We start from the raw sequence: 91,381 nt of genomic DNA on the forward strand, positions 1-91,381 counted from the left end.
CTGCCAAATGATGAGCGTGTGAGGGAAGCCAAGGGCGCAAAGAAGGTTCTCCTGAACAATGTACTTGAAGCGAAATTCAAACTGATCCTGGCGCCGATGGCAGAGCATATCCTCGTGCCCGCGCAAGCTGAAAAGCTGATGGCAAAATATATGGCGCTTGAAACACTCTTTCATGAACTGAGCCACAGTCTGGGGCCTGGCACCATCACAAAAGATGGCGTTGAGACCACCGTGAATGCAGAGCTGAAAGAGCTCTATTCAGCCGTTGAAGAAGGTAAAGCCGACGTCATGGGTGTCTACAACATTCTCTTCATGATGGAAAAAGGCGAACTGCCGAAAGTGGAGCGGGACAACCTGCTGGCAAGCTATTTTGTCGGCATCTTCCGCGCCATGCGATTTGGGACGGACGAAGCGCACGGGAAAGGCGCAGCCTTCCAGTACGCCAAATTGCAGGAAGCAGGCGCCTTCACCATAGATGCGGAGAGCGGGTTATACACGCTGGACTTTGATAGGCTCGAGACCTCGGTGACCGATATCGTCCGCACGGTCGTAATACTTCAAGGGGACGGTGATTATGCTGCCGCCAAAAACTTCCTCGATACTTATGGCAAACTGGACGATGCAGCAAAAGCCGCTATCAAGCGGACGGCAAATATCCCAGTGGATGTTCAACCGGTTTACCCAGAAAAACTTTAAAACCCGGGCACCGTAGCAATACGAAAGGCGCCGCAGATGTGGCGCCTTTTTATTTATACACCCGTACCTTCAAGCGGCAGCTTGATGATAAACCGTGCGCCGCCCCCCTCCGCCTCCTCCAGAGCGATAGTGCCGCGAAGTTTCTGATAGACGGTGTTATAGACGATATTGAGCCCAAAGCCTGAGCCGCCCTTGTTGCGCGCTGTCGTGAAAAACGGGTCAAATATCTTGTCCCTGATCTCTTTTGCTATACCCCGGCCATTGTCGCTCACTTCCAGCTGCACATTGCCGCGCATTTTTTTTGCACGCACCGAAATCTCCTTCTCACCCGTGGACTGGTCTTCAAAGGCGTGCAGCGCTGCGTTCATGATCAGGTTGGTAAGGATATGGGACAAGTCGCCCGCAGCGGTGCGCATGATCAGCCCGGGTTTATGGTCGGCGGAAACCCTAACTCCTTTTTTCCGGAGGGTGGGTTTAAGGCTGTCGACCACCTCGCAGATATAGGCGCCAACATCCAGTTCACGAACATCATCCGCTGTCTGGTCAACCGCAACCATCTTGAAGCTTCTGACAAGATGCGCCGCCCGCTCAAGGTTTCGCTCGGCAACCATCGTGCCTTCTGCTACCGCCTCCATGAACCCACTCAGGTCAGAGCGCTTGATGGAACCACTTTTAACCGCTCGTTCAAACCCCGTGAGTTCCTCCGCCATATGGGTGATGCTGGTCAGCGCCACACCAAGCGGGGTGTTAATTTCATGCGCCACGCCCGCCACCAAGCCACCGAGCGATGCCATTTTCTCCGCTCGTATCAGCTCATCCTGCGCCAGCTTCAGGGTTTCCATAGCCTGTTCAAGCTCCTGAGTGCGACTTTTGACCCGCGCTTCCAGCATTTCGTTGAAGCCGCGCAAGCCTTCCTCCGCTACTTGCCGGTCATGAGCTTCCAGCATGCGAATGATCAGTCCACTCAGGTAGGAAACAAAAGATATCTCGCTCACAGTCCAGATACGCTCACAATCGGCTTCCGCCACCAGCACAACCCCAACGGCGCGCGGGCCACGGCATATAGGAACGAGAAGCACAGACTGAAATGGCAAGGCCGTATCCATCTGCAGGTCAAAACCCTCAAGCTCCGGCGCCTCTGCCACAGGAAGGATGCTGCTAGGTTTCGTGGTTTTTATCGCTTGAAAAAGAGCGGGACAGGCGGCTTCGTCCACACGCCCCAGATCCTGATGGCCCGCGCTAGCCTGCCAGTAGCTTTCCTGTGCGTAAAGCGCTGTACCGTCCACATTCAGTAGCCATATATCGGTGCGGGAAGCGCCCAATGCTTCACAAGCAACCTCGGTTATAATCTCGTAAGCCCGCGTTTTAGTACCGTTATATATCGCTTCTTCTGCAGCTAACTTCGTAAGCGCCGCGTCCATGCGTGCAACGGCATCCATGGTGCGCTTTTTAGCGGACAGGTCCCGGATAAGGGTGACCACCCCGCCATCCGGCAGTGGCAAATCATCAATCGCGAAAACCCCGTCCTCGCCAAATCGAAAGCCTCCCATGTCGGACGACAGGAGCTTGTCACCCGCTGTGTGCTCTTTGAGATCGTCAATGGTTTTGCGAAAAGCATCGTCTTGCCGCAGTACATCGCGGATCTCATCCCGTGTCCGCCCGGTCATGTCTTGTTTGGCAAAAGCCGGGAAAATCTCCGGCACTCGCGCGTTATAGGACTGTAGCCGCCCGGCAGCATCATAAACGATGTAGGCAACTTGTACGGCCACCAACTGGCCGTCACCCACCTCGCCCGAAAGCATCAGCTTTTCCCGCCGTCTGGTAACTCCAGCACCGGTTCGTCATGATACTTGACATACAGCTGCCTGATCTCCGGCAGGTGTGCCATGAGCGCATCAACGAGCTCGGGCTGAAAATGTTTGCCGCGCTCTTCTTCTATGAGCGCAAGTACGTCATCTTCTGGCCAGGCCGGTTTATAGCACCGCTCAGACAATAGGGCGTCGAACACGTCTGCGATGGCAGTGATACGACCGGCGAGTGAAATTTCCTCCCCCTTCAAAGCACGGGGGTAGCCGCTACCATCCCATTTTTCATGATGATCACGCGCGAGATCAGCAGCCACACGCAAGAGCTCCCGGTCAGAACCCTGCAATATCTCAAACCCAAGCCGCGCATGGCTGCGCATAATCTCTGTTTCGTCTTCGGTATGCCTTCCGGGCTTGTTGAGCACAGCGTCGGGGATACCCACTTTGCCGATATCGTGCAGCGGGGATGCAAGGCGCAGAACCTCAATATCATGCTCATTCATGCCCATTGCTTTACCGAGCAGCTTTGATAGTTCCGCCACGCGTTTCACATGGTTCCCGGTCTCGTTGCTGCGAGTTTCAACAGCTTCTGACAGGCGGTACACCACCTCGCGCTGCGTATCGACCAGCGTGTTGCGGAGGTAAAGGTTTTCAACTGCGATCAATACATTCCGCACAAATATCTGGATGAGCTGGGTATCAATCTCCTTAGGGTGCCCTTCGCCCACCAGATAGAGAATGCTGGCACGGCCCGAGTTTCCAACCACCATGCCTACATAAGAGCCGTCGACCCAGAAACCATATTCACCGCGGCCACGTTGACGATGTTCCTCAATCGCGGAGGAGACTTTGCCTGGCAAAACGCCCCACGCCGACTGGCCAACATTCTCGCTGAACCGCCCCGTGCCCGCCACAAGCGTCATCTCCTTACGGTCATGGGTGGCGGCAGCGGCCTCCTCAAGCGAAAAGGCAACATCAAGCCCGCCCACCACCAGCGATGAAACTTGTTCAAGCACACCACTCGCGAAATTATCCAGAAACTGTTCCTTGAACATCTGGGCAGACGCTCCGATCACACGTTCAAGGCCGCGTTTGCTGGCTTCAATAATATGAATATCGCGATAGCTTCTAAGTGTGGCGTACATCAGCGTGAACAGCTTCGTCGCACTCAGGTCGGTTTTTTCTTTATAGTCATTGATATCGTAGCGCACGATCACGTCACGTTCAGGCGCCTGACCCGGTTGACCCGTCCTCAGCACAATACGCACCATATGGTTTTCAAGCTCACCACGGATAAATTCTACGAGATCGAGCCCCGCCGAGTCGTTCTCCATCACCACATCAAGCAGGACGACCGCAATGTCCGATTCAGCCCGTAAAATAACACGCGCCTCCGACGCACTATTTGCCTGCAGGAACTCGAGCGGTCGCCCGTCAAATTCAAAGCCCTTGAGCGCGAGCTTGGTCGCCACATGCACATCAGGTTCATCGTCTACAATGAGGAGACGCCAAGGAGATCTGGCGTTTTTTGTTGCCGGTTCATCATCTTCGATCCGCAGATCATCGTCTTCGATGATCACATAGTCATCGGACATTATACGTCCTTCGAGCAAAGGTTGTCGTGCAACTCACCCTCAGGACCGGCAGGGCGCGTCGCTACTCAGGACTGATACAGCCCATGATGGCAGAAACCCTTTTACGATTTGTTAATCAGGCTCAGAAGCACAGACGATACCGCCAGAACGCAAGCTTACTTTTACATGAAGGAAAAGCCGGTCGATACACTCGCCATCCTCGGAAAGTGGCACATAGAGCACACCTACTTTAAGGTGGCTTTTTTCATCAGACAGCGCTGCGGTTTCGGCGTATACGGGGCGGCGCGTTTCCACGCATCGGCGGCAGCTCACAAGAATACGCTCAGCCACTTCAGGTGCTGCGCCCTCGGTGACGGTGAGCCCGGTAATTTCGCCATAGAAACTGGCGACGGTGGTGCCCATCAGCTGGACAATGGCATTGGAGAACAGACCTTCGTCATCATACAGAAGGGAAAAAAGGCAGACCTCCGGCAGAATATCCTTCAACTCAGAAGGCTGAACATCTGCCCGGTTGGGAAATCTTTTGCCGCCGGTTTTAGCCTCAAAATATTTGAGCCCCTTATCCACATGCTCATATTTTGCTCGCACGTCTTCCGCATCAAGCACGGAATAGAGCTCGAAATCGTGCTGCTCTCTGGTTTGAGGCATTTCTTGGTCAAGCGAGGTAGGGATGATCTTGGCTCCAGACAGGTTTACGCCTCAGGATAGTATCACACCATAACTTATTCGTTAACGGCCCTGCCGCGCAACTTGTTGAAGGTTGCAACGAGCGGAGAGCGGAAGAAAAACAGGAGAAAAGGTGCCAAAATAAGCGTCACTATACCGCTGACCGCGAGGTTCATAAACGGTGCGGTAATGTGAAGTGCCTCCAGATAATCCCTCAGGATCAACATGAGCATACCGTATAGGGTCATCATCAAGGCAGGCGGCCAGATCGCACGCAGAATATCGCCTATGGAGATATCGACCATTCTTGACAGCGCAACCTGAGAGACGAGCGTGAACACGAGGTTTGGTATGACAAACGAAAGCGCCATAACGAGTATGCCATATGGTGCAGCGAGAGCGAGTACAACAACGCGCGCGAAAAACGTAACAAGGTCGACGGTGAAGGACACCTTGGTTTTACCAAGAGCAAACATCAACTCGCGGCCAATAAAAAAGGGCGCGCTTGCTATGGCTGCGAGCGCCAGAGCCCGGGCCGGTGGCCCTGCGGCTTCCCACTGCGTTCCATAAAGCAACAGGATCGCATGGTCGCCAAATACCGCGAGCCATATGAGGGCTGGCCATAGGAAATCTGAAATCGCACGCAACCTGTATAGATAAACGTTGCCCATCTCGTGACCCTCGCGCTTCTCGCTTGCGAACGTCGGGAAGAGCACAGCACCAATCACCCCAAACAGCTGGTCCCACACCATACGGTTCATAGCTGCTGCACGGTCATAGAGACCCGCTGCCGATATCCCGAGAGACTTACCCACAATCAGGTCAGGGGCCGAATTGCCCGCCATGGTGACAAAGGTGGAACCTGCTATCCAGCCACCATAAGACAGGGCTTCCTTGGCATGGCTGAGCGCTATGCCAAAATCGCTGAGATGCAAATGCCGGGTAGCGCAGATAAACGTATGAAATACCAGAAATGATACTGTCCCTGCCGCCAGCGCATAGTAGCTATAGCCCAAAAGCGCGAGCCCAACAGACACGAAAGCCGATAACAACGTGGCCGCAAATTCAATGGAAGCCAGAAATCCAAACTCAAGCGCACGGGCGGCGCGGGTCTGTATCATCATCTGGAAAGGGAAAATGATAAAATTGAGGCTCAGGATATGCAGCATAACGGCCATGGCGGGTTGACCATAATACTCACTCAGCGGCCCCGCCGCTACATTGAAGCCCGTGCACAATATTACACCAAAACCAAAAACCAGGGTGAAGCCTGATCGCATACGACCCTTCTCAATAGTTTTTGATTGCATCAGGAACTGGTTAACACCAAGACCCCGCACACCGTTCGCAACCATCAGTGCCGCAAAGGAGATCGCAAACAGACCAATTTCGCTGGGGTTCAAAAGCCGGGCAATCCAGGCTGAGCTGATAAGTTGCACCACGGCTTGTAAGCCTCGGGCCGCAAACATCCATGACATGGATTTGCCCACAGACGTGGCACCCTTCTGGGTCTGGTCCGTCACCTGCTTTGGCACTGTTTCCTGCTCTTCGCTCATCTGACCCTATTGTACTGATTGCCCCTCGTGATCCTCACCGTATCTTTGATACCCCCGTGCAACAAGAAGGAAAGCGTCTGGCACTCACCGAACGCTTGCGGCGCAGATTGTCGCAGCAATCAGACCTCTCGTCCGTTTGACGTTGACGTAACGGCAGGCCCTCGTCTTAATGACGCAGCAGTACTGGCGCGGAACGCGCCCAACAAAGGCCCGGGCGACATATGAGATAGAAGCACTAGGGCACAAGGGAGAAGGGGAGACTATGTCTGAGGGAAAGACTGACCTCCACACCACCTCGGTGAAGGACGTCAAACAATTGGGGACATTCGCGGCCATCGCCAGCCTGTCCTACGTATTTTGGGTGTGCGGCGGCATGGAGATGGTGGAACGTCTCGCGTTCTACGGCACCCGGCAAGTGGCAGGACTTTACGGCACCGATGCCGCATCCAATGGCGGCCTTGGCCTTGTTGAAGCCCAGGTGGGCATCATCATGAGTGTATGGGTCATTGTGCAAACGTTTGTGCCCGTGTTTACTGGCGGCATCTCGGACCGCATCGGCTACAAAGAGACCATTTTCGCTTCAACCGTGTTCAAAATAATGGGCTACCTTTTAATGGGCCTGTTTCCCACGTTTTGGGGCTTCATGGCTGGCGCTGTTGTCCTGGCGTTCGGCACCGGCATTTTCAAACCCGGCATTCAGGGCACTATCGTTAAGGCCACCAACCGACAAAACAGCTCCATCGCATGGGGCGTGTTCTACCAAACCGTCAACATAGGCGGTTTTCTGGGGCCTGTTGTCGCGGCCTATATGCGGCAGCTTGAATGGGCTTATGTATTTTATGCTTGTGCGGCCATCATCTCGCTCAACTTCCTGTTGCTGATGACCTACAAGGAGGTGGGCAAGGACGACCGCCTCGCGCACCGCGCCAAGGTCAAAAGTGGCGAAATCACCGAAAAACCCCTGTGGCGGGATAGCCTGTCCGAACTCGCGAACCCTGTCCTTATCTGGTACATCGTGCTGTTCTCGGGTTTCTGGTTCATGCTCTATATCTTCTGGGATATCGGGCCGCTTTTCTTCCGAGACTGGGTAGACACCAGCGTGATCGTCCGCGACGTCTGGGGCGCTGAAGGTCCAAGCGATTTTGCGATCCGCTTCTTTGCCATGAACAATGAAGGCACCATGATCATGCCCGAAGGCATGGTCAACCTTAACTCGCTCCTGATCATGCTGATCTGCTTTCTGGTCGCAGGGGCAAGTGCGAGGCTCAAGGCCGCCAACTCAATGGCGATCGGGACATTCCTGGCCTCAGGCGCTTTGCTGATTTTTGGTGGTTTCAACTATGCGTGGCTGATCGTGCTTGCTGTGGTCATCTTCTCCTTTGGTGAGATGCTCGCGAGCCCCAAATCCAGCGAATATATCGGCAATATCGCACCGCCACAGAAGAAAGCCATGTATCTGGGCTTCTCACAGCTGCCGCTTGCGATTGGCTGGATGAGCGAAGGTTTTATCGGCTTCTATCTATATGGCGAACTGGCCTCCAAGGAACAGATATCCCGCAAGGCCTTGCTTGAGCATAATCTGACACCTGAGCAAATCGCTGCGGTGCCAAATGGCGAGGCTTTCCAGAAGCTCATCGAGGTGACGGGACAGACAGCAGACGTACTGACACAGCAGTTATATGCGGCCAATAATATCGGCGCCGTCTGGTATCTGATGGCAACAGTGGGCATTGTCTCTGCGCTTGGGCTCTACGCTTATGGCAAATGGACCTACCGCATCGCCATGATCAGGGAAGAAGAGGCGACAGCTTAGAACAGCGCTTCTCCCACTCACAAAAGAAAAGGCGGTGCCAACGGCATCGCCTTTTTTTATTCCTCACCTGCAACCCGGTTTTGTCCGCCCAGCAAAAAGAGAGGCATGCCACCCCCATCAATGGCACGCCCCCAATATGCAGTCTGTCGATCACCAGTCGACGCCGTGCACCATGCCCGAGAACGTGCCGCCCGCCTACCTAGAAAAAATTTAGGTAAACATGACAGTTCGGTTTCAAATCAGGGTCTTACCCCATTTTGCCGATGGGTTTTTCAAGGCTTTCCGGGGGCACTGTAAACCAAGCTGGCCCCTCGTCGGTCATATAAAGGCAGTCCTCAAGGCGCACGCCGAATTCACCAAAAATATAGAGGCCCGGCTCGTTCGAGAAACACATACCCGGCGCGAGCGGTGTGGTTTCACCGTGCACAAAATTCACGCTTTCATGGCCCTTCATGCCAATGCCGTGACCGGTCCGGTGGCTAAGCCCCGGCGTTTTATAGCCCGGGCCATAGCCCAGGGCTTCATAGTAGGCGCGCACGGCATCATCCACTTTGCCGGCGGGCGTACCAAGCTTGGCTGTCTCAAATGCGATCTGTTGGCCTTTGCGCACAGTATTCCATACCTCACGCTGGTGTTTGCTTGGCTCGCCAAACACAAAGGTCCGGGAAATGTCAGACTGATAGCCCTCAACCGCGCAGCCACAGTCCATCAGCACGATGTCACCTTCCTTCAAGGTTTGTGGCTGACCGGTGCCGTGGGGGTAAGCACTCGCTTCCGCCATCAGGGCCATATTCCAGATACTGCCACCACCAAGTGCCGCTTGTGCTGACCCCATGAGCGCCGTGATATCGCCGGGGCTCATGCCAGCCTCAAGCTTTTGCCACACATGTTCATAGGCCTTGAGCGTAACCTCGTTGGCTTTTTTCATCAGCGCAATTTCGTGGGCAGATTTATACATGCGGCACCCAAGCGTCACCGGCAGGGCCGAAGCGATCTCAATCCCCGGCGCAGCCGCTTTCATGCCCTCCACCACAAAGTAGCGGACGGTATCTTCAAAGCCGATCTTGCCGCCGGTCAGGCCTCGATCCTTAAGGATGCCCGCCACGCGTTCAAACGGGCTTTCATGTTCATGCCAGGTGCGCACATCATCACCAAAGGTCATGCTTTCACGCACGCTCGGCTCTTCAAAATAAGGGGTGACAACAGCGATCTCACCCGAAGCAGGGATGACAACAGCCGTCAGTCGCTCACTACGCCACCAACTGATACCGGTGAAATAGAGCATCGCGGGCCCGGGCTCCAGGAGGATCGCACCAAGGCCATGCTCAACCATCAACTTCTGGGCTTTGGCGACGCGGGCTTTACGTTCTTCAACGCCTATTGGCTTCACATCCGCTGTGATGCGAGAGAGAGCTGGCTCCGCCGCATGCACAATGTTGGCAGATGCTGCCCCAAGCACGGCCGCACCTGCTGCAGCCCCCGCACCAAATTTTAGAAAGTCCCGTTTTGAAAGTGTCATGCCCTCGCCCCTCATCATATGTCTAGCGTTTGTAAACCACGCCGTTTTTCATCACAAAACTCACGTCTTCCGTCACCGTGATATCTTCAAGCGGGTTGCCTTTCACGGCCACGATGTCTGCAAGGAAACCTTCCTTGAGCGCCCCAAGGTCACGCTCCTGTTTCATCAGTGTTGCAGGGTTAATGGTGGCTGCCTGCAATGCTTGCAGCGGGGTCATGCCAAACTGCACCATGCGCGAAAACTGCTTCGCATTGTCACCGTGCGGGTATATCGCCGCATCGGAGCCAAACACCATTTTCACCCCGCCTTTAACCGCACGAGTGAAGCTCTCCCGCTGCGCTTTTGAGACCTGACGTTCTTTGTTGAGGTTTTCTTCCGGCACACCGTTTTCGGCACCGAAGGTCAGCGTGTATTCGGTGTTATAAATATCCATCGAGAAGTAGGTGCCAAACTTCTTCGCGAGCGCCACACCCTCATCATCCAGAAAGCTTACGTGCTCGACCGAGTCTACTCCCGCCACAATTGCGGCCTTGATACCGCTTGTACCATGCGCGTGCGCGGCGGCGACAAGGCCGCGCCTGTGGGTTTCTTCAACAATCGCCTTCATCTCGTCCAGCGAATACTGCTGAACGCCAACCTTGGTACCCTTGGAGAATACACCGCCCGTTGCGCAAAACTTGATGGCGTTCGCGCCATATTTGATATTCTCGCGCACCTTCTCGCGCGCGGCCCAAGGGCCATCTGCCACACCGCCAGACCGCACATGCAATTCGGGCGGCAGGAAGTTGTCATCACAATGCCCACCGGTAATACTCAGCGCATTCCCGGCCGAGAAAATGCGAGGGCCAACAATCTCGCCCGCGTTGATACCGTCCCGCACACCAATGACCGAATAACCGCTGTCCCCCAGATCACGTACGGTGGTGAAGCCCGCCATCAGCGTCCGTTTCGCATTTTTCACCGCCACCACTGTCTGGCGCGGCACAGAATAGCTCATGCTGGCAAAGAAGGGGGTCTCCGCATCTGATGAAAGATGCACATGCATGTCCATGAAGCCGGGCAGCAGGGTCATACCGTCGAGCGCGATATACTGAGCGTCTTCACCTGCGGTGAATGTACCTTGCTTTCCGATAGCGACAATGCGGTCGTCCCGCACCACTATCATGGGCTTCTCAAGCAGCTTGCCATTCGTCACATCCAGCATGGCGTCTGCTGTAATCACCGTCTCTGCAGCCTGTGCCGCCAAAGCCGCCCCGAAGGTCACCGCAGCCATGGCCGCTGAAACAAAAAACTTGCGCATAAACGCCCCCTTGCATTCGGTTATTTTAAAGATTATGTCGCCGACCCTAGGCCGATTTTTTCACTGTGTCTATTGCCGTGCGTATCAGTTTAACAGTGTGGCGCTGCAGTCAAAAAAACGGCGACCATAAAGGCCGCCGCTTTATCTTATTATGCCTGTGGCCTAGGCAGCTTGCGCTGCCACGGCTTTCGCATATTCTTCCCGAGCATGCTCGAACTGGCTCAACGATTTTTCGACATAAGCCAAAACTTCGTCGATATATCCGTCGGTGGACGCAGACCAAACCCGGTTGATATACCGCTCCCCGGCCGCGAAGCTCGACATAATATCCGCATAAGCCTGCAAGCCAAAAAGGTGCTTCATGCTTTCACGGGCATCGGCAAAGCGGGTCAGGTCATCCCTGAACAATTTGTCGATCTCAAACCGCATGTCATAGGTTGGCACCTTGTCTTTGCGGCCGTTCAGCTCCTCAAGGTTTTTGACGATGTTGGCCAGGCTTTCTTCCAGATCCTTGCGGTTTTGCGCCAAAAGGTCGCTTGAACGTGCTTCCGCAGCCTGCATCCGCTTGAGCAGTATCACGCCCACCACACCGGCGAACACCACCGGCAGGAAGGTTGTCCAGTCAACCATCAGCGGGTCAAGAGACGTCAAGAACGCACCACCAAGGAAAGAAAATACGACAAGAAGGTAAGCTAGATTTTTCATGTCCTCTACTCCCCTAGTTTGCTGATGCAATGATGTTGATGGCATAACCAACGCCCACAAGCGCCTCACCGACAATCAGGCCCGCCGCAATTGGAATGCCTTTGTTGTCAGACCAGGACTTGCCGCACTTGCGGTCGGAAATCTCGCGAAGGAGTGTCCCGATCGAGTATGTCAACACGATATTAAACGGCAGGTAGAAACCAAGACCGACGGTAATACCAAGGCCACCCTGTACCGCAGAAAGAAGCGCACCTAGCAAGGCACCAGCGATGTATTTCTCGGTGGGCACGTCGCCGCCCATAATGCCGTTCACCATGCTTGCAAGCGCCTGCCCTTGTGGTGCTGGTAGCTTGTCTGATCCAAGGCCATAAGCGTCATGCAACACGAAGATCAGCAGAATGATCACAATCGGGCCAAGCCATGCACCAGCGAACTGACCAAGCTGCTGCATGCGCGGTGTAGCGCCCACCAGATAACCGGTTTTCATGTCAAGCATCAGGTCGGTTGCCTGGCTCATGGCGACACAGGTCGCAGCCCCCACAGTGATGGCCGCCACAATGGCTGGCATGGCGTCCATACCGCCAAAGCTCTGTGTAATCACAATCAGTAGCGTAACAGCCACCAGTGTCATACCGGAGAGCGGTGACCAGTTCGTCCGCCCAATCGCTTCAGAAAGAATGATGCCTGCCATCCATATCCAAAGTGTGCCAAGTGCTGCCATCATCAGGCCCCGCACGATGCCCACTTCCTCTGCAGAGGTAATGGCCATAACCGCAAGAAGGACAGCCGCGCCGCCAACACCAAAATACAATAGCTTGATAGGCATCTCGTCCCGGCTCATGGCGCTTTCCACCTTGGCGGAAGACTGCATGGAACTGACCGCCGAACGGATAAGCGGCAGCGCGAACATCACACCGATCACCGCGCCACCGATCAGCATACCAATACCCACAGGACGGAACAGCAGTGTACGCAACTGACCAGGGTTGTTGATGATGGAGCCGTCCACCACCGGGAAAAGGTCTGTAGCGCTAAGCATAGGCGCAAGCACAAAATAGCAGACATAACCACCGATGATGAAAGCAACGCCGCCCCGGCCTGCGATATACCCAACACCGATGGTCATCAGAGACAGATACCATGTGCCGTTCATATAATCTGGCAAACCAAGCTGCGCAAAAAGCGGCCAGTTTTCAACACCGGAATATAGGCTCGCGAAATGCAAACCACCCGATATCACCATGGCGATAAGAAGCATCTTGGCTTTCTCGATCCCGGCGCCGGGTGACTTGAGGATGGTGGCTACCGCCACACCGCCCGGATAGGTCAGCCGCTCAAAATCGATCATCTGTTTCCGGAGTGGAATGATGAAAGCAATGCCCAGGAAGGCCCCTGCAATCGCGCCAAAGGTCAGCACATAGGGGTTAAATTCCATCCCGTACCCAAGGATGAAAATGGCAGGCACGGAGAACATCATACCCGAAGAAGCACCGTTCACAGCACTTGCCACCGTTTGGGTGACGTTGTTTTCAACGATTGAGCGCCTGCGCAAAATGCCGCGCAAAATACCGAAGCCCAGAATGGCTGCAAGCTCCGACCCTTCAATAGAGAACCCAAGCTTTAGCGCGGCAAACCCGATGGACATCGCAATAACGACACCAAGGATATAACCAACGATAATAGCGTGAGAGGAAAGCTCAGGATAAGCACCATGTGTAATGGGCCCCTGGCTAGTATTATTTTCTTGTGTCACCGACACCTCCCCCGAGGTTTTGGATTGTTTTTTCTTTTTAAGCTCAAGCCTGTGCAAATGCTTGCCACATGCTGGAAACAGGCCTAGCAGTATCATATTGCCAACAAACAGGCGACCGAAACAATAACGCAAGAGCAATAAAGGCAGCGAGCCGATGACTGACACCGCAGATCAGATCAGCCTCACGTGGCTGCGTGAACGCCTGAAGCGCCATTTCAGCGAACTGGCGCGGCTCGCCCTGCCTGCGGTTGCCATGCGGATCGGCATTATGGGCCTTGGCATGGTCGATACGGCCATGGTGGGCCACTATGCCACCGAACATCTGGCGTGGCTTAACCTTGCCAACCAGTCTGTGATCATGTTCGCGCTGGTAGTTGGCCTTGGCCTTCTTGGCGGCATCACCGTTTATGTGGCCAATGCTATCGGGGAAGACAACAACCGTGAGGCGGGGCGTGTGTGGCGGCGCAACCTGCCGTTCACGGCCGCAGTCGGCGCTGTCATTCTTGCTGCTATCTGGCCTGCGGAATATTGGCTGACCCTCCTCGGGCAAACCACCGAGAAAGCACACGAGAGCGGCCAGTTGATTCGCATCCTCGCGCTTGGTGTACCGGGGCACCTGCTTTTTGTGTGTTCCACCATGTTCCTTGAGGGTATCAAGCGCGCAGATGTTGGCTTCTACCTGATGATGGGCGCCAATGTGCTCAATGTCATCTTCAATTATTTTCTGATTTTCGGCCATGGTGGCTTCCCTGAGATGGGGGCGGCAGGTTCGGCCTGGGCTTCCACCATCATTCGTTGGTGCCTCGCCATCGGTGCGTTTCTTTATGTGTGGTATTCACCCAGCGTGCGCGGCTATGGCACCCGCAAACCCCATGGCCAAAAATGGAGCGAATGGTCCGCCCAGCGGCAGATGGGATATGCGAGCGCAGTCTCACTAGCGGCTGAGGTTCTCGCCTTCTCTGCCCTTGCGGTTTTCGCAGGCTGGCTTGGTACCGTGCCGCTTGCGGCCCACGGTGTGGTCTATCAGGTGCTTGGCGTACCGCTGATGATCTCTATCGGGATTGGGGTGGCCTCAAGCGTGCGCGTCGGCATTGCCTTCTCCCGCAAGGATCAGGCTGATACCGCGCTTGCGGGTCTCGCGGGCGTGCTGCTTAATTTTCTGATTGTCGGCATTCTGGCCGCGGGCATCTATATGTTCACGGCCGATCTTCTGGCCATTTTCACCAAGGACGAACGCATCATCATCCTGCTGCTGCCGTTCGCGCTGACCTATACCCTCGGCATGGTGTTTGACGCATCACAAATGGTGATGACCATGGTGCTTCGCGGCTATAAGGAAACCTGGTGGCCTACGGTTTTGCAGGGCATATCCTTCGCATTTGTGATGCTTCCGGCCTGTTATATTCTGGCGTTCCCTGTCGGGCACGGCCTGCAGGGGCTGATGGAAGGCATGCTGATCGGGGTGGTGGTTTCATGGGTGCTGCAGATGGGCCGCTTTTACCGGTTGGCCCGGCGGGTGCCCTAACCAAGCCCCTAAAACCTAAAAAATATTCAGCCGCTGAGATTTTCACTTCCCATCGCAAGGCTGAACGTTATCCTTATACCTAACACAACCAACACGAAAAATTTTCGGACAATTTGGCGCCATATTTTCACCTTTTTGTACCGGATGATAATGTAGACACGACAGCGGATATGCGATCTTGGTTTTGCGCAAAGCCGCAGGAACTTGGGGACCTGTGTTGCGGATAGGACATTTATATAAACGAGCTTCAGGTGCGGTCGCACTTGCAACTTTAACCTTCACTTTATCGGAAAGTGCAGCGGCGGAAGGTTTTGACTTGGCCGACCGGTTCAATAACGCACTAAGCGCGGTGCAGGAGGGGATCGACCTTCTCTGGCCCGGTGATCTGGACTCGGAAGAAGTAAACGCGCGCATCGGTGTGGGCATGGGCTGGATGCCGGACTATGACGGCTCCAACAACTATCGTTTCCGCATCATGCCGCTGATTGACGTGCGCTATAAAGAGGTATGGCGCCTGAACGGCAGCCAGTTCACCTATTCCGCCTATAAAAAGGGCAATTTTGAAGCTGGGCCACTCCTGAACCTGCATTTCGGGCGGCAGGAAAGCGCGAACAAAGCGCTTGAAGGCATGGGGGATATCTCAACCACGCTTGATGTGGGTGTGTTCGCGCGTTACTCAAATAACCAGATGCTTATCAGCAGTGATATCCGGCAAGCCCTAGGTGCCGGGCAAGGTACACAGATCCGTCTGACCGCAGGCCACGGTATTTATCAGAACGGTAATTTTGCTATGGGCGCAGGCATTCGCGGCAAATGGCTGTCTAAAAAAGCCATGCAAACCAACTTTGGTGTGACCGAAGAGCAGGCGGCAAATTCAACCTCCGGCCTTCAGGCGTTTGAAGCAAATGGCGGTGTGTCTGAACTGTCTATCAACGTGATTGGGGCACTCCGTATCAATGACCGCGCCCGCATTCTTGGCCTTGTCTCGCTCGGTCGCATGCTCGGCAGCGCCGCCGACAGCCCGCTTTCCGGTGGGCGATACGGCTCGGCTACCCAGTTCGTAAGCGGCACAGCCCTACAGTTTAAATTCTAAGCCAGCATAAGGGCTTATCCGCTATAGCGGGTGAACCTGATTTCGTGCTTTAATCCGCGTGAGGATAAAACCATGCGGGATTACGTTCAGGTGCAGATACTGCGCGCAGCCATTTTTGTTCTAATATTGCTCTCGTCCATGCCAGCGTGGGCACAATCTGTTGTGCTGCGCGCGGATGATGTGTTGCCAACCCTTAAAGGCGCAGCACCAGACGCCTTCTACGTGAACGGCAGCGCTATCCACGGCCTCGATGATGACACCGCCACTTCAGGATTTCAGAATCACGACGCTGGGCGGCTTGTGCTCACCCTCACCGCTCTGCGCCTGATAGACCAAGGCAAGCTCACGCTCGACGCGCCTGTGGCCCAGGTCCTGCCTGAGCATATTGAGAAAAACCCTTTTCAGGTCGCGCTCACGCTCAGGCACCTGCTCACGGAAACGGGGGGCTTTGCTGTTCCGTCCACAGGTTTTAACATGCCCACGCACCTAAACACCTCGCTAATTGAGTTGCGCGCACCAGGGCAAGTGAGCGCGCCGGACCCCATTGGTCTGCGCCTGCTTGAGGCCCTGATCATCAAGGCATCGGGGTTAAGCCTTCAGGATGTGCTTGAGCGTGAGTTTTTCATTCCCCTTGGCATCAGCGCCACACATTCCGCCACACCCGTCACAAAACCCGTCACACTTTCACCCAGAATTTTGGCGCGTATGGCGGTGTTGCTGCTGCGAAACGAACAATCGGACGGCAGCGCCTACCTCAGCCGTCAGAGCTATGAGATGCTCACGCAAGGGGTGTTGTGGCTTTTCCATCCGCTCGGTCCGGAACGAAGTGCTGCCGGATATCTGCGGGAACGAGCCGGTCGTTCCTGGGTAGAAATAAATCCGGGCTTTATTGTTTTCCCGCGTGAAGGGGTAGCGTTTATTGCACCAAGCGTGATGGCTGGCGGCCCTGTCGCAAGTTTCAGGCAAACCGTCTGGCGCATCGCACAGCAAAACTTCCCGCCTCACAGCATACCAGATGGCCGCATGAATGCCGCACGGGCGCTTACACTACCCACCGACATTGCCGGGCGCTATACTCGCGCAGACAGGCCCTCCGCCTGGCTTCATACCCGCCTCGAAAACATGCAGAAAAACTGGATCAGGGTCAGCGAGCTTGAGGGTGGCAAACTGCGCGTCATGCTCAACAGTCCCGTGCCTGAAGCCGCTGGTGCCGCGCCCGCTCAGGGCAGTGTGACCTTCCATCCCGTTGCGCCCTATCACTATAGAAGCGATAGCGGTGAACGTCTGACCTTCAGCCCTGTACGCGCCGGGGGCTATCTCTATCTCGATGGTGTGCTGTATCGCTACACCGGATTGATGGGCAATATCCCGTTCCTTATGTCCTTGTTGCCGTGGGTGTTTGCGGCCCTCGCGAGCGCGGTTTTTCACCTCCGCAGCAAGCTTGGCAAACCCTGGCGGCGCATGGCCCTGTTTTCCCTCACTGGTGGTGCGCTCATCGGCGGTGCGCTCTATGCTGAATGGGCCCTCTGGCCTGTTGCCATGTATGAATGGGATATCCCGGTGTTGGTCACTCTCTGGCGCACAGCTCTCAACATCGGCCTGATGCTGGTATTGAGCCTGCCTCTCCTTGCCATCGCATTTGTACGTCGTGGTCCTATGCCCGAGAAAGGTTGGGCGCTGATCCTCGCGGGGCCACACCTCGCGCTTATATCCATTGCGGCGATGACCCTCTTTCTGATCACCGTTGCCACCGGGCTCGCCGGTACCTTCACAGCGCTCTGAGAATTCCGTCATCCACTATACGAGAGGGGTTGATTTCCCAATCTCTCCACATTACGGTCGCGCCCATGACAAGTTTTGGTGCGCATAAGCGAATGTGGTGTCGAATGATCAGCCCGGCTTCCAAGGAAAGCCGGGACGTTTTCGTTCGATCCATCACCCATACGCTTACAGGAGCTGCGCGCCATGACCGCGCCATTAGAAATTGCAAATCGCTTTGACGTACTTGTTAGCCTCACGCCCGACGCGGTAGAGGCTGTTCTCGCTCACTTCCAAAACATCCCGCTTGATACCGCATCTGTTAAAACCACGCGCCATAGTGATGGCACGCTGGCGGTAAAGGTTATTGTGCAACGCTTGGCGGAGCATAAAGCCCGTGCTATCCAAGATGCCTTGAAGAAGAATGACCGGGTTTTTGACGCCCGGCTGGAACATTTCTGGGCATAAAAAAGCCCGGACACGACACCGGGGGCTTGGGCGATGGAAAACTTCTTATTGGATGCAACGGGCATTGAAACCCGCCTGCGGGACCTTGCAGCGAAAGATGCGCATATCAATGCCGCCATCAATCTTGTGGGCATTCCGCCGGAGCGTATGGGTGAGCAAGGTTTCCATACCTTCATGCGCGTGATCGTGGGCCAACAGCTTTCCGTGAAAGCAGCCGCCACCATCCGTGACAGGGTTGAGAAACTCGCGGGCGAAGGCGCAGGGCCTACCGAGTATGCAAAACTTTCAGACGAAGATTTGCGCGGTGCGGGCCTGTCGCGGCAAAAAATATCCTACGCACGCTCGCTCTGTGAAACGGTGGAAGCAGGTACGCTTGATATTGCCGCCCTGCCGCACATGAGCAACGAAGACGCGATCGCTGCCATCACGGCCGTTAAGGGCCTTGGGGTTTGGAGCGCGCATATGTATCTCATGTTCTCGCTCGGGCGGGATGATATCTGGCCAGTTGGCGACCTGGCTGTGCGTGTGGGCGTGGGCCGCATCATTGGGCTCGAGGACAGGCCAACAGAAAAAGAATGCGAAATCATCGGCGAACGCTGGCGACCATACCGCAGTGTTGTGGCCCTGCTGGCTTGGCACTATTATTCCAACGCACCAGCGATATAATGGCGCGACGCCAACAACGGGACGGGAGAAACAGACATGAGCGAGTTTAGAAAAGTAACGGACACCGTGTCTGTCGCGCCGCAAATTACCGCTGACGATATTGAGGCCGCAGCAAGTGCCGGCGTAAAGCTTATCATCAATAACCGCCCTGACGGGGAAGAAGCTGGCCAGCCGAGCAATGAAGAGCTGGCCAAAGTTGCCGCAGACAAAGGCATTGCCTGGGCGGCCATCCCGGTCACCTCAGGGCAGTTGACCTTTGAGGCCATTGAAAGCATGTCGTTTGCGCTTCGCGATGCGGAAGGGCCTGTGCTTGCCTATTGCCGCTCAGGCACCCGGTCCTGCACGCTGTGGGCTTTGGCCGAAGCTTTTACCGCCAGCCGCGAGGTTGGCGATATCCTCAATCTTGGCGCTGGTGCGGGCTATGACCTTTCGGGCATGGCCCCCACGCTTGAGCATCTCTACAATAGCCGCGCCTAGGCTTAGCCGTCCTTGAGGGTGGCTCTTACCTGTGCGCCGTCTTCACCATCCCAATAGGTGACCTTGTTTTTCGCGTCATCAGAGATGAGGAAACGGCTGTCCGGGTTTTCCATATCATAGGAGATACGCACACCGGTTTTGTCGCTATCGGGATAGCCAACTACCTCCGGCACCTTTTTGGTTGAGATAGCGAGATACACCAGCGGCTCATCGCCCGTGTTGACCATCTGATGCGCATGCTCAGGCCCGCCCGGTTGGCTGAAGATATAATCGCCAGGCTCTATCGACCACACATCATTGCCAATGCGCACCTTGCCGTGCCCGCTTAACACATAAAAATGCTCTTCATTGGCATAGTGATGGTGAATGGGGAACGCGGCCTTGCCCGGCTCTACGGTTGTGATATTGGCGCCGATATCCTGCGCCCCTACCGCAAAAGCCAGTTCTTCCATCGTTGCTTCAAAATCGTCGCCGTGCTTCGAGACGATCTGCTTTGCATCCCGCCTGTTTATGATTGGTTTCATGATGCCTCATCCTTGTGCTTCATATTTTGTTTCGCACTCGTAATGAATACTAAAGCGATATATTCGAACCCCATTCTCATAAATAACCAACCTGTTGATTGGTTATTTTTCCTTATCCGCCAAGCCAAAAGCCATCAGCACGAACACATATTCTTCCGCCACTTCCACAAAGCGCTCAAACCTGCCGGACTTGCCGCCGTGCCCCGCCCCCATATTGATCTTCATCATCAGAAGATTGTCATCGGTTTTGGTTGCGCGCAGTTTGGCTGTCCATTTCGCCGGTTCCCAATAGGTTACACGCGGATCGTTTAGTCCACCTGTCACCAACATGGGCGGATAGGCCTTGGCTTGCATATTGGTATAAGGGCAATAGGATGCAATGGTCTCATAGGCCGCTTTATCCTCAATAGGGTTGCCCCACTCCGGCCATTCGATCGGCGTGAGCGGCAGGTCGGCATCGAGCATGGTGTTAAGCACATCAACAAACGGTACGTGCATCACCACCGCGCTAAACAGCTCCGGCGCCTGATTGACAACCGCGCCCATAAGTTCGCCGCCCGCGCTGCCACCCGAGATGGAAATACCGCCGGGCGCCGCGTAACCGCTGCTCGTGAGGTGCCGCGCCACATCAACAAAGTCATTGAATGTATTGGTGCGGTGCTCCAGCTTGCCCGCCTCATACCAACCGTAGCCTAGCTCATCCCCGCCGCGGATATGGGCAATGGCATAGGCAAACCCCCGGTCGAGCAAGCTCAGCCGCGCAGATGAGAAAGAGGGGCTCATGCCAAGGCCGTAAGCGCCGTATCCATAGAGATGAAGCGGTGCGCCAGCATCCTTCTTCCAGCCTTTGTGGTACACGATGCTTACAGGCACCTCCACGCCGTCCCGCACCTTGACCATCACGCGTTCCGACCGGTACTCCGACTTGTCGTAGCCGCTCGGGATTTCCTGCTCCTTCCGGGTGATCAACTGGCCTGAGGCAAGGTCATAATCAAACACCGTTGGCGGTGTGACGAGGCTGGAATAGGAAAGCCGGATCTGGTCCTGCTCAAACTCAGCATTATTGCCGAGGCCAACCTCATAAACTGGCTCGGGGAACGCCACATATTCATCTGTACCATCAGTTTTCAGAAGGCGTATCTGGTCAAGCCCGTCACGGCTTTCTTCAATCGCGAGCAAGCCCTTGAACGCGCGAATGCCGGTCAGATAGTGCCTGTCATCCCCGCGCAGCATCACCTGCCAGTCTTCTTCGCCCTTCGCGTTCACTGGTGCCCGGTAAACGCAAAAGTTCTTATGCTCCCGGTTGGACCTTAAATATAAGCCTTCATCACCGTGATCGACCGCATAATCATGCCCCTGGCGCCGTGGGCTTAAAAGGAAGGGCGACGTGTTCGGGTTTTTAAGCGGTATGATGCGGTTTTCTGCTGTCACGTGGTCTGCTGTGCGGATGACCAGATACGCGCGGCTGCTGGTCCGGCTCAGGTGCACAAAAAAGCTGGTGTCCGATTCTTCATAAACCGTTCTGTCGTCCGCATCACCTAGGGTGTGAAAACACACACGGTACGGCCGCCACTCTTTTGACACCAACACATAGAAAAAGCCGGAGCCATCCGCCGCCCAGACAATCTCGCCTGACGTCTCGGATATCTCGTCACCTAGGTTTTCACCGGTCTCAAGGTTGCGCACCTGTACGGTAAAGCGCTCTGAACCGTTTTTATCTGCGCTATAGGCTAGATATCGCCCACAAGGGCTCACGCTCAAGCCGCCTAACCGGTAAAACTCCAGCCCCTCAGCCTCACTAACCTCATCAAGAAGTACGTCCCATGCTTCAGCGCCCAATTTGCGGCGGTGCCATGTGCGATACTCCGCCCCCTTGGCGAATGCCCAGCGGTACTCATAGGCACCGTCTTTCCACGGCACGCTTTCGTCATCTTCTTTCTGGCGGCCTTTTATCTCTTCAAAAACCTTGTCAATAAGCGGCTTCCGCTCACTCATTACGGTTTCGAAATATTTATTTTCCTCACCCAGATAGCCGAGAATTTCCTCATCCTTCACCTCCGGGTAGCCCGGGTCCTTGAGCCAGAAATACGGGTCATCAAACTCGTACCCGTGATGGCTGGCGTGATAGGGCTTTTGCGCGGCTTTTGGGGCGGCAAGGGCAACTGGGGCTTTTAACATGAGGGCGTGTCCATATTTCCAACGAAGATATTAGCTCTAGGCATAGGCCGGGCCTCTGTAAAGGGCCAGTTGAAACGCTACGGGCAAAATGGCGCACTGCAGCAGAAGCACCCCTTGCCAAACCCGCTGTGGCCTGCCATCTAGGCGGCAGAACCCGCGCATAACCACATTTTTGTGATGCCCTTTGAGGCCAGAATAAAGCGCGAGAGCCAATAGTTAGGAGAATGAACCGTGACCGAGCATGCCAATCGCCTTGAAGCCCTGAGAGCCGAGCTTAAGGCCCGCAGCCTTGATGGTTTTGTGCTGCCGCTGACGGATGAGCACATGAGCGAATATGTTGGCGCCTATGCGGGCCGCCTCGCTTATATCACCGGTTTCACCGGCTCGGCCGGTAATGGTGTTGTGCTTCTTGATAAAGCCGCTGTGTTCATTGATGGCCGTTATACAATCCAAGCCGCCGCAGAGCTGGACCCAGCGCTTTTTGAGCATCACCTGTTTGAAAAATACCCGCTTCTCAAGTGGACAGCAGACAATGTGCCGGAAGGTGGCCGCGTGGGTTATGACCCGGAACTGACCACTGTTGCGTGGGAGAAAGCAGCACGGGCCGCTTTTGAAACCAAAAACATTGAGCTTGTGGCGCTTGATAGCAACCCAGTTGATGCCGTGTGGCATGACCAGCCAAGCGAACCCATGGCACCAGCCCTTGCCCACACCACGGAGCATGCAGGGCGGGATGCAGCGGACAAACGGGCTGAGGTCGCCGCCGCGCTTAAGGAAAAACGCGCGGAAGCCGCGGTGATCACAATGCTCGACAGTGTGGCGTGGGCCTTCAATATTCGCGGCACAGACGTGATGAACACACCTGTAACCCATGCTTTTGCGCTGATGCACGCCGATGAAACCGCAACGCTTTTCATCAACGAAAACAAGGTATCAAGCGAGTTGAAGCAACACCTTGGCAACAGTGTACGTGTCGAGCCGCGCACTGCCTTTTACGACACACTGGCAAGCCTTGGCGCAGAAGGTAAACGCGTGCTTGTGGACCCGACCACCAACAACGCCAAGGTTTTCAAAACGCTTGAAGACGCCGGCGCAAAGCTGGTTGAAGGTCAGGACCCGTGTATCTTGCCAAAAGCACGTAAGAACAAGACCGAGCAACAAGGCAGCCGTGACGCTCACATCCGCGACGGGGCGGCGGTCAGCGAATTTTTGCACTGGCTTTCGGTTGAAGCACCAAAGGGCAGCGTTGATGAACTGAAGGCCGTTGATGCGCTGTGGAACTTCCGCGAAAAACGCGGGGGCCTCAAGGACAAGAGCTTTGACACCATCTCGGGTGCCGGGCCAAACGGCGCCATCGTGCACTACAGGGTTTCAGAGAAAACCAACCGCCCGCTCAAGATGAATGAAATCTTCCTTGTGGATAGCGGCGGGCAATATCTGGACGGCACCACAGACATCACCCGCACAGTGATTGTGGGCACACCCACAGACGAGATGAAAGACCGCTTCACCCGCGTGCTCAAAGGCCATATCGCCATCGCCACCGCCCGTTTCCCTGAAGGCACGGCTGGCATGGCGCTAGATGCTATGGCTCGCCGTCCGCTGTGGGACATTGGCTGCGACTATGACCATGGCACCGGCCACGGTGTTGGCTCCTTCCTCGCAGTTCACGAAGGGCCGCAGCGTATCGCCAAACACGGCACGGCTGTACCGCTTGAAGAGGGCATGATCCTCTCCAATGAGCCGGGATACTACCGTGAAGGCGCTTACGGCATCCGCATTGAAAACCTGATTGTTGTGCAGAAGGTGCAGGAGAAAACCGAGCGGCCGATTTTCGAGTTTGAAAACCTCACTTGGGTGCCGATCGACCGCAACCTTGTGGACGTGAACCTGCTGGACAGCCGCGAACTTAAGTGGCTGAACGACTATCACGCCCGGGTGTTTGAGCTGATTGGCCCGCTGGTGGATGACAGCACCCGTGAGTGGCTACAGGTGCAAACGGCACCGCTGATGGCAGCCTAGAAAAACGTCTTAAGCCGCCGCGCTGAAGCGGCGGCTTCTCAGTATCGGGCGTTACTCCGCGGCGATAATCTCAAAATCTGCTGTGATGTCTGCAAGCGCACCAAGCTGTACGGAAGCCGAGCAGTATTTTTCTTTGGATAGTTTGATCGCGCGCTCAACATGCTTTGGGTCAACGTCCACGCCTGTCACCACAAAATGCATGTGGATTTTGGTAAAGTAACGGGGATGCTCTTCCGCGCGTTCGCTGGTTAGCTCAACCCAGCAATCAGTCACCTTCTGCCGCGCCTTCTGGAGGATCATCATCACATCGATGGACGAGCAACCACCGGCCCCCAAAAGAAGCATCTCCATTGGGCGGATACCGTGGTCACGACCACCGCTGTCGGCGCCTGCATCCATCACAACAGCATGGCCAGACGGGCTTTCCCCAATGAAGGTCATGTCGCCAGCCCATTTAACCCGTGCAGTTTTTGCTGCCATTTGATTGCTCCTAAAAAAAGATGTTTCCCGCTTTTAGCCGGGCTCGCGCACCCGCGCAACTCTCGGTGGCGAGTTAAGTCGCAGGAAAAACAGGTTCCTCGTCACCCTCATGCCACTGGGGATATTTGCGCATCACAGCCTTGAAACGCTCACTCGTCTTAAAACCGTCAAGCCAGGTTTGAACATGCGGGTATGGCGCGCCTTGCCACCAATCTTTGGCAGCGCCTGCAAACTGGCGAACAAACGGCAGGATGGCATAATCTGCGAGGCTCGCCCGCGCCCCAAACAGCCACGGGTTTTCACTGAGCTTTGCTTCCAAGAGATGCAGGAATTTTTCGGCCCCGGCCCGGTGCTCCTCAGGGTCTGCATCCTCATAACGCGTGGCGTATTTGAAGCGGTCCAGATGATGCTTGAAGTCACCGTCGTTGAGCGCGATCAGGTCACGCATGTCAGCCATCGTGCCCGCACCGGGTTTCAACCATTCCTCAGGGTCGTTTCGCCCGAGCGCCCACAGCATGACATCGAGGCTTTCGTCAATCACGCCGCCACCTGGCTCTATAATCACCGGCACCGTGCCCTTGGGCGACGCCTCCAGCATCGACGTGGGCTTGTCCCGCAGCACCACTTCCCGAAGCTTTACCGAGACCCCGGCAGACGCGAGCGCAAGCCGCGCCCGCATGGCATAGGGGCAGCGGCGAAAGCTATAGAGAATGGGAAGCGCCTCGGTCATGGCTACCCGGCGTCCTCCGTACCGGTCGCGGCGTCATCGCCAGCGCGCGGCTTGGTGATGCCAATGTGTTTTTCACCGCGCTTTTTCGCAAGCATGATTTGCTTCTGCCGCTCGGCAAACCGTTCTTTCTGCTCAGGGGTGGTTTCCTCATGGCAATAAGGGCAGCTCACACCTTCCACAAATTCAGGCAGTGTTTTCTCTTCTTCCGAGATGGGCCGGCGGCAGGCGCGGCACATGTCATAGTCGCCCGGTTCAAGCCCGTGGCGCACAGACACACGCTCGTCAAACACAAAACAGTCACCCTCCCAAAGGCTTTCTTCCTCGGGCACTTCCTCAAGATACTTCAGGATGCCGCCCTCAAGGTGATACACCTCGTCGTAGCCCTGTTCTTTCATGAAAGCCGTGGATTTTTCGCACCGAATACCGCCGGTGCAGAACATGGCGACCTTGGGCTTTTTAAGCGTATCCTTGTTTTCGGCCGCCCACGCCGGGAACTCGCGGAAGGATTTTGTTTTAGGGTCCAGCGCGCCCTTGAAGGTACCGATAGCGACCTCATAGTCGTTGCGCGTATCAACCACCACCGTGTCCGGGTCCGAGATCAGGGCGTTCCAGTCCTGAGGTTTCACGTAAGTACCAACAATCTTGTTGGGGTCGATACCGTCAACACCCATGGTGACGATCTCTTTCTTGAGGCGCACCTTGGCGCGCAGGAAAGGTTCCTCGTCCGCCCAGCTTTCCTTATGGATGAGATCAGAGAACTCAGGACGCCCGCGCAGGTAAGCGAGCACATTGCGCACCCCGGCCTCAGGGCCCGCAATAGTACCGTTGATGCCTTCAGCCGCCAGAAGGAGCGTGCCTTTAACATCATTGGACGTACAGATTTCAGTGAGAGGCGCCTGCAAAGACGCGTATTCAGGCAACCTCACAAATTTGTAGAGGGCCGCAACAAGATAGCTCGACATATATGTTCCATTTCAGCTGTTCGGCTCGCAAAGCCGGATCCAAAATCGATGCGCCTTATACAGGCGTTAGCGTCAGATGTAAAACGTGCGCACAGTAGCCCTCACGGCACACCGAGACCGACCTCCCCTTTCACGCGCTAAAAGCGAGTGATTTTCACTCTCATACGCAACTAAAGAATCGGAAAAAGTCGTGCAATTAATATGGATTAGCAACTATAGAAAGAGTTTGGCGCATGCCGCTATGGTTGTTATAGTAAAGCCCAATTCAGATACCCCCCAGTGCATGCAAGGAGGCTCGTCATGAAAGGCGACAAAAAGGTTATTCAACACCTTAATGTGATTCTCAAAAACGAGCTCACGGCCATCAATCAATATTTCCTTCACTCCCGCATGCTCAAGGACTGGGGCATGAAAAAGATCGCGGATAAGGAATATGAGGAATCCATCGACGAGATGAAACACGCCGATAGCCTTATTGAGCGTATCCTCTTCCTTGAAGGCCTGCCCAACCTGCAGGACCTCGGCAAATTGATGATTGGCGAGGATGTGAAAGAAATTCTTGAGTGCGACCTCAAGATGGAACACACCGCTCACGTAGACCTCAAGGAAGCCATCGCCTACTGCGAAGATGTGCGGGACTATGTTTCACGTGAACTTCTGGAAGATATTCTCGAGTCTGAAGAAGAACATATCGATTGGCTGGAAACCCAGCTTGGGCTGATTGGCAAGATGGGCATGGAAAATTATGTTCAGCTGCAAACGCCTGCTGCAGAAGACTAGACCCGCTCCATTTAGGCGCAGAGGTGATAATCACAAAAAAGCCACTGATTTCTCAGTGGCTTTTCTTTTCCCCAATCACACACCTGAGACGGTGTAGCAATCTCTATTCCGCCGCCAGCACCCGCCGGTTTGGCAGTTCTTCCTCCACGAGGCTGGTTGCGCAGTCACGACAAGCGCCGCAGCAAAACCCGTTACCCAGTGACATATAGGCTTCGTCCGCGCTGTTTACCCCGCCCTCGCGCACAGCGCTGCGGATTTCACGGTCAGTATAGCCATTACACAAACATACATACATGAGGCGGCTCACATCTCTCTGCGATTGCGAACAATTCGCAGTAGCAATAGCTAAATTCTGGAAGATGGTCAACAAAAACCGCACGAACGTAGGCTTTTTGAGTGTTTTTCAAAACACGAACCGGATAAGTTATTGTAACAACTTGCACTCTGTTGCTGCATCGGGATACCCAAACTGCTAGGATTTATCGTCAGCACGACCCTTGAAGGCCAATCTATCACTAACGGACCGGCATGATTCTGAACCGCCACCATCTATCGATCAATGACCGGGGAGAGCTTGACCTGCCCCCCGCCATTCAGCCCATGTGGCAGTATTGGCAAGCTTTAAGAGACGCCGATCAATCGATCATTCCGGCAAAAGCCGCTATCAGCATTCAGGGCCTCAAGGGCATCCTGCCCGGCATTGTGATCAGCGAGCGGATTGATGAAAAAACCATCACCATCCGCCTCGCGGGTTCAAGGGTCGAGGATTCTGTAGGGCAAAGCCTTGCTGGCGTTAACCTGATAGACCTGAGCCCTGCAAACCAGCATGAAGGCATACAGGCCATCTATGCCGCTGTATTCGCAAAACCCTGCGGGTTTCATATCACGGAGGAGCTGCGCCTGAGAGGGGGACGAAAAGCTCACCTCTATGCCCTTGTGCTGCCTCTTTGGGACGAGGACGGCAACGCACGTTTCACCATCGGGCACTATGTCTTCACCGGCGCCGGGTATGACGATGGTCAAAGCCGCGCTGCGATCGAACATCGCCAGATCGATGTTTTTGGATATATCGATCTGGGTTTTGGCCTGCCGGACTGATTTTTCATAGAACTAAGGTTTAGTGCCGCATTTTTGCCATGTCCGCATGGTGTGATGTGTGCTTGTGGCCAGCTTATTTTGCAATGTTCATCAAAGTTTCAAAAAGCGTTGCGAGGAGTGGTCTTAAGGTTTTTTAGCCGTCCCCGTTCGGCACAAATTTATGTTAGACTATCGGCAGCCGTGTGTACCTGCCCCTATTTTGGGAAATGCATATGCCCTTTGATACTCACAACCTGCGTCCGAAGCGTATCGCGCTTTTCTCCGGCAACTATAATTATGTGATGGACGGCCCCGTCAGGGCGCTGAACAAGCTCGTTGAGTATCTTGAGAAGCAAGGCATTGAAGTGTTGGTGTTTGCGCCCACAGCCAAGGAAGCCGCGTTCAGGCATAAGGGCACACTGGTATCTGTGCCGTCTGTCTGCCTTCCGGGGCGCCGCAGCGAATACCGCCTTGCGCTAGGTATGCCGCGCCGCGTCAAACGCCAGCTGGAGGCATTTGAGCCCGATCTCATCCATCTGGCAGCGCCAGACATTCTGGGCTGGCGCGCGCTATCGTGGGCCAAAAAGCACGGTGTGCCCACTGTCGCGTCCTTCCATACGCGCTTCGATACCTACCCACGCTATTATCATATGGCGTGGCTTGAGAAATATGTCACAGCGCTTATGCGCAAGTTCTATCACCGGTGTGAACAGGTTTATGTGCCGTCTGAATGCATGAGGACCATCCTCAAGGATCAGGACATGGCAAAAGACCTGCGTATCTGGAGCCGGGGCGTGGACGCCCAGCAATTTTCGCCAAAGCGCCGGGACATGGACTGGCGGCGCAGCCTTGGCATCGCGGATGACGAGATTGTTATTTCGTTTGTGGGCCGGTTGGTGCTTGAGAAGGGCCTTGGTGTCTTCGCGGACACGCTTGACGCCCTCAAGCGGCGCGGTGTGCCTTATAAAGCGTTGATTGTTGGTGCCGGACCAGAGCGGGACCGTTTTGCAGAACAATTGCCCGAAGCCATCTTTACGGGATACCTGCAGGGCGATGACCTCGCTCGCGCGTACGCCAGCAGCGATATCTTCTTTAACGCAAGCATCACTGAAACGTTTGGCAATGTAACGCTGGAGGCTATGGCGTCTGGCGTGCCCGCCGTGTGCGCGGATGCGAGCGGCAGCCGCTCACTCGTCACGTCAGGGGAGACCGGGTTTCTGGTAGAGCCGGGCAATATTGAAGCCTTTGCTGACAAACTTTCCCTGCTGATTGAAGATCGGCCGCTGCATCAGGCGATGGCAAACGCCAGCTATGAAACCAGCAAGGACATCACCTGGGACGCAGTGCTTGGGCGCCTTCTGGAACAATATGGCGAAGCCATCAGCAAGTGCCCGACGCGGCCATGGAAACAATCAACCCGGCCGGATTTCTCCGCCGCAGAATAACCAAAACCGCCGCATATTTGACAGAGGCGGGACGATCCTTCATAAGCCCGCGGCGGCAAGCCCCATTTGGGACTAAAACAATAAAGGTAGCTCTTTGCAGGCCATTAAAAATCTACTCTCGACCGAGACCTTTGAACGCGTTCAAGCCAACCGCCCGTTGATGCTTGTGCTGAAGGCCTTGCAGGTGCTGGTGATGGCCGGTGTGGTGCTCTTTCTCATCAGCAAGCTCACGGTTATCGGCTGGCATGAGGTATGGGACGCGCTGCCGACCACGCCGTGGTTCTATATTATCTTCATCATCATGTTCTTCACCTTTCCGCTGGCGGAACTGTTGGTGTACCGCATCATGTGGAAGGTGGATTTCAAAGGCCAGTTTGGCGTGTTCGTGCGCAAACGGGTTTATAATTATGCGGTGCTGAGCTATTCGGGCGAAGCCTATATGGCTTTCTGGGCGCGCAGGCGCCTTGATATTCGCGACCGGGTGATCTTCTCGACCATCAAGGACAGCAATATCCTCTCCGGCCTTGCTTCCAACAGCTTCACAGCGCTTTTGCTGGCGGTGTTTTTCCTCACCGGACAGTTGAGCATCATCACCGATGCAGATCCGGACTATAAAAGCTATCTGATCCTCGCCGCGCTTGTGGGGCTGATCCTCGTGCCGGTGGTATTGCGCTTTCGCAAACATATCATCTCGCTTGCGCCAGACGTGGCGAAGAAGGTTTTCCTCATTCACCTTACCCGGCTTGTGCTGCTGCTTCTCCTGCAGACCCTGCAGTGGAGTGTGGTGTTGCCCGATGTGCCCTTTAACATGTGGCTTCTGTTCCTCACTGCCCAGTTGGTGCTTACCCGCGTGCCGTTCCTGCCAAACACAGACCTTCTTGTAGCAGGGCTTGGGCTCACGCTGATGGGGTATGTGGACGCACCGCAGGCAACGCTTGCCAGCATGTTTGTGGCTGCGGGCGCGCTGTCCCAGGCCATGAACTTTGCGGCGTTCCTTGCCACGTCGGTTCGGCTCTACGCCCCGCGCCAAAGACCAATTGCCGCACAGGACGCCGATAGTGAAACGCCGGATGAAGGCACCGCTGCCGCCAAATCGCTGTAACCATAGCGCCGCGTTTACCTTTCCTTGAACCTCGCGTGGTAGTGTCTGACCAGGATTTTCGGATTCAGGTACACGCATTGTTTAGCAACAACAGCACCAGCCCTATCTCTCACGCTGAGTTTGGTGAGTTTACCCAGCTTCAAGGCGACGCTGCGCGCGGGCGCAATCGCGTCACAGACTATTTTTATGACTATTGGCTCGCGAAACATGAAGGTGACCGACTTCCCTGCCGGGCTGACATTCGCCCAAGCGACCTTTCCCGATACCTTGACCATGTGGTGATTATGGATGTGGCCGCAGAGACGCGCTTTCGCCTCACCGTCAGGCTTATCGGCACCCATGTTGCCAACTTTTATGGTGAGATCACCGGCAAAGACATCCGGGAGATGACCAACCAGCAAGCCGCCGAACGCATCTATCTGGTCTCACAGCGTGTGGTGAATGAGCGTTTGCCCATCCTGACCATCACCCCCGCCTTCGCCCGCGACCGTCAGTATCTGGAAGCCTACGCGCTTTACCTACCGCTCTATAACCCGGCAAGAGAGGTGGAAAAAATCCTCGTTGCTGTGGATATCCGCTCCCTATATCGCTAGTCTATGGTGGCGCGTTAGGGGCTTGGCAAACGCCGCCAAGCTGGATAAGCTGACCGTATGGTCAAGATTGAGATATAGGGCAATCAACAGGCCTTTCAGCAACTGGAAATAAAGAGCAGGTTCAAAACAACGGTGTGCAAATGCACACCTGAACGGTTGAGCCCTGCGTGAAGGTGGGAAGAGTTAGCGTGTCGGTGAAAGCGTATCTGGGGTCAATTTTTTACCTGACAGACGACCCGGCGGTTATCAAAGCGCCTGACTGTTACTGCTATTGGCCGGACGGCATGCTGGTGTGCGAAGACGGCATGATCACAGCCGTTGGCCCGCGCGATGAGGTCGAGAAGACCCTGCCGGAGGCAGCAGAGATTATCGACCACAGCGGCAGCCTGATCATCCCGGGTTTCATCGATACCCATATCCACTTCCCCCAGCTTGATATGATCGCATCTTTTGGTGAACAGCTTCTCGACTGGCTGGAGCGCTATACCTTCCCCGAAGAGGCCAAGTTTAAAGACCCAGCCCACGCAAAAGAGTGCGCTGACTTTTTCCTGGATGAGCTTTTGCGTAACGGCACCACCACGGCGCTTGTTTATGGCACTGTGCATAAACAGTCTGTTGATGCCCTCTTTGAAGAGGCGCTGGCGCGCAACATGCGGCTGATCACCGGCAAGGCGCTGATGGACCGGAACGTGCCTGAAGCTGTACGCGACACAACGGCGGAGAGCAGCGACCGAGACAACAGGGAACTGATCGAGCGCTGGCACGGCAAAGGCCGCCTTGGGTACGCCATTACCCCCCGGTTTGCCCCGGCCTGCTCTGACGAGCAGCTAACGCTGGCGGGCAAGCTTTTGCGCGAGCACCCCGAGGTGTTGATGCACACCCATCTCTCGGAAAATGTGTCCGAGATCGACTGGGTGAAAGACCTTTACCCCACAGCAAAAGACTATCTGGATGTGTATGACCGTTTTGGCCTCCTGACCAACCAAAGCGTTTTTGCCCACTGCGTGCATCTGGAGGGGCAAGAGTTTCAGCGCATGGCAGAACGGGGCGCGGCCATAAGTTACTGTCCGACCTCCAACCTTTTCCTCGGCTCTGGCCTTTTCAACATGAAAGAAGCAGAGAAATACGGCGTGGACGTTGGTCTGGGCACGGATGTGGGCGCGGGCACCAGCTTCTCACTCCTGCAAACCATGAATGAGGCCTATAAGGTCTGCCATCTGCGCGGCCATAAGCTGGACGCGTTTAAATCCTTCTATCTCGCCACACTGGGCGGCGCCAAAGCGCTCAACTTGACGGACAAGGTCGGCAGTTTGGAAGTCGGCAAGGAAGCCGATTTCCTTGTGCTGGATATGCACGCCACACCGCTTCTCAGCCGCCGCCTAAAGCACGCAAACACGGTCGAGGAGACGCTTTTTGTGCTCTCCATGCTTGGGGATGACCGCACCATCAGCCACACCTATGTGGCGGGTGTGTGCCAGCACCGGAAATCCTGATCGAAGGCTGCCAACCACCCGAAAGAATCCCCTTTTCAACGTAAGGCTTTATTCATAAGCTGTTTTCAACTTTTTGTTTAGAGTTCACGTCGCATAGGGGGAAGCGAATGTACTCTGATACCATCTCACGTCGGCACCTGCTGAAACTTACCGCCGCCCTTCTGGGCACCACGGCCCTTGCTGGTTGTTTTGGGCGGGGCCTCAAGATCCCACCGGGCACCTATGACCCACAACCCGATACGCCACTCAGGATCGACACCCACGCACATATCTTCAACGCGGAAGACCTGCCTATCAGGGGTGTAGTAGGCTTCCTGACCCAAACCCATCTGCCACTTGGCGAACTGGGCGGGGTGATTGGTCGCTCGCTTGCCTTCCTGCTTGAAGTGATTGTGCAGGCGGTCGCTCCCGGCTTTAAAAAAGAGAATGAAGAACTTGATGCTATCCTTGATGGGCAAAAAACCTATCAAGCCCCTCCTCAGCTCAAAGACAAAGACATGATCAGGATCATTCAGAATGGGTTGGAAAACGGGGGCGACCCCAAGAAAGACCTGGCCAAGTTTCGCGAGCATGTCGCCATCACCTTTGAGAAAAAACGAAGAGGCGCTTCCTTCACCACATCGCTTACCTTGAGCGCGGCAGAAGAAGCTGATTTTGGCCGATGGCAAACTGAGCTGGGCCAAGATGTGCTTGAGGAAGCGTACCGGCAATCAGATAAAGTCGACAACCGCACGGGTGATGAAAAGTTTGTACCCACCACCCTCGCGCTCTATGCCCTCGCCATTTTCATTTTCTATCTCTTTGCGCCCGAGGTGCTGCGGGCGACCATCAGTTCCCACATCGGCAATGCGCACCGCCTGATGCGCATTTTTGGGGAGGCGCGAAACGGCGTACCCGCCATAGACCTTTTTGTCACCGCTGAGGTGGACATGGACATATGGGTGCACCAAAGCCATCGCGGCAGCAAAAACACCCAAATTGAGACCCAGACACTGATGGAGAAGATAGCGCTGGCAACCGACGGCCGTATGTTGCCCTTTGCCTCCTTCGACCCACTTCGGGAAGTAGTCACGCGTGAGAAAAACTTGGCCCAAGCTGGCAATGGTGCGGCGCCTGAGGTTACCCCGCTTGAGCTCGCCAAACGTGCGGTGCTGGAGCGCGGCTTTGTCGGCATCAAACTATATCCCGCCATGGGCTTTAAACCCTATTTCAATGCTGAATTTGATGCGGACGAGCACGCCCACTGGCCCAAGGCTGGGCGGAAAATAATCGGCCTGGGTGCAAAGCTGGATGCGGCGCTCTTTGAGCTCTATCGCTTCTGTCTTGATCATGACGTGCCGGTCATGTGCCACGCCAATACATCCATGTATTCCCACCGGGACTATAAAACACGGGGCCAGCCCAAAAACTGGCAGGCGCTCTTTGAGGCTAAAATCGCAGGGCTGGAAGATATCAAAAACCTGCGGCTCAACCTCGGCCATCTGGCGCGCATTGATATCACTGCGCCCTATGAAGGTAGCTGGGTTGAGCAGGCTGCAACTGCCATCGCACCAGACAATCGCGTGTTTGCGGACTTCGCCAACTATGACGGGGTGCATAAGGCGGCGGGCCAGCAACGATTGCAGGAAAACCTCAGGAAGCTGCATGCACAAAACCCCGGCATCGGTAGCCGGGTGATGTTCGGCACTGACTGGTGGATGCTCGCGAGCGATAAAAAGGTGCTGGACTATGTGGATGACATCCGCCGCACGGTCTCGAGCACCGACGGCATCGTCAGCGAGAAACGCTTCCTAGGTGGCAATGCGGTCGATTTTCTGGGCCTCAGGCCCGGCGACAGGCCATTTGAGCGGCTGAAAAACTATTACGCCAACAACCCATATAAGGTTATTGAGCCCAAATGGCTCACGCGCGCCGCCTGGACCTGATATGGGCTCAAAAAAGTTTCTCACGTTTTGTCGGGGCGGCGCGCTGCCGCGCGTCCTCCGGGTGAAGGCACCGCATAAGCCGCGCCATAAACCAGCAAGGGAAACACTATCATGCAGTATCTTGTCGCTATTCATCACCCGGATGACTATGACCCCGCTACCATGGAAGACGACGCCATGATCGAAGAAATCCACGCCCTTAACAGGGAAATGATTGACGCAGGCGTCAGATTTTTCGCCGGGGGCCTGCGCACGGTAAAAGAGGCGAAATCAATTAAGCGAAACACGGAAGGCAAAATCCTTGTGACCGATGGGCCGTTCCTTGAGACCAAGGAACACATTGGCGGTTTCTGGATTTTGGATGTTGCCGATCTCAACGAGGCGCTTGAATGGGGCCGCAAAGCAACGGTGGCCTGCCGCGCGCCCGTTGAGGTCCGCCAGTTTCATTGATGCAACACGCAACCAAGCATTGATCGTAAGGGTTAAGCCGCCTTGCGATCAGCTTGCGCGCGATATTTTTTATAGTCGAGCAGGTCACCATCAAACGGTGTCACCGTGCCATTGTCGATGAGCCAGTAGGTATCAACCACCGTCTCTATAAGGGCCGTATCGTGGGACACCAGCACAACAGCGCCGGTAAAGTCCTGTAGCGCCATCGTCAGCGCAGACCGCACTTCAAGATCAAGATGGTTTGTGGGCTCATCCAGTAGCAGAAGGTTGGGCCGGTCCCAGATGATCATGGCGAGCACCAGCCGCGATTTTTCACCGCCTGACATGGTGCCTGTGTTCTGGAAGACGGTCTTGTCAGAAAAATCAAAGGTGCCCAGATAGGTTCTGAGCTCCTGCTCCCGCGCACGCGGGGCTTTCTGCTTCATGTGCCAAAGCGGCGATTGCTCAGGGTCCAGCGTTTCAAGCTGATGCTGCGCAAAATATCCAATATTGATACGGCGGTCGAGGATAAGCTCCCCTTCCGCATTTTCAATCTCGCCCGCGATCAGTTTGATCAGGGTTGATTTGCCTGCCCCGTTGCGGCCCAGAAGGCCAACACGTGTGCCTGCGCCAATATGAACTGTAACGTCGCTGAGGATACGCGCGCCCGGATAGCCCGCGTCCGCCCCTTGCGATTCCCACAGAGTTGTGGCCATGGCGTCAGGTTCGCGAAATTTGAAAGTGAAGGGCGTGTCTACGTGGGCAGCTGCGACACGTTCGAGCTTCGCAAGCGCCTTGATCCGGCTCTGCGCCTGGCGTGCCTTGGAAGCCTGCGCCCGAAACCGGTCAATAAACGAGGATATATGAGCGATCTGGCGCTGCTGCTTTTCATACATGGCCTGCTGCTGCATCAGCCGTTCGGCACGCATGTTTTCATAGTCCGAATATCCACCGGTATAGAGCGTGAGCGTACCGCCCGCGAGTTCGAGGATACGGTCAACCGTAGCATCAAGGAAGTTTCGGTCGTGGCTGATCATCAGCACCGTGCCTTCAAACGACTTCAGCCAATCCTGCAACCAGACAATAGCTTCAAGGTCAAGGTGGTTGGTCGGCTCATCAAGCAGCAGAAGATCAGACCGGCACATCAGCGCCTGCGCCAGATTGAGCCGCATCCGCCAGCCGCCTGAGAAGGTGGAAACAGGGTTGTCATGAACAGCTTCATCGAAACCAAGACCAATAAGAAGGTCCGCAGCCCGGCGATCAATCGAATAGGCATCGATGCGCATGAACTCTTCGTAAATGCGGCCGATTTCATAGCCGTCTTCGGCTTCCTCGGCTTTCGCGAGCTCGGCCTCAAGCGCCCTCAATTCCGTGTCGCCATCAATGGCGAACTGCAGTGCCGATTTTGGGCTACCCTCGGTCTCCTGTGCCACGTGGGCAATACGCCAGCGGTTCGGGAAATCAACGGTACCCGCTTCAGCGATCAACTCGTGCCGCAACAGCGCGAACAGCGACGATTTGCCAGCACCGTTACCGCCCACGAGGCCCATCTTCTCCCCCGCATTGAGGTTGAAGCTTCCATCCTTGAACAACAGTTTGGAACCCCGGCGCAGCGCAACATCGGAAAAAGTAATCATGAAAAGGGGCCTGTGTAAAATTCAGCAGCGCTTATACCGTTATCCGCGCGGCATGATACATAAAGATCAACAGCTCAGTAGCGCGAGGCCTTACCCTCAATTCACCAGATCTGCCAGTACCGGAGGAAACTCGCCGAACATCGTTACAGGAACGTTGCCAACCAATGATCCAACAACAAAAAAGGGCTTCGCTTTTCAGCTAAGCCCTTGTTTTGAGTGGCGCGCCGGGGAGGATTCGAACCCCCGACCCCCAGATTCGTAGTCTGGTGCTCTATCCAGCTGAGCTACCGGCGCAACGCCATCAAATCGGCACAGCAACCCTCGTGTGGTTGCGGTGTGCGGCGCAACCTAATCAGATTGAATTTATATTGCAAGCGAGAAATCTGTTTTTCTTGTTTCTGCCACAAATCAGGCGTAGCGTGTGCCTCTCAACTGCCCGGAAACAAAGGCTTTTACTGTGAAAATTGGCATAAAATACGTTTCAATTTTTATCTCTTTATCGCTCTTGGGCGCTTGCTCAAGCTCAGACAAGGATTGGCCGAATCTTTCCGATAAACTACCCGATGCATCAGAGCGGGAACGCGCGCCAGAAGCCACTGACCCCGCCTCTGTAACCCCGAGCGCGAAACCGGCTCCGCCGCCACGCCCGGTGATGACGGGTGATATAAGCACACCGCCAAATGATGACCCTGCACCCCAGTCTGTGGATGAGGCCAACACCCTTCTTGAAGAGATTAAAAAAGCGCTCAGGGAAGAGACCCTCACCTACCGGCAGACGGTTGCCAAACTGGGCACCGCCGCAAGCGAGGAATTGCAGGATATATGGTTCAGCGCCCAGCTCGCGCTCACACGCCTCAGCCGCACCGCCTCACGCCTTGACCCGCTCACGGAACTTGAGCTGCCCGAGATTGCCGACGCCGCAAGCACGGAGGCAGAGATTATTGAGCGTTTTGTGGTGGGGGAGCGTCAGCGCCTCGCAGACAGTGAGCCGCACTAACCGTCAGCCTTAGCGACCGCTCTCCTGATCGCCAGCTCCATACAATCTGCCGCCATTGCGCCCAGAAGCGCGAGCGCGCCCGCAAGCTCACCCGCTACGGGCTTCTCACCATTTGAGATCGCGAAAATCGTGTCCCCGTCATAGGGTGTGTGGATGGGTTTGACCGCGCGGGCAAAACCATCATGCGCCATCATGGCCACACGCTTCAAAGCTGCTTTATCGAGCGCTATATTGGTCGCAACGGCCCCAATGGTGGTGTTTGACCCCACAAGCCCGAGCTTCGGGAACTCAATATCACCGGGGGCTGGCAGCGCGCCGTCAGGCACCGCACCAAAACTGTTCACCGCGACGATGGCGGAGACCATAGTGCCATCTTCAAGCATAAGGCTAGCGCTTCCAAGCCCACCGGGCGCAGCCCCCGCCATGGCACCAAAACCCGCGCCCACAGCGCCGTGGTCCACCTGGCCGCACGCACTATCCAGTGCCTCCCGCGCCAAGCGATGATAGGGAGGCTCACACCCCCAGTCCTTGTCGCCGCCGTTCATCAGGTCGAAAAGAATAGCACTTGGCACCACAGGTACAGCCTTTGGCCCGAGGGGCAAGCCAACACCCCGCGCGGAAAGCTCAAGCGTAACAGCGTCCGCTGCCGCGAGGCCAAAGACAGACCCGCCGGCAAGCACAAGGCCATGCACCTTTTCAACCAAACAGCTTGGGTCCAGCGCTTCCGTGTCGCGCGTGCCGGGCGCGCCGCCGCGCACATCCACGGCCATCGCCACGGGAAAGTCAGGCACAATAACTGTAACGCCGGTCCTAACCCGTGCGTCATGCGCCTGGCCAACCTTCAGGCCTGATACGTCTGTGAATTGGTCCAATGGCCCAGGTTTTGCGGCGAACAGCATGGCCTAGCCTTCCGCTTCCTCACCCGGCAGGCACACCATGAAGGTGGTACCGTCTGCGCCGGTGTCTTCTAGGCCGATCTGCCCGCCATGCGCCAGCACGATATCGCGAGCCGTGGCAAGGCCAAGACCGGTGCCACCAGCGCGCGCCGATGAAAACGCCTTGAAAAGCGATGGCCGCACGTGCTCGGGGATACCGGGGCCACTATCCTTGATGCGGATATGCACCGTATGCGCCGCATCTTCCATCGCGTTCACCTCGATACGGCCGGTGTTGCCCTGCACCTCATAGGCGTTGCGGCACAGGTTCAAAAGCACGCGGTGCAGCTGTTCCGCGTCCGCATATACTTTCAACTCCTCCGCAATCTTGATCTCAAACGCGAAATCCTCATTCTCATCCAGCCCAAGCGATTGGCCCACATCTTCCACTAGGGCCGCAAGCGGCACCCATGTTTTTTCAGGCAGGATATCTTCCGCCTTGCCGTGCCTGATGGTGCTTTCACACAAGGCAACCGCGCGGCTCACGGCTGTCATCAGGCGGCGGGAAACTTTCTGCACGCCCGGGTGGTCCACCCGCTGCAAAGCGTCAGATGCCAGTTGAGCGGTTGCAAGAATATTCCTCAGGTCATGGTTGATCTTGGCCACCGCTTCCCCAAGTGCTGCCAGATGGCTTTTCTGGTTGAGGTTTTGCCGCAGCTCATCCTGCATACGGCCAAGCTCACGCTCCACAAGGCCAATCTCGTCCGGGCGGCGGCTTTCGCGCTTGCGCTTTGGCACAGCCTCCGGCTGACGGCGAAACGCCACAATGCGGTCTTTCACCCGGCGCATGGGCCGCACAAGCAGCCAGTGCAGCGCCAGATAAACAAGGATACCGGTAAAAATGGATGTCAAGACCGAGAGTACCAGCACATTATTGGAATAGTTGGCGAGCGCTCTATAAAGCCCCATTTCATCCATGGTGATCTCAAGCATGCGCGTGCCCGGCAGCATGGGGTCACCCACAATGCGCACCACCCGGTTGCCGCCCGCTTCCAGCGTGTCAAACGCATCCATGATCAGGGTGCCGAGGGACGGGTTCCTGAGGTCATAGGTGCCGTTCACCTCTTCGGGCATCACGTCAAACCCCAGCACAAGGCTTTTGTCCTCGCGCCGCACGATGATGGCAATCACACCAGACTGATTGAGAAGCCGCTGTTCAAGCGCAGGGCTGACCATATTATTAGGCGCTTCTTCAAGCGCGAGCACAGCAATCTGGGCGTTCTCAAGCCGGGTTTCTATATAGTCCTGCCGGAAAGTAGCGATCGACGGCAGATAGACAAAGACCGACACCCCCATCACGAAGATGAAGGTGAGAATCAGCAGGCGCGACCTGAGACTAGATGTAAACGGTCTGTAATACTCGGGCATAAAAAGTCTTGAATCCCATCCCGGCGGGAATTGCAAGTAAACTAACGAGGGTGGGCGAATCGCCACAGCCACCCACAATTGTTACGAACAACCGCCCCCTTGGGCTTAGATTTGGTTACAAATATCGCGATAACAACCAAAATTTCGCCAAATGGGGGCGAAATTATGTTAAGTACAGCCTCAAGCGCTGTTGACTTGGGTGGAAGTCACGGTTATACAGCGCGCTCGAAATTTGGACGCCGGGCGGCGGGTTTCCCGCAAGGCTAGGTGATAAAGCTGGAGTAAGACAAGTGAAACGGACCTTTCAACCGAGTGTACTGGTTCGCAAACGTCGTCACGGTTTCCGTGCGCGTATGGCGACCGTTGGTGGCCGCAGGGTGCTGAATGCACGCCGCGCCAAAGGCCGGAAGCGCCTGTCGGCGTAAAGGTCTTGGGGGTGCTTAGCACCTTCCACTAGTCACAGATGAAATGCCGACCGAGAGATATCCGGTCGGCTTTCTTTGTTTTTGGGGTAATCTTGAGCGCTTGCGGCGGCAACCACCGCCCCGGAAACAACGGCACGAGCATTTGGGCATGAGCACAACCATTGAGCTGGAACGCGTTACCAAACGGCCTGAATATCTGGCCATCGCTGGCACGCGCCGCAAATGGGTAACACCAAGTTTTATCGTGCAGGCCCTGCCCGCCAAAACCACACCAGCGCCCGAATCGGAAAATAGCGTTGAAGCAGTGCCTTTGCCCCGCATCGGTTTCACCGTCTCCAAGAAGGTTGGCAATGCGGTCAAACGCAACCGGGCACGGCGCAGGCTCAAGGAAGCCGCGCGTATCGCCTTCAGCAAATATGCGAGCGTGGGCTGGGCGTATGTGGTGGTCGGCAGGCCGGCAGCTGTATCCTATGATTTTGAGAAAATGCAGGCCGATATGCGCTGGGCCCTTGCAAAACTGGCCTCCGGCGCCGACTTAAAGCCAAGCCGCTCTGTGAAAAACAAGGCAGCCAGCGGCGAAAAAACGGCAAACAGGGGCAACGCCTGATGACACAATCCGGGCCAGAAAAGCACAAACGCCTTTCTCCGCTTGCGTGGCTCGCGCTCGGGATTGTCAAGGTATATCAGTTGCTTATCTCCCCCATTTTAGGGCCAAACTGCCGCTATCAGCCAACCTGCAGCGCCTATGCCTTAGAAGCAATTCGCCTGCACGGCGGCATGCGGGGGTCGTGGCTGGCAATATGCCGCATAGCAAGGTGCCATCCTTGGGGTGGATTTGGATACGATCCTGTGCCACAAAGCGGGCGCAGTTTAGCAAGTGAGGCAGAGGCACCCTGTAGGTGCGCCGATGCACACAAGAGTGAAAAGGCTGGCCAAGACCGGCCGCATGATCAGGGTATGACGTCTCATGGGTGACAATAAGAATTTTGTGCTTTTTGCTGTGATTGCACTGGCAATCCTGCTTGGCTACCAACACTTCTATGCCGGGCCAAAAATGGAAGCCGCACGCCAGTATGAAGCACAGCTCGCGGAAGACCGCGCGATAGAAGAGGCGCTCGCCCCCAAGGAAATCGCCCCGATTGATGATGCTGACAGCAACCTCGCGACTGCCGCCGAGACCAACGAGCCGGTAGAAGACGCAGGCAGCGTCCGCATTGAGACGCCTGAGCTTGTCGGCTCCATGTCGCTTCGCGGTGCACGCTTTGATGACCTCCTGCTCGTCAACCACAAAACCAGCATGGAAGCTGACGCGAAGGACGTGCGCCTCCTCAAGCCGCATGACCGCGCTGACGCCTATTCGATTCGGTACGGCTGGGCCGCATCAAGCCAGAACCCGGACGCAGTACCAACGGCCAACAGCATCTGGTCGACTGACAGCGATGTGCTGACACCAAGCTCACCCGTCACCCTTTCATGGGACAATGGTGAAGGCCTGCGCTTCCTGATGAAAGTTGAAGTGGACGAAGATTTCCTCTTCACCGTGACACAGAGCGTTGTGAACTCCACCGACGAGACCATGCAGATTGCGCCTTTTGGCCGCATCAGCCGCCGTGGTGAGCCCAAAACCGCTGGCCTTTATATCCTGCATGAGGGGCCGCTTGGTGTGTTCAACGGCACGCTCGAGGAAAAATCTTACTCAGACCTTGAAGACGACGGTAATTTTGAAACCGGTTCTACCGGTGGCTGGATGGGAATCACCGATAAATTCTGGATGACCACCCTGATCCCGGATCAGAATGCTGAGCTTTCCCGCGCGCGTTTTGTCCGCCGCGCCACAGCAACAGATGTCACCTATCTTGTTGACTATGTGCAGAACTGGCAATCGCTTCACGCAGGCAGCAGCCTTGAGACAACAAGCCGCTTTTACGCGGGCGCCAAGATCGTTGGCACCATTGACGACTACCAAGCCAAATATGACATCGCACTTTTTGATCGCACCATCGACTGGGGCTGGTTCTATTGGCTCACCCGTCCGATCTTCAAGGGGCTGCACTATCTCTTTGGTCTGACCGGCAACTATGGCGTGGCCATCCTGCTGATGACAGTGATCCTGAAAACCATCCTGTTCCCGCTGGCGAACAAGTCTTATGTGTCCATGAGCCACATGAAAGACGCGCAGCCCAAGATCAAGAAACTGCAGGAACGCTACAAGGATGATCGCCAGAAGCTGCAACAGGAAATGATGGCGCTGTATCAGAAGGAAAAGATCAACCCGATGGCTGGTTGTTTGCCGATCCTGATTCAGATTCCGATCTTCTTCGCGCTCTATAAGGTGCTTTATGTCACCATCGAGATGCGGCACCAGCCTTTCTTTGGCTGGATCAAGGACCTGTCCGCGCCTGATCCGATGACACCGCTCACGCTTTTTGGTGCGATTGACTGGAACCCACCGGCGTTCCTCGCTATTGGTATCCTCCCCATTCTGATGGGTATTTCCATGTGGCTACAGCAAAAGCTGAACCCGCAATCAGCAGCGATGGACCCTACCCAGCAGAAGATCATGAGCTTCCTGCCCATCATCTTCACCTTCATCATGGCGCCGTTCAGCGCGGGTCTTGTGCTCTACTGGACATGGAACAACGTGCTTTCCATCGGCCAGCAGTGGGTGATCATGCGCCGCGAACACGCGCGCCGTGAGGCCAAGGGCAAAGCCTAAGATGGAAGAAGAGCGCTTCACCCAAACAGATATGGAACGTGGCCGGCTTTTGTTTGCTGGCCCCGTTGACTTTGTCATGGGGGCAGTTTCGCTTGATACCCTGCCCGGCGCCGACCGGCCAGAAGTGGCTTTTGCGGGCCGCTCCAACGTGGGGAAGTCAAGCCTTGTGAATGCGCTTACTGGGCGCAAGACGCTGGCGCGTACCTCCAACACACCGGGCCGCACGCAGGAACTGAACTATTTCTCAATCGGGAAAGAGCTGGAGCTGGACGCCTATATGGTTGACCTGCCCGGCTATGGCTACGCAAAGATCGAACGCAAGAAAGTGCATGCCTGGACCCGGCTGGTGAAAGATTATCTGCGTGGCCGGCCGAACCTGCGCCGGATCATGCTGCTGATTGATAGCCGCCACGGGCTCAAGGAAAACGACCGCGAGATCATGACCATGCTGGATGAAGCGGCGGTCAACTATCAGATCGTGCTCACCAAGCTTGATAAGCTCAAGGTCGCGGACCGTGAAAAAATCCTGAAAAAAACCCAGGAAGACGCGAAAAAATACATCGCCTGCCACCCGGTTGTGCTGGCGACCTCAAGCGAAAAAGGCTTTGGCATCCCCGAGCTGCGCGCAGAGCTTTGCCAGACCTTTTCTTTTTAGGCCCATGAACTCCCCGCTGAACACGTTGGAACTGCGAAGGGGCGGCACATATCATGGTCGCCATGAGGTTTTTGATATCTGGGTAGATGGCGAACGTCTTCTCGACCGCCTGGCGGCGTTTGAGGCGCGTTATACGGATAGGATCGCAGGTGCTTATGTTCCCCATCTGCCGGTAAGTTCTCTACGGAAAAACCTTTTGCCACCAAGTGATGGTTTTGTACCCTTCGCCTGTGACTGCGGCGAGTGGCAGTGCTGGTTTATCACCTGCAACATATCTGCGAACTATGGCTTTGTGCGCTGGCACGGCTGGTCAAACCCCTACCGGGGAGACAAAACCAAAGCCGACCAGGGACTATACTGGAGCTACCGTGATTTCCCCGACCTGAATTTCGATCAGGAAGTCTACAAGGCCACCATTGAAGCCGTGCTCAAGGCCTGATTCCCTAAAAATTTATCGGCCATGTCGAAATTGCCACCGTGTCATCCGTCGATGAGGGTATAACGGGCAACAGGGCATACTGCCCACCTGCCCTGATACTCAGGAGACGATGATGGCAACTTTCATGCTTGTGCTGCACGACCGGCTGGACGGGTTTTCGACTCTTTCCCACGACGAGATGATGGCGATGATCAAGGAATACACCGCCTGGACCGAAAAGATGCTGGCAGAGGGCCGATTTCTTGGCGGTGAAAAACTCAAGGATGAACCCGGGCGGCAGATCATAGCTGGCGCAGACGGGATTGAGACCCACGCAGGGCCGTTTACCGAGACCAATGAAATGATTGGTGGGTACATGACGATCAGCGCGGCGGATTATGACGAGGCGGTCGAGATTGCCAAAACCTGCCCGCACGCCAAATATGGCCGCATCGAGCTTCGGGAAATTGACCAGATAAAATAATGCAGGCCACCCCCGAGACCGACACCGAGGTAATACGCACGCTGGACCGGCTGTTCCGCCGCGAGACGGGGCGGCTGGTTGCGTCGCTGGTGCGGAAACTAGGGCCGGGCCGGTTGACCCTCGCCGAAGATATCGCGCAAGAAGCTATGCTGGCGGCGGTCCGTACGTGGCCCTATGACGGCCTGCCTGATAACCCGGCGGCGTGGCTCACCCGGGTTGCTGCCAACAAGGCGATAGACCTGATCCGGCAGGAAAACACGGCGCGCGGCGCGGCTGAAGCCCTCACGCCCAGCGAGACGACATCAGAGGCAACATCAGAGACGACGATAGGCACCCATGATGACCAGCTAAGGCTTCTGATGCTCTGCTGCCACGGGGACGTGCCGGAGATGGACCGGCTTATCCTCACCCTCAACATCTGTTTTGGGTTCAGCGCGCGCGAAGTGGCGCGGCTTTTCCTCAAGGAACCAAGCGCTATCAGCGCACGCCTGACCCGTGCCAAAACAAAGCTTCAATCCAGCAGGCCTGATTTTGACTGGCCGACCCCTATGGAGCTGGATACCCGTATCTCTTCTACGCTGAAGGTGATCTACCTGGCCTTTAGCCTCGGGTATAGCCCTCGGGAGGGCGCTCAGGCGGTGCGGCAGGACACGGCGCTTGAGGCCCTTCATATGATCGAGCTTTTTGCCGGTGATGCCGCGCACAGGCGCGGGGATATTTATGCGCTCGCTGCGCTATTGTGCCTGCAGGCCTCCCGCCTTGAAAGCCGAACGGACAGTGACGGGCGCTTTGTCCCCCTCAAGGCCCAGAAGCGGGAGATGTGGGACAAGGCTTTGATCAGCCGCGGGTTTCACTATCTGGCGCATGCAAAAGAGAGCGAGGTCCTAAGCCGCTATCATCTTGAGGCAGGGATTGCGGCGCAGCACGCCAGCGCACCCTCGTTTGAGGAAACCGACTGGGTTGGGATCTGCAACCTCTATAAAACGCTGGAAGAGATGACCGGCTCCCCTGTTGTGGTGCTGAACCATGCGGCAGCGCTGATGCAGGCGGGGGAGGCCGGTGCGGCTATCGCCAAAATCAAAACGCTCGAGGATCACGGCCTGCTATCAAACGACATCTATTTCCACACCGCGAAAGCGGAAATTCTTTTGATGAGCGGTGACAAGGAGATGGCAAAAGCGGCATTCAAACGGGCGCAAGAATGCACCGGCACCGACACAGAAATCACCCATCTGGAACATCGCCTGAGCACCTGCCTGTAGAGGCCAGCGTACGCCACACATGCGCCGCACTTACGCCCCACAGTTGCCTACAAACCCGCCACACTTTTGTGGTCAGTGTGGCGTAAATTTCCGGGCTCAATCAGTCGCCAAACGCTTCCAGTGTTTCCTCAGAGATGATGCGGAAACGGCTCATAAGAGCGCCAATTTCCGCCGCGCGCTCGTCCCGCGCGGCCTCCTCAAGCGCATAGCAGGCCTCGCCAAGCCTCATCGCACCAAAACTCCGCGCGGCGCTTTTTAGCGCATGTGCTTGAATTTCCAGCTGTTCCAGGTCTCCCTCTGACGCAAATTTTGCCAGGGCGGACCCGGTTTTCTCAATTTCCTGCTTGAGCGAGCTTATCAGAAATGCAGCAGACTCCTGCCCAACGTCGGCGGTCAACCGGTCCAGAACCGGTTGATCGAGAAGCGGCATTTGACCCCCCATAATGCTCTCCTTCACTTTATGATGCGGCAAACCTTGGCCTGCCTATATTTGGTACGTTACTCGCTTGGCGCCGGTTTACTCAACCGATAAATGCCCTTAAGGCCTTCAGGTGAAACCACTTTGCGCTTGCGAATGAAACTGAGCGCGCCCTCATGATAGAGGGCCACCGCCTGTTCCCGCACCCGCGGCAACAGCTTGCGCCAGTCTTCCCCCTCCGTCACCAGCGCCTGCGCAATATCACGCGGGGCAACACTCTTGCTCGCCTCTATTTGTTTGACGATTTCATCCCTGATCGCATCGTTGCCCGCGGCCATACCATTTCCTCTCGTAAATCCAACAATTCAGCGCTTTTTTCCTTTCCCCTCAAGGGGCGTTCGGGCTAGTGTCCCCACCATTGTTCCAACAAGGGGTGTCCCATGCAAAGAGCACTGAAATTCGCTGCCATCGCCGCCATTCTTGGCCTGGCTGCCTGCAGCAACGATAACAGCGATAACGACAAAACAGAAGAAGGCACCGACGGCGCCCCACAAGAAGCGACTGAAACAGGCGCTGAAACACAGAAAGTACCCGATACAATGACAGATCAAGCCGCGTTCAAGGCTGAAAACCTCGCCTATCTCGAAGAAAATAAAAACAAAGAAGGCGTTCAGGTTACCGCATCCGGCCTTCAGTACCGCGTGATTGAAAGCGGCGACGGCAAGAGCCCCACGGCTGCCGATTTTGTAACCGTGCACTATGCTGGCCGCCTGATTGACGGTTCGGAGTTCGATTCAAGCTACAAGCGTGGTGAACCGGCAACCTTCCCTGCTGGCCGCCTGATCCCGGGCTGGACAGAAGCGCTGCAACTGATGAGCGTTGGCGACAAGTGGGAACTTGTGATCCCGTCTGAGATCGCTTACGGCGAGCAAGGTGCTGGCGGTGTTATCCCCGGCGGTGCAACTCTTGTGTTTGATATCGAGCTTCTCGGTGTGATGACCCTTGAAGAAGCTCAGGCCGAAGCAGAGAAGCAGGCTGAAGTCTTCAAAATCCAGCAGCTCGCTTTCCTGGAAGAAAACGCAAAACAGGACGGTGTGGTTGAAACCGAATCTGGCCTTCAGTACCGCGTGATCGAAGAAGGCAACGGCAAGAGCCCGAGCGCAGAATCGCAAGTGACCGTGCATTATGCCGGCACGCTGATTGACGGCTCCGAGTTCGATTCGAGCTACAAACGTGGTGAACCAGCGAGCTTCCCGCTTGACGGTGTTATCCGTGGCTGGACCGAAGGCCTGCAACTGATGAAAGAAGGCGGAAAATTTGAGTTCTTCCTGCCTTACCACCTTGCTTACGGCGAACGCGGCTCACGCACCATCCCGCCTTATGCAACGCTGGTGTTCACCGTTGAGCTGGTTTCTGTAGACAGCTAAGAAAAATAACAAAGGATGCCGTAACAGCGCTCAAGCACATGCTGGAAATAGAAATAAAGCGCGATATCCAGCAGCGCCAGAAAACCAAAAACTGGCAGCAGAATATATATGAGCACTGTGGTGGCGGCACCAAAAGTTATCCGGGGCGGGGCAATGCGCCGTCCCATCACTTCCTCTGTTTTTATGCGCTTCCAGAACATGGCGTGATCATAGGGCAGGGCTGTGCTTATGCCTAGCACCCAAATAAACCACATGGCTGACGCGATCACTGTTCGCCCCGGCCCTATTGAGCCGCTTCACTGGCGCGCCTTGCCAGATGACATGCCCATGCCCTTGCAACAACATTGGCATTATGGCCTTGCGCTGCGCGCCGCGGGAGCACCGATGCAGGTGTGGCATATTGATGGCGCCGATGGCCCATTGGGGTTGGCGCTTGTAGGGCGCCGCAAGTTTTTTGGCCTCGTTACAATCGAGACCCTCTTGCGCGGCCCCTGTTATTTCTCCGAGCCATCAACCGCCCTGAAAACGGCGGTGCATAAAGCATTGCGGCGTCGGTCAAGCCCCTGGCGCTGGCGTTTCCTGTTGCAGCAGCCGGAACTGGCGGACACTGCGGAGACAACCCGCATCCTCAAAACCGCAAAGCTCCGGCGGGTTACAACCGGCTATTCCACCCCATGGCTGGACCTTGAACCGGACGTTGACACCATTCGTGCAGGCTTGGCGGGCAAATGGCGCACCCAGCTTCGTGCAGCCGAGAAAGCCTCGCTGGAGATCAGCATCGGTGGCCACAAAGCCCACCACTACGCCTGGCTTCTGGAGAAGGAAACCGCACAGCGCACCACCCGCGCCTATCAGGCAACACCCATTGAACTGGTCCCGCTATATGCGCGCACAGCAACTGAGGCTGGCGAACAGGGCATCCTGTCTGTCACCGCTATGTCCAGCCGCGAGAAGGTCGCGGGCGCGATCTTCCTTCTGCACGGCAACAGCGCAACCTATCATATTGGTTGGGTGGGCAATGAGGGGCGCACGACCGGTGCTCAAAACAGGGTTCTTTTTGAAGCCATGGGCGCGCTGCGGGAAAAAGGCATCCGCTTCCTCGACCTTGGCGGCATCAACACGGCAGAGGGTGCGGGCATTGCCCGTTTCAAACTTGGTACCGGTGCTGTGCCTGTAACCTACACGGGAAGCTGGATTTAAGGTTTCTGTTCTTCGTCTGATGCGGGCGCTTTATCTTCCTGCTCGATAAACTCGCGCGCTGCGTTGAACTCCTGCTCACCGGCTCCGTTCAGCTCAATTTCCACATCTGTGGGGCGCTGGACATAATATATCACCACGCCAAGAAGCAGCGCGATGATCAGGAGCAAGCCAATGGTAAGCGGGCCAAACGCTGGTTTGGCCTGAAGGGCTGGTGCTGGTGTGCTCGCGGTTTGCACAGGTCTGTCATCAGCCGCCACAACCGGTGCGATCAGCGCATAACCCTTGCGGGGGATCGTTTTAATGTAGCGTGGGGATTTGGGGTCGTCCTTAAGCACCTGCCGCAGTTTGGAAATCGCCTGCGTAAGCGCTTCATCACCAGCGAATGACGCAGTTGAGATAGCAGACAAGAGATCGTCCCTGCCAACAGGTTCGCCGCCCGCAGCGCACAGCTCTTCAAGCAGCCGCACAAGCCGGGGCTCGATCGACCGAGCCTCGCCATCGAGCCATATCTGGTTTCGTGCACCATCAAAGATCGTATCGCCGATACGTACCTTACCCGAGATTGCAGCTTTAGGCACAATGGGCCCTGACGGTACAGGTTTCTCAACCTTGTCGGTCATCTCTCTCAATGTTTTTCAACCTTTTTGTCAGGACTTTCCCAATCGTTTTCCCCTAGTTCAAAACAGATACAGCGCTGGTCGCTGATCTGTCAAACCAGCATAAAACGAGGATAGAATGACATTATTTCGACTGATCGCAATCATAACCGTGAGCCTGATAGGCCAGAGCACATTCGCGCAAACACCACCCCGTGAGCAAACCTTCCTTGACCGCGACGCGCTGACCCGCTTCCTGGATGACGCCGAGAGCAAGGGCTTTAAAGGCGTTGTTGCCATCTCAGGTCCAGACAGCACGATCTACGCTCGTGGGTTCAGCAGTGCGGGCCCTGACGGCACAGCTTATTCGGCAGAAACCGTGGTTGATATCGCATCTATCACCAAACAGTTCACCGGTGCCGCAGTGATGACGCTGGTTGAGGCCGGTAGGCTGTCCCTCGATGATAGCCTCGACAAGTTTTTCCCTGACATACCAAACGATAAAGCGGCGATCACGCTCCACCAGTTGCTCACGCACACGGCTGGTTTGCCCCATAATGTCGGGGAAGACAAAGAGGCCATCGACAAACAGAGCTATTTAGCACGCGCCTTCAGCGCACCGCTGATCCATGTGGCCGGTGAGCGATACGAATATTCCAATGTGGGCTTCACATTCGCTGCCGCCATCATCGAGGAGGTGACCGGGCAGCCTTATGAAGACTATCTCTTTGAAGCCTTATGGAAACCTGCTGGTATGTTCACAACTGGTTATATGCGCCCGCAGTGGAATGGGCGCACCATGCAAACACCCGCCGCACCAGTGGAAGGGTTTCGCACGCCCCTTGAGCTCATGGAGAAATCAGGCGGCGGATTTTGGCACCTTGTGGGGAACGGCGGCATACTCAGCACAGCGGAAGACATGCTGAAATGGCACCGGGCACTTCTGGGTAACACTATACTCTCCGCCAAAAGCAAAGCGTTACTGTTTGCCCCTCATGTCCCGGAAGATGAGGACGGTGTCTACCACTATGGCTACGGCTGGTCGATTGTGCCGGACTATTTGGGCGAAAAACTGGTTTGGCATAATGGCGGTAGTTATTTCGCCACCGCAGATTTCTGGCGTTTCCCTTCGCAAGGTACTGCCTTTTTTATCGCGTCGCATGAGGGTGACATCCCCACCTATATGGTGGCGGACGGGCTGGCAGCCATTCTGCTCGGCAAGACACCGCGCCCGGTTTCAAAACCGGCGACGGAGTAAAAGTGATTGCCGCGTGGTCAACTGCCGCGCGGCAATACCAAAAACAAAAGATTCTTGCCGGTCTTGTATCATTTGGGCTGGCTTTCCATATTGTGATATTATAACTGTACATCTCGAACCTATGAGATCAAACAGGATCACATGTTGGACTGGGCGTTGATATTATCTGTCGTGGTACTTCTTGCAGCACCTTTGCTGGCGAGGCTGGTATCGCGTGCGCCACAGATAAAAGGCGCGCTTGACGGTTTTGTCCTCATGACCGTGCTCGGGCTTATCACCCTCACGCTACTACCCGAAGCTTTGGCCCATGGCGGCTTTTGGGGGCTCGTGATTGCAGTGTTTGGTTTTACGCTGCCGTGGATCGCTGAATTTCTTTTCCATCACGCAGAAGAGATGACCCACCGCATTGTGTTGATGGTGGCATCCTTGGCGCTTGTGGTGCATGCGGCGTCAGACGGTGCCATTCTCGCGTTCGCGAGCGATTCTGAAGCGGGGTCATTTGTTGCCACCGGTATCCTCCTGCACCGCATTGGTGTGGCCGTTGCCGTTTGGTGGCTCCTGCGACCTGTACTTTCAACCGCGGGCGGGCTCGCCGTGCTCGCGGGCCTTGGCGCCATGACCATTGTGGGCTACATGCTCGCGCTCTTTGCGGGCGAATGGTATAATTTCCCGCTTGTTGGCTACTGGCAGGCGTTTGCCGCAGGCTCCCTCCTTCATGTGGTGCTGCACCCGCTTGAGGACCATAACCCGGCGCCAAGCAAAAACACCCTGCCGGCCCACCGGCTTGGCACGGCCCTTGGCCTTGTGTTTGTGCTAGCGCTTATCAGCGCACACTATTTCCACCATACACCCGGGCCGCTCGCTGAAATGCCCGTGCACGGCATGCATCACGCGGTTGAGCTGCTTGATGCCGTGGGCCGGTTGATGTCGCCCATCCTCCTCCTTGTGCTGGTGGTGGCGGCCATATTGCCGCATGTGTACGGCAAGGGCATGCCCGGTGCGCTTATGAGCCTCAAGAAAGCCGCGCCATGGACGGTTCTGTTGTGGCTCACAGGCACTATCATCGCTGAACTGAGCCCCATCGGCACCATCGCGCCTGAGGGTAGCCTGCCGCTCTTTATCGCATGGGCGCTCACGGTATCCATCATTCTCGTTCACATGGGCGCACGGGCTTTCTTCTCAAGCCTGATGCCGCGCCTGCGCCAACACCGCCACAGCCACTAAAGCTAAACCCGCACATTATAAGGTTTTGCTTGCCCCCGCCCTGAAAGAGCGCTAGCCATGCCGCGCAAGCAAAGGATTTCGGGCATGCGATTTAATGGGCAAACCGTTCTTGTCACCGGCGGCACATCAGGGTTTGGCGAAGCCATCGTCAAGGCGTTCGCGCGCGAAGGTGCTATTGTGCATTTTTGTGGCCTGATTGACGCTGAGGGCGCACGTGTAAGGTCTGAGATCGAAGCGCTCGGTGGCACAGCATTCTACCGCCATGCGGATGTCCGCGTTGAGAGTGATGTGCAAGCCTTTGTTGAGGCTGCAAGTGCTGCAAGCGGCGGGTTAGACGTTGCTGTCAACAACGCTGGTATCAGCCACACATCCGCCCGTTTTGCCGATCAGGATATGGCCATGGTAGAAGATGTCTGGCGCACCAATGTGATGGGCATCTGGCACGCCATGCGTCATGAGATCAAGGTGATGCTGAAGTCCGGCGGCGGCGCGATCATCAACACGGCGTCGATCCTGTCAAAATCGGGGGCCGAGTGGATGGCCGCGTACGGCACCAGCAAACATGCGGTTGTCGGCCTGACCAAAAGTGCCGCGCTTGATTATGCGGACCACGGCATCCGTATCAACGCCGTCTCACCGGGGCCGATGCTGACCCCGATGTTTGAGCGAGCGCTTGAGGATATCGGCGGCGACATGAGCAAGTTTGCTGGCGGCCTTCCCAAGGGTGGCCCAGCAAACCCGGCAGATGTTGCCAAAACCGTCTTGTATCTGGCGAGCGAAGAAGCGGCCTATATGAACGGTGCCAATGTGGTGGTGGACGGCGGCACGTCCTCCGGCCAACATGGCTAAAATTAAGGCTATCCCTTGAAAATCAGGGGCCAGGCCGTCAGATAGTAACGAGGCATGTCGCCCACCGGAGTTTAGCGCGCAATGAATATGGTCACCAATTGGTTCAGGAGAACCTTCTCCGACCCGCAGATGGTTCTGCTGGTGCTGGTGCTTGCCATCGCGCTTGTCGGCATCACCTTCTTTGGCCATATGCTGGCGCCCGCCATCGCGGCGGTTGTGATTACCTTCCTTCTGGATGGCCCGGTAAACTGGCTTGAACGCAAGGGCGCGCGGCCCCTTGTTGCGGTGATATCCGTATACCTCGGCTTTATCCTGCTTTCGCTTATCACGCTCTTGGCGGTTATGCCGCCGCTCGTACGCCAGATCGGGCAATTTGTGAACGACGCGCCCGCAATGGCTGACAGCCTGCAGCAGGCGCTTCTGAACCTGCAGGCCCGCTTCCCGAACTTGATCTCGGAAGCACAGATGCAGTCGTGGCTCTCCGGCCTCGGGAATGAGGTTACCAACCTCGGGCCGCAGCTACTTCAATACTCGCTAACAGGTCTTACGGGCGCTGTCGCGTTTGTGGTGTATGCAGTGCTGGTGCCTGTGATGGTTTTCTTCTTCCTCAAAGACAAAACCCAGATCCTGCAGTGGTTCAGCCGCTTCTTCCCAAATGACAAACCGCTTCTTGAGCAGGTTTGGCGGGAGATACTGGAGCGCGCTGGAGACTATGCCCGCGGCAAGGTCTATGAGATTTTAATCGTGGGTGTTGCAGCTTTCATCACCTATCAGGTGCTGGGCCTGCCTTATGCCACGCTCCTCGCTGTTGCAACCGGCCTCAGCGTGATCATCCCCTATTTTGGGGCGGCAGCTGTTACCTTCCCGGTCGCGCTTGTGGCCTATTTCCATTGGGGCGTAAGTGGTGAGATGGCGACGGCTATCATCGCCTATCTTGTCCTGCAGGCGCTTGACGGTAACGTGCTTGTGCCGCTCCTGTTTTCAGAGGCTGTGAAGCTGCACCCCAACGCCATTATCATTGCCATTTTGATCTTTGGCGGCATCTGGGGTTTCTGGGGTGTGTTTTTTGCAATCCCGCTTGCCACGGTCGCAAATGCTGTATTGCGCGGCTGGCGCGAACGCGCCGCAGGGGCGGACGCATCTGCTAACACCTGATTTTAAAAAACCTTTTCTTCCGGCTTAATTTCTGCCTAAATGTGTTCGGGCCAACACTAAAACGAGCAAAATTCATCAATGATACTGGAATCTCGCAGCATCATCTTTTCCGACGAAGAACTGGTTCTTGCCTTGCGTCCTGTGCTTGAAAGCCGGGGTGCATCTGCAAACCCGCCAATCTCAAATGTGGTGTCGCAGCTTGATGACGAAGGCGAAGTAACGGTGCGGTTTGACCTCTCAGACGGTTCCGACCCCGTGCTGTTCAATAGCCGGGAAGTTGGTGCGGCGGTGCTTAACCACTGTATCGATCAGGGCATCCCGCTACCGCGCGGGTCTTATAAAGAGCTTGCCATTCGTGGCTCGCACATCGCGTTGATCGTAAGGCTGGAATCCGGCTCCATGAGCTCAGGCATTGATGAGGACGAAGAGTAGCTCTTCGCCCCGTTCCCTAAAACCTGACGGCAGCACCCTGCCTGCTTATTCTGGCAGAAATTCTGGTATGGATAGGTAACGCTCGCCCGTATCGTAGCAGAAGCCGATAACGCGGGTGCCCTTTGGCAGGCTTGCGACCTTAGCCGCGATTGCCGCCAGAGTTGCGCCAGATGAAATCCCTACCAGCATGGCTTCTTCACGCGCGGCGCGCACCGCCATTTTTTTGGCATCCGTAGGGTCTACCTTCAAAACCTCATCAATGAGGTCCATGTTCATCACCGCAGGGATGAACCCCGCGCCAATACCCTGAATGGGGTGTGGCCCCGGCTCACCGCCCGACATCACCGGCGACAGGGTCGGCTCAACTGCGCACACCTTGAAATCAGACCATGCCTTTTTGAGCACTTCTGCGCAGCCCGTGATATGCCCGCCAGTGCCAACACCAGTGATCATGTAATCAAGGCCTTCAGGGAAGTCCTTGAGGATTTCCTGCGCTGTGGTCTCCCGGTGTACCTTCACATTGGCCGGGTTCGCGAACTGCTGCGGCATCCAGCCGCCTTCTGTATTCTCCAGAAGCTCGGTCGCGCGGGCGATAGCGCCCTTCATGCCTAGCTCCTTGGGGGTCAGGACAAATTCCGCACCATAGGCCAGCATCAGACGCCGGCGCTCAACCGACATGGATTCAGGCATCACAAGGATAAGCTTGTAGCCCTTCACCGCCGCCACCATGGCGAGCCCGATACCAGTGTTGCCGGAGGTCGGCTCAATAATCACACCACCGGGCTTGAGGGAGCCGTCTTTTTCTGCCTCTTCGATCATCGAAAGCGCAATGCGGTCCTTGATCGAGCCACCGGGGTTTACCCGCTCCTGCTTGATCCAGACCTCATGGTCAGGGAACAGGCGCTTAAGGCGCACATGCGGCGTACCGCCAATAGTGTCCAGAATGGATTCAGCTTTCATGGATACCCCTCATCAGTATTTTCCGGTCAGGCGCGGGGCTTAGCCCTGCGCTTTCTGCCGTGATTTAATTGAAACAATTTCGTCGGTGTCGCACGGGCGGAACATAACGCGTGACCATGCAGGCACAGACCGGGTTATCCAGACGTTACCGCCAATCACCGAGTTGTTGCCCACTGTGGTTTCACCGCCCAGAATGGTCGCACCGGCATAGATCACCACATTGTCTTCAATGGTGGGATGGCGCTTTTTGGATTTCTGGTCACGGTCTACGCGCAGCGCGCCGAGCGTGACACCCTGATAGAGCTTGACGTTGTTGCCGATAATGGCCGTCTCGCCCACCACAACACCCGTGCCGTGGTCAATGAAGAATGATTTGCCAATGGTGGCGCCCGGGTTGATATCCACACCGGTTTTCTGGTGCGCATATTCGGTGATCATGCGCGGCAGCAGCGGCACCTCGCGCTTATGCAGCGCGTGCGCGATCCGATACGCGGTGATGGCATAAAACCCCGGATAACAAAGGATCACCTCTTCAACCGACTCTGAGGCCGGGTCACTGTCAAAAATGGCCTGCGCATCAAGGAAACAGTTTTCTGCGATAGCGGGAAGGTCAGACAGGAAGCCCTGCACCAAAAGGCGCGCGCAGCCTACATCCTTACCTTTGCATAGGCTGTCAACCAGCAGGTAAAACTCCTGCTCCAACAACTCTAACCGCGCTTGAAGCGAGAGATCATCTCCCTCAGCCACCGCATAGTGGGGGAACATAACAGCCGCAGTTTTCTTTAAAAGATTGCCTATTTTCGCAAGCGACAAGCCCGTCAGATTACCATACCGCTGGTGATGTTCCTGCAGTTTGGCCGCGATATGCTCAAGGCTCGTATCAGATATAGATGTGGTGCTCATGGCAGACCCTCTTCTTCCTGTATAACAGTTTAGGAGGCCGGGAGCCATCTACAAGCCCTGCCCGCGTGATAAATTCTTCACTTTCATGAGAGGAAAGCTTGTCTTTCCCCATGATTTAGACTTTGTGGCGCGCTAGGCTTCGTCGTCCGCTACCTTGTGCGTGAGAAGATTGCCGTACCCTGCTTCCGCAATAAGCTGGTCTGAGCGGGTCACGACCGCCGCTTCCACCTTCTCCATAAAACCGGCTTTATCAAGCCCCTGTTCGAGCGGCCCATCAATCTCAAACACTGCCGTCCCGCCCCGGTGCCAGAAACCTTTGGTCCAAAACAGGCCCGTATTGGTGGCAACCGTATAAACCGGCAGGTCTGTATCTGCCTGCAGATAATAGGCCCCGCTTTTCAACCGACGATAATGGCCTGGCCGCATGCGTGTTGCCTGCGGGTACACAATAAGCGGGCGCCCCATCTCCTGAATATGCTTCGCAACATCTTCCATGCCCTTGTGGGCTGTGCGGCTTTCACGGTCGATCTTGACGATCTTGGCTTTGCTGATCGCGGCCCCAATGAACGGAATGCGAAACAGCTGCTTTTTCGCGAGCGCCGTCACGTCATTGCGGAGCGGAAAAGTCAGGATAGGGTCCATATTCGACTGGTGCGCAGCCGCAAGGATAAAAGCGCCGCTTTTCGGCAGCTTCTCAGCACCACGATACTCATATTTGAGGCCAAGCGTTAGCCGCGCGATCCAAAGCGACCCCATGCAATAATAATGGATGCCTTTGCGGATCGGCCCATCGGTTTTGGCAAGGCACAGCGGCATCAGCCCGATGCTGCAATAAACAAGCGTGAAGGGATAATAGATCAGGTTGAACAGGATGGAGCCGATCCCATTTCTCAACAGTTTCACGAGCGTCTCTCCTGCCAGTAAACCACATTCGCAGCACATGGTGCGTGCCCGACATAGGCATTGCCACTATAGCCGGGTTTAACTCAAGAAAAAAATCCGTTAGCGTTTGATCAAATCCGGCTATGCTTCATCAGCGCAACAAGGGGATATCAGGTGAGCGATCAGGATAAACGACAGGATGACCGGCTGCCGGTGCTGTGGCACGGCACCCTGATGACAGGCGATGACCGTGAGTTTCCGTGCCAGATCAGGGATGTCAGCCTTGCAGGCACGCTGATCACCTGTGACGCCGAGGTAAAGATGGGGGAAGAGCTTCTGCTGACCATCGACCGGATCGGCGAATTTGCCGGCGTGGTAAAATGGCAAGGGTCACAAGGGCTTGGTTTGATGATCCTCGCAGGCCCGGATCTGTTCCTGAAAAAATTCGCCGAAGGTGCCGGGAGCGGCCTTTCGGAAGCGCCCAATGCACCAACGGACGACCCTCTCGCAAGCTAGCCGGTAGTCCGGAAAAAAATAAGGCGGCCGAGGGAAGCCGCCATATTGAGCGTAAACTGCCGAGTGCTATCCTGCTGAGTGCTCTAAGTGTCTAGCTGTCTTTTTGTTATTGTTGTTATTTCGTGATTGGCGCCCGCTATTATTTGCGGATTTTGTGGCGCCGGGTGCGGCGGCGGCTATATTTCGCTTCGGTAACACCAAAGCTCGCATAAACCACTACTGCTGGGCTTTCAGGCAAAACTTTATTCAGGAATACCATTTGTTTTCTCCTCGCTGTCGCGCCTCTTGTGGGCGGATATTTGCTGGCCGGGTTTCCGGTCTCATTCAGTGCTGTCGTCGTTTTGTCAGTTTTTGTTTTGTTACCTCAATAACAGCAAAGGGTGTGCCAGAAATAAAAATTGTTATTATTCAATATCTTAGAGTATTTCCCCTCAGTCATTGCACCATATCTGTTCGATTCCGAACATCCACAATGTCCGAATCTGAACAGCCAAACGGTCTACTGCGGCGCACGCCGGATCGCAGGCAGATATAGAAACCCCACCCCAGCACCACACACCAGCACAGCCATCATAAAGGGAAAGCCCGGTGCCATGGACGTAAGCCAACCACCAACCAGCGCTGCAACAACCGCAGCCATCACAGTCACAGACCTGTAGAGCCCAAGCACCCGCCCCTGCGCGTGTGACGGGACTGCATCAGAGACCAGAACCGAGGTTGCGGTCTGACCAAAGGTGATACCCACAGCAATCACGATAATAGCGGGGATATGCGCGAGCTCATCTGTTGCCTGCAGAAACGCGAGCTGCCCGGCCCCCATCAGGATAAAGGCAAGCACCGCAACCCTGCGAGCACCAAGGCGCCCCACAAGCCGCCCAACCACCAGCCCGGCAGCAACAAGTGGTACCGACAGCAAAGCCGCATTGACGCCAAGCCACGTGGGCTCAGTGCCGTAAACCTGCACAAAATAAACCGGGAAGAAATCAAAGAAGGTCATGATCGACCAGAAGGTACAAAAGGAAACCAGCATCAGCGGCATCACTGTGGCGGGCCTATATTCCCCGCCAGACCTAATCTCGGGCGCCGGAACGCGGTTGTGTTTCAAGAAAACCGGCACCAACAGGAAGTTCACTGCAAATAGTATAGTGGCAATCCAGAAGGGCAGCGCCCAATGTGTGGCGTCGGCCCCGGCACTCACATCGCCCAAGACAGCACCGCCAGCCAGAGGCCCCACCACAAACCCAAGGTCCATGGCAATACCGATGAGGGCGAAATTACGCGCTTTAGTGTCTGGCGTGCTGACATCGGAGGCGAGCGACTGCACAATGGCAATGCTACCCTCCCCAAGCCCGGCGACAAAACGCCCGAGAAACAACAGGGTCACCCAACTCGCCATCACCCCGAAGGCCAATAGGACCGACCCTAATATGGTCAGCATAAGAGCAACCATAAGGGTCCGCCTGCGGCCAAACCTGTCTGACGCCCGCCCAAGAAGTGCTGAACCAATGATCTGCCCCAAGGGATAGAGCGCAAGCCCCAAACCAAGGAGCTGGGCCCGTGCGCTATCACCCATGGCGGGGTCAAGAAGCGGTGCATCTTGCGTCAGGAACAGGGGGCCAAAAACCGGGAAGGGCAGCGAAAACCCTACCCAGCCCAGAAAGATGGTCAAAAAGACAAACGTCATGGTTGCCCGCTCAGCCGGCAGGGTCTTCTGTGTCATAAGATCCTCGTGGTTGATTGGCCGATGCGCGCCTAGCTAGTGCCGCACAAGCACTCCGCTCTGGGCATCAATGCGGGCGAGCTTGTCTGGGTTGCGGGTCACAAAAATCTGGCTGGCTTTGCCCTCTGCATTGAAACCAAAGGTGATCACGGCCTCCGCGCGACCATCAACGAGCGACACTAGGCCACGGGAGGAATTCAGCTCAAGCGACACCACATCACCTTTGTTCCAATAATGACCAAGCACCTTGGTCACAAAGGCGAGGGCTTCTTTAACGCCTATCAGTGTTCTGCTCACCGCCGTTGCTTTGCCGCCGCTGTCTGATTGCACCGTCACGTCATGAGCGAGCATGGAGACAAGCGACCCCGTTTCCCCCGTGTGCACCGCCGCCATGAAAGCCTCGAGAAGCTCGTCCTGCCTGTCCTTAGGTGCCTGATGCACGGCCTCAGCCCGCTGCACATTTGCCCGCGCCCTTGAGACAAGCTTGCGACACGCAGGTTCAGCGATATCAAGGCTGGCCGCGATGTCCCGATAGTCCATTTCAAACACATCATGCAGCAGGAAGGCTGCACGTTCCTTGGGCGCGAGCCGCTCGAGAACCAGCATGAAAGCCATGGTCACACTTTCCGACAACGAGAGCTGGCACTCTGGGTCATCAAGCACCTCGGTGTGCATGGGCTCCGGCAGCCACGCGCCGATATAGCTTGTGCGCGCACGCCGGGCAGACTTCAGCACATCCAGCGCCTTGCGCACACAAACGGTTGTGAGCCAGCCCTGCGGGTTGCTGATGCTATCATCTTTTTCCCCAAGCCAGGCGATCATGGTGTCCTGCACCACGTCCTCCGCCTCCGCCACCGAGCCAAGCACCCGGTAGGCCAGACCCATCAGGGTCTGGCGCTGCGTTTCAAATATTTCTATCGCACTTGACGACATGAGCCTGCCCCATTCAATGCTGGGATATCTGGATACGGTTCCAAAGGTTGATCATAGCCGATATGGCCGTGATCGCCGCAATTTCCGCATCGGTGAAATGTTTTTTGAGCGCCGCGCGAAGGGCCCCCATGTCCTGATGGGCATCCACCACCGTTAGGGCTTCAACCCACGCAAATGCGGCTTTTTCCTTCGGTGTATAGTCATCCACATGGCGCCAGACAACCAGACGATCAAGCCTCTCGTTCGTCTCGCCGTGTTTGCGGGCGTCGCCTGTGTGCATCTTCACGCAAAACCCACATCCGTTGATCTGAGAGGCTCTGAGGAGCAGAAGATGATGCAGGCTTTCGTCGATGCCCGCTTTGGCAATTTCCGCCTCTACCGCCAGAAAAGCAGCATAGATAGGGGCCCCGTGCTCATAAAAGTTAACCGGTGCTGTCGTTGTCATTATCGTCTCCTGTTTACTGAGCAAAATTTACAGTTCACAAACGTGACGATTCACCGTCGCGCGGTGTGACGAGGGCACCGATATTTTTCTCGAGCTTCGTATAACCAAGCGTAGAACCGGCCTTCACACAATCACGACATGCGCCTTTGTACCCTCCTTTTCATAACGATAGATATGGAGGAACCCATGCGCTTTATAGTCGCGTTGTTGATCACTTTTTGCACCGTGCAGACCGCCCCTGTCCGCGCGAGCAGTACGGAGAAGCGTGTGGCTGTCGTGATTTCAAGCTACGGCACGCCGGAACGCGAGAACCTGAGTTACGACCTTGAGGAATTGGCGCAAGCCTATCTTGTGCTGCACAAAAATAGTGTGAAGGTTGACCTGATCAGCCCAAAGGGCGGCGCGGTTCTGGTGCACAAGAAAAAAGACGATCTTTCCTACATTCAGGAGTTCAAAACCCAAACCCCGGCGCTTACGCAACTGGGTGCCACGCTCGCGGCCGCTGACGCAGACGCCAGAAACTATGATGCCGTAATGGTCATCGGGGGTAACGGCGCCATGTTTGACCTGCCAGCTCACGCACCGACAACCGCGTTTCTTCAAAGCTTCAGTGCGGCCCACAAACCGATAGCCGCTGTATGTCACGGCCCGGCGGCGCTGGTGAACGTCAAGAAGGGAGATGGGACCTATCTGGTTACAGGCAGGCGGGTGAACAGCTTCACCAATCTCGAAGAACAGGCCTTTGGTGGCGACGTGATTGACGATCTGCCCTTCTTGTTGGAGGACAAGCTGAAAGAACGCGGTGCGGTATATGTCAAAAACGCCCCGATGCTGCCCTATGTGGCGGTCGACGGCAACTTGATCACCGCACAGAACCCAATGGCGGTTCCAACTGCGGTTGAGGCGCTTTTGCTACAGCTTGGCATCACACCCATCGCCCGCACTGATTTCAAGGATGAAGCCACCATGAGGCTGGTACAGGAGGCGCGCGCATCTGGGCCTTACCTTATCGATCTAGCGCTTAATAAAGCGCCAGAGCGTTATGACCTCAACTATCTGGCTCTCTATGGTTTCTATAGCTACAAGCTGGCCTCCGGTCAGGCGGCGAAACGCCTTGAACTTGAGATTATGCAGGCCGTGAGCAGGCATTTTGAGCACCCGATGTATTCAGTGGGCCTTATTCAGGCCCTCAAGGAACAGGGGTTCGCGGAAGACGCAAAAGCCGAGTTTGAACGCTTCAAATCCCGCTATCCGGGTGATGAGAATATCCCGGTTATTGCCAACCTCCTCGCCTCTGAACGATAGGAAAAGATCGTGGATAGTTTTAAAAAATCGATCGCAATCAGCCTCGCAGCGATATGGGCTATTTGGCCCGCGCAGGCCAGCCAACCCGAAGATGCCATAATCGCCAAGGTTACCGAGGCCTATGGCGGGGCAGCATTGAGGGACGCCAAAAGCATCACAATCATTGATTACAGCAAAAGCCCCTGGCCCGGCCAGGAAGGGCACCCCGGGCAGCCGGACTTCTTCCGAGACCACGCAGAGCTCACAATAGATTTTGAAGGTAAACGCAAAAGCATGCTGTCCTGGCGTGTATCCCGAACGGGAAAGGACCTCGATCTTTTTGTGGTCAACGGCAATGAAGCCCGCATCTATGACATCTTGAACCGGAAATACTCGGACGAGGATTGGCTAACCTATGCCTCGCTCGGCAGGTCTGTCGTCAGCGCGAGTGATACGATGATGGCGCACGCCTTACCGGATATTTCCGAAACGGTTGTCTATGACGGTGAAACCGCATACCGCGGCGCGCTTCATCAGAAACTCACGGTCAAATCAGGCCCAGGGCCCGAATATACGCTATATATCAACAAGACCTCAGGCTTGATTTCCAAGAAGGTCATACACCGCCCCGCAGGCGAAATAAGCTATATCTTTTCAAACCATAGGAAATCCGGCGGCGTCACCTTCGCGCAAGACATGAATGTTTTTGTCGGCGGGCAACCACGGAAAATCTCTATAGACAGGAACATCGAGCTCAACCCATCGCTGGCGGACAAACTTGTGTCACCGAGCGGTTTCATCCCATGGGGTGAACAGGTTGATACAGCCCAGATGTCGGTTCGCAAAATATCGGATCATGTTTATCACGCCGGGAAAGGCCGGTCCTTTACCTTGTTTGTCGATGCCGGTGGCTATTTTATCGCATCCGGTGGGCAGGATGCTCTGAGCGAGAGCTTTGAAGCCCTACAGAGCCAGCTCAACACCAAAAAACCACTTGAGTATTTTATCCTTACCCATCATCACGATGAGCATTTAGGCGCTTTGAATGATGCTGTAGCGTTTGGCGCCTCGGTGATCACAACCAGCGATCATCTGCCAACCGTGCAACAGTCTGTACCCACGCCTATTCCTGACGATAAAATTTCGCTCGTAAAAGGTTCCGCGACATTCGGTGACGGTGCCGTGAAGGTTTTTGATATCGCTACCGCGCACTCGGAGCGTTACCTGTTGGTATATCTTCCTGCCTCAAAAGTGGTCTTCGGTGAAGATCATTTTGAAACCCAGCTCAAAACAGGGGCGCCTCGTGTGCATAAAGATATGGTGAACTTCAAGAATACCGTTCAAATGCTCGGCATAGATGTCGAACGCTTTATTGACGGCCACAGCCCCCGCGCCCTAACGATCGCTGAATTTCTGGCCGCTACAGACGCATATAGAGACATCACATGTCCTGCGGGATATCGGATTTGTTCGAAAGGTTAAATCTCGTGTCCGCAAGGCCCGCGCGCCTTGTGGGCAACCCTTGTAGCCAATCGGTTTAAGGACGGCGCGGTACTTGTATAGGAACAATAAAGTTGGTTCAGAATACCGATACTCTAACAATAAAGTTGGTTCATGGAAAATGATGTCGCGCGTCACAAATCACCGGATTCTGCGTCACAGTTTCCGGATACTTCGTTCACTTGAAATTTTTGGAAAGTTCTGCACCATTTTGAGGCACAGCAAAGTGGGGAATTTCTTTATGAATGTTGCCCGGAAGAGAAATTATATTTCCATCAATGCATGGAGAATGCGTTATAATGAGGAACGACCTAACAGCTTACTCGGATATCAGCCGCCAGCGATATCTGCAAAGCTACAGGCAAGATGCTTCGTGATACTTCCGGATCCGTTCGCTAACTCGCCTTTAGCTGAGAAGGCCGTGGCAGGATAACCACTAAGGTCCCAACCAACGAAAAGGCCTCAATCCGGGGAGGGAGGACAGTGTCCCGCAAGGGTGGTACTTGCCTCTCATAAGAATGTCTATTTCCACTGCCTTAACGCACTGAACCTGCCACCACCTGATTTTATGGACGCCCTTCATTTCGGATAGCATTGAGATCAACAGGCATGACGACTACCTCGCCCGTAAAGGTAACTGTTCGAACGACCCCCCTAAACTCGAAGTTGACCATATTGGCTTGCGTGGGCCAGATATCCCGCAAGGCCCTGTGTGTCACCTCAAATGCCAACCCATCACCCAGAGGCGCCTCCTGGTAAACCCAGAGAAACTCACCCTCCACCTCCTGCCCCACCAGGGTGAGCGGTACCGCCTCTCCCCCGAGGTAACGAAGGGAGAAACGCTCAGCCACATAGGACGCAAAGGCGGTCTGCCACACATCGGCCCTCATTGTGGCGGTGTCCTCTTCTGGCCACATGAGAGGAGCGGCGTGCTCTGCATCATGGAGGCTAAACCTGTGCATGACCTCTATCACGCCCGTTCGCTCATTCAATACCACACGGGTGATGGCGGCTTTCCGGGAATGCGCTGCAACCCCACTCAATGCCATAAAAAACAAACAAGCCCACAGCGTGACGAGAGAGAAAGAACGGATCATGATCCGCCTTGCCCGTCCGGGGCAGCGTTACGGTCTTCCTTGATATCCTGCATAACATCGCGACGGGCGGGATTGTTACCCTGTTTGGCTTTGTAAGCCTCAATACGGGAGGGCAAAATCCGACGCGGATAAAAGTTGTTCGACATATCCACATCGGCCGTCTCAAGGCCTTTATCAACCACAACGTCCGTCAGCTCCCGTTCTTTGTCGAATACCAGTATCTTCCGCACCCTGTGCGGGGAATAGCGCCAGGTTTCCGCCGGAAGACGAACTTCTTCCGTACTCCCGTCCGTGAAGGTCAGCGTGAGCAGAATGGGCATGACGAGCCCACCCTTGTTGGAAAATTCAAAGATATAATAGTTCCGGTCTTCCCTGACCGCACGTTCAAGCGCCTCGCGCTCCCAATCTTCAAGGCCCGCAAGATAGTCGTCATAAGCATTCCGCTCCTTGTTGGTCACGGTAAACTGGCTGTTGGTATCATAAAAATCGCGAACATCCGGGTTCCGCTGAACCCATGTGGTCCTGCCTTCCACGCTGTTTTGGGCTGTAAAACGAGAGCCTGGCTCGGCCTTGAGTTCGCCCTCGCGCCGCGCGAAATCGATATCCGGATTTTTTGTATCCATCCGCAGCTTCACGACACTGTCGAGCGAGATATCCACATGGTCAGTGCCGTAGAACCAACCGCGCCAAAACCAATCGAGGTCAACACCCGAGGCTTCTTCCATTGTCCGGAAAAAATCAGCCGGAGTGGGACGCTTGAACTTCCAGCGGCGTGCATATTCACGGAAGGCAAAGTCAAACAACTGTCGCCCCATGATGGTTTCACGCAATATCTCAAGCGCGGCTGCCGGTTTGGCATAGGCGTTGGGGCCGAACTGCAAAACGCTGTCTGATTGCGTCATGATAGGCACCTGATTTTCCGACTTCATATAATCGGTAATATCGCGCGGCTCTGCCCCCCACGGCATTTCCGGATCCCATTCCCGTTTGGCCACACGGTCAAGAAAACTGTTTATGCCTTCGTCCATCCATGTCCATTGACGCTCATCGCTATTGACCGTCATCGGGAAATAGATGTGCCCGATTTCATGGAACACCACGCCAAGAAGAAACATCTTTTCCGACAAGCTATAGGTGCGGCTGCCGTCATCACGCAATACCGTACGGGGGCCATTGAAAGTTATCATCGGATATTCCATACCGCCCACGGGCCCATTGACCGATTGGGCAACCGGATACGGATAGGCAAAGGAAAAACGTGAATAGACCTCCAACGTATGCAGGATGGCCTCAGTCGAGTATTTCTTCCAAAGCTCGCCCCCTTCCTTGGGGTAAAAAGACATGGCCATCACGAAAGGCTGTGCTGGGTCTTCCTGCTCATAGCCTTTGGCATCCCACATGAATTTCCTGGACGAAGCCCATGCGAAATCCCTCACGTTCTTTGCGGCAAAGTGCCAAGTCTTCACATCCTTGCTGCCTTCGCGCTCGTTCTCAAGCGCTTCTTCTTCAGTAACAATGAACACGGGCCTTTTTGCGGTTCTTGCAGCCTTCAGGCGCTGGCGCTGAACGTCGGTCAGCACATCATCCGGGTTCAGTAGCGTGCCGGTCGAGGAAACGATATGGTCGGCCGGTACGGTGAGTTCGACATCATAATCGCCGAACTCCAGCGTAAACTCGCCACGCCCGAGAAATTCCTTTGCTGTCCATCCTTCATAGTCCGTATAAGCCGCGAGCCTTGGGAACCACTGGGCAAGCAGGAAAATATCGTTGCCACCCGTGCGGGCATCGTCGGGAAAATGCTCAAAGCCCGACCGAGCCCACACCGCGTTTTCCTCTACGATGTTGAAAGCAAAATCTATCTGGAACTCTCTGCTCTCCCCCGGCTTCAGAGGAGCCTTCAAATCCACTCGCATCAAGGTTCCCACAACAACAAAGTCAAGCGCTTTGCCTCGCGCGCCTTTAACTTCCAGCATGTCATATCCGAGGTCGGCGTCTGCCAGATACTGCTGCCGCCGAAGGTCTGTCAGGCTGACCTTCGCGGGCGTCTCAAGCGACCCAGCACCGCCCGGAAACACCAGTGAACGTTCTGCCACCGATGTTTTCTTGAAGCGGTTCTGGTCCAACTGAAGCCAGAGAAAACGAAGGGTATCGGGCGAATTGTTCTTATAGCGGATAGTTTCGGTGGCTGTGAGTCTACGGCGCGTTTCATCAAGAGAGGCCTGGATGCGATAGTCCACTTTCTGCTGCCAATAGGCATGGCCAGGTTCCCCGCCAGCGGTGCGATAATTGTTGCCGGTGGGCCATATCTCGTCCAACTGACGAAACTTGTCCTCGAAACCCTGAGCGGATTCACCGGTAGCACTAGCGGCCATTTCGGCACCCAACGCCCACAACAAAGCCGCACAAACCAAAAGACGCGTAATCATCTATCCCCCCTTTTGTCAACACCTGACCAACTTCAGTCGCTTCATGCTGTCCATATCAAATCATTATTATTCTTATTTATAATATCAAACATACTTTTGTAAACAAACGAAGTCATCGGCCCCAGCCGGTAAGCTGGCCCACGGAATGTGAGGGTGAAGATTGCCCGCGCGAACGCGCGTTATTGGCGTGCTTGCTGCTGGACAACGCGAAGGAATTGCTGCGCAGAGGGGTCGTCCCGCAGGATGCGGCTCAGTCTGCGTGCGTATTTCACGGCTTTAGCCGCCTCTCCTCGCGCAACATGAAGGGATGCAAGGCCGTGAAGCAGATTGGGGTGGTTGGGCGCGTGCGAGATGGCCTTTGTGTATACGTCCAAGGCGACATCCGACTGCCCGAGAGTGTTGAGTGCCGTGCCATAAGCATAGCCATAGTCGCCGTTTGCCTGTGCGCCCTGCCACGCCGTACGGAAATGAGGCAGGCTTCCCCCATAGTCCCCGGCGCGGATCAGAAGTATCGCATAGGCATAATTCAGCGCCGGTTCTTCCGGCTGCTCAACAAGGGCTTTTTTCAACAATAATTCAGCCCGGTTGTCATCGTTCAGTTGCTGATAAAGGTTGGCCAGATTGACCTTGGCAGGCGAAAACCACGGGTCAACTCGCGAAGCCTGTTCATAAAACTTCCGCGCATTACCGAAATCGCCCGTCAGCTCGTGATACTGAGCCAGGTTTGCGCCGCCTTCCCCGCGCCACGAATCCTGCTCATAAGCCGCAAGCAACTCAACCTCGGCGCTTTTCTTTGCTTCTCGCATTTCTGCCGGCAACGCGGCATCAGCAACATCAGCAAGCGCACGCGCAGCTTCAATTCTATTGCGCCGCACTTTGTCTCGCAAAAGAGAGCCCAGCAGGCCTGCTCGCGTCACGGCTGGCAAGGAAGTCGCCGCCCGGATAGCACCATACCTTACAAGCGGCTCGCTGTCCGATAGGCCGGCCCTGATAGCTCCAGTATCACGCGCGGTCACGAAGGGTTCCATCGCCTTGAATGCACTTGCTCGCACGATTGTAGGCACCTCCTCATTCAGAGCGAGAGACCGCAACCCGCTCTTGCTACGCGGGTCGCCTTTCCATGCTGCGCTGAAAGCACGCACCATATCATCACGATAGCTTTTCTTCGGCTCGCCATGCCACGCCTGTAGGGCATCTGCCGCCCATGATGACGAGCGGTCGCTGTGACACGTATTGCAGGCGTTCGGGGTGCCGAACGTCATGCTGAAATCCGGACGGGGAATGCGAAGGCTGTGATCCCGCCGCGCATCCACCCCCATGAAGGTGGTTTCTGGCATATGGCAGTTTACACAGGCAGCCCCAGCGCTGCCGTCCTTGTGGCCATGGTGCTGCGCTGCATCGAACTCTTCTGCCACATGACACTGGGTGCACACGGCATTCCCTTCCGCACGCAACTTCAAAGTGTGGGGGTTATGACAGTCGGTGCAAGTCACCCCTTTGCCATGCATTTTGGACTGCAAAAACGAGCCGTATACATAGGCTTCATCCCTCACCTGACCATCAGCGAAATACATGGGGCTTTCGATTAGCGCCAGCGAGAAATTATCGTGGAAATTCTCACCAGCATGAAAGCCATCCTTCAGGGCACCGCGCCTGCTGTGGCACCCGGCACACATCTGCAATTCACTGCGTTTGCGAGGTGGGCCATCCCAACGGGCGGTGCTGGCGCCGTCATCAAAACGCCAGGAACCGTCTTTCAGTTTATCAAGATAGGACAGGATATTCTGCCGGTCGTCTGCGTCCGGGCCAGCATTTGCAGAAGCGTCTGCCGACACGGCCGCAACATGCCCAGAGGCCGGGCCGTGACATGCCTCACAGGCAACATCTTCTTCAGCAAAGCGAGTATCAAAGAGGTCACTAACCGGGTCGTAATTTCTCGTAAGTCCGGTGGAATGGCAATCTGCGCACATACCGTTCCAGTTCTGGAGTGGCTGTTGCCAATGTAGCCGGTCCTTTCTGCTTATCTGCTCGTCCGCATACAGGTGAAACCAGCGCTGGCCGCCCTCTTCTTCGGGCCTGCTGTCCCACGCGAAGGGTAACGCCTGCAGACGCCCACCCGTAGTTGCCACAAGATATTGCTGCAACGGGTACACCCCGAAGGTTTTCACCACCTTGAAACGGGCGGTTGAGCCATCCGGCGCTTCTACTTCAACCCAGAGATAGCCGTCTATCAGAATAAAGCGTGCCTGATGCGCATCATATGTGAGCGAGGCATCGCCAAAATTTCCCAGCACATTCTCCGCCGTCGCGGTCTCCATCGCAAGATCGTGGTGGGATCCGTGCCAAGCTTCGAACTGCTCAACATGACAGGTTTTACATACCTGACTTCCGGTGTAATCCGCCGCGAGACTACCAGCCGGCACAAAACACAATGCTGACCAGCTTGTGAGAATACCTATGGTAAGAGTTTTCAGCATGAGCGAGCACACATACGGGCAGACCGCAGACACCGACTATGCGCCCAAGGAAAAAGGGCTATCGTGATAAGGATGAGCATACTGTGCGGGAAGGCGCTTATTGCTCCCTCCGCAATTTGTCCTCTGCCTTGCCTTCATTGATGAGATTGAGCGTTTCCTCAACCAACTTCTCCATGCCTGCACGGGCTTTTTCTGCATCACCCGCCTTGATCGCTGTCAACACAGCACCGTGCTCAGCAACGCTACCTATCTGCACCCCTTTGAACCTGTTGGTAAGGCGAATACTAAACTTGAGCGCCGTTTCAACGAGGTCTTCGAATTTCACAAAGAACTGGTTTCCGCTCGCATGCAGGATCGAGATATGAAAAGCAATGTCCGACTGGGTGGGGTCGTCTGTACCGTCTTCCGCAGCTTCCATTCGCGCGAGCGCTTCTTCGATCCTGGTAATCGCAGCTTCATCAGCGCGCTGCGCCGCGAAGAAGGCAGCCATAGGTTCTACCGCCATACGGATTTCAGCGAAGTCCGCCAGCAGATCGAGCGAAAATTTGCGCTCCAAAAGCCAGCGCAACACGTCAGGATCGAGAAGGTTCCAGCTTTCCACGGGCTCGACCCGAGTCCCCTGCCGTGGCCGCGCGCTCAAAAGCCCCTTAGCTGTCAGCATCTTCACAGCTTCCCGCAGCACGCTGCGGCTCGCTTCAAACTGCTGACAGAGCGAAGCCTCTACGGGGAAAGGGTTCTCCGGCGTGTATTGGCCTGTGACGATCGCGATCCCCAATTCCTCGACAATACTGGATGTAAGATTATGGACTCTTGCCATTGTTTTGATCGCTCCCCCAAGGCCTACCGGCCGACTTCAAATAACGGTTCAGGCACGCCTGTCACACTGGTTTCAAAAACAAATAGATTGCCAGCGTTTGCATCCTGCGCCAACTGCATGGCGGTCATATCCTTTTTAGCCGATGTGACAAAAAGTAGATTATTCTTGCGCCCCCCGAAGGCCACACAACTTGGCTGGATAGCCGGGACATCCAGAACCTGTTTAATGTTTCCTTCTAGGTCATAGCACACCACCTGTCCAGCACCCCAATGTGCGCTCCAGAGGTTGCCTTCAGCGTCTGTTACGGCACCGTCGGGAAAGGCCCCTTCAGGTGTCGTCGCAAAAATCCGCGGGTTACTGATATTCCCTGCTTCCAGGCAATAGTCATACTTCAGAATTTTTCGGGTTGGTGTGTCAGTAAAGTAAAGGCAATTTCCACATGGCGACCAACAAATACCATTGGAGATCGAGATATCTGACCGCATGGCCTCCGCGACAACGCCCGCCTGAAACCTGTACAGCTTTCCACGCTCACCCGCGGCAGCGGCACGATCCTCCACCATCGCGCCACACCAAAACCTGCCCATAGGGTCTGTTCGGCCATCGTTCAACCTGCGTCCGGAACCCGGGCTGACATCTGACGGACAATCAAGCCATGATACACCCGTGCTGCGCAGGTCGAGATAGGCAAAACCCCGATCAAATGCGGCAAGCAGCACAACAGGGTCTTCGGTGAGAGCAAAGGAACACAGCCGTTCCGGCAGGTCGATCTTTTTCAGTACACCTCCCGGCCATTCCAACCTGTATAGCACCCTCGCTTCAATATCGGTCCAGAGTGCGGATTGGCTTCTATGATCCCAGACCACACCTTCGCCGAGGATATTGCCTACTTTGATTGTCTCCACGAGCCTCATTTCATCACCACCACACGGTATATAGCACGAACAAGATGATCACTATTACCGCGCTGGCAAGGTTGAAGAAGCTTGTTGTTGAATAACTAACTTCCCCGTTTTTCATATCCGTGCCCCTGTGCGACTTTTGGGAGAAAAGCGAGACAGCAATCGCCAACAGGAAGCACAGCACGAAAACCAGACCTACCCGATCGATGAAAGGCAAGCTTGGCCACACGACTTTGAGCACCAGTGATGCGACGGCCGAGCCTAGGGCTGCCGCAAGTGCACCAGCCGTCGTCGCCTTGGGCCAGAACAGACCGAGCAAGAAGATCACCACAATGCCCGGCGTAAAGAAGCCGGTAAACTCTTGAATATACTGGAAGGCCTGGTCAAACTCACCAAGAAGCGGTTCTGCCGTAAGCATGGCAATTGCCAATGCGACAAGACCAACCACGCGCCCTACTCGCACCAGTTTCTCCTCTGACCGGCCCCGGAAATAGGACTTGAACAGGTCGAGCGTAAAGATGGTGGAGATGCTGTTAACCATCGAGCCAAGCGAAGAAACGATTGCTGCCAGAAGGGCTGCAAACACCAGGCCCTTCAAGCCACTGGGCATCAGCTTCATCACTTCGGGATAAGCCTGATCGGGCCGCTCAAGCCCCGGCGAAAGCACAGCCGCAGCAATGCCTGGCAATACAACAATGATGGGCATGAGTATTTTCAGAAAAGCAGCGAAGACAATACCCTTCTGTGCCTCCCCTACCGATTTGGCAGCCAGCGCGCGCTGGATCACATACTGGTTAAAACCCCAGTACGACAAGTTCATGATCCACAAGCCTCCGACCAGAACCGAGATGCCCGGCAAGCTCGCATAATGCGGGTTGTCAGGTGACAGGATCATGTCGAATTTTTCGGGCATCTGTTCGGCCAGAATGGTGAAACCCGCAATCATCCCGTTACCGTCCGAAATCTGATCAAGCGTGATATAGGCGATAACGAGGCCGCCCATAACCAGCAGAACCACTTGAACGATATCTGTGAATGCAACAGCCTTGAGCCCGCCATAAAACGCATAGGCGCCTGCAAAAATTCCAAGGCCCAAAAGCCCGTATATCAGATCGAGCCCGGTGACAGTACCGATCGCAAGTGCCCCAAGCCATAAAATGGAGGTGAGATTCACAAACACATAAACGCCGAGCCAGAACACAGCCATGACCGACCGCACGCTGTGGCCATATCGCAGTTCCAGAAACTGCGGCATGGTGTAAATTTTATGCTTGAGAAATATAGGAAGGAAGTATTTGCCAACCAGAATAAGTGTTATGGCTGCCATCCATTCGTAGGAAGCAATGGCAAGACCAAGCGCATAGCCCGAGCCGGACATGCCGATGATCTGTTCTGCGGAAATATTCGCCGCAATCAACGATGCGCCGATCGCCCACCACGGCAGAGACTGGCTTGCGAGAAAATAATCCTGCGTATCTTTCTTGTGGCCGTCCCGTTCGCGTGAAACCCACTGCGCCAGCATGAATATGGCCACGCCGTAAAAAATGATGATCCCTACATCAAGCGATGACAAGGTCATGCTCCCCCTCCCTCTCAACTATCGTGCTGCGGCCCTGAATGCGGCCATGATTTTTTGTGCATTTGCTGCCACCATTTCCGGCGTATGGCCCGGCTTGTAGAGATCCCCTCCCACACCAAATCCCATCGCGCCAGCGGCGAGCCATTCCCCAAGGTTCCCGGGGCCGGCTCCGCCCGTGGCAACCACGCCTATATTGGCGGGCTTCACGGCGCCAAAGGCGCGTAGGAACCCAGTACCGATTTCAGAAGCAGGAAACAGTTTCAAAAAACGCGCTCCAGCATCAATAGCCGCAAAAGCTTCGGTTACGGTGTGAAAGCCGGGCACCGAAACCATATTGAGCTCGACGGTTTTACGAATGACATCGGCATTGGTGTTCGGTGAAACGATCAACCGGCCCCCGGCATCAGCCACCTGTTCAACTTGCCCTGCGGTCAGAACAGTGCCTGCCCCGATCAGGCAATCATCGCCTAGGGCCTGAGCAAGCAACTCTATACTTTTCAGCGCATCGGGTGAGTTCAGCGGCACCTCGACAACCCGGAAGCCCGCTTCATACAGCGCGACCGCGTGCGCCTCAATCTCTGTCGGCTCGATACCTCGCAAGATTGCGATGACTGGCGTCTCGACAAGGATGGAGAAAAGCTTGCTACCCATGCACGATCTCCCGCTCGGCCAGGCAGTGTATCCCGGCAAGTGATAGCTGATGACCATCGAGTGTTTCACACTGCACCTGCAACTTCCCACAGGCCATACGGTAAAGATGGCCGAGGCTTCTGTTTCCGATGATGGTGATCATTGGGCTACCGATCTCTTTCTCAAACAAACGCCATGCACTCATCACATCCCGCCCGATCAACACACCAGACAAGAAAGAACGAGCCTCGCCATTGTCGATACCATCTGCGATTTGCCTGCTACGTGTTTCAAATATCAGATGCTGCAGATCGGCGTCCGGAAGTGCCAATGCTCGCTCAAGGCCTAATTCAAAGGCCCAATCAACCTGAACACTAGGTGTACCTGCTTTTACAAGCACGCTATGTTCAGCGAGTGCCGCGAATAATTCACCGCTTACGCTTGTCAGAAAAGTCTCCGCAACGCCGTCGGCAAAAAGGGTCCATTTAGTGTGGGTACCGGGCATACAGATGAGATGCTGACCCTGGCCAAGAACAGGCTTGCGCTGAAGCGCCCCTAGAAGTTGGGTTTCTTCACCACGCATTACATCTGGAGCACCTGCTAGATTTACACACTTCAAACCAGGAACGATAGAGACACTGACGTTCTCATATCGGGTTCTGGCAAAACGGTTTCTGATTTCATCGATGTGAGCTGGGCACGGTACATAGCCAGCATCCAGCCAGCCAATGTTCGACCCGGCCATCCCGCATAGCACTGCATCGGTAACCGCATGGTTTGCTATCCAGTCGTGCACCAACGCACCAAAAACATGAGGAATTTCTGAGGGACGAATCTGCCCAATGCCAGGCCCTCGTTTTTCCATAATACAAATGCCGTCGTCTTTTTGCACCAGAGCGAGACGAAGGTGCGTGGTGCCCCAATCACCTGCTATGTAATAATTAGACCCCTTTTCCGCCTTCGACGTTACCAGCATTTTAGTGCGACTCCCGTTCGACCACTGAGCCGCTACTGCCTACAAGGAAATCAAGGTCACAACCTTCCTCCGCCTGCAGCACATGGTCGTAATACAGCTTGTAATAGCCCCGCTTGTGCTTGCCGACTTGCGGCATGTATTCACCAGCAGCCCTTCGTCTTTTCATTTCTTCACTGGAGATTTTGACACTTAAACTGCGGGCCGCAGCATCGAACTCAATGATGTCACCGGTCTTTACCAATCCAAGCGGCCCACCTGCCTCGGCTTCAGGTGAAGCATGCAGGATTACCGTACCAAAGGCCGTACCGCTCATGCGGGCATCTGAAATGCGGACCATATCCTTGACCCCGCGCTCCAAAAGCTTCTGTGGCAACTGCATGTTGCCCACCTCCGGCATACCGGGATACCCCTTGGGGCCACAGCCTTTCAGCACCAATATGGTGTTCTCGTCCACATCAAGTTCGGGGTGGTCGATACGGCTTTTGAAATCCTCTATATTTTCAAATACCATGGCCCTACCGGAGTGTTTCAGGAGCTCGGGCGACGCAGCACTCGGCTTTATGATCGCGCCGCCCGGGCATATATTCCCGCGCAAAACCCAGATGCCGGACTGTTCCTTCACGGGGTCCGCAATAGGTTTGATAACGTCATCGTTGAATATCTCTGCCGCCTTGTAATAGTCATTCAGCGGGCCACCCGTAATGGTGACAGCATCTGAATTCAGAGATGCGTCAAGCTGCTTCATCACCGCAGGCGTGCCGCCCGCGTAATGAAAATCTTCCATAAGAAATTTACCGGAAGGTTGCAGGTTCACAAGTAGCGGAATGTCCCCCGCCAGTGTGTCAAAATCGTCAAGCGATAGCTCTATACCCAACCGCCCAGCAATCGCGAGAAGGTGCAGAACAGCGTTTGTAGAGCCACCAATTGCCGCATGGACACGTATGGCGTTCTCCATCGCCGCACGCGTCAACACCGTTGAAAGCCGGCGATCTTTCTTGACCATGTCCACAATCACACGCCCCGACTGATGCGCCAATGAGCGGCGACCCGCATCGACTGCGGGTGTGGTGCCATTCAACGGCAAGGCGAGACCCATTGCTTCCACAAGACAGGCAAACGTTGAAGCGCTCCCCATAGTCATGCACGTACCCGGCGAGCGTGACATGCCGTTTTCCGCCGCCATGAAGTGCTCGAGCGACATATCACCGGCCCGTACAGCCTCGCTGAATTTCCAGACATCTGTACCAGACCCGATATCGCAACCGCGATATTTGCCATTCAACATCGGACCACTGGAAATTATGAGCGTTGGTAGATCAACGCTCGCAGCCCCCATAAGCTGGCCGGGTGTGGTTTTGTCACATCCCCCTAACAGCACCACGCCATCGATCGGGTTGCCGCGAATCGATTCTTCCACTTCCATGGCCAACAAGTTGCGGAAGAGCATGGCGGTTGGCCGCATTTGGGTTTCACCAAGCGACATCGCAGGGAACTCAAGCGGCAGCCCGCCCGCTTCCCAAACACCGCGTTTTACATATTCAGCAATATCCCTCAAATGCGCGTTGCAGGGTGTCAACTCCGACCATGTATTACAAATGCCGATAACGGGGCGACCATCGAATACATCATCAGGCAAGCCTTCACTTTTCATCCAGCTTCTATGAATGAAGCCGTCTCGGTCCAGCTTTCCATAGCTGTGCTGGCTCCTTAGTTGCTTTCCCGATTTTTTGGAGGATGACATAAACCCGGTCTACCTTATTGTTTACACGTAATTTGCTATTGACTGAATATTAATATGATTAATAACATGATACAAACTTTAATTTAGTCAAGTATCAAATATGAAGGAATCTGAGCGTGGCCAATCAGTCTGAGAGTTTCGACGCCGAAAACCTGCTTCTTGGGAAATCGGAAGTGGAGTTCCCCGTCTATGGGGACCTGAAGGGCAACAACGTCTTCATCACCGGCGGCGGCTCAGGCATTGGGGCATATTTCGTGACAGCCTTTGCCATGCAGGGTGCGAAGGTGGGCTTTGTGTCTCTCTCTGAAGAACCGGGCCATTTGCTTTGCGACCGCGTTGAGAGGCTGACCGGCAACCGGCCTTCCTTTTACCCCACCGATATTCGCGACATTGCGGCGCTTGAAGCCAGCGTGAAAGCCTTCCAGCGGGACTATGGTGCGATAGACAAGCTCATCAACAATGCCGCACGAGACACCCGACACACGGTTGATTCTCTCAGCCCGGATGATTGGGATGACGCCATGAACACCAACCTCAGGCCCTATTTCTTCACCGTGCAATATGCGGCGCAGGGTATGAAGGAAAATGGTGGCGGCAGCATTATCAACGTTGGCTCCAATTCCGCGCTACTCGGTCTCGCGGGCTATCCTGCCTATGTGACGGCGAAGTCGGCCATTATCGGCCTCACCAAAGCGCTTGCGCGTGAACTCGGGTCCGACGGTATTCGGGCCAATGCCCTTATTCCGGGCTGGGTCATGACCGAACGGCAGAAAAAGCTTTGGGTCACACCGGAAGCACTGCAGGAATGCCTTGACGAACAAGCACTGAAGTCAACAATCTCCGGTGAAGATGTGGCACAGTCGGCCCTGTTTCTGGCATCAAACGCTTCGGCCATGATTACCGGTCAGTCGCTTATTATCGACGGCGGACGCGTATAACCCCGACATCTTTCCCCACAGCAGGCGGTACATCAATGAAACTGGACCCTGAAGATATCAAAATCTGTACCTCCATCGCCGCACCCCAGGGTGTGAGCGAACCGGTACCGCCATCTATCACACAGACATCTCTCTTCACTTTTCCTACATTTGAAAAGTTGATTGAAGCCTTTGGGGATGAGAATAGCAGCCAACTATATTCCCGCGGCCGCAACCCCACTGTCGGGGTGCTGGAGGATAAGCTAGCAAAGCTTGAGCGCGGCGAAGACTGCAAGGTTTTCGCCTCCGGCATGGGTGCTATCAGCGCGGCCTTCATGGGGCTGCTTTCCGCGGGCGACCATGTTTTGTTCATAAACCAGATATACGGCCCAACCTTGCAACTGGCTGACCATCTTACCCGGTTTGGCGTCACCTTCGACCACTTGAGCGGCACAGACATCAACGCCGTTGAAGCCGCCCTGCGACCCGAAACCCGGCTTATCTGGATGGAAAGCCCCGGCACAATGACCTTTGGCGAGCTGGACATTCGCGCAATTTGCACACTGGCAAACGAACGCCATATCATGACCGGAATTGACAACACATGGGCGACCCCACTTCTGCAAAAACCGCTGACCATGGGTGTCGACATCGTGGCGCATTCCTGCTCCAAATACATTGGCGGGCATAGCGATGTGGTCGCAGGCGCATTGGTTTCTCACAAGGAGCTCATCGAACAGATATTCTACCGCGCGTTTCTACTCAACGGTGCCGCCATTGGCCCTTGGGATGCTTGGCTTATTTTGCGAGGCCTGCGCACGCTTCCCAACCGCCTTCGCGAACATGAGGAAAGCGCGCTGGCTATTATCGACTTTCTCTCCTCACACCCACGCGTAGCAGCAGTCCACCACCCCGCAACAAATCCCGCACAAAAGACACTGAACCAATTGGCAGGCTATACTGGGCTGTTGAGCTTCACGATCAAAGACGCACGTTTTAGGGAAGTATGCCGCTTTCTCAACGCGCTTCGCATTTTTCACATTGGTGTAAGCTGGGGTGGTTTTGAAAGCCTCGCGCTTTCCCCAAACAAGGGACACAATGAAGCGGACCTCGTGGAAGCAGGTGTTCCAGCTGGGCTTGTCCGAATTTCTGTCGGACTTGAAGGTGCACAGGCCCTTATTGATGACCTCACACAAGCGTTGGAGCAGGCATGACATCTCAGAACAGTGCAACCGACAAAGTGCTTTCGCTTGCGGAAGCCTTCGCACCGTTCGCCGTCCTGCTGACTGTATTCTCACTCGGCACCTTCTATCTGAATACCGGAAACAGCGTGATCGTGCTGGCTATCATTCTGGCAGCGGCAGTGGCGTCTGCCACAGCGTTCCGGCAAGGCAGGACCTGGCAGGATATCCAGACCGCCGCAGGCGGAAAGGTGGCCGAGCTGTTCCCCGCACTTCTGATCCTGCTATCTATTGGCGGACTGATCGGCAGCTGGATGCTTTCTGGCACCATTCCCTTTTTTGTCACTGCAGGCCTACAGATTGTGTCGCCAGAGACCTTCGCGATTACGGCCTTCCTGGGCACCGCCCTTATGTCTTTGATGACAGGCACGTCATGGGGCTCTGCGGGCACACTGGGTGTGGCCATGATGGGCATGGCTGGCGTCCTGGATGTATCCCTCGCCATGACAGCTGGCGCCGTGGTTTCAGGCGCCTATTTCGGTGACAAAATGTCCCCGCTTTCTGACACCACAAATGTCGCCGCCTTCGCGTCCGGCGCAGACCTGTACAGCCATATCGCGCACATGGCGTACACCGCGGGTCCATCATTTGTGCTTGCCCTTGTCATTTATACGGTGGCGAGCGCTACCGGCGCACCGGGTGACGCACAACTGCCCCGCGACGCTATGGCCCTCCTATCCGACATTGATCGTCATTTTCTTATGGGCTGGCCGGTTTTCCTGCCCCCTGTGGCCGTGCTGGGGGCTGTTGCGCTGCGCTGGCCACCTATCGCCGGGATTGGCCTATCCTCCCTTCTCGCCATGGCCGTGGGGAGTCTCTATCAAGATTTTTCCATTGAACAGGCCATACAAGCTGCCATGACAGGTTTCGAAGTCACCATGCTGGGAGAGGCCACAAGCAATAGTGGTCACCTTGCTTCACTCGTAAACCGTGGGGGTGTATATGCCATGGTGGATACGCTTGTGATCGTACTTACCGCTGTCATGCTGACAGGAGCGATGGAAACATCAGGTGCGCTCAAGCGCCTGATCTCGTTCCTGCTAAAAGTCACATCCAGCATATTTGGCCTGATATCCGCGACCATGGCCGCCGGTCTGATGCTGATTTCGCTTTCAAGCCATGGCAGCGTTACCGCGCTCGTGGTGGGGAACCTGTTTCAGAGCGCATATAGGGATAAAGGCTTGGCGCCTGAAAACCTCTCCCGCTCCATTGAAGATTCAGTTACGTTAACAGACCCGATCCTGCCCTGGACTGTCTCTGGTATTTTTATGGCTAAAACACTGGGCGTTCCAACACTGGAATACCTGCCTTGGACGGTATTCTGCCTTGGCGGCATGGTTTTCTCGCTCATTTATCCAGCACTTCACATGCATACAAAAGGGTTCGGCATCAAGCCATTGAACCGCAAGTAAGCCTGCTTTCCACTCCACAAAAAAAAGTGCCGCCCTGCAAACAAGAGCGGCACATCAAGTTTAAGCCCACTTGGAAGGCTTATTCATATGTCCATTTCAGCAACCACGGGTCCTGCGTTGTGCGCTGGAATTCCCGGATTTTATCTTTCAGTTCGTCCAGAATTTCCGCATAGGCTGGGTCGTCCGCCAGGTTGTTGCTTTCGTTCGGATCCTGTTCGATATCAAACAACTCGAATTCAGGCCGATGCATATAGTCACCAATAGTACGCGCACCAAACATAGCGTCCTCGCCCTTGCGATACACACGCTGCCAGGTAGGCGATTCCCATAGGTCTGCCGCTGCCGGATAGGTCAGACCATGCGCGAGGTTCCAGATCAGCTTGTATTTGCGGCCCCTGACAACACGCATGGGGTAATACATCTGAATCTCATGGAACGTATGCGACGCATATATCTCATCCCATCCCTCAGGATGTTCCTGATCAAGCACAGGAAGGAAAGACCGGCCATGCAAGCCGTGCTTCGCGTGCGTATCCACCATCTGTTTCCGGATCGGTGCCAGCGAGATTTGCAGGTCGTATGTTGGTTCATCAACGCCTGCAAAATCGAGAATGGTGGGTGTGATATCCACCCAACTGATAAGGGCATCATTCACCACATCACCCTTGGGGCTATCCGGGTGCTTGACAATCAGCGGGGACCGCAGGCCAGCATCATACGCATTGGTTTTAGCACCAGGGAATGCAATGCCGTGGTCCGAGATATAGATGATGAGCGTATTTTCATACTGCCCGTTCTCTTTGAGTATCTCGATAAGGCGCCCGAAACCATTATCCATGCGGGAAACAGCCTTGTAATATTCCGCCAGCTCGATACGTGTCATCGGGGTGTCTGGCAAAAAGTCCGGCACGACGACATCTTCCGGGCTGTATTCTATCTGCACATCTTTGAGCGCGCCTTCCGCCCTGTTGCCAAAATCGTCCGGCGTATCTATGTCCTCGAGGCCCGCACGGCTGCCGTCCTCCCGCAGGCGCTCGCCTCTGTGTGGGTCGTCTGTCGCAAAATAGAGGAAAAACGGCCTATCATCTTCTGACGCCACAAAGTCGCGCACTCCTTCAGCCATTTCTGTTGGATTACGGTAATGGCGGGGCATCCAGGTCTCGAAATCATAGGTCTCGCGAGGGCCAACATGATACTTACCCGCATGACCTGTGCGGTAGCCAGCGTCAGCAAGCAGAACCGGCAGGCTTTTTAGGTTTTTCCATGATTCAAACCTATGAAAATCATGGTTGTGGCCATACTGGCCTGTGCGGTGATTCTGCAGCCCGGTCAGGATCACGGAACGGCTGGCGCTACAACTGGCTGTAGTGGCGAAGGCGTTGGTAAACCGTACACCGTCTTTCGCAAGCGCATCGAGGTGCGGCGTCTGAATAACCGGGTTGCCGTAAACCCCCAGATCCGGGCTATGATCATCGGACACCATCAACACTATGTTACGCTTTTCTTTTCCACTGTCCTCACCTGAGGCTTGTCCCGTCAGGCAAACCATCAGGCCCACAACCAGTATCTGCAACAGTTTCATTTTGCCCTCCCTCTCTACTTTAGCACTTGAATCCCTACACGCCGTCAACGCGGATCAAACCGAGCAACAAATCCACCACCTGATGACATCTTGATCATGACCTGATCTGCACCAGAAACAACGTTGCTGCACCGTTTATAATCTTCCGCGTGCCGGGCCGCATTGGGGCCATCTTCAAACGACACCATATCGAATGTGCCTTGGCTCAGAAATGAAAGATCCACGTTTACATCGCGAGCCTCACTATTAGTCATACCAGCTAGAAACCATCGTTCGCCCTGGCGCCGGGCTATGACAAGGTGCTCGCCAATTGCCGCAGATATAACGCGGGTTTCATCCCAAACAGCAGGTACGCTCGCAATAAAAGCGGTGCTCTCGTGCTCGCGCCGGTAATTGCTTGGCGTGTCTGCCAGCATCTGCATCGGGCTCTCATAACCCACAAACAACGCCATCTGGTGCGCGCGCGTATTCATGCTCATTGGTCGGTCCCAAACCACACTGAAATTTTTACGGTTGGCGTTCCTCATGGCGCCCGGCGTGTAATCCATCGGCCCAGCCACCATACGAATGAATGGTATGGTGAGATTATGTTCCGGCGTAATGGTCTCTGCCCATTTATTATGCTCCAGCCCTTTAACACCCTCCCGTGTCAACACATTGGGGTAAGCGCGCCGAATGCCGGCAGGTTTATAAGCGCCGTGAAAGTTCACCAGCAGATTGCGCTCGGCGGCGGCGGCTGCCATGCGCCAGTAATAATTTACCATCCATTGGTCGTCGCGCTGCATGAAGTCGATCTTGAGCCCGGCAACACCCCAGCGCTCAAACTGCTCCATCGCGTCCTCGAGCTGGTCATCCAGTGTCTTCCAAACCACCCAAAGGATAATATCGACACCCTTTTGGCGGCCGTACTCGACAATCTCTTCCATGTCGATTTCAGGCACTACATCAAGGAGGTTACCAAGCCGATACCAGCCTTCATCCATGATGATATATTCAAGGCCATAGTCCGCCGCGAAATCGATATAGTATTTATAGGTTTCTGTATTGACCCCAGCATGGAAATCCACACCGTATATATTGTTCGCGTTCCACCAGTCCCACGCTACTTTTCCTGGCTTGATCCACGATGTGTCCTTGATCTCAAGCGGTGATGCCAGTTGAAAGCTCAGCTCATTTGTCAGCAAATCAGCGTCTGTGCGAGCAATAGCCAGGAACCGCCACGGGAAAGTACGCGCGCCACTGGTGTCCGCGATATAGTCTGCTCGCTCTGTCACAATTTCGTTGCGGTCCGACCCTTCTTTCATTTCTGTCGAGAGCGCAAATTTGGGCTGAACACCAGTCAAGCGCCCCCCCCCCAGCACTCTCGATCCATAGCCCAGCATAATCTCTGAGGTCGGTTTCCGAGATCAGAACCTTGATGCCGGCTGTACTGACCAGAGCCGGCAAACTTGCAAGCTCGCCCTCTTTCAGGTCGCGCATCTGCGTATACAGATAGGTACGTTCATTGTGGCTCTGGAAGCTGTCTTCCTTTGGGAAATAGACATGCGCCTCTGCAGGGAAATCATATTCAACCAACTCCTCGATGACCTGTATTGGCTGGGCAAAAGCGGTTTCAAACCGGTAGGCAACACCATTGTTGTACGCACGAAACACCACCCGGTAATCACCTTCAAAAGAAAAAACCGTTTCGTTAAAGCGATCGTGAATTTTTGAAGACTTAACTGGCACGACAGGTGACAAAACCTGATCAACCGAGCGAGACCGCCGCCCCAGAAATACCGGCTGGGCGCCAAGTTGGGTTCCGTCCTTCAGCGTCATAGCAAGGCGCGATGGCCGCAACATCTCTTTGCCATCCACGGTCACAGAATATTGGATTGCGTCAGACACGTTGATAGATACCTGAATAGTCTCGTCCGGCGACGCAAGTGTATAACTGTCCGCACTGGCAGCCGCCCCTGCTGTCATACTGGTCAGCAGCAGCCCACAAAACCTGACAACATTCCTCATGAAGATCGATTGAAATGACATCAATACTTCCCTTTGATTTATGCTGGCGCGCGACAGCACACCCACCAACAGCAAGAAGCTTCCTAGCTATGCCGTCTAGTCTGTTTATTATTATTTATAATATAAAATAAAAAGAAATAATCAACCCCACAACAGGTTTCATGCACGAGTTGAGGGAGAAAAAAACCTGAAACGAGTTTTATGTTGATAATCATGCCCAGGCCGCAACAAACACCGAGGGAAACCCGACTGATCACCGACATAGGGATAGCCTTGTGTTTCCAGACAGAAGCCAGCGTGAGGATCGAGCTCCCGGTCCGGATGCAGGCGAAAACCGCCAAGGGAATTACCACTGTAGAAGTGGGCGAGCGGCTGGTTGGTGTAGGCTTGCATGCTTATTCCAGTGCGAGGCGACCGCGCCCAAGCAAAGGGGACCTCGAACCCCGGTCGGTTCAGGCAAAAAGAATGGTCATACCCGTTTGCCACTAGCAACTGATCATCTGAAACACGAATATCCCGACCGATGGTCTTGGCCTGCCTGAAATCAAATGCGCCCAGCGCTACAGGTGCCTTTATTCCCTTTGCTGTCAGGTCGTGGTTCACAGGCAAATATGTGTCTGCATTGATGGATAATTGATGATCAAGACAATCACCCTGGCCCGACAGGTTGAAATAGGCGTGATGCGTGAGGTTCAACAACGTGGCCCGGTCTGTGCGCGCACCGAACTCGATAGTCAGTTCATTGTCAGCAGATAGCGAGTACTGGACGGTGAGTTGTATCTTCCCCGGATAGCCCTGCTCGCCGTCGTCGGCTTCACAAGCCAGCGTGACGCTGGGTTCCTCGCTATCTGCAACCTCAAGAAGGCGCCATATCTTGCGATCAAACCCTGCCGCGCCACCATGCAGGTGATGGCTGCCTTCGTTTGAGGTGAGCTGATAGGGCACACCGTCTATCTCAATGGCGGAATTGGCGATACGCCCGGCGTTGCGGCCGACAACCGCACCAAGATAACAAGGCATATCCTGATAATCGGCAAGACGCTCGCTCCCGAGCGTGACTTCCGTATAGCCCTGGCCTGTGGGGACACGCACAGACCGAAGGATGGCGCCATACTCCAGTACGTCCACACACATACCCGAAGCGCCGCATAAGGTATATTGAGCAATCCCGCCACCTGATGGGTCAAAAACAGATTTCCGGATAGACACCACACACCTCGTTGTTTTGATACAACAAAAGCCCGGAGAAAACCCCGGACCTTTGCCTACTCTATACATTTACAGGAAGAAGAAGAGAAAGCTCCTCGCTTATCGATTTTTTTGGGCCTGGGGGCCAAACTGGTTGCCGGCGCACGAGTGCTCATGCGCCGGCACTATTCTTAGAATTGGAAGCGAATACCAGCCGCGTAACGCGCACCAAAGTCGGAGAAACCGGTAACGATATTTTTGTCACCGTTAAAAAAGTCGCCTGTTGTGGCGTTGGTGATGTTGATGCCTTCTACATACACTTGGATATTCTCGGTGACGTTATAGCTACCGCGGAAATCCAGCTGACCAAAAGAACTGGCGTTTTTCGTATCACCCAACCAAGTCACAGGCTCGCTCAGATAGTCGCTCCGGTAGTTATATGCGAGACGCAGACCGATTGGTCCCTTCTCGTAAAAACCAACCAGGTTATAGTTGTGCTTGGAAAGCCCGACGAGCGGGATGCCCGCATCGCCACCTACTGAAGAGAAGTCCCCGGTGCTGTCAATGAAAGTATAGTTAGCCTGAACACCAAGCCCATCAAACGGGGTCGGCAGCATGTCAAAGATCTGCTGATATGCTACCTCAAACCCGGTAATGGTTGCGGCACCCGCGTTTCTCGGACGGCTGGACGCGAAATCAATGCCGTGAAGGATTTCTGATTCAGTTGTCCGCAGCAGGAAGGAGCTCAGATCCTTGTGGAAAGCCGCAAAGGTCAGCGCGCCAACATCATCGAAATACCATTCGATCGAGGCATCATAGTTTTTGGAGCGGAACGGCTTCAACAGCGGGTTCGAGCCAGAGATACGCTCTGCACCAACCTGCACGTTATAGCTCACACCTGTCGAGAGGCTACTAAGCGTCGGGCGCGTTAGCGTTTGGGAATACCCCGCGCGGAGGATCACGTCGTCGGTGATGTTCATGCGGAAACTCGCATTCGGCAGGAAGTAGGTATATTTGTTGTCAAAACCAACCACTTCGGGAGCACCCAGAATTGGGTTGCGGTTTTCTACCGTGCCGTCACTGTTAACGATCTCTTCAACGCCGATCAGTTCAACAAACTGTCCGGTAGACACCTGATCTGTAGAGACAAGACGCCCACCAAGCAGCGCCCCCCAATTATCGTCCCCGAGCTCAACCTGCATGTAGGTGGCGTAACTTTTTTCCCTGATATTGGACGACCCGCCTTCGCTTATCATTGGAGCATAACCACCCGCCGCGAGCCTGGCCTCTACGTCTGCCCGGCGCTCTGGTGTCAACTGGCTCAGCGCTGCCTCGCTTTGATAGAAAGCAACAACATCGTCAAAGTTGAAGGAAACCCATGCGTCATCGAACGTACCGCGGGAACCTCCCAGCAAACCGCTCGGGTTAAACGGAGAAAAGATGGAGGCGTCAGTAAACTCAACAGGCCCACCATTGTAACAAGTCGCGCATGGGCCACGCGTTGAAGCCAAAACGTCTTTTTCGCGATCCGAATAATAAACACCACCCGAAACGGCTTTGAGCACGCCAAAGTCTGTCAGGTCATAAGTAAAATCGATCTTCCCCTCAAAAACTGTATCTTTTGTGTCATTACCGAAGTGCGATGCGACGTGAGAGCGATAGCCAGACGGATTATTGAGATCCTCGACAGTTGTCACCAACGGGAAATCACCGCCATAGAGATCGTATGTCATCTCTGTCAGCTTACGCACTACATAGAAGCGGCTGCGACCAAAGCCTTTACCCTCTGCTTCTGAGTAAGCGACATCCGTCGTCACGTTTAGCCTGTCACTAACTTGCCAGTCATGATTGAAGCCAATCTGATAAGTTGAGGTATCGCGAGGTGTTGAAGCCTGAATTACGTCAGCAAATGTTGTTTTGGTTCCTTTTACAAGGATACCGTCTTCAATGGTTACGTTTGACCAGTTGTTTCCCCCACCCGAATTGAATGGGTATGCGATCTCGGTGCTTTTGTCGTCCACGTCAAATTTTGAGAACAAACCGTCGATGGTGATTTTATGGTTGTCGCTTGGCGCAAACTGGAAAACAGCCGTACCGCCGAGACGTTCGCGATCCTGCTCAAACACCTGATAGCGCTGTGAGTAAAGCACTTTTGTATCTGGATGATCGATCACACCATCGTTGCCGAGGTCGATATCATATGAGGTGAGACCATCAGAGAACGTGCCGTGGGTATTTACATTGCGCGTGCTATATGAAAGAGACGCCAGGAAGCCAACCGTACCGTCGTTCCAGGTGTTGCTGTAAAGGGCAGAGCCCTTGATGTCTTCTTTTTTGGAATTGGTGTCGTAAGTACCAGCACCAGAGACCACGATGCGCTGACCGTCGATATCAAACGGACGCCAAGTTGTCATGTTCACGGTACCGCCGATGGCACCTTCTGTTAGGTTGGCCTGTGATCCTTTATATACTTGCGCACCATTGATAAGCTCTGACGCCAAGACATCCATACTGAATTCACGGCCAGCGTTTTCAGTCGCTAAGATGCGCCCATTGGCGAGTACGGTATTATATTCTGGGCCCAAGCCACGAACCGTTATGAAACGACCCTCACCACCGGACCGGCTGATCGAAACACCAGTAATCCGCTGAAGTGACTCGGCTACGTTTCCATCGGGAAAAACACCAAGGTCTTCCGCTGAAATGCCATCAACAACAACGTTGGCGTCCCGTTTCATACCAATTGAGGACTTAAGGCTACCACGGATCCCCGTAACCACGATTTCCTCAAACACCATATCACTACTGGACGCGGATTGGTCACCCTCCTGAGCTGCCACTGCCATTTCAAGCGGCAAGGTAGCGACCGTTGCCGCCAATAAAGTTTTGTATAGTTTCCCACTGGTTCTCATTGCCTGAGCCTCCCTAAGTTTATTTACACTCAACCTTTCTAGGTAACATAACTTATTTATCATATAATACATATCTATAATATGGTAAAGTAGAATCTGCCAATGATTCAACTCAACAAAAAGCCCGGCCAAAGCCGGGCTAACAAGTTCAGTTAAATGGGGGATTATCGCTTGAAAGAAAGCACGCCTGATACTGGTGCGGTGAAGCTATGCACGCCCTCGCCAAGTGTCACTTTGTGCTCATCAATTACCTTGCCAACACTATTTCTGATCACAAGTGTAAATTGCCCCATGTCCTCTCCCACAGCCAGAACTACCCGCCCGGACTTCTTCGCGTTCACGATATCCAACGCCGTGAGGAGCGGGTCAACCACCTCCACGATGCGGTCCCCATAAAGGCCAAATATCTGTTTGGTTTCATGCTTGCCGCTGATGATCGGGAACTTGGCAATCGGATCTTTCGCCTCGAATTCACCGTCCAGGAAGATGTCACGGTTTTCATTCCAGTAATCGGTATAAAACCGGATCATCTCGAAATGATCCTGCGGTATATCCGCTAGTTTGACCGAAACCTGAGGCACAGAGAACAGAACGTTCAGAAGCTGGAGCGCGGCTATTTCAACCGGCTCGTCCTTGTGCCACATGATCATGTCTGAGTGCACAGCCGTATCGCCGCTCAGAAGCCTCAGGTTCGCAATGCGGAACCGGTTGGTAACTGCGCCGTTCGGAATATCCGTCGCCCTGAACATATTGCCGTATTTGCGCATCAACGGCCCTATATACCGTTGACGGAATTCGATCATAACATTCGGATTAACCCGCTGAAGCGTCGCGAGGGTATCCGTCATCAACCGGTCAACGGCCTCATAAACCGAGGCATAGTCCCGCCCGTCAGCAAGGGTAAGGTCTGTGTTTTCGTCCGCTCTGAACTGGTCAATAAAATCAAGCTTCAGGCCATCCCAGCCCCAGTCACGAACTGCCTTTAAATAATGATCAATCAGAAACTCGCGCACCTCAGGGTAACGGGGGTCGAGAACATACGCCCCCAAACCTTGACGGTGAGCTAGAAACTTACCTTCAAAGCGCGTCACCGCCTCGGACTGCTCACCAACAAAGGGCAAAGAGTACCAGAGCAATGCTTTCATGCCTTCGGCGTGCACTTCATCTGTGAAACGGCGCATCTCCGTCAGCCGCTCCGGGTTCCAGTCTCCCGTATAGGCATAGCCACGATTGCTGTCGTTGGTTTGCCAGCCGTCATCAACAATAATGGCTTCAAACCCCATCTTTGCGGCCAACTTGACCTCACTAATCAAAGCCTCATGCTCTATGTCCTGATGATAGCTGTACCACGTGGAATACATTGGCTTTTTTGCATCTTCCGGCACAAATGTCGGTTCATAACCATCTTGCGCGGCCCACCAGTCAGCTACATCCGCGAGCGAGCGCCCGTACCCCACCCCGCGTTCGTCTACCCGCAACGTCACGCTATAGGTAGATAGCGCCTGATGCGGTTCTGTGAAGAATTCGATCATGTTATGGATACGGGCATCTTCCTCACGTATCCGCGCCGACAGCTTCACAAAGTTCATTGCATCGGAAAGCGCCACGGTCAGCCGGTTCACGTCATCATGGCCAAAAAGCGTGAACACCGGAGCATTCCTTGTGGCCATCGATTCCAGATGCGCGCTGCTCCAGTCCGCAGGCAGAATATGGCTTTCATTGAAAGCCGGAGTCCATATACCCGCCACATCAACAGAAGGGATCGACCATTTCACGCTAAACTGCGGCGGCACCGCTGGCTTAAGGCTGGTAAGCCGGATAGTGACCAACGCGACATCGCCATCAGCGCGAGACTGGTCAATATCGAGCTCAAACCCGCCAAGATCACCCACAACGTCGAAACCATGGCCATTAACAGAGAAACTCTGGTCTGCCGCCGCTGTGAATGTACTGAAACCAAGCCCAAGAACGAGCGCCTCAACCAACCTTCTGACCATCAATCCCACCCACAATAGATATTAATGTATTATTTATATTATTAAATATTCATGCTGTCAAGCAAACTACACGGATTGAGTATCCTTGGAGAGATACATCTAGCCCCACACATCATGCCGGATAACGCCTTTATCGAATCCTTTAACGGCAAGTTCAGGACCGTATGCCTGAATGCCCACCGGTTCCTGAGCCTTGACGACGCCCGGGAAAAGATGGAGGAATGGCGTAGAGACTATAACGAGGTCAGACCTCACAGCGCGATCGGCAACAGACCGCCGATCGCTGCGCTTTCCGGAAGAAGCTGGTCTCTGACCTTGCATTCTGTGATAGCTTCCGGTTCAAAGCAGAAGTCACCAGGCACATAATTCGGCTGGCGACACTAAGGGCAACTGCCGAAAACGTAATCGGCAACAGTCAGGGAGCCAACGATTTCATTTTTCGTAGGCACCCTGAGTTGGGCGGCCAAAGCCCCTTTGATGTCTCAGGTTCAGAGATTGGTGCTTGTCAGGTTGAAAGTATCCTTCAAAGGGTGGCTTCTGGCTCACCCCTCTAGAAGGCTTAGGCCGGCTCTTGTCAGGGACAAGCATGGAGCAATGTCACGATGGAGGTGAAAGGCTAAAAATTTATAGTGGACCGAAATTCCGTGTAGAGGACCGCATGACGGCAAAGTTAACTCGTGTGCGCAATCATGGTTCCTTAATCCCAATGCATTTGCCGTACTCATAAGGTAAGGAGCTGCAGATAGGTTCCCAGTCTCATGCAATTCACCAAAGTTGTCCCTTTTCTGCTTTCGGCTTGGGACCAAGCGAACTAATTCATAGTTTGCTTTTGAGACGGTGTTTACTCTCGGCCCGTGCCGACTGGAGAACCTACATCAGAAATATTGTCAGCGCCAAAGGTGAATGGTTAGACCTTCCTCGTATTCCGTTAGATCTGCAGCAATCATATAGAAACATACCCCTGGCTATCAAACGGCGATGGTTGTTGGAGGGATCCCCTGGGGGTCATGGGCATAGTCAATCTACAGAAAGCTTTCTCCCATGGAAACTGGACTATGTTTTTCGTTTAAAAGATTGGTCATCTCCTAAATGCCGCACAATCGGAATCCCCGCCGTCCCAATTAAATACTGCCCACAATGCTTTAGGGAACAAATGCACTTCACTGGATTCGTTTGGTTTCGCCATTGGTGGTATTCGGACACAATTTGCCTGATTCATAATCGAGAACTGGTTTCAAATCATTGCTCACACTGCCCTCCCCCTGCGGAGATCAGTGACTGGATACTTTCCTTGATACAAGGATTCTGCTCGAAATGCAGGCGGCAAATTTGGGATGGGGAGCCACTAGCCAGCAATCATGATCAACATGCACAACTTTTCTTTGACGAAGCTGCGCGAGAGAAGAATGTTCAATACGGGCCCACACCACTGCCATGCTACCTTTGGGCCGCGGTTGTGAAGGTATTTGTACCTTTCATCAAGCACCTAGAAAATAGCAACAAAGCGATTGCTATAGAAGATCGAGAGCTCTTTACGATTTATAATTTAATAAAACCGGACCAAGGCGACATAGAAAATATATCAGTTGGGATGGGTAGAAGGATTTATTTGGCACTTTCCAGACACCCTTCTCCGCAGCTGCAGGAGGCCCTAACGTCCTTCAATGAGTGTTCCCCGTCAGGTCCTATGGCACAGAATTGATGTTGTGAATAAGTGAGTGTTTTGGTTTCATCGTAGTGACGTAA

General features: G+C 54.9%; 83 protein-coding genes and 1 tRNA gene (1 of these 84 cut by a window edge). 41 read left to right on the forward strand and 43 right to left on the reverse strand.

Translation table 11 applies throughout. The annotated features are described in order from the left end of the window. Positions 1-696: the final stretch of a dipeptidyl-peptidase 3 family protein gene (locus ACN0XZ_RS14595; protein ID WP_417458522.1), read on the forward strand. It extends 1,029 nt beyond the left edge of the window; the window shows 696 of its 1,725 coding nt (coding positions 1,030-1,725); its start codon lies off the left edge, out of view; the stop codon is at positions 694-696. A 53-nt stretch (positions 697-749) separates the two neighbouring features. On the opposite strand, the gene ACN0XZ_RS14600 is transcribed toward ACN0XZ_RS14595, so the two are convergent. From ACN0XZ_RS14600 to ACN0XZ_RS14615, 4 genes are all read right to left on the reverse strand, one after another. Next, the gene (locus tag ACN0XZ_RS14600; RefSeq protein ID WP_417458523.1) at positions 750-2,498 is read right to left on the reverse strand and encodes a sensor histidine kinase; all 1,749 of its coding nucleotides are present in this window, start codon (positions 2,496-2,498) and stop codon (positions 750-752) included. Next, positions 2,498-4,096, reverse strand: a complete 1,599-nt coding sequence (locus ACN0XZ_RS14605; RefSeq protein ID WP_417458524.1) for a DUF3369 domain-containing protein — start codon at positions 4,094-4,096, stop codon at positions 2,498-2,500. The genes ACN0XZ_RS14600 and ACN0XZ_RS14605 overlap by 1 nt, the downstream gene beginning before the upstream one ends. A gap of 111 nt (positions 4,097-4,207) precedes the next feature. Further along, positions 4,208-4,744 carry a PAS domain-containing protein gene (locus ACN0XZ_RS14610; RefSeq protein WP_417458525.1) on the reverse strand — a complete coding sequence of 179 codons (537 nt, stop codon included), beginning with the start codon at positions 4,742-4,744 and terminating at the stop codon, positions 4,208-4,210. A gap of 74 nt (positions 4,745-4,818) precedes the next feature. Then, positions 4,819-6,318, reverse strand: a complete 1,500-nt coding sequence (locus ACN0XZ_RS14615) for an oligosaccharide flippase family protein (protein WP_417458526.1) — start codon at positions 6,316-6,318, stop codon at positions 4,819-4,821. A gap of 262 nt (positions 6,319-6,580) precedes the next feature. Between ACN0XZ_RS14615 and ACN0XZ_RS14620 the strand changes: the two genes are divergently transcribed. Further along, complete coding sequence (locus tag ACN0XZ_RS14620) at positions 6,581-8,131, forward strand: MFS transporter (protein ID WP_417458527.1); 1,551 nt, start codon at positions 6,581-6,583, stop codon at positions 8,129-8,131. 247 nt (positions 8,132-8,378) lie between these two features. Here the strand turns inward: ACN0XZ_RS14620 and ACN0XZ_RS14625 are convergent, their stop codons facing one another. From ACN0XZ_RS14625 to ACN0XZ_RS14640, 4 genes are all read right to left on the reverse strand, one after another. After that, the gene (locus ACN0XZ_RS14625) at positions 8,379-9,650 is read right to left on the reverse strand and encodes a M24 family metallopeptidase (RefSeq protein ID WP_417458528.1); all 1,272 of its coding nucleotides are present in this window, start codon (positions 9,648-9,650) and stop codon (positions 8,379-8,381) included. Positions 9,651-9,672: 22 nt separating this feature from the next. Next, positions 9,673-10,950: an amidohydrolase family protein gene (locus ACN0XZ_RS14630; protein WP_417458529.1), complete on the reverse strand. Its 1,278-nt coding sequence runs from the start codon at positions 10,948-10,950 to the stop codon at positions 9,673-9,675. Between the two features lie 162 nt (positions 10,951-11,112). After that, a complete protein-coding gene (locus ACN0XZ_RS14635) occupies positions 11,113-11,655 on the reverse strand; it encodes a hypothetical protein (RefSeq protein ID WP_417458530.1) in 543 nt (180 codons plus the stop codon). A 13-nt stretch (positions 11,656-11,668) separates the two neighbouring features. Continuing rightward, positions 11,669-13,408, reverse strand: coding sequence for an OPT family oligopeptide transporter (locus tag ACN0XZ_RS14640; RefSeq protein WP_417458531.1), 1,740 nt, complete (start codon positions 13,406-13,408; stop codon positions 11,669-11,671). A gap of 154 nt (positions 13,409-13,562) precedes the next feature. On the opposite strand from ACN0XZ_RS14640, the gene ACN0XZ_RS14645 reads away from it, so the two are divergent. From ACN0XZ_RS14645 to ACN0XZ_RS14670, 6 genes are all read left to right on the forward strand, one after another. Continuing rightward, a complete protein-coding gene (locus ACN0XZ_RS14645) occupies positions 13,563-14,933 on the forward strand; it encodes an MATE family efflux transporter (protein WP_417458532.1) in 1,371 nt (456 codons plus the stop codon). Positions 14,934-15,249: 316 nt separating this feature from the next. Further along, on the forward strand, positions 15,250-16,026 hold the full coding sequence (locus ACN0XZ_RS14650) for a MipA/OmpV family protein (RefSeq protein ID WP_417458533.1): 777 nt from the start codon (positions 15,250-15,252) through the stop codon (positions 16,024-16,026). 72 nt (positions 16,027-16,098) lie between these two features. Further along, the gene (locus ACN0XZ_RS14655; protein WP_417458534.1) at positions 16,099-17,808 is read left to right on the forward strand and encodes a serine hydrolase; all 1,710 of its coding nucleotides are present in this window, start codon (positions 16,099-16,101) and stop codon (positions 17,806-17,808) included. A gap of 183 nt (positions 17,809-17,991) precedes the next feature. Then, on the forward strand, positions 17,992-18,252 hold the full coding sequence (locus ACN0XZ_RS14660; RefSeq protein ID WP_417458535.1) for a hypothetical protein: 261 nt from the start codon (positions 17,992-17,994) through the stop codon (positions 18,250-18,252). A gap of 33 nt (positions 18,253-18,285) precedes the next feature. After that, positions 18,286-18,918 (forward strand): DNA-3-methyladenine glycosylase family protein, encoded by a 633-nt coding sequence (locus ACN0XZ_RS14665; RefSeq protein WP_417458536.1) that lies wholly within the window; start codon positions 18,286-18,288, stop codon positions 18,916-18,918. A 36-nt stretch (positions 18,919-18,954) separates the two neighbouring features. Next, positions 18,955-19,395: a TIGR01244 family sulfur transferase gene (locus tag ACN0XZ_RS14670; protein WP_417458537.1), complete on the forward strand. Its 441-nt coding sequence runs from the start codon at positions 18,955-18,957 to the stop codon at positions 19,393-19,395. 2 nt (positions 19,396-19,397) lie between these two features. Here the strand turns inward: ACN0XZ_RS14670 and ACN0XZ_RS14675 are convergent, their stop codons facing one another. Both ACN0XZ_RS14675 and ACN0XZ_RS14680 read right to left on the reverse strand, forming a co-directional pair. Continuing rightward, positions 19,398-19,919 (reverse strand): cupin domain-containing protein, encoded by a 522-nt coding sequence (locus ACN0XZ_RS14675; protein WP_417458538.1) that lies wholly within the window; start codon positions 19,917-19,919, stop codon positions 19,398-19,400. A 102-nt stretch (positions 19,920-20,021) separates the two neighbouring features. After that, the gene (locus tag ACN0XZ_RS14680; protein WP_417458539.1) at positions 20,022-22,097 is read right to left on the reverse strand and encodes a S9 family peptidase; all 2,076 of its coding nucleotides are present in this window, start codon (positions 22,095-22,097) and stop codon (positions 20,022-20,024) included. Between the two features lie 231 nt (positions 22,098-22,328). Here ACN0XZ_RS14680 and ACN0XZ_RS14685 point away from each other — a divergent pair, with 231 nt between their 5' ends. Then, the gene (locus tag ACN0XZ_RS14685) at positions 22,329-24,119 is read left to right on the forward strand and encodes an aminopeptidase P family protein (RefSeq protein ID WP_417458540.1); all 1,791 of its coding nucleotides are present in this window, start codon (positions 22,329-22,331) and stop codon (positions 24,117-24,119) included. 51 nt (positions 24,120-24,170) lie between these two features. On the opposite strand, the gene ACN0XZ_RS14690 is transcribed toward ACN0XZ_RS14685, so the two are convergent. The 3 genes from ACN0XZ_RS14690 to ACN0XZ_RS14700 form a co-directional block, all read right to left on the reverse strand. Then, complete coding sequence (locus ACN0XZ_RS14690; protein ID WP_417458541.1) at positions 24,171-24,599, reverse strand: OsmC family protein; 429 nt, start codon at positions 24,597-24,599, stop codon at positions 24,171-24,173. A 73-nt stretch (positions 24,600-24,672) separates the two neighbouring features. After that, complete coding sequence (locus ACN0XZ_RS14695) at positions 24,673-25,329, reverse strand: glutathione S-transferase (RefSeq protein ID WP_417458542.1); 657 nt, start codon at positions 25,327-25,329, stop codon at positions 24,673-24,675. A gap of 2 nt (positions 25,330-25,331) precedes the next feature. Next, entirely contained in the window at positions 25,332-26,291 is a 960-nt protein-coding gene (locus ACN0XZ_RS14700) for a rhodanese-related sulfurtransferase (protein ID WP_417458543.1), read from the reverse strand. 300 nt (positions 26,292-26,591) lie between these two features. On the opposite strand from ACN0XZ_RS14700, the gene bfr reads away from it, so the two are divergent. Beyond that, positions 26,592-27,071: a bacterioferritin gene (gene bfr / locus ACN0XZ_RS14705; protein WP_417458544.1), complete on the forward strand. Its 480-nt coding sequence runs from the start codon at positions 26,592-26,594 to the stop codon at positions 27,069-27,071. A gap of 103 nt (positions 27,072-27,174) precedes the next feature. On the opposite strand, the gene ACN0XZ_RS14710 is transcribed toward bfr, so the two are convergent. Beyond that, the gene (locus tag ACN0XZ_RS14710) at positions 27,175-27,366 is read right to left on the reverse strand and encodes a (2Fe-2S)-binding protein (RefSeq protein WP_417458545.1); all 192 of its coding nucleotides are present in this window, start codon (positions 27,364-27,366) and stop codon (positions 27,175-27,177) included. A gap of 233 nt (positions 27,367-27,599) precedes the next feature. Between ACN0XZ_RS14710 and ACN0XZ_RS14715 the strand changes: the two genes are divergently transcribed. The 7 genes from ACN0XZ_RS14715 to ACN0XZ_RS14745 all read left to right on the forward strand — a co-directional run bounded on the left by ACN0XZ_RS14715 (position 27,600) and on the right by ACN0XZ_RS14745 (position 35,156). Beyond that, the gene (locus ACN0XZ_RS14715) at positions 27,600-28,169 is read left to right on the forward strand and encodes a PAS domain-containing protein (protein ID WP_417458546.1); all 570 of its coding nucleotides are present in this window, start codon (positions 27,600-27,602) and stop codon (positions 28,167-28,169) included. Positions 28,170-28,375: 206 nt separating this feature from the next. Then, positions 28,376-29,593, forward strand: a complete 1,218-nt coding sequence (locus ACN0XZ_RS14720) for a glycosyltransferase family 4 protein (protein ID WP_417458547.1) — start codon at positions 28,376-28,378, stop codon at positions 29,591-29,593. Between the two features lie 94 nt (positions 29,594-29,687). Beyond that, complete coding sequence (locus ACN0XZ_RS14725) at positions 29,688-30,695, forward strand: hypothetical protein (RefSeq protein ID WP_417458548.1); 1,008 nt, start codon at positions 29,688-29,690, stop codon at positions 30,693-30,695. 35 nt (positions 30,696-30,730) lie between these two features. Beyond that, a complete protein-coding gene (locus tag ACN0XZ_RS14730) occupies positions 30,731-31,288 on the forward strand; it encodes a PAS domain-containing protein (RefSeq protein ID WP_417458549.1) in 558 nt (185 codons plus the stop codon). A 188-nt stretch (positions 31,289-31,476) separates the two neighbouring features. Further along, positions 31,477-32,781, forward strand: a complete 1,305-nt coding sequence (gene guaD, locus ACN0XZ_RS14735) for a guanine deaminase (RefSeq protein ID WP_417458550.1) — start codon at positions 31,477-31,479, stop codon at positions 32,779-32,781. A 107-nt stretch (positions 32,782-32,888) separates the two neighbouring features. Continuing rightward, the gene (locus tag ACN0XZ_RS14740) at positions 32,889-34,706 is read left to right on the forward strand and encodes an amidohydrolase family protein (RefSeq protein WP_417458551.1); all 1,818 of its coding nucleotides are present in this window, start codon (positions 32,889-32,891) and stop codon (positions 34,704-34,706) included. Between the two features lie 108 nt (positions 34,707-34,814). Next, positions 34,815-35,156, forward strand: coding sequence for a YciI family protein (locus ACN0XZ_RS14745; RefSeq protein ID WP_417458607.1), 342 nt, complete (start codon positions 34,815-34,817; stop codon positions 35,154-35,156). A gap of 32 nt (positions 35,157-35,188) precedes the next feature. Here the strand turns inward: ACN0XZ_RS14745 and ACN0XZ_RS14750 are convergent, their stop codons facing one another. Together ACN0XZ_RS14750 and ACN0XZ_RS14755 are read right to left on the reverse strand one after the other, a co-directional pair. Further along, positions 35,189-36,772 (reverse strand): ABC-F family ATP-binding cassette domain-containing protein, encoded by a 1,584-nt coding sequence (locus ACN0XZ_RS14750; RefSeq protein ID WP_417458552.1) that lies wholly within the window; start codon positions 36,770-36,772, stop codon positions 35,189-35,191. Between the two features lie 217 nt (positions 36,773-36,989). Beyond that, positions 36,990-37,066, reverse strand: a tRNA-Arg gene (locus ACN0XZ_RS14755). A 163-nt stretch (positions 37,067-37,229) separates the two neighbouring features. On the opposite strand from ACN0XZ_RS14755, the gene ACN0XZ_RS14760 reads away from it, so the two are divergent. Beyond that, complete coding sequence (locus tag ACN0XZ_RS14760) at positions 37,230-37,769, forward strand: hypothetical protein (RefSeq protein ID WP_417458553.1); 540 nt, start codon at positions 37,230-37,232, stop codon at positions 37,767-37,769. Here ACN0XZ_RS14760 and ACN0XZ_RS14765 read toward each other — a convergent pair. Both ACN0XZ_RS14765 and ACN0XZ_RS14770 read right to left on the reverse strand, forming a co-directional pair. Then, entirely contained in the window at positions 37,766-38,668 is a 903-nt protein-coding gene (locus ACN0XZ_RS14765; protein WP_417458554.1) for a P1 family peptidase, read from the reverse strand. The genes ACN0XZ_RS14760 and ACN0XZ_RS14765 overlap by 4 nt on opposite strands. Before the next feature lie 3 nt (positions 38,669-38,671). Next, positions 38,672-40,072 carry an ATP-binding protein gene (locus ACN0XZ_RS14770; RefSeq protein ID WP_417458555.1) on the reverse strand — a complete coding sequence of 467 codons (1,401 nt, stop codon included), beginning with the start codon at positions 40,070-40,072 and terminating at the stop codon, positions 38,672-38,674. Between the two features lie 290 nt (positions 40,073-40,362). On the opposite strand from ACN0XZ_RS14770, the gene rpmH reads away from it, so the two are divergent. From rpmH to ACN0XZ_RS14810, 8 genes are all read left to right on the forward strand, one after another. Beyond that, the gene (rpmH, locus tag ACN0XZ_RS14775; RefSeq protein WP_417458556.1) at positions 40,363-40,497 is read left to right on the forward strand and encodes a 50S ribosomal protein L34; all 135 of its coding nucleotides are present in this window, start codon (positions 40,363-40,365) and stop codon (positions 40,495-40,497) included. A 148-nt stretch (positions 40,498-40,645) separates the two neighbouring features. Next, positions 40,646-41,104: a ribonuclease P protein component gene (gene rnpA, locus ACN0XZ_RS14780; protein WP_417458557.1), complete on the forward strand. Its 459-nt coding sequence runs from the start codon at positions 40,646-40,648 to the stop codon at positions 41,102-41,104. Then, positions 41,104-41,472 carry a membrane protein insertion efficiency factor YidD gene (gene yidD, locus ACN0XZ_RS14785; RefSeq protein ID WP_417458558.1) on the forward strand — a complete coding sequence of 123 codons (369 nt, stop codon included), beginning with the start codon at positions 41,104-41,106 and terminating at the stop codon, positions 41,470-41,472. The genes rnpA and yidD overlap by 1 nt, the downstream gene beginning before the upstream one ends. Beyond that, positions 41,465-43,213: a membrane protein insertase YidC gene (yidC, locus tag ACN0XZ_RS14790; RefSeq protein WP_417458559.1), complete on the forward strand. Its 1,749-nt coding sequence runs from the start codon at positions 41,465-41,467 to the stop codon at positions 43,211-43,213. The genes yidD and yidC overlap by 8 nt, the downstream gene beginning before the upstream one ends. A 1-nt stretch (position 43,214) precedes the next feature. After that, entirely contained in the window at positions 43,215-43,868 is a 654-nt protein-coding gene (yihA, locus tag ACN0XZ_RS14795; protein ID WP_417458560.1) for a ribosome biogenesis GTP-binding protein YihA/YsxC, read from the forward strand. Positions 43,869-43,893: 25 nt separating this feature from the next. Then, positions 43,894-44,307, forward strand: coding sequence for a hypothetical protein (locus ACN0XZ_RS14800; RefSeq protein WP_417458561.1), 414 nt, complete (start codon positions 43,894-43,896; stop codon positions 44,305-44,307). A gap of 112 nt (positions 44,308-44,419) precedes the next feature. Then, entirely contained in the window at positions 44,420-44,770 is a 351-nt protein-coding gene (locus tag ACN0XZ_RS14805) for a YciI family protein (protein ID WP_417458562.1), read from the forward strand. Then, the gene (locus ACN0XZ_RS14810) at positions 44,770-46,032 is read left to right on the forward strand and encodes an RNA polymerase sigma factor (protein WP_417458563.1); all 1,263 of its coding nucleotides are present in this window, start codon (positions 44,770-44,772) and stop codon (positions 46,030-46,032) included. The genes ACN0XZ_RS14805 and ACN0XZ_RS14810 overlap by 1 nt, the downstream gene beginning before the upstream one ends. Positions 46,033-46,132: 100 nt before the next feature. Here ACN0XZ_RS14810 and ACN0XZ_RS14815 read toward each other — a convergent pair whose 3' ends face one another. After that, positions 46,133-46,474, reverse strand: a complete 342-nt coding sequence (locus tag ACN0XZ_RS14815) for an Hpt domain-containing protein (protein WP_417458564.1) — start codon at positions 46,472-46,474, stop codon at positions 46,133-46,135. 56 nt (positions 46,475-46,530) lie between these two features. Continuing rightward, positions 46,531-46,788, reverse strand: a complete 258-nt coding sequence (locus tag ACN0XZ_RS14820; RefSeq protein ID WP_417458565.1) for a DUF3253 domain-containing protein — start codon at positions 46,786-46,788, stop codon at positions 46,531-46,533. A gap of 102 nt (positions 46,789-46,890) precedes the next feature. Here ACN0XZ_RS14820 and ACN0XZ_RS14825 point away from each other — a divergent pair, with 102 nt between their 5' ends. Continuing rightward, positions 46,891-47,877 carry an FKBP-type peptidyl-prolyl cis-trans isomerase gene (locus ACN0XZ_RS14825; RefSeq protein WP_417458566.1) on the forward strand — a complete coding sequence of 329 codons (987 nt, stop codon included), beginning with the start codon at positions 46,891-46,893 and terminating at the stop codon, positions 47,875-47,877. Here ACN0XZ_RS14825 and ACN0XZ_RS14830 read toward each other — a convergent pair. After that, positions 47,874-48,131, reverse strand: a complete 258-nt coding sequence (locus tag ACN0XZ_RS14830) for a hypothetical protein (RefSeq protein WP_417458567.1) — start codon at positions 48,129-48,131, stop codon at positions 47,874-47,876. The genes ACN0XZ_RS14825 and ACN0XZ_RS14830 overlap by 4 nt on opposite strands. On the opposite strand from ACN0XZ_RS14830, the gene ACN0XZ_RS14835 reads away from it, so the two are divergent. Next, on the forward strand, positions 48,130-49,077 hold the full coding sequence (locus tag ACN0XZ_RS14835; protein ID WP_417458568.1) for a GNAT family N-acetyltransferase: 948 nt from the start codon (positions 48,130-48,132) through the stop codon (positions 49,075-49,077). The two genes, ACN0XZ_RS14830 and ACN0XZ_RS14835, sit on opposite strands and share 2 nt — an antisense overlap. Here ACN0XZ_RS14835 and ACN0XZ_RS14840 read toward each other — a convergent pair. After that, the gene (locus ACN0XZ_RS14840; protein WP_417458569.1) at positions 49,074-49,697 is read right to left on the reverse strand and encodes a winged helix-turn-helix domain-containing protein; all 624 of its coding nucleotides are present in this window, start codon (positions 49,695-49,697) and stop codon (positions 49,074-49,076) included. The genes ACN0XZ_RS14835 and ACN0XZ_RS14840 overlap by 4 nt on opposite strands. Before the next feature lie 115 nt (positions 49,698-49,812). Here ACN0XZ_RS14840 and ACN0XZ_RS14845 point away from each other — a divergent pair, with 115 nt between their 5' ends. The 5 genes from ACN0XZ_RS14845 to ACN0XZ_RS14865 all read left to right on the forward strand — a co-directional run bounded on the left by ACN0XZ_RS14845 (position 49,813) and on the right by ACN0XZ_RS14865 (position 54,591). Further along, positions 49,813-50,931 carry a serine hydrolase domain-containing protein gene (locus ACN0XZ_RS14845; RefSeq protein WP_417458570.1) on the forward strand — a complete coding sequence of 373 codons (1,119 nt, stop codon included), beginning with the start codon at positions 49,813-49,815 and terminating at the stop codon, positions 50,929-50,931. A 141-nt stretch (positions 50,932-51,072) separates the two neighbouring features. Next, positions 51,073-52,155, forward strand: a complete 1,083-nt coding sequence (locus ACN0XZ_RS14850; protein ID WP_417458571.1) for a hypothetical protein — start codon at positions 51,073-51,075, stop codon at positions 52,153-52,155. An 84-nt stretch (positions 52,156-52,239) separates the two neighbouring features. Continuing rightward, a complete protein-coding gene (locus tag ACN0XZ_RS14855; RefSeq protein ID WP_417458572.1) occupies positions 52,240-53,004 on the forward strand; it encodes an SDR family NAD(P)-dependent oxidoreductase in 765 nt (254 codons plus the stop codon). A gap of 81 nt (positions 53,005-53,085) precedes the next feature. Continuing rightward, positions 53,086-54,159 carry an AI-2E family transporter gene (locus ACN0XZ_RS14860; RefSeq protein ID WP_417458573.1) on the forward strand — a complete coding sequence of 358 codons (1,074 nt, stop codon included), beginning with the start codon at positions 53,086-53,088 and terminating at the stop codon, positions 54,157-54,159. Positions 54,160-54,237: 78 nt separating this feature from the next. Beyond that, complete coding sequence (locus ACN0XZ_RS14865) at positions 54,238-54,591, forward strand: hypothetical protein (RefSeq protein WP_417458574.1); 354 nt, start codon at positions 54,238-54,240, stop codon at positions 54,589-54,591. Positions 54,592-54,636: 45 nt separating this feature from the next. On the opposite strand, the gene cysK is transcribed toward ACN0XZ_RS14865, so the two are convergent. From cysK to ACN0XZ_RS14880, 3 genes are all read right to left on the reverse strand, one after another. Next, entirely contained in the window at positions 54,637-55,551 is a 915-nt protein-coding gene (cysK, locus tag ACN0XZ_RS14870) for a cysteine synthase A (RefSeq protein ID WP_417458575.1), read from the reverse strand. Between the two features lie 39 nt (positions 55,552-55,590). Then, a complete protein-coding gene (epsC, locus tag ACN0XZ_RS14875; RefSeq protein ID WP_417458576.1) occupies positions 55,591-56,454 on the reverse strand; it encodes a serine O-acetyltransferase EpsC in 864 nt (287 codons plus the stop codon). A 132-nt stretch (positions 56,455-56,586) separates the two neighbouring features. Next, the gene (locus ACN0XZ_RS14880; protein ID WP_417458577.1) at positions 56,587-57,357 is read right to left on the reverse strand and encodes a lysophospholipid acyltransferase family protein; all 771 of its coding nucleotides are present in this window, start codon (positions 57,355-57,357) and stop codon (positions 56,587-56,589) included. Between the two features lie 153 nt (positions 57,358-57,510). Here ACN0XZ_RS14880 and ACN0XZ_RS14885 point away from each other — a divergent pair, with 153 nt between their 5' ends. Beyond that, positions 57,511-57,852: a PilZ domain-containing protein gene (locus tag ACN0XZ_RS14885; protein ID WP_417458578.1), complete on the forward strand. Its 342-nt coding sequence runs from the start codon at positions 57,511-57,513 to the stop codon at positions 57,850-57,852. Between the two features lie 499 nt (positions 57,853-58,351). Here the strand turns inward: ACN0XZ_RS14885 and ACN0XZ_RS14890 are convergent, their stop codons facing one another. From ACN0XZ_RS14890 to ACN0XZ_RS14900, 3 genes are read right to left on the reverse strand one after another with little or no spacing between them, the layout of a single operon-like run. After that, on the reverse strand, positions 58,352-59,572 hold the full coding sequence (locus ACN0XZ_RS14890; RefSeq protein WP_417458579.1) for an MFS transporter: 1,221 nt from the start codon (positions 59,570-59,572) through the stop codon (positions 58,352-58,354). Between the two features lie 36 nt (positions 59,573-59,608). Next, the gene (sigJ, locus tag ACN0XZ_RS14895; protein WP_417458580.1) at positions 59,609-60,505 is read right to left on the reverse strand and encodes an RNA polymerase sigma factor SigJ; all 897 of its coding nucleotides are present in this window, start codon (positions 60,503-60,505) and stop codon (positions 59,609-59,611) included. A gap of 13 nt (positions 60,506-60,518) precedes the next feature. Further along, complete coding sequence (locus tag ACN0XZ_RS14900) at positions 60,519-60,950, reverse strand: carboxymuconolactone decarboxylase family protein (RefSeq protein ID WP_417458581.1); 432 nt, start codon at positions 60,948-60,950, stop codon at positions 60,519-60,521. A gap of 186 nt (positions 60,951-61,136) precedes the next feature. On the opposite strand from ACN0XZ_RS14900, the gene ACN0XZ_RS14905 reads away from it, so the two are divergent. Next, positions 61,137-62,255, forward strand: coding sequence for a type 1 glutamine amidotransferase domain-containing protein (locus ACN0XZ_RS14905; RefSeq protein WP_417458582.1), 1,119 nt, complete (start codon positions 61,137-61,139; stop codon positions 62,253-62,255). Positions 62,256-62,264: 9 nt separating this feature from the next. Then, entirely contained in the window at positions 62,265-63,716 is a 1,452-nt protein-coding gene (locus ACN0XZ_RS14910) for a hypothetical protein (RefSeq protein WP_417458583.1), read from the forward strand. Between the two features lie 584 nt (positions 63,717-64,300). Here the strand turns inward: ACN0XZ_RS14910 and ACN0XZ_RS14915 are convergent. The 9 genes from ACN0XZ_RS14915 to ACN0XZ_RS14955 form a co-directional block, all read right to left on the reverse strand. Then, entirely contained in the window at positions 64,301-64,831 is a 531-nt protein-coding gene (locus ACN0XZ_RS14915; RefSeq protein ID WP_417458584.1) for a DUF6702 family protein, read from the reverse strand. Then, the gene (locus ACN0XZ_RS14920) at positions 64,828-67,257 is read right to left on the reverse strand and encodes a M1 family metallopeptidase (RefSeq protein WP_417458585.1); all 2,430 of its coding nucleotides are present in this window, start codon (positions 67,255-67,257) and stop codon (positions 64,828-64,830) included. Before ACN0XZ_RS14920 ends, ACN0XZ_RS14915 begins: the two co-directional genes overlap by 4 nt. Before the next feature lie 179 nt (positions 67,258-67,436). Next, on the reverse strand, positions 67,437-69,734 hold the full coding sequence (locus ACN0XZ_RS14925; protein ID WP_417458586.1) for an ammonia-forming cytochrome c nitrite reductase subunit c552: 2,298 nt from the start codon (positions 69,732-69,734) through the stop codon (positions 67,437-67,439). A 97-nt stretch (positions 69,735-69,831) separates the two neighbouring features. Beyond that, the gene (locus tag ACN0XZ_RS14930) at positions 69,832-70,551 is read right to left on the reverse strand and encodes a FadR/GntR family transcriptional regulator (RefSeq protein ID WP_417458587.1); all 720 of its coding nucleotides are present in this window, start codon (positions 70,549-70,551) and stop codon (positions 69,832-69,834) included. Between the two features lie 23 nt (positions 70,552-70,574). Then, positions 70,575-71,456: an SMP-30/gluconolactonase/LRE family protein gene (locus tag ACN0XZ_RS14935; RefSeq protein ID WP_417458588.1), complete on the reverse strand. Its 882-nt coding sequence runs from the start codon at positions 71,454-71,456 to the stop codon at positions 70,575-70,577. Between the two features lie 13 nt (positions 71,457-71,469). Then, positions 71,470-73,032, reverse strand: a complete 1,563-nt coding sequence (locus ACN0XZ_RS14940; RefSeq protein ID WP_417458589.1) for a sodium/sugar symporter — start codon at positions 73,030-73,032, stop codon at positions 71,470-71,472. Positions 73,033-73,050: 18 nt separating this feature from the next. Next, positions 73,051-73,683, reverse strand: a complete 633-nt coding sequence (locus tag ACN0XZ_RS14945; protein WP_417458590.1) for a 2-dehydro-3-deoxy-6-phosphogalactonate aldolase — start codon at positions 73,681-73,683, stop codon at positions 73,051-73,053. After that, positions 73,676-74,638, reverse strand: coding sequence for a 2-dehydro-3-deoxygalactonokinase (locus ACN0XZ_RS14950; RefSeq protein WP_417458591.1), 963 nt, complete (start codon positions 74,636-74,638; stop codon positions 73,676-73,678). The genes ACN0XZ_RS14945 and ACN0XZ_RS14950 overlap by 8 nt, the downstream gene beginning before the upstream one ends. Before the next feature lies 1 nt (position 74,639). Then, the gene (locus ACN0XZ_RS14955) at positions 74,640-76,379 is read right to left on the reverse strand and encodes an IlvD/Edd family dehydratase (RefSeq protein WP_417458592.1); all 1,740 of its coding nucleotides are present in this window, start codon (positions 76,377-76,379) and stop codon (positions 74,640-74,642) included. Positions 76,380-76,552: 173 nt separating this feature from the next. Between ACN0XZ_RS14955 and ACN0XZ_RS14960 the strand changes: the two genes are divergently transcribed. From ACN0XZ_RS14960 to nhaC, 3 genes are read left to right on the forward strand one after another with little or no spacing between them, the layout of a single operon-like run. Further along, entirely contained in the window at positions 76,553-77,317 is a 765-nt protein-coding gene (locus ACN0XZ_RS14960; protein ID WP_417458608.1) for an SDR family NAD(P)-dependent oxidoreductase, read from the forward strand. Positions 77,318-77,352: 35 nt separating this feature from the next. After that, positions 77,353-78,510, forward strand: a complete 1,158-nt coding sequence (locus tag ACN0XZ_RS14965) for a trans-sulfuration enzyme family protein (RefSeq protein ID WP_417458593.1) — start codon at positions 77,353-77,355, stop codon at positions 78,508-78,510. Next, entirely contained in the window at positions 78,507-79,949 is a 1,443-nt protein-coding gene (gene nhaC / locus ACN0XZ_RS14970; RefSeq protein ID WP_417458594.1) for a Na+/H+ antiporter NhaC, read from the forward strand. The genes ACN0XZ_RS14965 and nhaC overlap by 4 nt, the downstream gene beginning before the upstream one ends. Positions 79,950-80,028: 79 nt before the next feature. On the opposite strand, the gene ACN0XZ_RS14975 is transcribed toward nhaC, so the two are convergent. From ACN0XZ_RS14975 to ACN0XZ_RS15000, 6 genes are all read right to left on the reverse strand, one after another. Continuing rightward, on the reverse strand, positions 80,029-81,531 hold the full coding sequence (locus ACN0XZ_RS14975; protein WP_417458595.1) for a sulfatase: 1,503 nt from the start codon (positions 81,529-81,531) through the stop codon (positions 80,029-80,031). Between the two features lie 44 nt (positions 81,532-81,575). After that, positions 81,576-82,835 carry a glycoside hydrolase family 97 catalytic domain-containing protein gene (locus ACN0XZ_RS14980; protein WP_417458609.1) on the reverse strand — a complete coding sequence of 420 codons (1,260 nt, stop codon included), beginning with the start codon at positions 82,833-82,835 and terminating at the stop codon, positions 81,576-81,578. Then, a complete protein-coding gene (locus ACN0XZ_RS14985) occupies positions 82,717-83,559 on the reverse strand; it encodes a glycoside hydrolase family 97 N-terminal domain-containing protein (protein WP_417458596.1) in 843 nt (280 codons plus the stop codon). Before ACN0XZ_RS14985 ends, ACN0XZ_RS14980 begins: the two co-directional genes overlap by 119 nt. A 138-nt stretch (positions 83,560-83,697) precedes the next feature. Beyond that, positions 83,698-84,747 (reverse strand): aldose epimerase family protein, encoded by a 1,050-nt coding sequence (locus tag ACN0XZ_RS14990; protein WP_417458597.1) that lies wholly within the window; start codon positions 84,745-84,747, stop codon positions 83,698-83,700. Between the two features lie 170 nt (positions 84,748-84,917). Beyond that, positions 84,918-87,638, reverse strand: coding sequence for a TonB-dependent receptor (locus ACN0XZ_RS14995; RefSeq protein WP_417458598.1), 2,721 nt, complete (start codon positions 87,636-87,638; stop codon positions 84,918-84,920). Positions 87,639-87,802: 164 nt separating this feature from the next. After that, complete coding sequence (locus ACN0XZ_RS15000; protein ID WP_417458599.1) at positions 87,803-89,635, reverse strand: glycoside hydrolase family 36 protein; 1,833 nt, start codon at positions 89,633-89,635, stop codon at positions 87,803-87,805. 51 nt (positions 89,636-89,686) lie between these two features. Here ACN0XZ_RS15000 and ACN0XZ_RS15005 point away from each other — a divergent pair, with 51 nt between their 5' ends. Together ACN0XZ_RS15005 and ACN0XZ_RS15010 are read left to right on the forward strand one after the other, a co-directional pair. Further along, positions 89,687-90,001: an integrase core domain-containing protein gene (locus tag ACN0XZ_RS15005; RefSeq protein WP_417458600.1), complete on the forward strand. Its 315-nt coding sequence runs from the start codon at positions 89,687-89,689 to the stop codon at positions 89,999-90,001. Positions 90,002-90,039: 38 nt separating this feature from the next. Further along, entirely contained in the window at positions 90,040-90,189 is a 150-nt protein-coding gene (locus tag ACN0XZ_RS15010; RefSeq protein WP_417458610.1) for an antitoxin Xre/MbcA/ParS toxin-binding domain-containing protein, read from the forward strand. Positions 90,190-91,381: the final 1,192 nt, after the last annotated feature.

Origin of the sequence: Kordiimonas sp. (assembly GCF_048264555.1) — a bacterium.
GTDB lineage: Bacteria > Pseudomonadota > Alphaproteobacteria > Sphingomonadales > Kordiimonadaceae > Kordiimonas.

Coding starts and splice junctions, on each gene's coding strand:
- ACN0XZ_RS14630 (WP_417458529.1), bottom strand. CDS start 10,950: ATGCGCAAGTTTTTTGTTTCAGCGGCCATGGCTGCGGTGACCTTCGGG.
- ACN0XZ_RS14930 (WP_417458587.1), bottom strand. CDS start 70,551: ATGGCAAGAGTCCATAATCTTACATCCAGTATTGTCGAGGAATTGGGG.
- ACN0XZ_RS14660 (WP_417458535.1), top strand. CDS start 17,992: ATGACCGCGCCATTAGAAATTGCAAATCGCTTTGACGTACTTGTTAGC.
- bfr (WP_417458544.1), top strand. CDS start 26,592: ATGAAAGGCGACAAAAAGGTTATTCAACACCTTAATGTGATTCTCAAA.
- ACN0XZ_RS14625 (WP_417458528.1), bottom strand. CDS start 9,650: ATGACACTTTCAAAACGGGACTTTCTAAAATTTGGTGCGGGGGCTGCA.
- ACN0XZ_RS14665 (WP_417458536.1), top strand. CDS start 18,286: ATGGAAAACTTCTTATTGGATGCAACGGGCATTGAAACCCGCCTGCGG.
- cysK (WP_417458575.1), bottom strand. CDS start 55,551: ATGAAAGCTGAATCCATTCTGGACACTATTGGCGGTACGCCGCATGTG.
- ACN0XZ_RS14645 (WP_417458532.1), top strand. CDS start 13,563: ATGACTGACACCGCAGATCAGATCAGCCTCACGTGGCTGCGTGAACGC.
- ACN0XZ_RS14975 (WP_417458595.1), bottom strand. CDS start 81,531: ATGAAACTGTTGCAGATACTGGTTGTGGGCCTGATGGTTTGCCTGACG.
- yihA (WP_417458560.1), top strand. CDS start 43,215: ATGGAAGAAGAGCGCTTCACCCAAACAGATATGGAACGTGGCCGGCTT.
- nhaC (WP_417458594.1), top strand. CDS start 78,507: ATGACATCTCAGAACAGTGCAACCGACAAAGTGCTTTCGCTTGCGGAA.
- ACN0XZ_RS14825 (WP_417458566.1), top strand. CDS start 46,891: ATGCAAAGAGCACTGAAATTCGCTGCCATCGCCGCCATTCTTGGCCTG.
- ACN0XZ_RS14950 (WP_417458591.1), bottom strand. CDS start 74,638: ATGCTGGTAACGTCGAAGGCGGAAAAGGGGTCTAATTATTACATAGCA.
- sigJ (WP_417458580.1), bottom strand. CDS start 60,505: ATGTCGTCAAGTGCGATAGAAATATTTGAAACGCAGCGCCAGACCCTG.
- ACN0XZ_RS14770 (WP_417458555.1), bottom strand. CDS start 40,072: ATGCCCGAGTATTACAGACCGTTTACATCTAGTCTCAGGTCGCGCCTG.
- ACN0XZ_RS14915 (WP_417458584.1), bottom strand. CDS start 64,831: ATGATCCGTTCTTTCTCTCTCGTCACGCTGTGGGCTTGTTTGTTTTTT.
- ACN0XZ_RS14610 (WP_417458525.1), bottom strand. CDS start 4,744: ATGCCTCAAACCAGAGAGCAGCACGATTTCGAGCTCTATTCCGTGCTT.
- rnpA (WP_417458557.1), top strand. CDS start 40,646: ATGAGCACAACCATTGAGCTGGAACGCGTTACCAAACGGCCTGAATAT.
- yidD (WP_417458558.1), top strand. CDS start 41,104: ATGACACAATCCGGGCCAGAAAAGCACAAACGCCTTTCTCCGCTTGCG.
- ACN0XZ_RS14820 (WP_417458565.1), bottom strand. CDS start 46,788: ATGGCCGCGGGCAACGATGCGATCAGGGATGAAATCGTCAAACAAATA.
- ACN0XZ_RS14810 (WP_417458563.1), top strand. CDS start 44,770: ATGCAGGCCACCCCCGAGACCGACACCGAGGTAATACGCACGCTGGAC.
- ACN0XZ_RS14905 (WP_417458582.1), top strand. CDS start 61,137: ATGCGCTTTATAGTCGCGTTGTTGATCACTTTTTGCACCGTGCAGACC.
- ACN0XZ_RS14740 (WP_417458551.1), top strand. CDS start 32,889: ATGTACTCTGATACCATCTCACGTCGGCACCTGCTGAAACTTACCGCC.
- ACN0XZ_RS14700 (WP_417458543.1), bottom strand. CDS start 26,291: ATGTCGAGCTATCTTGTTGCGGCCCTCTACAAATTTGTGAGGTTGCCT.
- ACN0XZ_RS14835 (WP_417458568.1), top strand. CDS start 48,130: ATGGCTGACGCGATCACTGTTCGCCCCGGCCCTATTGAGCCGCTTCAC.
- ACN0XZ_RS14845 (WP_417458570.1), top strand. CDS start 49,813: ATGACATTATTTCGACTGATCGCAATCATAACCGTGAGCCTGATAGGC.
- epsC (WP_417458576.1), bottom strand. CDS start 56,454: ATGAGCACCACATCTATATCTGATACGAGCCTTGAGCATATCGCGGCC.
- ACN0XZ_RS14980 (WP_417458609.1), bottom strand. CDS start 82,835: ATGAAAGAAGGGTCGGACCGCAACGAAATTGTGACAGAGCGAGCAGAC.
- ACN0XZ_RS14715 (WP_417458546.1), top strand. CDS start 27,600: ATGATTCTGAACCGCCACCATCTATCGATCAATGACCGGGGAGAGCTT.
- ACN0XZ_RS14765 (WP_417458554.1), bottom strand. CDS start 38,668: ATGCTGTTCGCCGCAAAACCTGGGCCATTGGACCAATTCACAGACGTA.
- ACN0XZ_RS15000 (WP_417458599.1), bottom strand. CDS start 89,635: ATGGTCAGAAGGTTGGTTGAGGCGCTCGTTCTTGGGCTTGGTTTCAGT.
- ACN0XZ_RS14620 (WP_417458527.1), top strand. CDS start 6,581: ATGTCTGAGGGAAAGACTGACCTCCACACCACCTCGGTGAAGGACGTC.
- ACN0XZ_RS14680 (WP_417458539.1), bottom strand. CDS start 22,097: ATGTTAAAAGCCCCAGTTGCCCTTGCCGCCCCAAAAGCCGCGCAAAAG.
- ACN0XZ_RS14855 (WP_417458572.1), top strand. CDS start 52,240: ATGCGATTTAATGGGCAAACCGTTCTTGTCACCGGCGGCACATCAGGG.
- ACN0XZ_RS14865 (WP_417458574.1), top strand. CDS start 54,238: ATGATACTGGAATCTCGCAGCATCATCTTTTCCGACGAAGAACTGGTT.
- ACN0XZ_RS14615 (WP_417458526.1), bottom strand. CDS start 6,318: ATGAGCGAAGAGCAGGAAACAGTGCCAAAGCAGGTGACGGACCAGACC.
- ACN0XZ_RS14965 (WP_417458593.1), top strand. CDS start 77,353: ATGAAACTGGACCCTGAAGATATCAAAATCTGTACCTCCATCGCCGCA.
- ACN0XZ_RS14695 (WP_417458542.1), bottom strand. CDS start 25,329: ATGACCGAGGCGCTTCCCATTCTCTATAGCTTTCGCCGCTGCCCCTAT.
- ACN0XZ_RS14850 (WP_417458571.1), top strand. CDS start 51,073: ATGTTGGACTGGGCGTTGATATTATCTGTCGTGGTACTTCTTGCAGCA.
- ACN0XZ_RS14670 (WP_417458537.1), top strand. CDS start 18,955: ATGAGCGAGTTTAGAAAAGTAACGGACACCGTGTCTGTCGCGCCGCAA.
- ACN0XZ_RS14720 (WP_417458547.1), top strand. CDS start 28,376: ATGCATATGCCCTTTGATACTCACAACCTGCGTCCGAAGCGTATCGCG.
- ACN0XZ_RS14900 (WP_417458581.1), bottom strand. CDS start 60,950: ATGACAACGACAGCACCGGTTAACTTTTATGAGCACGGGGCCCCTATC.
- yidC (WP_417458559.1), top strand. CDS start 41,465: ATGGGTGACAATAAGAATTTTGTGCTTTTTGCTGTGATTGCACTGGCA.
- ACN0XZ_RS14945 (WP_417458590.1), bottom strand. CDS start 73,683: ATGGGTAGCAAGCTTTTCTCCATCCTTGTCGAGACGCCAGTCATCGCA.
- ACN0XZ_RS14690 (WP_417458541.1), bottom strand. CDS start 24,599: ATGGCAGCAAAAACTGCACGGGTTAAATGGGCTGGCGACATGACCTTC.
- ACN0XZ_RS14655 (WP_417458534.1), top strand. CDS start 16,099: ATGCGGGATTACGTTCAGGTGCAGATACTGCGCGCAGCCATTTTTGTT.
- ACN0XZ_RS14750 (WP_417458552.1), bottom strand. CDS start 36,772: ATGATTACTTTTTCCGATGTTGCGCTGCGCCGGGGTTCCAAACTGTTG.
- ACN0XZ_RS14805 (WP_417458562.1), top strand. CDS start 44,420: ATGGCAACTTTCATGCTTGTGCTGCACGACCGGCTGGACGGGTTTTCG.
- ACN0XZ_RS14635 (WP_417458530.1), bottom strand. CDS start 11,655: ATGAAAAATCTAGCTTACCTTCTTGTCGTATTTTCTTTCCTTGGTGGT.
- ACN0XZ_RS14605 (WP_417458524.1), bottom strand. CDS start 4,096: ATGTCCGATGACTATGTGATCATCGAAGACGATGATCTGCGGATCGAA.
- ACN0XZ_RS15005 (WP_417458600.1), top strand. CDS start 89,687: ATGCTGTCAAGCAAACTACACGGATTGAGTATCCTTGGAGAGATACAT.
- ACN0XZ_RS14710 (WP_417458545.1), bottom strand. CDS start 27,366: ATGTATGTATGTTTGTGTAATGGCTATACTGACCGTGAAATCCGCAGC.
- ACN0XZ_RS14985 (WP_417458596.1), bottom strand. CDS start 83,559: ATGTCATTTCAATCGATCTTCATGAGGAATGTTGTCAGGTTTTGTGGG.
- ACN0XZ_RS14955 (WP_417458592.1), bottom strand. CDS start 76,379: ATGTCATCCTCCAAAAAATCGGGAAAGCAACTAAGGAGCCAGCACAGC.
- ACN0XZ_RS14890 (WP_417458579.1), bottom strand. CDS start 59,572: ATGACACAGAAGACCCTGCCGGCTGAGCGGGCAACCATGACGTTTGTC.
- ACN0XZ_RS14815 (WP_417458564.1), bottom strand. CDS start 46,474: ATGGGGGGTCAAATGCCGCTTCTCGATCAACCGGTTCTGGACCGGTTG.
- ACN0XZ_RS14925 (WP_417458586.1), bottom strand. CDS start 69,734: ATGCTGAAAACTCTTACCATAGGTATTCTCACAAGCTGGTCAGCATTG.
- ACN0XZ_RS14920 (WP_417458585.1), bottom strand. CDS start 67,257: ATGATTACGCGTCTTTTGGTTTGTGCGGCTTTGTTGTGGGCGTTGGGT.
- ACN0XZ_RS14860 (WP_417458573.1), top strand. CDS start 53,086: ATGAATATGGTCACCAATTGGTTCAGGAGAACCTTCTCCGACCCGCAG.
- ACN0XZ_RS14830 (WP_417458567.1), bottom strand. CDS start 48,131: ATGTGGTTTATTTGGGTGCTAGGCATAAGCACAGCCCTGCCCTATGAT.
- ACN0XZ_RS14840 (WP_417458569.1), bottom strand. CDS start 49,697: ATGACCGACAAGGTTGAGAAACCTGTACCGTCAGGGCCCATTGTGCCT.
- ACN0XZ_RS14940 (WP_417458589.1), bottom strand. CDS start 73,032: ATGACCTTGTCATCGCTTGATGTAGGGATCATCATTTTTTACGGCGTG.
- ACN0XZ_RS14600 (WP_417458523.1), bottom strand. CDS start 2,498: ATGCTTTCGGGCGAGGTGGGTGACGGCCAGTTGGTGGCCGTACAAGTT.
- ACN0XZ_RS14675 (WP_417458538.1), bottom strand. CDS start 19,919: ATGAAACCAATCATAAACAGGCGGGATGCAAAGCAGATCGTCTCGAAG.
- ACN0XZ_RS14995 (WP_417458598.1), bottom strand. CDS start 87,638: ATGAGAACCAGTGGGAAACTATACAAAACTTTATTGGCGGCAACGGTC.